100 protein-coding genes and 7 pseudogenes (1 of these 107 running past the window's edge) are annotated in these 115,343 nt (G+C 61.8%); 59 read left to right on the plus strand and 48 right to left on the minus strand.

Annotation, left to right across the window (positions count from 1 at the left end; all coding sequences use genetic code 11):
• Positions 1-119: 119 nt before the first annotated feature.
• Positions 120-875: pseudogene (locus FB009_RS11700) on the minus strand (IS3 family transposase); the annotation flags it as partial.
• A gap of 61 nt (positions 876-936) precedes the next feature.
• Between FB009_RS11700 and FB009_RS11705 the strand changes: the two are divergent.
• Complete coding sequence (locus FB009_RS11705; RefSeq protein ID WP_011970783.1) at positions 937-2,460, plus strand: ISNCY family transposase; 1,524 nt, start codon at positions 937-939, stop codon at positions 2,458-2,460.
• Positions 2,461-2,755: 295 nt separating this feature from the next.
• Here the strand turns inward: FB009_RS11705 and FB009_RS11710 are convergent.
• A pseudogene (locus tag FB009_RS11710) lies at positions 2,756-3,148 on the minus strand (transposase); the annotation flags it as partial.
• A gap of 223 nt (positions 3,149-3,371) precedes the next feature.
• Between FB009_RS11710 and FB009_RS11715 the strand changes: the two are divergent.
• Together FB009_RS11715 and FB009_RS11720 are read left to right on the plus strand one after the other, a co-directional pair.
• On the plus strand, positions 3,372-4,373 hold the full coding sequence (locus FB009_RS11715; protein WP_012066718.1) for a siderophore-interacting protein: 1,002 nt from the start codon (positions 3,372-3,374) through the stop codon (positions 4,371-4,373).
• Positions 4,374-4,523: 150 nt separating this feature from the next.
• Positions 4,524-6,662: a TonB-dependent receptor gene (locus FB009_RS11720; protein WP_012066717.1), complete on the plus strand. Its 2,139-nt coding sequence runs from the start codon at positions 4,524-4,526 to the stop codon at positions 6,660-6,662.
• Positions 6,663-6,728: 66 nt separating this feature from the next.
• Here the strand turns inward: FB009_RS11720 and FB009_RS11725 are convergent, their stop codons facing one another.
• Genes FB009_RS11725 through FB009_RS11745 form a run of 5 tightly spaced genes read right to left on the minus strand, consistent with a single transcriptional unit; the run spans position 6,729 to position 10,862 of the window.
• Positions 6,729-7,535 (minus strand): ABC transporter ATP-binding protein, encoded by an 807-nt coding sequence (locus FB009_RS11725; protein ID WP_012066716.1) that lies wholly within the window; start codon positions 7,533-7,535, stop codon positions 6,729-6,731.
• Positions 7,528-8,505, minus strand: coding sequence for a FecCD family ABC transporter permease (locus tag FB009_RS11730; RefSeq protein WP_012066715.1), 978 nt, complete (start codon positions 8,503-8,505; stop codon positions 7,528-7,530). Before FB009_RS11730 ends, FB009_RS11725 begins: the two co-directional genes overlap by 8 nt.
• Positions 8,505-9,527, minus strand: a complete 1,023-nt coding sequence (locus FB009_RS11735) for a FecCD family ABC transporter permease (protein WP_012066714.1) — start codon at positions 9,525-9,527, stop codon at positions 8,505-8,507. The genes FB009_RS11730 and FB009_RS11735 overlap by 1 nt, the downstream gene beginning before the upstream one ends.
• Position 9,528: 1 nt before the next feature.
• On the minus strand, positions 9,529-10,479 hold the full coding sequence (locus FB009_RS11740; protein ID WP_012066713.1) for an iron-siderophore ABC transporter substrate-binding protein: 951 nt from the start codon (positions 10,477-10,479) through the stop codon (positions 9,529-9,531).
• A complete protein-coding gene (locus tag FB009_RS11745; RefSeq protein WP_012066712.1) occupies positions 10,476-10,862 on the minus strand; it encodes an AMP-binding protein in 387 nt (128 codons plus the stop codon). The genes FB009_RS11740 and FB009_RS11745 overlap by 4 nt, the downstream gene beginning before the upstream one ends.
• A 23-nt stretch (positions 10,863-10,885) precedes the next feature.
• On the opposite strand from FB009_RS11745, the pseudogene FB009_RS11750 reads away from it, so the two are divergent.
• A pseudogene (locus FB009_RS11750) lies at positions 10,886-11,236 on the plus strand (LysR substrate-binding domain-containing protein); the annotation flags it as partial.
• Between the two features lie 355 nt (positions 11,237-11,591).
• On the opposite strand, the gene FB009_RS11755 reads toward FB009_RS11750, so the two are convergent.
• Genes FB009_RS11755 through denD form a run of 3 tightly spaced genes read right to left on the minus strand, consistent with a single transcriptional unit; the run spans position 11,592 to position 15,240 of the window.
• Entirely contained in the window at positions 11,592-13,370 is a 1,779-nt protein-coding gene (locus FB009_RS11755; protein WP_012066711.1) for an IlvD/Edd family dehydratase, read from the minus strand.
• Between the two features lie 8 nt (positions 13,371-13,378).
• A complete protein-coding gene (locus FB009_RS11760) occupies positions 13,379-14,260 on the minus strand; it encodes an NAD(P)-dependent oxidoreductase (RefSeq protein WP_024310696.1) in 882 nt (293 codons plus the stop codon).
• Entirely contained in the window at positions 14,257-15,240 is a 984-nt protein-coding gene (gene denD / locus FB009_RS11765) for a D-erythronate dehydrogenase (protein WP_012066709.1), read from the minus strand. Before denD ends, FB009_RS11760 begins: the two co-directional genes overlap by 4 nt.
• Before the next feature lie 251 nt (positions 15,241-15,491).
• On the opposite strand from denD, the gene FB009_RS11770 reads away from it, so the two are divergent.
• The 8 genes from FB009_RS11770 (at position 15,492) to FB009_RS11805 (ending at position 25,526) form a co-directional block, all read left to right on the plus strand.
• Complete coding sequence (locus tag FB009_RS11770; RefSeq protein ID WP_318972088.1) at positions 15,492-16,871, plus strand: FAD-binding oxidoreductase; 1,380 nt, start codon at positions 15,492-15,494, stop codon at positions 16,869-16,871.
• An 84-nt stretch (positions 16,872-16,955) separates the two neighbouring features.
• Positions 16,956-17,672, plus strand: coding sequence for a FadR/GntR family transcriptional regulator (locus tag FB009_RS11775; protein WP_012066707.1), 717 nt, complete (start codon positions 16,956-16,958; stop codon positions 17,670-17,672).
• A gap of 163 nt (positions 17,673-17,835) precedes the next feature.
• Positions 17,836-19,014: a fumarylacetoacetate hydrolase family protein gene (locus FB009_RS11780; RefSeq protein ID WP_012066706.1), complete on the plus strand. Its 1,179-nt coding sequence runs from the start codon at positions 17,836-17,838 to the stop codon at positions 19,012-19,014.
• A gap of 18 nt (positions 19,015-19,032) precedes the next feature.
• Positions 19,033-19,566, plus strand: a complete 534-nt coding sequence (locus FB009_RS11785) for a TRAP transporter small permease (protein ID WP_012066705.1) — start codon at positions 19,033-19,035, stop codon at positions 19,564-19,566.
• Positions 19,566-20,843 (plus strand): TRAP transporter large permease, encoded by a 1,278-nt coding sequence (locus FB009_RS11790; RefSeq protein WP_012066704.1) that lies wholly within the window; start codon positions 19,566-19,568, stop codon positions 20,841-20,843. The genes FB009_RS11785 and FB009_RS11790 overlap by 1 nt, the downstream gene beginning before the upstream one ends.
• Before the next feature lie 38 nt (positions 20,844-20,881).
• Positions 20,882-21,886 carry a TRAP transporter substrate-binding protein gene (locus tag FB009_RS11795; RefSeq protein WP_012066703.1) on the plus strand — a complete coding sequence of 335 codons (1,005 nt, stop codon included), beginning with the start codon at positions 20,882-20,884 and terminating at the stop codon, positions 21,884-21,886.
• A gap of 182 nt (positions 21,887-22,068) precedes the next feature.
• Positions 22,069-24,063 carry a transketolase gene (tkt, locus tag FB009_RS11800; RefSeq protein ID WP_127580733.1) on the plus strand — a complete coding sequence of 665 codons (1,995 nt, stop codon included), beginning with the start codon at positions 22,069-22,071 and terminating at the stop codon, positions 24,061-24,063.
• A 29-nt stretch (positions 24,064-24,092) separates the two neighbouring features.
• Positions 24,093-25,526: a xylulokinase gene (locus tag FB009_RS11805; protein ID WP_012066701.1), complete on the plus strand. Its 1,434-nt coding sequence runs from the start codon at positions 24,093-24,095 to the stop codon at positions 25,524-25,526.
• Between the two features lie 128 nt (positions 25,527-25,654).
• Here the strand turns inward: FB009_RS11805 and FB009_RS11810 are convergent, their stop codons facing one another.
• Entirely contained in the window at positions 25,655-26,389 is a 735-nt protein-coding gene (locus FB009_RS11810) for a GntR family transcriptional regulator (protein ID WP_145161606.1), read from the minus strand.
• A 234-nt stretch (positions 26,390-26,623) separates the two neighbouring features.
• Between FB009_RS11810 and FB009_RS11815 the strand changes: the two genes are divergently transcribed.
• The 4 genes from FB009_RS11815 (at position 26,624) to FB009_RS11830 (ending at position 31,001) form a co-directional block, all read left to right on the plus strand.
• Positions 26,624-27,394 (plus strand): SDR family NAD(P)-dependent oxidoreductase, encoded by a 771-nt coding sequence (locus FB009_RS11815; RefSeq protein ID WP_018207865.1) that lies wholly within the window; start codon positions 26,624-26,626, stop codon positions 27,392-27,394.
• Positions 27,395-27,471: 77 nt separating this feature from the next.
• Complete coding sequence (locus tag FB009_RS11820) at positions 27,472-28,437, plus strand: substrate-binding domain-containing protein (protein ID WP_012066698.1); 966 nt, start codon at positions 27,472-27,474, stop codon at positions 28,435-28,437.
• A gap of 69 nt (positions 28,438-28,506) precedes the next feature.
• On the plus strand, positions 28,507-30,012 hold the full coding sequence (locus tag FB009_RS11825) for a sugar ABC transporter ATP-binding protein (RefSeq protein ID WP_024310700.1): 1,506 nt from the start codon (positions 28,507-28,509) through the stop codon (positions 30,010-30,012).
• Entirely contained in the window at positions 30,009-31,001 is a 993-nt protein-coding gene (locus FB009_RS11830) for an ABC transporter permease (protein ID WP_012066696.1), read from the plus strand. The genes FB009_RS11825 and FB009_RS11830 overlap by 4 nt, the downstream gene beginning before the upstream one ends.
• 104 nt (positions 31,002-31,105) lie before the next feature.
• Here FB009_RS11830 and FB009_RS11835 read toward each other — a convergent pair whose 3' ends face one another.
• From FB009_RS11835 to FB009_RS11905, 15 genes are all read right to left on the minus strand, one after another.
• A complete protein-coding gene (locus tag FB009_RS11835) occupies positions 31,106-31,864 on the minus strand; it encodes an SDR family NAD(P)-dependent oxidoreductase (RefSeq protein WP_012066695.1) in 759 nt (252 codons plus the stop codon).
• A gap of 30 nt (positions 31,865-31,894) precedes the next feature.
• A complete protein-coding gene (locus FB009_RS11840) occupies positions 31,895-33,424 on the minus strand; it encodes a xylulokinase (protein ID WP_018207869.1) in 1,530 nt (509 codons plus the stop codon).
• Positions 33,421-34,968, minus strand: coding sequence for a xylulokinase (locus FB009_RS11845; RefSeq protein ID WP_012066693.1), 1,548 nt, complete (start codon positions 34,966-34,968; stop codon positions 33,421-33,423). The genes FB009_RS11840 and FB009_RS11845 overlap by 4 nt, the downstream gene beginning before the upstream one ends.
• Positions 34,969-34,972: 4 nt before the next feature.
• Entirely contained in the window at positions 34,973-35,719 is a 747-nt protein-coding gene (gene deoC, locus FB009_RS11850; protein ID WP_012066692.1) for a deoxyribose-phosphate aldolase, read from the minus strand.
• Between the two features lie 2 nt (positions 35,720-35,721).
• Positions 35,722-36,612 (minus strand): SIS domain-containing protein, encoded by an 891-nt coding sequence (locus tag FB009_RS11855; RefSeq protein ID WP_012066691.1) that lies wholly within the window; start codon positions 36,610-36,612, stop codon positions 35,722-35,724.
• A gap of 117 nt (positions 36,613-36,729) precedes the next feature.
• Positions 36,730-37,590, minus strand: a complete 861-nt coding sequence (locus tag FB009_RS11860) for an MBL fold metallo-hydrolase (protein WP_024310704.1) — start codon at positions 37,588-37,590, stop codon at positions 36,730-36,732.
• A gap of 14 nt (positions 37,591-37,604) precedes the next feature.
• Positions 37,605-38,537: a phosphoglycerate dehydrogenase gene (locus FB009_RS11865; protein ID WP_012066689.1), complete on the minus strand. Its 933-nt coding sequence runs from the start codon at positions 38,535-38,537 to the stop codon at positions 37,605-37,607.
• Positions 38,538-38,541: 4 nt separating this feature from the next.
• On the minus strand, positions 38,542-39,495 hold the full coding sequence (locus FB009_RS11870; RefSeq protein ID WP_012066688.1) for a shikimate dehydrogenase family protein: 954 nt from the start codon (positions 39,493-39,495) through the stop codon (positions 38,542-38,544).
• Positions 39,492-40,145, minus strand: coding sequence for a bifunctional 4-hydroxy-2-oxoglutarate aldolase/2-dehydro-3-deoxy-phosphogluconate aldolase (gene eda, locus FB009_RS11875; RefSeq protein ID WP_012066687.1), 654 nt, complete (start codon positions 40,143-40,145; stop codon positions 39,492-39,494). Before eda ends, FB009_RS11870 begins: the two co-directional genes overlap by 4 nt.
• Positions 40,142-40,786 (minus strand): glucose-6-phosphate isomerase, encoded by a 645-nt coding sequence (locus tag FB009_RS11880; RefSeq protein ID WP_012066686.1) that lies wholly within the window; start codon positions 40,784-40,786, stop codon positions 40,142-40,144. Before FB009_RS11880 ends, eda begins: the two co-directional genes overlap by 4 nt.
• Before the next feature lie 30 nt (positions 40,787-40,816).
• Positions 40,817-41,581, minus strand: a complete 765-nt coding sequence (locus tag FB009_RS11885; RefSeq protein ID WP_012066685.1) for an SDR family oxidoreductase — start codon at positions 41,579-41,581, stop codon at positions 40,817-40,819.
• Position 41,582: 1 nt separating this feature from the next.
• Entirely contained in the window at positions 41,583-42,311 is a 729-nt protein-coding gene (locus FB009_RS11890; RefSeq protein WP_012066684.1) for an SDR family oxidoreductase, read from the minus strand.
• A 17-nt stretch (positions 42,312-42,328) separates the two neighbouring features.
• A complete protein-coding gene (locus FB009_RS11895) occupies positions 42,329-43,423 on the minus strand; it encodes a glycerol dehydrogenase (protein ID WP_012066683.1) in 1,095 nt (364 codons plus the stop codon).
• A 37-nt stretch (positions 43,424-43,460) separates the two neighbouring features.
• Positions 43,461-44,231 (minus strand): SDR family NAD(P)-dependent oxidoreductase, encoded by a 771-nt coding sequence (locus tag FB009_RS11900; RefSeq protein WP_026183419.1) that lies wholly within the window; start codon positions 44,229-44,231, stop codon positions 43,461-43,463.
• A gap of 229 nt (positions 44,232-44,460) precedes the next feature.
• Positions 44,461-45,168, minus strand: coding sequence for a GntR family transcriptional regulator (locus FB009_RS11905; protein WP_012066681.1), 708 nt, complete (start codon positions 45,166-45,168; stop codon positions 44,461-44,463).
• A gap of 124 nt (positions 45,169-45,292) precedes the next feature.
• Here FB009_RS11905 and FB009_RS11910 point away from each other — a divergent pair, with 124 nt between their 5' ends.
• The 23 genes and pseudogenes from FB009_RS11910 to FB009_RS12020 all read left to right on the plus strand — a co-directional run bounded on the left by FB009_RS11910 (position 45,293) and on the right by FB009_RS12020 (position 71,752).
• Complete coding sequence (locus FB009_RS11910; protein WP_012066680.1) at positions 45,293-46,363, plus strand: Ldh family oxidoreductase; 1,071 nt, start codon at positions 45,293-45,295, stop codon at positions 46,361-46,363.
• Between the two features lie 55 nt (positions 46,364-46,418).
• Positions 46,419-47,774 carry an ABC transporter substrate-binding protein gene (locus tag FB009_RS11915; RefSeq protein ID WP_012066679.1) on the plus strand — a complete coding sequence of 452 codons (1,356 nt, stop codon included), beginning with the start codon at positions 46,419-46,421 and terminating at the stop codon, positions 47,772-47,774.
• Between the two features lie 100 nt (positions 47,775-47,874).
• The gene (locus FB009_RS11920) at positions 47,875-48,816 is read left to right on the plus strand and encodes a carbohydrate ABC transporter permease (RefSeq protein ID WP_012066678.1); all 942 of its coding nucleotides are present in this window, start codon (positions 47,875-47,877) and stop codon (positions 48,814-48,816) included.
• Between the two features lie 10 nt (positions 48,817-48,826).
• On the plus strand, positions 48,827-49,687 hold the full coding sequence (locus tag FB009_RS11925; RefSeq protein WP_012066677.1) for a carbohydrate ABC transporter permease: 861 nt from the start codon (positions 48,827-48,829) through the stop codon (positions 49,685-49,687).
• Between the two features lie 4 nt (positions 49,688-49,691).
• Entirely contained in the window at positions 49,692-49,934 is a 243-nt protein-coding gene (locus FB009_RS11930) for a hypothetical protein (RefSeq protein ID WP_012066676.1), read from the plus strand.
• Positions 49,934-51,043 carry an ABC transporter ATP-binding protein gene (locus tag FB009_RS11935; RefSeq protein WP_012066675.1) on the plus strand — a complete coding sequence of 370 codons (1,110 nt, stop codon included), beginning with the start codon at positions 49,934-49,936 and terminating at the stop codon, positions 51,041-51,043. The genes FB009_RS11930 and FB009_RS11935 overlap by 1 nt, the downstream gene beginning before the upstream one ends.
• Positions 51,044-51,046: 3 nt before the next feature.
• Positions 51,047-52,141 (plus strand): ABC transporter ATP-binding protein, encoded by a 1,095-nt coding sequence (locus tag FB009_RS11940; RefSeq protein WP_018207879.1) that lies wholly within the window; start codon positions 51,047-51,049, stop codon positions 52,139-52,141.
• Positions 52,138-53,802 (plus strand): GMC family oxidoreductase, encoded by a 1,665-nt coding sequence (locus FB009_RS11945; RefSeq protein ID WP_012066673.1) that lies wholly within the window; start codon positions 52,138-52,140, stop codon positions 53,800-53,802. The genes FB009_RS11940 and FB009_RS11945 overlap by 4 nt, the downstream gene beginning before the upstream one ends.
• A 9-nt stretch (positions 53,803-53,811) precedes the next feature.
• Entirely contained in the window at positions 53,812-54,339 is a 528-nt protein-coding gene (locus tag FB009_RS11950) for a 2,4'-dihydroxyacetophenone dioxygenase family protein (RefSeq protein WP_012066672.1), read from the plus strand.
• The gene (locus FB009_RS11955; protein ID WP_012066671.1) at positions 54,317-55,108 is read left to right on the plus strand and encodes an SDR family NAD(P)-dependent oxidoreductase; all 792 of its coding nucleotides are present in this window, start codon (positions 54,317-54,319) and stop codon (positions 55,106-55,108) included. Before FB009_RS11950 ends, FB009_RS11955 begins: the two co-directional genes overlap by 23 nt.
• Before the next feature lie 8 nt (positions 55,109-55,116).
• Positions 55,117-56,112, plus strand: coding sequence for a zinc-binding dehydrogenase (locus tag FB009_RS11960; protein ID WP_012066670.1), 996 nt, complete (start codon positions 55,117-55,119; stop codon positions 56,110-56,112).
• 28 nt (positions 56,113-56,140) lie between these two features.
• Positions 56,141-57,577, plus strand: a complete 1,437-nt coding sequence (aldA, locus tag FB009_RS11965) for an aldehyde dehydrogenase (protein ID WP_012066669.1) — start codon at positions 56,141-56,143, stop codon at positions 57,575-57,577.
• A gap of 44 nt (positions 57,578-57,621) precedes the next feature.
• On the plus strand, positions 57,622-58,395 hold the full coding sequence (locus FB009_RS11970) for an SDR family NAD(P)-dependent oxidoreductase (protein WP_145161609.1): 774 nt from the start codon (positions 57,622-57,624) through the stop codon (positions 58,393-58,395).
• A 418-nt stretch (positions 58,396-58,813) separates the two neighbouring features.
• Positions 58,814-60,000 (plus strand): annotated as a pseudogene (locus FB009_RS33745) (sugar ABC transporter substrate-binding protein).
• Positions 60,001-60,330: 330 nt separating this feature from the next.
• Complete coding sequence (locus tag FB009_RS11980; protein WP_145161612.1) at positions 60,331-61,815, plus strand: sugar ABC transporter ATP-binding protein; 1,485 nt, start codon at positions 60,331-60,333, stop codon at positions 61,813-61,815.
• A 188-nt stretch (positions 61,816-62,003) separates the two neighbouring features.
• Complete coding sequence (locus FB009_RS11985) at positions 62,004-63,053, plus strand: ABC transporter permease (protein ID WP_012066665.1); 1,050 nt, start codon at positions 62,004-62,006, stop codon at positions 63,051-63,053.
• A gap of 239 nt (positions 63,054-63,292) precedes the next feature.
• Positions 63,293-64,198, plus strand: coding sequence for a LysR family transcriptional regulator (locus tag FB009_RS11990; RefSeq protein WP_012066664.1), 906 nt, complete (start codon positions 63,293-63,295; stop codon positions 64,196-64,198).
• 163 nt (positions 64,199-64,361) lie between these two features.
• Positions 64,362-65,306: an ABC transporter permease gene (locus FB009_RS11995; protein WP_012066663.1), complete on the plus strand. Its 945-nt coding sequence runs from the start codon at positions 64,362-64,364 to the stop codon at positions 65,304-65,306.
• Positions 65,303-66,121: an ABC transporter permease gene (locus tag FB009_RS12000; RefSeq protein WP_012066662.1), complete on the plus strand. Its 819-nt coding sequence runs from the start codon at positions 65,303-65,305 to the stop codon at positions 66,119-66,121. The genes FB009_RS11995 and FB009_RS12000 overlap by 4 nt, the downstream gene beginning before the upstream one ends.
• The gene (locus FB009_RS12005; RefSeq protein WP_018207884.1) at positions 66,118-67,746 is read left to right on the plus strand and encodes an ABC transporter ATP-binding protein; all 1,629 of its coding nucleotides are present in this window, start codon (positions 66,118-66,120) and stop codon (positions 67,744-67,746) included. Before FB009_RS12000 ends, FB009_RS12005 begins: the two co-directional genes overlap by 4 nt.
• 1 nt (position 67,747) lies before the next feature.
• Entirely contained in the window at positions 67,748-68,620 is an 873-nt protein-coding gene (locus tag FB009_RS12010; RefSeq protein WP_012066660.1) for a serine hydrolase, read from the plus strand.
• A gap of 13 nt (positions 68,621-68,633) precedes the next feature.
• Positions 68,634-70,179, plus strand: a pseudogene (locus tag FB009_RS12015) (ABC transporter substrate-binding protein).
• A gap of 127 nt (positions 70,180-70,306) precedes the next feature.
• Positions 70,307-71,752, plus strand: coding sequence for a M20 family metallopeptidase (locus tag FB009_RS12020; protein ID WP_145161615.1), 1,446 nt, complete (start codon positions 70,307-70,309; stop codon positions 71,750-71,752).
• A gap of 39 nt (positions 71,753-71,791) precedes the next feature.
• On the opposite strand, the gene FB009_RS12025 is transcribed toward FB009_RS12020, so the two are convergent.
• The 3 genes from FB009_RS12025 to FB009_RS12035 form a co-directional block, all read right to left on the minus strand.
• Positions 71,792-72,328, minus strand: a complete 537-nt coding sequence (locus tag FB009_RS12025; RefSeq protein WP_012066657.1) for a GFA family protein — start codon at positions 72,326-72,328, stop codon at positions 71,792-71,794.
• Positions 72,325-72,960 (minus strand): TetR/AcrR family transcriptional regulator, encoded by a 636-nt coding sequence (locus FB009_RS12030; protein ID WP_012066656.1) that lies wholly within the window; start codon positions 72,958-72,960, stop codon positions 72,325-72,327. The genes FB009_RS12025 and FB009_RS12030 overlap by 4 nt, the downstream gene beginning before the upstream one ends.
• 353 nt (positions 72,961-73,313) lie before the next feature.
• Positions 73,314-74,204, minus strand: coding sequence for a LysR family transcriptional regulator (locus FB009_RS12035; RefSeq protein ID WP_012066655.1), 891 nt, complete (start codon positions 74,202-74,204; stop codon positions 73,314-73,316).
• A 172-nt stretch (positions 74,205-74,376) separates the two neighbouring features.
• On the opposite strand from FB009_RS12035, the gene FB009_RS12040 reads away from it, so the two are divergent.
• Positions 74,377-75,270 (plus strand): DMT family transporter, encoded by an 894-nt coding sequence (locus FB009_RS12040; protein ID WP_026183422.1) that lies wholly within the window; start codon positions 74,377-74,379, stop codon positions 75,268-75,270.
• Positions 75,271-75,421: 151 nt separating this feature from the next.
• Here the strand turns inward: FB009_RS12040 and FB009_RS12045 are convergent, their stop codons facing one another.
• From FB009_RS12045 to FB009_RS12110, 14 genes are all read right to left on the minus strand, one after another.
• A complete protein-coding gene (locus FB009_RS12045) occupies positions 75,422-77,983 on the minus strand; it encodes a GcvT family protein (RefSeq protein WP_012066653.1) in 2,562 nt (853 codons plus the stop codon).
• A gap of 262 nt (positions 77,984-78,245) precedes the next feature.
• On the minus strand, positions 78,246-78,602 hold the full coding sequence (locus tag FB009_RS12050) for a cytochrome C oxidase subunit IV family protein (RefSeq protein WP_012066652.1): 357 nt from the start codon (positions 78,600-78,602) through the stop codon (positions 78,246-78,248).
• A gap of 12 nt (positions 78,603-78,614) precedes the next feature.
• Positions 78,615-79,337: a heme-copper oxidase subunit III family protein gene (locus FB009_RS12055; RefSeq protein WP_012066651.1), complete on the minus strand. Its 723-nt coding sequence runs from the start codon at positions 79,335-79,337 to the stop codon at positions 78,615-78,617.
• A 12-nt stretch (positions 79,338-79,349) separates the two neighbouring features.
• Complete coding sequence (locus FB009_RS12060; protein WP_012066650.1) at positions 79,350-80,048, minus strand: cytochrome c oxidase subunit 3; 699 nt, start codon at positions 80,046-80,048, stop codon at positions 79,350-79,352.
• Positions 80,045-81,826, minus strand: coding sequence for a cytochrome c oxidase subunit I (gene ctaD / locus FB009_RS12065; protein WP_020487296.1), 1,782 nt, complete (start codon positions 81,824-81,826; stop codon positions 80,045-80,047). Before ctaD ends, FB009_RS12060 begins: the two co-directional genes overlap by 4 nt.
• Before the next feature lie 32 nt (positions 81,827-81,858).
• A complete protein-coding gene (locus tag FB009_RS12070; RefSeq protein ID WP_012066648.1) occupies positions 81,859-82,803 on the minus strand; it encodes a cytochrome c oxidase subunit II in 945 nt (314 codons plus the stop codon).
• Positions 82,804-82,937: 134 nt separating this feature from the next.
• Positions 82,938-83,336 (minus strand): c-type cytochrome, encoded by a 399-nt coding sequence (locus FB009_RS12075; RefSeq protein ID WP_012066647.1) that lies wholly within the window; start codon positions 83,334-83,336, stop codon positions 82,938-82,940.
• 177 nt (positions 83,337-83,513) lie between these two features.
• Positions 83,514-84,578, minus strand: coding sequence for an ABC transporter ATP-binding protein (locus FB009_RS12080; RefSeq protein WP_012066646.1), 1,065 nt, complete (start codon positions 84,576-84,578; stop codon positions 83,514-83,516).
• Between the two features lie 5 nt (positions 84,579-84,583).
• A complete protein-coding gene (locus tag FB009_RS12085) occupies positions 84,584-85,417 on the minus strand; it encodes a carbohydrate ABC transporter permease (protein WP_012066645.1) in 834 nt (277 codons plus the stop codon).
• 4 nt (positions 85,418-85,421) lie between these two features.
• Positions 85,422-86,357 carry a carbohydrate ABC transporter permease gene (locus FB009_RS12090; protein WP_012066644.1) on the minus strand — a complete coding sequence of 312 codons (936 nt, stop codon included), beginning with the start codon at positions 86,355-86,357 and terminating at the stop codon, positions 85,422-85,424.
• A 102-nt stretch (positions 86,358-86,459) separates the two neighbouring features.
• Positions 86,460-87,722 (minus strand): ABC transporter substrate-binding protein, encoded by a 1,263-nt coding sequence (locus FB009_RS12095; protein WP_012066643.1) that lies wholly within the window; start codon positions 87,720-87,722, stop codon positions 86,460-86,462.
• Positions 87,723-87,757: 35 nt separating this feature from the next.
• Positions 87,758-88,930: a PLP-dependent transferase gene (locus FB009_RS12100; RefSeq protein ID WP_012066642.1), complete on the minus strand. Its 1,173-nt coding sequence runs from the start codon at positions 88,928-88,930 to the stop codon at positions 87,758-87,760.
• On the minus strand, positions 88,927-89,643 hold the full coding sequence (locus tag FB009_RS12105) for a FadR/GntR family transcriptional regulator (RefSeq protein ID WP_012066641.1): 717 nt from the start codon (positions 89,641-89,643) through the stop codon (positions 88,927-88,929). The genes FB009_RS12100 and FB009_RS12105 overlap by 4 nt, the downstream gene beginning before the upstream one ends.
• 176 nt (positions 89,644-89,819) lie before the next feature.
• Complete coding sequence (locus tag FB009_RS12110) at positions 89,820-90,512, minus strand: GntR family transcriptional regulator (RefSeq protein WP_012066640.1); 693 nt, start codon at positions 90,510-90,512, stop codon at positions 89,820-89,822.
• Positions 90,513-90,632: 120 nt separating this feature from the next.
• Here FB009_RS12110 and FB009_RS12115 point away from each other — a divergent pair.
• The 5 genes and pseudogenes from FB009_RS12115 to FB009_RS12130 all read left to right on the plus strand — a co-directional run bounded on the left by FB009_RS12115 (position 90,633) and on the right by FB009_RS12130 (position 96,445).
• Positions 90,633-91,999, plus strand: a pseudogene (locus FB009_RS12115) (glutamine synthetase family protein).
• On the plus strand, positions 91,999-93,309 hold the full coding sequence (locus FB009_RS12120) for an NAD(P)/FAD-dependent oxidoreductase (RefSeq protein ID WP_012066638.1): 1,311 nt from the start codon (positions 91,999-92,001) through the stop codon (positions 93,307-93,309). Before FB009_RS12115 ends, FB009_RS12120 begins: the two are co-directional and overlap by 1 nt.
• A gap of 200 nt (positions 93,310-93,509) precedes the next feature.
• A complete protein-coding gene (locus tag FB009_RS32695; RefSeq protein WP_018011162.1) occupies positions 93,510-93,659 on the plus strand; it encodes a hypothetical protein in 150 nt (49 codons plus the stop codon).
• Positions 93,660-93,804: 145 nt separating this feature from the next.
• A complete protein-coding gene (locus tag FB009_RS12125; RefSeq protein ID WP_012066637.1) occupies positions 93,805-95,238 on the plus strand; it encodes an aldehyde dehydrogenase family protein in 1,434 nt (477 codons plus the stop codon).
• Positions 95,239-95,554: 316 nt separating this feature from the next.
• Positions 95,555-96,445 (plus strand): DMT family transporter, encoded by an 891-nt coding sequence (locus FB009_RS12130; RefSeq protein ID WP_033051251.1) that lies wholly within the window; start codon positions 95,555-95,557, stop codon positions 96,443-96,445.
• A gap of 91 nt (positions 96,446-96,536) precedes the next feature.
• Here FB009_RS12130 and FB009_RS12135 read toward each other — a convergent pair whose 3' ends face one another.
• Together FB009_RS12135 and FB009_RS12140 are read right to left on the minus strand one after the other, a co-directional pair.
• The gene (locus FB009_RS12135) at positions 96,537-97,715 is read right to left on the minus strand and encodes an aminotransferase (RefSeq protein WP_012066635.1); all 1,179 of its coding nucleotides are present in this window, start codon (positions 97,713-97,715) and stop codon (positions 96,537-96,539) included.
• Positions 97,716-97,773: 58 nt separating this feature from the next.
• On the minus strand, positions 97,774-98,790 hold the full coding sequence (locus FB009_RS12140; protein WP_012066634.1) for a LysR substrate-binding domain-containing protein: 1,017 nt from the start codon (positions 98,788-98,790) through the stop codon (positions 97,774-97,776).
• 220 nt (positions 98,791-99,010) lie between these two features.
• Here FB009_RS12140 and speB point away from each other — a divergent pair, with 220 nt between their 5' ends.
• The 8 genes and pseudogenes from speB to FB009_RS12180 all read left to right on the plus strand — a co-directional run bounded on the left by speB (position 99,011) and on the right by FB009_RS12180 (position 106,735).
• Positions 99,011-100,069 (plus strand): agmatinase, encoded by a 1,059-nt coding sequence (speB, locus tag FB009_RS12145; protein ID WP_012066633.1) that lies wholly within the window; start codon positions 99,011-99,013, stop codon positions 100,067-100,069.
• A gap of 173 nt (positions 100,070-100,242) precedes the next feature.
• Positions 100,243-101,322, plus strand: a complete 1,080-nt coding sequence (locus FB009_RS12150) for an ABC transporter substrate-binding protein (protein ID WP_012066632.1) — start codon at positions 100,243-100,245, stop codon at positions 101,320-101,322.
• Between the two features lie 174 nt (positions 101,323-101,496).
• Complete coding sequence (locus FB009_RS12155) at positions 101,497-102,534, plus strand: ABC transporter ATP-binding protein (RefSeq protein ID WP_012066631.1); 1,038 nt, start codon at positions 101,497-101,499, stop codon at positions 102,532-102,534.
• Positions 102,531-103,385, plus strand: a complete 855-nt coding sequence (locus FB009_RS12160; RefSeq protein ID WP_012066630.1) for an ABC transporter permease — start codon at positions 102,531-102,533, stop codon at positions 103,383-103,385. Before FB009_RS12155 ends, FB009_RS12160 begins: the two co-directional genes overlap by 4 nt.
• Positions 103,382-104,183 (plus strand): annotated as a pseudogene (locus FB009_RS12165) (ABC transporter permease). The gene FB009_RS12160 and the pseudogene FB009_RS12165 overlap by 4 nt, the downstream one beginning before the upstream one ends.
• The gene (locus FB009_RS12170; protein ID WP_012066628.1) at positions 104,184-104,960 is read left to right on the plus strand and encodes a carbon-nitrogen hydrolase family protein; all 777 of its coding nucleotides are present in this window, start codon (positions 104,184-104,186) and stop codon (positions 104,958-104,960) included.
• Between the two features lie 159 nt (positions 104,961-105,119).
• Positions 105,120-106,073 carry a ring-cleaving dioxygenase gene (locus FB009_RS12175; RefSeq protein WP_012066627.1) on the plus strand — a complete coding sequence of 318 codons (954 nt, stop codon included), beginning with the start codon at positions 105,120-105,122 and terminating at the stop codon, positions 106,071-106,073.
• Positions 106,074-106,177: 104 nt separating this feature from the next.
• Complete coding sequence (locus tag FB009_RS12180) at positions 106,178-106,735, plus strand: NADPH-dependent FMN reductase (protein ID WP_012066626.1); 558 nt, start codon at positions 106,178-106,180, stop codon at positions 106,733-106,735.
• On the opposite strand, the gene FB009_RS12185 is transcribed toward FB009_RS12180, so the two are convergent.
• Positions 106,736-108,292, minus strand: coding sequence for a VOC family protein (locus FB009_RS12185; RefSeq protein ID WP_145161619.1), 1,557 nt, complete (start codon positions 108,290-108,292; stop codon positions 106,736-106,738).
• A gap of 46 nt (positions 108,293-108,338) precedes the next feature.
• On the minus strand, positions 108,339-109,199 hold the full coding sequence (locus FB009_RS12190) for an SDR family NAD(P)-dependent oxidoreductase (protein ID WP_012066624.1): 861 nt from the start codon (positions 109,197-109,199) through the stop codon (positions 108,339-108,341).
• Positions 109,200-109,478: 279 nt separating this feature from the next.
• Here FB009_RS12190 and FB009_RS12195 point away from each other — a divergent pair, with 279 nt between their 5' ends.
• Both FB009_RS12195 and FB009_RS12200 read left to right on the plus strand, forming a co-directional pair.
• Positions 109,479-110,231 carry a Crp/Fnr family transcriptional regulator gene (locus tag FB009_RS12195; RefSeq protein ID WP_012066623.1) on the plus strand — a complete coding sequence of 251 codons (753 nt, stop codon included), beginning with the start codon at positions 109,479-109,481 and terminating at the stop codon, positions 110,229-110,231.
• Positions 110,232-110,457: 226 nt separating this feature from the next.
• Positions 110,458-110,844, plus strand: a complete 387-nt coding sequence (locus FB009_RS12200) for a response regulator (RefSeq protein ID WP_012066622.1) — start codon at positions 110,458-110,460, stop codon at positions 110,842-110,844.
• Between the two features lie 49 nt (positions 110,845-110,893).
• Here FB009_RS12200 and cysQ read toward each other — a convergent pair whose 3' ends face one another.
• Positions 110,894-111,670: a 3'(2'),5'-bisphosphate nucleotidase CysQ gene (cysQ, locus tag FB009_RS12205; RefSeq protein ID WP_012066621.1), complete on the minus strand. Its 777-nt coding sequence runs from the start codon at positions 111,668-111,670 to the stop codon at positions 110,894-110,896.
• A gap of 445 nt (positions 111,671-112,115) precedes the next feature.
• Here cysQ and FB009_RS12210 point away from each other — a divergent pair, with 445 nt between their 5' ends.
• The 4 genes in view from FB009_RS12210 to FB009_RS12225 are tightly spaced (at most 4 nt apart) and all read left to right on the plus strand, a layout consistent with a single transcriptional unit that may run on beyond the window.
• Positions 112,116-113,018: a branched-chain amino acid ABC transporter permease gene (locus FB009_RS12210; RefSeq protein ID WP_012066620.1), complete on the plus strand. Its 903-nt coding sequence runs from the start codon at positions 112,116-112,118 to the stop codon at positions 113,016-113,018.
• A 4-nt stretch (positions 113,019-113,022) separates the two neighbouring features.
• Positions 113,023-114,408, plus strand: coding sequence for a high-affinity branched-chain amino acid ABC transporter permease LivM (gene livM, locus FB009_RS12215; protein WP_012066619.1), 1,386 nt, complete (start codon positions 113,023-113,025; stop codon positions 114,406-114,408).
• On the plus strand, positions 114,408-115,295 hold the full coding sequence (locus tag FB009_RS12220) for an ABC transporter ATP-binding protein (RefSeq protein WP_012066618.1): 888 nt from the start codon (positions 114,408-114,410) through the stop codon (positions 115,293-115,295). Before livM ends, FB009_RS12220 begins: the two co-directional genes overlap by 1 nt.
• On the plus strand, positions 115,292-115,343 hold the beginning of the coding sequence (locus tag FB009_RS12225) for an ABC transporter ATP-binding protein (RefSeq protein WP_012066617.1). The gene runs 674 nt beyond the window's last position; the window shows 52 of its 726 coding nt (coding positions 1-52); the start codon lies at positions 115,292-115,294; its stop codon lies off the right edge, out of view. The genes FB009_RS12220 and FB009_RS12225 overlap by 4 nt, the downstream gene beginning before the upstream one ends.

The following is a 115,343-nucleotide window of genomic DNA, read 5'->3' on the forward strand; positions in this document are numbered from 1 at the left end:
CCAAATCAAAAACAAACGCCAAGCAAAAAAGCCCCCATACGGGGGCTTTTTGCGCTTCTGATCCATCCTCAATCTCGGTAGTGAGCGCGTCCGAAGCGTTCTGACCTTGCCCCCAAGTTTTATCCAGTTTTGAGTTCGCTCGAGCGGTTTTGGGTTGCTGTATTCGGGCGGTAGCGACGGGATGCGGTGCGGAGCCATTCCGGCTGCAGCACCGCATCCCGTCGCGGGTTGATTGTCTGAGCGAACTCGGCAGGTGTCATCCAGCCGAGTCCGGAGTGTGGTCGATGATCGTTGTAATCGCTGCGCCAGTTTGAAAGCGCTGATCGAGCATGGGTCAGGGACGAGAAGAGCGTTTCATTCAGGAACTCGTCTCGCAGCCGCCCATTGAAGCTTTCGACGAAGGCGTTCTGGATCGGTTTGCCCGGTGCGATGTAGTGCCATTCCACCTTGGTCCGATCGGTCAATTGCAGGATCGCGTTGCTGGTGAACTCACTGCATTGTCGCTGACGATCATCTTCGGCTTGCCTCGTTTCTCGATCATCCGGTCCAGCTCACGGGCAACCCGCAGGCCGGAAAGGGACGTATCGGCGACGAGTGGCAGGCACTCCCTGGTGCAATCGTCAACGACCGTAAGTACCCGGAACCTTCGACCATCGGTGAGTTGATCCGACACGAAGTCCAGTGACCAACGATCATTGGCGGCAAGCGGGATCAGCATCGGTGCACGTGTGCCTATCGCTCGTTTCCGGCCGCCGCGCTTGCGCACCCGTCAGCTTCTCTTCACGGTAGAGCCGAAAGAGCAGTGTGTGGTTCACAAGGTGACCCTGTAGAGCGACAATCTGGCTGAGATCCGCATTGCCTCGCCTGAACTGCTCCCTGAGAATGGGTTATTGCCTCATCTAAATTGCTCCCGACGAATCAACCTCGGGAGCTGTGATGAGGAAGGTAAGCATGGCGACACGTGCGGAATTGGTTGCGGCGATCAGTTGTCGCTATGTATTAGGTGGGCGGGCCGAGAAGGCGAGGATGTTAGACGAGTTCGTGGCGCTCACGGGCTTTCACCGCAAGCATGCGATGCGACTGCTGCGAGGAGACCGCGAACCGGCGAAGGGTGGTCCTCGGCCAGGGCGCCGGGTTTACGGCGATGACGTGCGGGCAGCGCTCGTCGGTGTTTGGGAGGCGTCGGATCGAATTTGCGGCAAGCGACTACACCCCCTGTTGCCAACACTGATCGAAGCGATGGAACGTCATGGACACGGCGATATGAATTGCGAGACGCGCCGGCAACTCTTGGCGATGAGCCCAGCGACGATTGATCGGGTCCTCAAGGAGATCAAAGCGAGCGCCACGGGTCCGCGGCGCCGGAAAGGGTCAACAGCGATACGGCGTAGTGTTCCCGTTCGAACCTTCTCGGATTGGGATGACCCCGCACCCGGCTTTGTCGAGGCTGATCTCGTTTCTCATTCCGGCCCGTACGCGAGGGGTGCCTTCTCTCAAACGCTGGTGTTGACCGATATAGCCACGGGCTGGACGGAATGCGCGCCGCTGCTGGTTCGCGAGCAAACGGTACTGATCACTGCGTTGGCCGAACTGCGCAAGTTGCTGCCGTTCCCGCTGCTGGGCTTCGACACCGACAACGACAGTGTATTCATGAACGAGAGTGTTCATGAGTATTGCTTGCGCGATAATATCGAGCTCACCCGTTGCCGCCCCTACCGAAAGAATGATCAGGCATTTGTCGAGCAGAAGAATGGCGCGATCGTGCGCAAGATCGTTGGATACCGACGCTTCGAGGGGCTGCGAGCCACTCGGGAACTGGCCAAGCTTTATTCGTCAATGCGGTTGTTCGTGAATTTCTTTCAGCCATCATTCAAGCTGAAAGAAAAGCACCGTGACGGAGCCAAGGTGGTCAAGCGCTATCATCGTCCCGCCACGCCCTATCAGCGGCTGCTTGACGACCCACGCACGCCGGAGGATACATGCCTTCGGCTCAAGGCGATGTACCTGACACTCGATCCGGTCCGGCTGCTCCGCGACATACGCCTGGCACAAACGAGATTGGTCGAAATTGCTGACAAGCCTGATGGTTCGCCTGCCACCGACGGCGAGGCATTACCGCTCGAAGACTTTCTGTCTGGCTTACGGATTGCTTGGCGTGGTGGTGAAGTGAAACCGACTGCCCGCTCCAAGCCAGCGGCCAAGCGAGAGCGGCGGAGGCCCGATCCTCTACTCGCCGTCACTGCCGAACTCGAGGAATGGTTCGAGGCGGAGCCTTGGCGAACTTCGCGAGAGTTGCTTGAACGCTTGCAGGTCAAATACCCCGGCGTGTATCCCGACCGCCTCATTCGGACCGTGCAGCGTCGAATGAAGATCTGGCGCAGTACACAGGCCAATGCGCTGGTGTTCGGGCCATTCGCCGATGTCGCGCGGCAGACGCAAATCGTAGAGGTCGTGCAGTGAGATCGTTACCGACCAATACCGGTTCGGCATCCGCGCTCATACCGCCAGGTTGGCCTTCGACAACCCGACCCTACGCAAAACATGATGACCGCCCGCGAAGCCGCCCGCTCGCTACAGCGCTATTGAGGGCGCGCTCGCGAGCGGCTTCGCTACCTCCGTCACCTGCACCAGGTGCGGGGACACGATCGGAACAACCCGTGAGGCATTCGAGAACATCCGAGTGAGGCAACGGCATTATTCTCTGGGAACACTCTTGGGTGAGGCAATACGCGTCTCATCTTGGTTGTCGCGCTGCATGACCCTCACGCCTGAGCAGCACATGAAGGCGTCGATATCCAAAGCGGCGGCGTTCATGCGCCAGCGCCTTCATCCGCTCGCGAAGGCTATGGTCATCGCTGCGCCTGGTTTCATAACGGATCGTCATCCGGCAAAAGCCGATGGCTTTACACGCCGCCGCATTGTCGAGCATCGCTTCTGCCAGAAGCCGTTTCAGCTTCGTGTTCTCGTCTTCCAGCGTCTTCAGCCGCTTGGCTTCGGATACGTCCATGCCGCCGAACTTGGCCTTCCATTTATAGATGCTGGCATCGCTGACGCCGTGCTTGCGGCAACGCTCCGAGACGGGCGTGCCAGCCTCGTGCTCCTTCCAAATGGTGATGATTTGTTCGTCTGTGAAACGGTTGCTCTTCATTCTCTGGTCCTCTCAACGGTCCAGAGCTTACTTCAAAATGGATTATTTCAACGGGGCAAGGTCACTCGCGATTGTCGCGGCGAAGATATGGCTGCCCACTTTGTCAACATGACCTAAGTTTCTCGAAAATGCCTCCGACAAGCCGAACGCCTCAGATTGTCGTGACCCGTTCGATCGCCTATGCAAGAATTTAAAAAGTCTAATCGCACGTCACAGGATTACAATGAAAACGACTACATTGATCGAGGTGCACTCGGATCTTGGCTTGCAGATGATCAAGGCCCGAGTAGTCGAACGTTCGTTGCCGTTCGTTGAGAAGTCCGATGGACTGATCATACATTTGCCGCTGGGTCAAATTCACGCTTTCGGGGAAAATGGCGGCTTGCGACTGACGCTTCATGCAAGTGATCACATGAAGCTACACCTCCTCCAGGAAGCGGTCGATCACCGTCTCGACGAAGCGGCTGTTGCCCTTGACCGCCGATGGTCGCTGACCAAGCTAGGGCTTGTTCCGCCGAATTTGACCTTCGCGATAGTGGAGTCCTGTGAGCGCGTCCGTCCGTCCTACTATCGGGTGCGACTTTCCGGAGCTTCACTTGAACGTTTCTCTCGTGATGGTCTGCATTTCCGGCTGCTGTTCCCATCCGAAAACCATATTGGTCAATGGCCGGTCATTTCGGAAAGCGGGCGCGTGGAATGGCCCGGCGGCATAAGTGAATGGCATCGGCCGGTCTATACGACCCGCAGTGTCAATCTGGAAAAAGGCACCCTCGACTTTGACGTCTTCGCGCATGAAGGAGGGCGCGTAACCGAATGGTGCAAGACGTTGCATCCGGGAATGGACGCGGCCATCATGGGGCCGGGAGGAGAGTGGCTGCCAGACGCGCGATGGATTGCATTGTTTGGCGATGAGACCGCGCTGCCGGCAATCGCCCGCATATTGGAAAGCCTTCCCGAGGAGACCAGTGGTGTAGCGACTATCCTCATATCTGACGCGGGTGATGTGCAGCACCTCAACACGACAAGTAGCGTGGCCGTCCGATGGCTGGTGCGCGGCGATGGCATATCGCTGCTCGACGAATTGAAAAAGCTTCGAATTCCGGACGTCGATCGTTTTGTCTGGATTGCGAGCGAGCGATCCGAGGTCAATGAGGCTCGGAATATTTTGGTTGCTCGCGGCATTCAAAGGGCGGAGATGCGTGTGGCATCCTACTGGTCTCGTTAATTCCCTTGTTCTGTTTCAGAGAAGAGTTGTGATGTGGTGCAAAACTGCAACCACCGCGGATAGTCAAATCAGATTGCGAAAAGTGGATTGATCTACTCATCTTTTGTCCATAATTGTCCTTTTGCTAGGGGTTACCAATGTGAGGGGATAATGACATTTTCTAAGAGATTGCAGCCGTTTCTTGGCTGCACGGCAATCGCAATCGTCGCAACGGCAGTATCGATCGGGCCAGGCACGCGCATTGCGATGGCTCAGGACGCGACGCCGAGCGATGAGGATGCCGCGACGACGCTGGCGCCGATTATCATCACTGGCGAGAAATTCGGCCGTGATCAGTTCACCACCTTCACCAGTGTCGAGGTTTTCACAGGCGGAGAACTTCACGATCTCGTCCGACCGACACTCAATGATGCGCTGAACAGCTCACCCAACATCCGTGCCTTCATGAGTGGCAGAGGTAATTCCGACATTGTCATCCGCGGTTTGAGCTCGGAGGGTGTAACGGCTCCGAGCCGCTCGAACCCGGTGATTTCGGTGGTCGTGGACGGCGCAGAACAGGGTGTCGAGGCAACCCGGCGCGGGACGCGAGGCCTCTGGGACGTCGAGCAGGTCGAAGTATTGCGTGGTCCGCAATCTACGCTTCAGGGACGCAACGCGCTCGCGGGATCCGTCATCATCAAGACGAAAGATCCGACTTATACCCCCGAAGCCAGTATTGAAGGCCTGATCGGAACCGACGAGTACAAATCCGGCGCCTTTGCCGTTTCGGCGCCGATCGTCGAAGACGAGCTGGCATTTCGTATCTCCGGGCAAATCTTTCGCCGGGACAACGACATCGACTATGTCGATCCGTCCATTTCGGACGTGGGCGAAGAGGAGTTCGAGGAAATTCGCGGCAAGCTGCTCTGGGAGCCTGCAGAAATACCGGGCCTCCGGGGGCTGTTTACCGTTAGCCGTACGCATGACAAACCGGCATGGGCTCTGGTGAGCGGTCCCGATTTCTTCGCCAGACGATTCGATGATACGACTGCAGAACGGCGCGATACTTACGTTAACCGCTACATCGCCGACCTGACCTACGAGATCAACGAGGACTGGAAGATTCAGTCGATTACGTCGTTCGTAGACACGGACGTGGAGATTACTTCTCCTCAAACGCCGACGCTTCAACAGTTCCAACTCATCCGTGATGACACACGCGAGGGCGGAGACTTCTCCCAGGATATCCGTCTCACTTACGGATCGGCGGAGTCTCAATTTTCGGGCGTCTTCGGTCTTTTCGCAGGCCGATCCACCTTCGATCTCGACTCGAACATCCGGGTGGTGGCAGATCCAGTCACCCCGTTCATCTTGCCGTTCCAGCAGCTACAGGCGAAGAACAAGAGCGAGACGACCGCTCTGTACGCGGACACCCGCTACGAGTTTGTCGATCGATGGACGCTGCTGGCCGGCGGTCGGCTGGTCCATGACAAGGTCTCGGCCAACTACACGGGCAGCCTGCTGGACGCCTCCACCTTCGGATATGTTCCGCTTACGGAGAACAATTCGGTCTCAAACACCGAATTCCTGCCCAAGATCGGCCTTGCCTTTGAACTCGACGAGAACCAGAATCTCGCCGCTACCATCAGTAAAGGCTACCGCCCGGGCTATTCGGAACTCATTATCGGCACGACCGACATCAATACGGTCAGGCCGGAATCTCTCTGGGCCTATGAACTTGCTTATCGTTCCAAGTGGCTGGAGGACCGTCTGCAGGTGAACGGGAACGTCTTCTACTACGATTACACGAACCAGCAGGTTCCAATCGAATTCGATCCTCGCTTCCCAGCCCAGACGATCAGTCTCAATGCAGCCGAATCTCATTCCTATGGTGCCGAAATCGAAGTTCGTTACGGCTTCGATTCTGGCCTAGAGCTCTTCTCTGGGCTCGGCCTCATGAAGTCGAAGTTTGATAAGGGCGACTTCAAGGGCAAGGAATTTCCCGAAGCGCCATCGCTCACCGCCTCTTTCGGTGGCGTCTACAAGCATGAAAGCGGTTTCTTCGCAGGCGGCGACGTGTCCTTCACGGACGGCTACTACAGCAAAGGCGACGTGAAGAATGTTCGTGCCCTGGATTCGTTTACTGTTGTAAATGCGAATATCGGCTACGAAAAAGACAACTTGAAGATCACTGCGTTTGCCAGGAATCTGTTCGACGAGGAATACCTGACCTCGATTTCGAGCAATGGCAACCTGGCGACCATCGGCGACGGGCGCTCGTTCGGCGTACGCGTCAACGCCACCTTCTGATTAATCTGACAAGCCATTCAGGCTTCTTCAAACCCGCCAGGTTTTTCAGCCCGGCGGGTTTTCGTTCTATAGGTCAGCGTCTTCCACCGGAACACAGATCGGAGCCTGCGTTCGCGGTTCGGTGATGATCGTCACATCGACATCGAAGACGCGCTTGACGATATCTGATGTCAAGACATCGGCCGGGGAACCTTCGGACACGATCGCACCGTGTTTTAAAAGAACCAGATTGTCAGCATAACGTGCAGCCTGATTGAGGTCGTGCAATACTGCGACGATGGTTACGCCGCGTTCGCGAACAAGCTTTCGGGCGAGACGCAGGGTATCGATCTGATGGGAAAGGTCGAGAAAGGTTGTTGGCTCGTCGAGCAGGAGAACGCTGGTTCGTTGCGCCAGGGTCATGGCGATCCAGGCGCGCTGTCGCTGTCCGCCGGAAAGCGTATCAAATTTCTCGCCAGCGAGATCCGCCGTGTCGGTGACCGCAAGCGCCTCCTCGCAGGCTTCGTCGTCCTCCTTCGTCCATCGGCCAAACAGGGTACGGTGAGGGTAACGGCCCTGCCTGACCAGATCCATGACCGTCATGCCTTCAGGCGCCGACTGATTTTGCGAGAGAAGTCCGATACGTTGCGCCAGTTCCTTCCGCGGAAACATCGAAATCGAGTATCCGTTGATCAGCACGGTGCCCTGTTGCGGCCGGATCAGGCCGGCAAGTGCCCTGAGTAGGGTCGATTTTCCGCAGCCATTCGGACCAAGCAGCACAGTGAAGGAAGCTTCTGGAACGGATAAGTCGAGATCTCGCAGGATAAGCCTGGCGCCATATCCGATCGAGGCAGCGCGGGTTTCAAGGATAGGAAGGGCAAGCTGTTCAGGCATTTTTCTTCCGCCACATGAGGTAAGCAAAGAATGGCGCGCCCAGAATAGCCGTCATCAATCCGACGGGCAGCGGCGCTGGCGTAAACAACGTGCGCGCCGCAAGGTCGGCTCCGACCACCAGAAGTCCGCCGGCAAGCGCGGTGACCGGCAGCATGAGACCGTGGGAATGCCCTACGAGCGCGCGAGCAATGTGCGGTGCGATCAGACCAACGAATGCCACCAGACCTGCCGCAGCGACTGCGGCGCCAGACAGGACAGCGCAAAGGACGAACATGACGGCTCGGATCAGTTCTACTGGTTGCCCCCGCGCCCTTGCGGTCTCGTCCCCCAGGATAAGCAGGTCCATTTCCCGCGCGATCAGGGCACTGCCCGCTATGCCTATCGTGAGCCATGTCGCGAGGGTACGGATTTTATCCCAGGTGCTGTTGTAGATGCTGCCGGAAAGCCAGACCATCGCTCGCTGCACGGCCTGGGGGTTTCCGAAGGTGGAGATGAAGTTTGCGCCGGCCCCGGCTAGCGAACTGAGGCCGATGCCGATGAGAATGATGCGCAGCGAAGAACTGCCGCTGTTCCATGACAAGGCATAGATCGCGAGGGACATTGTGAGGGCTCCGGCAAATGCCAGCCACGAAAGCAGGTGTGTGGGAGGCACCTCGAACCTGACGATGACAATGACCGCTGCAAGGGCAGCGCCGGCATTGACACCGATCAGACCCGGTTCCGCCAATGGATTTCGCAACACCGACTGGGCAATCATACCCGCAGTGGCAAGCGATGCGCCAACAAGGAAGCCCAAAATAACCCTTGGAAGACGAATATCGCGGATAATCTGTATGGACTGTGCATCCGCCGCCGGGCTGTCGGTGAGGACTGCAAGGATTTGTGCGATGCTGACATGGTGGTCACCAATCGCAAGCGCCAAGAACAGTATGACGACCGAAAAGCCCGATAGGATGAGAACGCTTCGCATCAACCAATCCCACCGGCGCGCAACCGCGCCAGCCAGATGAAGAATGGAGCCCCCACCAGGGCAAGCGTCACGCCAACCGGAACGTCGATTCCCGTCAAACTTCTTTGCAGACCGTCTGCCATGACAACCAATAACGCTCCCGAAATTGCACAGAAGGGAAGAATCCAGCGGTAGTCAGTGCCGAGGCTCAAGCGCACGATGTGTGGCACCACAAGTCCGACAAACCCGATAGGACCTGCCAGCGCAACCGAACTTCCCGCCATCAGGACCATGAGGGCTCCCGAAACGAGTCTCCATAAAAGGACATTCTGACCGACGGCCTGCGCGACATCCGCCCCGAGACTGAGTGTGCTCACCTCTCTTGCCAGCAGCAGAGTGGCAGCAACTCCTGCCAGGGCAAAAGGCGCCACGGCTGCCACGGCAGCCATATCCTTTCCCGTCAATGAACCAACGGACCACAACCTGATAATGTCGATGGCTTTCATGTCGAAGATGAGCAGCGATGCGGACACCGAGCCGAGGAAAACGCTCAACACCGCGCCTGACAGGGCGAGCTTCACCGGGGTCACACCGGACACGCCGGTTGACGCGACCATATAAACGAGGATCCCTGCTACTGCGGCGCCGCCAAAGGCGAACCACAGGAACACCAGCGGAGATTGCGCGTCGAAGAAGACGATGGATATAACGACCGCAAAAGCCGCCCCGGCGCTTATGCCAAGCAGATCAGGCGAAGCCAGCGGATTGTTTGTGACCGCCTGCATCAAGGCTCCGGCAACGCCCAATGTCGAACCTACGATGATGGCGGTGAGAACTCGTGGTAACCTGATAGTGGAAATAACTACGTCCTGATGGCTGGTTCCCTCCGATATTATCGCGCGCAAGGCATCACCCAGTGGTATCGCAGTGGTGCCGATCGTAAGTGACCACAGGCTCAGCAGAGCGAGCAGCAGCGCAAACAGGCCAAAAGCAAAGATCCGCGTCGCGGGGGTGTTGCGCCGCGCCGACTCTATGACCACCATTTCACGGCCTCGGGATGATGTAAGTCTCGATGTCATCGAGAATCTTATTGGCCGACGCCAGACCGTTGAACTCTATCCAGGTGCCTGCGTCTACTCGATAAACGCGGCCCGCTTTGACGGCCGGCAGCATTTTCCACAATGGGTTCGTCAGCACGGCCTCATGCCTGCCGCTGGTGGCTGAATCGTTGGAACCGCCGACGATGTAGAGCAGGATATCCCCATCCAGGCCGGCCAGTCCCTCGAAATCGATGCGTTTCGTTCCGACATTCGTTTCGGATGTCTCGAAATCTGTACGCCTGACACCCGCCTTGCGCAGCACGTCGAACGGCGCCCATGCATTGGGTTCATCGAGAAAGACCTGGAATTCCCAGGGCGTGATGCGGACCACCGATACTCGCAAATCCTTGGGAACCCGCTCGCGAACTGCCGCAACCCGCTTCTCGTATTCAGCGAAGCGACCTTCAATTCCATCGTCGACGCCAGCGATATTTGCCAGCGTCCGATAGAATTCTTTCCAGTTCGCTCCGGTGAGCAGCGCGGTGGGAGCCAATCGCGATGCCATCTGGTATGCTTCCTCGCCCAGGAAGCTGCTGCCGATGATGAGATCGGGCTGAAGCGCGACGATCTTCTCGATGCTGGGCTCCAAGAAAGAACCGAGATCCACCACACCCGCCGCCTCAGCTTTCGACTTCAGATCCTCATCGCTCATCCCGAAAAGCGGAGCGCCAACGACAGGTAGGCCAAGCTCCAACGCTATGCCAAGACTGAACGTCGGGACTAGAGATATGATCCGTTTCGGCTCCTTGGGAGCGCACAGCGGTGGGTGGAGGAACGCCCCTTCGGCGATAAGCCTACCGTCACATTGAGCGAAAACAGGAGAAGACAGCATGATGCCTAGTAAAGCCAACACAACAAAGCGCATGAAGAATCCAAATATGAGATTTTCGTTCATGTTAAAATAGCTTGGCGGGCCGATCTGCGCAATGCCGAGAAAGGCTTGCTGCCTTTCGGGCGGTTCAGATAGCCACGCGCGACGCCGGCTCCGCTTATGTAAAGCTCGCCGGTAACGCCGATCGGGACCGGAGCGCCGTGTGCGTCCAGAATGTAGATCTGCGTGTTCGAGATCGGGCCGCCCACTGGCACGCTTGGGGGATCGAGAAGCGACGGCTCAACGCGAAGTGCTGCTGACCAGATCGTCGTCTCGGTCGGGCCGTAGAGATTCCAGAGTTCGCCGCCACGCGTGAGAAGATCTGCCGCCAAGGCACTGTTGAGCGCCTCGCCACCGCACAGCATTTTAAGTTCTGGCGTACCTTGCCATCCCGCCTCGACGAGCATGCGCCATAAGGCCGGTGTCGCCTTGTATTCGTCGCCGTTTCCCGGGCGGAACCATGGTGACGTGGAAATTCGAGAAGGGCGACGATGAAGTGGAAATCACCCCGAAAGGTCGGTTGACGCTGAGTTCAGCGCATCAAGAGCTCCAGGCCGCACTTGCGGGATCGGGAATCGCTCACCTGTTCGAAGACTATGTCCGTGATGATGTCGAAAGAGGCCGGCTTATCGAATTGCTCTGCGACTGGAAGCAGAAGCTGCCGAGCTGGTATCTGTATTATCCAAGCCGGCGGCATACGAGCGCCGCCATGCGTGCTTTCCTCGAATACACCCGCAACCAGAGATTGGACACCGGAGCGCCACATAAACGAATTTCGTGAGGTAAAATGAGTCTACGTCCCGTACGAAATAGTCCGCTGCGGTCATCGGTAACAAGAAGCGCTTGTGGAGCATTGAATGGCGGCGATGATACGCAACTATAGATGGAGGTGGGCGCCGCGCTAAGTTCAATCAAAAATCCTGCGAGGATCTCTTTGCGTTTCTAATTCACGTCCGAACGCGAAGAGTTGGCGATGCGGATGTGGGGCGGCTGCGTCGGCCACAGGCCCGAGGAGATTTTACCCATTGGACCACGATGGTTTTAGGTCGCACGGACCTAAAACCATGAACGTGATTTATTCAAACGAGTTGAGACGCGGGACCGCGGCGGAAGCCGCGCACATTTTCCTCATCCCGCTAGTGATTGTGGCGCGGCATGTTTTTGGCGATTTGCCGGAAGTCTGCGGCACCCTCGAGCACCGCTCCATCGGAAAGCTGGGTGACGGATTTGCGATAGATACGCTGCCAGGGCGTGGCGTCGGACGGCACGGCCGGTATGCCATCCGCCTTTCGCCTTTCGATCTCGCCGTCGGAAACCAGCATGTCGCAAAGGCCCAGGTTGAAATCGATCCGGATCACATCGCCGTTCCGCAACCAGGCGAGACCGCCGCCGGCCGCACTCTCCGGCGAGGCGTTCAGGATGGAGGGGCTGTCCGCCGTGCCGGACTGGCGACCGTCACCGATGGTGGGCAGGCTCTTGATGCCACGCTTCAGGAGGTGATCCGGCGGCTGCATGTTCACGACTTCCGCCGATCCCGGCCAGCCGAGCGGCCCCGCACCGCGGATCACCAGGATGGTGTCTTCATCGATGTCGAGTTGGGGGTCGTTGATGCGCTTGTGATAGTCTTCCGAACCATCGAAGACCACGGCCTTGCCTTCGAAAACACCCTCGCGCCCCGGCTCCTGAAGATACCGCTTCCTGAAATCGTCTGAGACCACGCTCATCTTCATGATCGCGAAGTCGAAGAGATTGCCCTTCAGCACCAGGAAGCCCGCCTTTTCCCTGAGCGGCTCCTCAAAGCGCCTGATGACCTCACGGTCCGTCGATTCGCGTCCCTCGAGGTTCTCGGCCATGGATTTTCCCGTGACGGTGCGACAGCTACCGTCGAGCTTTCCGGCCTGCAGCAGTTCCCACATGATGGCGGGTGTGCCGCCCGCGCGGTGGTAGCGTTCGCCGAGATAGGCACCCGCCGGCTGGATGTTGGCGAGCAGCGGGATATCGAAGCCATGAACCTGCCAGTCGTCCGGATAAAGTTCCACGCCCGCATGCTTCGCCATGGCCGCAAGATGTGGCTGGGCATTGGTCGACCCGCCGATCGCCGAGTTGACTCGGATAGCGTTGAGAAAGGCTTCGCGGGTCAGGATGTCGGAGGGCTTCAGGTCCTCCATGACGAGTTCCACGGCGCGGCGTCCGGTACGATAGGCCATCTGCCCACGCTCGCGATAGGCAGCGGGGATGGCGCCGCAGCCGGTGAGCGACATGCCGAGCGCTTCGGCCATGGCGTTCATAGTCGAAGCCGTGCCCATGGTGTTGCAATGGCCGACCGAAGGCGCCGAATCGAGCGCGGCCTGCATGAATTCCTCGCGATCGATCTCGCCTGCCGCCAGTTTGCGGCGCATGCGCCAGATCACCGTGCCCGAGCCGACGAGGTCGCCTTCGTGCCAGCCATCGAGCATGGGTCCGCCGGAGAGCACGATCGCCGGAATATCGACCGTCGAAGCCGCCATCAGGGCGGACGGCGTGGTCTTGTCGCAGCCGGTGGTCAGCACCACGCCATCCAGCGGATAGCCGTAGAGAATTTCCACCAGGCCCAGATAGGCGAGGTTGCGGTCGAGGGCGGCGGTCGGACGCTTGCAGTTCTCGAAGATCGGGTGCGTCGGGAATTCGATCGGAATGCCGCCTGCATCGCGGATGCCGTCGCGAACACGCTTCGCCAGATCCATGTGGACCCGATTGCATGGGGTGAGATCGCTGCCGCTCTGGGCAATGCCGATGACGGGCTTGCCGGAACGCAACTCCTCCGGCGTTACGCCGTAGTTCATGAAGCGCTCGAGATAGAGTGCCGTAAGATCGATATGGTCCGGATTGTCGAACCAGTCCTGCGAGCGCAAGCGGCGCTGGAGTTTGTCAGCCATGGCGGAACCTAGTTTCTCCGGTTGAGCTTTTCGAGATGCAGAAGCAATCCGCTGTGGTCGCGTCCGGCACCGCCGGACTCGACGAAAGCGGCAAACTCCTTCCGTACCTGTTTCGTCAGGGGAAGGTCGAGGGAAAGTTCTTCCATCATCGCCATGACGGCGTCCAGATCCTTGAGCTGGTTGCTCGAAGCTCCGCCGGGCTCGAAGTCGCGCTTCACCATGCGGTCGCCGTGCAATTCCAGGATCCGGCTTTCGGCGAAGCCGCCGCGGATCGCGTCCCGGAAAGCCGCCCGCGAAGCACCGCCTGCTTCCACCAGGATCATCGCTTCGGCTACGGCGCCGATGGTGACGGCGACGATCTGCTGGTTGGCAAGCTTGCAGATCTGGCCGGCACCGCTCGGGCCCACATGGGTCACGCGGCCAAGCGCCGCAAAGACATCCTTCAGACTTTCCACTACGGCGCCATCGCCGCCGGCCATGATGGCGAGCGTTCCGGCTGTGGCGCCCACGACGCCACCTGAAACCGGTGCGTCGAGGTGACGGATGCCACGTTCCGCCAGTTTCAGCGCATGCTCGCGGGCGATCGGCGGGGCGATCGAGCTGCAATCCACCACGACCGCGCCTTCGGGCAAGGCATCGGCGACGCCGCGTTCGAACAGGACGTCCGATACGGCATCGCCATTGGTCAGCATGGTGAAGACGACCCTGGCTCCGGCAACGGCATCGGCCGGCGAGGCAGCAATCTTAGCGCCGTCGGCGGCCAGCGGTGTGGCCTTGGCGGCGTCGCGGTTCCATACCGTAACCGGAAAACCGGCACGGCTCAGGCGCCGAGCCATCGGCGCGCCCATCAAGCCGGTGCCGAGAAACGCAATCATCGGCTTTCCGCTCACAGCGTTCCTCCCAGTTCATCCTCGACGTGTACGCGAATGATCTCGTCGAAGCTCTTTTCGGCGGTGAAGCCGAGTTCGATGGCGCGCTTCGCCTCGAAGCCCGGCGCCCAGCCGGCGACCATCTTCATGATCATCTCGTCGGGCTCACGGCGGATGAGTTTCACAGCTTTTTCGCCGGCAACGCGGCGCAACGCCTCGATCTGCTCGCCCACGGTGGCACTGAGACCCGGCATGGAAAGGTTTCGCCGGGGGCCGACCTTTTCAAGATCGATGGTTGCGCCATGGATGAGGAAGCCGACCGCCGAGCGCGGCGAAGTATGCCAGTGCCGGACATCCTCCGAAACGGGCAGCACGGCCTCCTGACCGACCAGCGGCTCGCGCAGGATATTGGAGAAAAAGCCGGAGGCGGCCTTGTTGGGCTTGCCGGGACGGATGCAGATCGTCGGCAGTCGAATGCCGATCCCGTCGAAGTAGCCGCGGCGGCTGTAATCGGAGAGCAGCAGCTCGCAGATGGCTTTCTGGGTGCCGTAGCTCGTGAGCGGAGTCAGGTGATAGTCGTCGGGAATGGGGAAGGGGAGAGGCGCCCCGACGACGGCGATCGAAGAGGTGAAGACAATTCGGGGCTTGTAGCCGTCCTTGTCGTGAGCGATGCGGATTGCATCGAAGAGATAGCGCGTGCCGTCGAGATTGATGCGATAGCCCTTTTCAAAATCCAGTTCGGCCTCACCTGAGACGATTGCCGCCAGGTGGAAGATCACATCCGGGCGGCTCTCGATCAGTTTCTCGGCCTCGCCGGCAGCGGAAAGGTCGCCTTCGCGCGCAACAACGGTCCCGGCATAGCCCTGCGGCGTCTCCGGCGTCACCACGTCCACAAGTGTCAGCTTCTCGACCGGCTTTCCGCCGAGCGCGCCGTCCTTGACGAGGCGTTGCGTGAGCTTGCGGCCGACCATGCCGGCGGCGCCGATGATCAGGATATGCATGGATGTCTCCTCCTTAAGTGAGGCCGCATGCGCGTGAGCCTTTCATGCGGAGTGGAAAATATCTATTGTAGGGTTGTCTGATAACCTTATATGCTCTGCTTGAAAACAGGATTTTGCGGTTCGCGGAATAATCCCGGTTACGAGCGAGCACGTGGCGTTTCCCCAGGCAGCCGCGGAGGAAGGCAGGAATTATGACGAGCGGAATGACGGGCGCGGTAGAGGAGCCGAGCGGCGCTGCGGTACTGCGCCGAATGCTCGGCGACGATATCGTGCTGATCGAAAGGGAGAAGATGCTTCCCTACTGCCGCGATTGGCATGGCGATGCGGTCAGCTCCGCAGTGGCGGTGATTCGCCCTCGCTCGACCGATCAGGTGGCGGCAGCCGTGAAGGCCTGCCGGGCGCTCGGGTTTTCGATCGTGCCGCAGGGCGGCAATACCGGGCTGGTACTCGGCGCCATTCCCGATGCCCCGGAACGGCAGGTCGTACTTTCTCTCGAGCGCATGAACCGCATCCGTAAGATCGATGCGGACGACTTTTCGGCTGTTGTCGAGGCTGGCTGCATTCTTTCCGAGCTCAAGGATGCGGTCTCGGAAAAGGGCATGTTCTTTCCGCTTGCACTCGGCGCGCAGGGGAGTTGCCGGATCGGGGGCAATGTTTCGACGAATGCCGGAGGCGTCAACGTGCTCCGCTACGGCATGACGCGTGAACTGGTGCTTGGGCTTGAAGTGGTCCTTCCGGATGGCAGCATCCTCGAAGGTCTTTCGACGCTGAGGAAGGACAATCGCGGTATCGATCTGAAGCAGCTCTTTATCGGTGCGGAAGGCACGCTCGGCATCATCACCGCCGTGTCAATCAAGCTGACGCCCTATCCGGATCAGGCAGCGACCGCGCTCCTCGGCCTTGCCTCCCTGGAAGATGCCATCAAGCTCTATCGCCGGGCTCGCCGGGACTGCTGCGACCTGATGTCGGCCTTTGAATTTATGCCGCCGCTCGCTTTCACCTTGGCACAGGAGGCGATTTCCGACCTGCCGATCCCAATCTCGACGGAATATCCGGCCTATGTGCTGATGGAAATCTCCGGCTCCGGCCTCGTCGATGTCGACGATCTGATGCAGCGCTTCCTTGAAGGTGTATTGGAGGAAGGGCTGGTTCTCGACGGAACGATCGCCGCCTCGCAGACGCAGGCGCGCAATCTCTGGCTGATTCGCGAAGGGATAAACGAAGGCCAGGCAAAGCGCGGCGCCCATATGCGCACCGATATTTCCGTGCCGCTCTCACAGCTCGCATCTTTCGTGGATGAGGCCGAAAGGGCGGTCTCCGAGGCACTTCCGGGTGCCGTCAGCGTTTCCTATGGCCATGTCGGCGACGGCAATGTGCACCTCAACGTCCTGCCGCCGTCAGGCAGTACACCAGAGGAGCGCATCCAGTTGATCTACAAGGCCAAGTCGGTCGTGAACGAGGTGCTCGACCGATATGCGGGAAGCATCAGCGCCGAGCACGGCATCGGGCGCCTGAAGCGTCCGGACTTCGATGCCAGGTTGCCCGAGACCAGCCGAAAGCTGTTGACGGCGCTCAAGCATGCCGTTGATCCGGAGTTGATCATGAATCCTGGTTGCCAGCTGCGATTCTAGATACGAACGTGATCTATTCTAATAGATGGGGCGGGATGAGAGCGGACTTTCCTCAATCTGCTCGAAGCGGGAGAAGCAATCTTGATGGCAACGGATTTCGGACAGATCAGCAGGAGCGAGCACTTGCCTGCGCGCATCGCGGCCAAGATCGGCAGGGAGATCACCGAAGGACGTATCGCGCCCGGAGAGAAACTGCCGACCGAAAATCTGCTCGCCACGACCTTCGGGGTCAGCCGTTCGGTGGTGCGGGAGGCGATAGCGCAATTGCGCAATGAAGGGCTGGTGGAAACCCGCCAGGGCGTCGGCGCCTTCGCTACGGAAATCGAGCGCCGGCAATCTCTTCGGATAGAGCAGGGAGACCTTGCCAACCGGGGAAGTTTCCGTGATCTCTTTCAGCTTCGTATCCCGCTGGAAGTGGAGGCGGCGCGGCTTGCGGCGATCCATCATACACCGGAGGAATTGGGCAGGATCGACGAGGCTTTGCTGCAGATGACCGGCACGGATAAATGGACGGGCCAGGGGATCGTCGCCGACCTCGCTTTTCACCGCGCGATCGCGGCCGCAACCCACAACGACTATTTCCTGCTATTCATAGGTTTCATCGCCGAGCGGATCAGCCTGGCGATCAATGCGGCACGCGCCGCTGCGATACTGGAGGAGATCGTTGAAGTCACGATCGCGGAACACGTGTCCATTCGAGATGGCGTGGCGGCGCGGGACCCGATCAAAGCGGGGGAAGCAATGCGCCATCATCTGAACGGGGCGGCGGCCCGTCTGGACCTGACGATCGAAAGCTTCTAGGCGTTGAAGCTTTGCTCGGCTGGCGCCGCCCCCGCTCGCTCCTGGGAGAATATCAGGCTTCACTTACCCACGGCCTAGACATGGCCCAAAAGTCATACTAGAAGCAGGTCATCTCATTGTCAGACATCCTGACAATGAGAGGCGCGTACCTTCGAGGTACGAGATGAGCGGAGGATTTCTGGTGAGTTTCGAACGGGCGCTGAGCGCCGAATATATTCAGCCCGCCGACGCATCCAGCGCGATGCTCGTCGGGCGCGTCTGGTCCAAAACCGCCGGCGGACCCTGTCCGGTCCTGATCAAGGGCGGAGAGGTGTTCGACCTGACCCCGATAGCGGCAACGATCTCGGCGCTTCTCGAGATCGACGGGCTGGCGGACGCTTTGCGCGATTCCACGCGCTTTGCGAGTCTCGGCTCTCTCGACGCGTTCCTCACGGGCGAGGCGGGCGATCTTCTCGCGCCAGCCGATCTGCAGGCCGTCAAGGCGGCTGGCGTCACCTTTGCGGACAGCATGCTGGAGCGCGTGATCGAGGAACAGGCCAAGGGCGATCCGCTGCGTGCGCAGGAGATCCGCGGCCGGCTGGCGCCCGTCCTCGGCGACAATCTCAAGGGCCTCGTCGCCGGTTCGCAGAAGGCCGCCGAGGTCAAGAAACTGCTCCAGGAACTCGGTCTTTGGTCGCAATACCTCGAAGTGGGTATCGGTCCCGACGCCGAAATCTTCACCAAGGCGCAGCCTATGTCTTCGGTCGGCTGTGGTGCGGATATCGGCATCCACCCCAAATCCGACTGGAACAATCCCGAGCCGGAGGTGGTCCTGGCCGTCACGTCGAAGGGCAAGATCGTCGGCGCCACACTCGGCAATGACGTCAATCTTCGCGATTTCGAAGGACGTTCCGCACTGCTCCTCAGCAAGGCCAAGGACAATAATGCGTCCTGCTCGATCGGCCCTTTCATCCGGCTCTTCTACGGCGATTTCACGATTGAGGACGTAAAGCAGGCGGAGGTCTCCCTCGTCGTCGACGGCAGGGAAGGGTTCAGGATGACCGGCGTCAGTCCGATGTCTGCGATCAGCCGCAGCCCTGAAGATCTGGTTTCGCAGCTTCTGAATGACAACCATCAGTATCCTGACGGGGTCGTTTTCTTCCTCGGGACCATGTTTGCGCCGGTGAAGGATCGTCGAGGCGCGGGACTTGGTTTCACGCATGAAATCGGAGACAGGGTCGAGATTTCGACCCCGCATCTCGGGCGACTCGTAAACTGGGTCGATCACAGCGACCGCTGCCCGAAATGGAGTTTCGGCATCGGCGCTCTGATGAAGAATCTTGCCGCGCGCGGGCTCTTGTAGGCGGAACGGGAGGGGCAGATGCAAAAAGCGATCGATATTTTCTACAGACTTCTCGGGCTGCTGCTGATCATGCTGCTCGCAGGCATGGCCTTGATGGTGTTCCTGAACGTGGTGCTGCGCTACGGCTTCAACTCCGGGATCAACATCTCGGACGAGATGTCGCGGTACTTCTTCGTATGGCTGACCTTCATCGGTGCCGTCGTCACCTTCCGGGAAAACTCGCATGTCGGCGTCGAGACCCTGGTCACGCTGTTCGGCCGCAAGGGCCGCATCATCTGCATGATCCTTTCCAACATCGTCGTCATCGCAGTGTCGGCGATCTTCTTCTGGGGCACCTGGAAACAGTCGCCGATCAACGCCTCGATGGCTGCGCCCGTTACCGGCATCTCGATGCTGTGGGTCTACGGGATCGGGTTCTTCACCGGTGCGGGCGTCGTCCTGATCGCGCTCGAACGCCTTTTCCGCTTGTTGACCGGGCGCGTAACGGAAGAAGAAATCGCCGCCTTCGCCGGTGAAAACATGTCTCTCGAACACCTGGCGGAGCGCACATAATGACCCTTGTCGTCTTCATCGTTTCGCTACTCGGTGCCATGGCAATCGGCGTGCCGGTCGCCTTCTCCCTGATGTTCTGCGGCGTCATACTCATGTGGTACATGGGTATGTTCAACACCCAGATCATTGCTCAAAACATGATCGCGGGTGCCGATACCTTCACGCTCCTCGCCATTCCGTTCTTCATTCTCGCCGGTGAATTGATGAACGCGGGCGGGCTTTCGCGCCGCATCATCGACTTCGCAATCGCCTGTGTCGGTCATATTCGCGGCGGCCTCGGCATCGTTGCCATCATGGCGGCTGTGATCATGGCGAGCATCTCCGGTTCGGCGGCAGCCGACACCGCGGCACTTGCCGCGATCCTCATACCGATGATGGCGAAGGCCGGCTACAACGTCCCCCGATCTGCCGGCCTGATCGCCGCAGGTGGCGTTATCGCCCCCGTCATCCCGCCATCCATGGCCTTCATCGTGTTCGGGGTGGCGGCGAACGTTTCCATTACCCAGCTCTTCATGGCAGGCATCGTGCCCGGCCTCCTCATGGGTCTTGCCCTTGTCGCAACCTGGCTGCTGGTCGTGCGGAAGGATGATATCCAGCCACTTCCACGTACGCCTTTGAAAGAGCGTCTCCGCGTCACCGGGCGGGCGCTTTGGGCCCTCGGTATGCCGGTCATCATCCTGGGCGGCATCAAGGCCGGCGTCGTGACGCCGACCGAGGCCGCCGTGGTAGCCGCATTCTATGCCCTCTTCGTCGGCATGGTCATTTATCGCGAGCTCAAGCCACGTGACCTGCCAGGCGTCATCCTGCAGGCCGCGAAGACCACCGCTGTCATCATGTTCCTCGTCTGCGCTGCGCTCGTTTCCTCGTGGCTGATAACCGCGGCGAACATTCCAGCGGAAATCACCGGATTCATCTCTCCGCTGATCGACCGCCCGACGCTTCTGATGTTCGTCATCATGCTGGTCGTATTGGTTGTTGGCACCGCATTGGACCTTACCCCCACGATCCTGATCCTGACACCGGTGCTCATGCCGATTATCAAGCAGGCTGGAATCGATCCTGTCTATTTCGGCGTTCTATTCATCATGAATACCTGCATAGGGCTGCTGACCCCGCCTGTCGGCGTCGTTTTGAACGTCGTCAGCGGCGTCGGCCGGGTTCCGCTCGGAAAGGTCATTGTCGGCGTGACCCCATTCCTGGTCGCCCAGATACTGGTGCTTTTCCTTCTGGTCCTTTTTCCGGACATCGTCATCGTGCCCGCACGCTGGCTCAACTGATCCTCAACCCCTCATCAATAAGTCCAAGGGAGGACATCATGAGAAAACTGCTACTAGCCACGACTGCCATCGCTCTCGGTCTTTCGTCCGCAGCGCCGGCCTTCGCCGAGTTCAACGAACGCAACATCCGGGTTTCGAACGGCATCAACGAAGATCATCCCGTCGGCAACGGCATCAAGGCGATGCAGGCCTGCCTCGATGAAAAGTCGGGCGGCAAGCTGAAGCTCACCGCCTTCTGGGGCGGGGCGCTCGGTGGCGACCTTCAGGCAACGCAGGCCCTTCGTTCGGGCGTACAGGAAGCCGTCGTCACCTCGTCATCGCCGCTCGTCGGCATCATCCCGGCACTCGGCGTCTTCGACCTGCCGTTCCTCTTCGCCAGCGCACAGGAAGCCTATACGGTGCTCGATGGCGATTTCGGCGACATGATGAACGAGAAGCTGGAGGCGGCCGGTCTGGTCAACCTCGCCTATTGGGAAAACGGCTTCCGCAACCTGTCGAACTCGGTTCGTCCGGTCACGAAATGGGAAGACTTCGAAGGAATGAAGGTTCGCGTAATGCAGAACAACATCTTCCTCGACACCTTCCAGAACCTCGGCGCCAACGCCACTCCGATGGCCTTCGGCGAAGTGTTCTCGGCGCTTGAAACCAAGGCGATCGACGCTCAGGAAAACCCCTATGTGACGATCGATACCTCGAAGTTCTTCGAAGTGCAGAAATATGTGACCGAGACGAACCACGCCTACACGCCCTTCCTCTTCCTGTTCTCGAAGCCGATCTTCGACAGCTATACGCCGGAAGAGCAGGCAGCCCTGCGTGAATGCGCAATCGTCGGCCGCGACGAAGAGCGCAAGGTGATCCAGGACCTCAACAAGAAGTCGCTGGAAAAGATCAAGGAAGCCGGGCTTGAAGTGAACGTCCTGTCTGCTGAGGAACAGGCGCGCATTCGCGAAAAATCAAAGGTCGTCTATGAGAAACACAAGGCTGCGATCGGTGCCGACGTGGTCGACGCTATTCTCGCCAAGCTGGAAGAGATCCGCAAGTAACAGTAAAAGCCGGATCTGAATAAGCGGCTTTGTTCGACCCCTTCGAAACCCGCGGCCACACGGCCGCGGGTTTTCTTCATTGGAGCGACCGGCATAGACGACTTCTCGTGTCTTCAGAAATCGTTCTTGTCATGTTGTAATGACAACATTATAGGGTGAAGAGAGAATCTGGAGGCTTGTACATGTTCCACCGCCGTGAACTGGCGAACGCAATTCGTTTCCTGACTGTCGACGTCGTGCAGAAGGCCAATTCCGGCCATCCCGGGACCGCAATGGGCATGGCGGATATTGCCGAGGTGCTTTGGAACGATTTTCTCAGGCACAATCCGGTCAATCCGAGATGGATCAACCGTGACCGTTTCGTTCAGTCGAACGGGCATGGTTCGATGCTGACCTATTCGCTGCTGCATCTCTCCGGCTACGGGGTGACGATTCAGGATTTGAAAGATCATCGAAAGCTGCATTCGAAGACGCCGGGCCATCCGGAATACGGCGTGACGGCCGGAGTCGAGACGACCACCGGTCCGCTTGGCCAGGGCTTCGCCACGGCGGTCGGAATGGCTCTGGCGGAAAAGAAGCTGGCGCAGGAGTTCAACCGCGCCGGTTTCCCCATAGTCAATCACTTCACTTACGTTTTCGTTGGGGACGGCTGCCTCATGGAGGGGGTCGCGCAGGAGGCAGCCTCGCTTGCCGGTACTTTGAAGCTCAACAAGCTGGTCGCTGTCTATGACGACAACAAGATCTCCATCGACGGCGAGACGCCCGGCTGGTTCGCCGACGATAGCGCCGCTCGTTTCCGTGCGCTCGGCTGGAACGTCATTGCGGATGTGGACGGCCATGATGCCGGCGCCATCGCCGCGGCATTTGCCGCTGCCCGCCAGTCGCAGGACAGGCCGACCATGATCTGCTGCAAGACGGTGATCGGTTATGGCTCGCCGAACAAGCAGGGCAAGGAAGAGGTGCATGGCGCACCGCTCGGCGTGGAAGAAGTGGCGCGCACCCGCGAGCACCTCGGCTGGGCTCATGAGGCTTTCATCGTGCCGGACGCCGTGATGCAGGCCTGGGATGCCCGTCCGCGCGGCGAAAAAGCGGAAGCCGAATGGAGGACCCTTTTCGAGCGTTACAGAACAAAGCATCCGGATCTTGCGGCCGAACTGGAACGCCGTAGCGCCGGGCGGCTTCCGGACGGTTTCGACGCGGCCTTTGCGCGCGAGGCCGATCGCATTCTTGGCGGCGAGCCGATCAGGCAGCCGATCCGCAAGGCTTCGAACCGCGTCCTCGGCAATTTGCTTGAAGGCCTCCCGGAAGTGATCGGTGGTTCCGCCGATGTTTCCGTGTCGACGCTGGCATGGACCAGTGCAGCCCGCTCCATCACGCCGGACGATTTTTCAGGGAATTTCGTGCATTACGGCGTGCGGGAGTTCGGCATGTCCGCCATGATGAACGGTATGGCCGCCCATGGCGGTCTCATTCCCTACGGTGCCTGTTATCTCGTCTTCAGCGACTATAGCCGCAATGCCGTGCGCCTTTCGGCCCTGATGGGTCTCAAGGCGATCTTTCTCTACACGCATGATTCGGTCGGTGTCGGCGAGGACGGACCGACGCACCAGCCCTGCGAGCAGCTCGTGGCGCTCCGCGCTGTTCCCAACATGTCGCTGTGGCGGCCGGGCAGCGAGCTGGAAGCGCTTGTTGCCTGGGAATCCGCTTTGAAGCGCGAGGGGCCTAGCGTGATCGTCGCCGCGCGCCAGGAAGGTGGGGTGTTTGCGCACGAAAGCAGCGACATCGACGGCATCCGCCGCGGCGGGTACGTGCTGAAGGATTCCGGCGCCAAACCGGACATCGTCCTTGCTGCGACCGGATCGGAGATCGGCCTCATCCTCGAAGCGGCGGCAGTACTGGAGGAGCAAGGCAAAGCGGTGCGGCTGGCTTCCATTCCCAACGGCAATCTCTTCGCACGGCAGGACCGCGGCTATCAGGAAAGCGTCCTGGCTTTCGGCACGCCGACGGTTTTCGTGGAGGCTGCATCGCCGCTTTATTGGTACCAGTTCCTCAAGGGACCGGGTACGGTGGTCGGTGTGGATCGTTTCGGCGAATCAGCGCCCGGACCGGAGATCTATCGCGTCATGAACCTGACGGCCGAGCGGATCGTGTCCGAGGCCAGTCAACTCTTGCGCTGACGCGATGACTGCCAGACGACGGGGGAAGCATGTATCTCGGTATCGACCTTGGCACCGGTTCGGTCAAAGCACTTCTGATCGACGATGACGGAAGGGCTGTCGGTGAGGCATCGCGGGCCTATCCCGTCTCCTCGCCGGTGCCTGGCTATGCCGAAACGGCACCTGCGGATTGGTGGGCACAAACGGTGGGGGCCGTGCGGGCCTGCTGCGAGGGGCGCGGCGGTGCCGTTCGCGGCGTCGGTCTCTCCGGCCAGGCTCATGGTCTTGTCGTTATAGGGGTAGAGGCAAAACCGTTGCGCCCGGCCATTTTGTGGGCCGACCAGCGTGCCACGGCCGAAATGGAGGCAGTGCTTGCCCTTCCGGAAGCGATACGGCTTCCGCTCGCCAACCCGGTCGTCAGCGGGATGGCCGGCCTCTCCCTGCTTTGGCTGCGGCGGAACGAGCCCGCCACCTACGCCGCGACCCGTCGTATCCTCTCCCCTAAGGACTGGTTGAGGCTCATGATGACCGGCGAGGTCGCAACGGAGCCCGCCGATGCGTCGATGACGCTGCTCTATGATGTCGGGACCGGCCGCTGGGCAGGGGATTTCCTGAGCGCCTTGTCGATCGACCCTGCGATCCTGGCACCCGTCGTCGAGTCCCATTCGGTAGCCGGCAGGCTGAGCGCAGCCGCGGCGGCTGAACTGGGTCTTCCTGCGGGGACGCCCGTGGCCGCAGGCCTTTCCGACACGGCATCCTGCCTGTTCGGCATGGGCCAGACGAAGCCCGGCTCCACGATCCTGCAGGTGGGGTCCGGCATCCAGATCATGTCCGTGGCCGAAGGCATCGAGCCGCAGGTCCAGCCCTTTTACAACAGCTATCGCGGCATTGGCCGCAGCCTTTATTCGATGGCCGCTCTGCAGAACGGGGGCACGGTGTTCGAGTGGGCGCGCATGGTGCTTGGCGCTTCCTGGCCTGAGATGTACCGCGCCGGCTTCGACGAGAGCGAAGGAAATGGCGGCGCGGTCTTCCTGCCCTATGTGACGGGAGAGCGCGCACCGCTGCTCGATCCGAACGCCTCCGCCGCCTGGGCCTATCTGCGCCTCGGTTGCACCCGCAGCCAGCTCATCCGATCGGTCTTCGAAGGCGTTGCGCTCGCCGTACGCGATAGTTGGGATGCCTTGCGCGGCATAGGCCTTTCGGCCGATCGGATGCTCTTGACCGGCGGCGGCAGCACGGACCCGCGCTGGCAGCAGATGCTTGCGGATATTCTTCAGGTGCCGCTCGTGCCGGCGCACGAGCTCGGCAATGCCACGATCGGTGCCGCCTATCTGGGCGGCATGGCGGCCGGTCATTGGCGGGGCGTCGAGGACATTCCTTTCCCGCAGGACCCGGCTGCGCCGGTCGAACCCCGCCCCTTCGACGGGCTGGACGTCCTTCTGTCGCGTTTTCGCGCCACCTATCGTGGCTTGAGGCACATCTGAGACCTCTGCCTGGAGCGGGATGAGGAAGAGTGCGGGCGGTTCTCCGCCCGCATCCCACGCCTCGGCTCCTTGGAGTAGATCACGATGTTTTCAGGTCAGGCCGACCTGAAAACATCGTGATCTGGCGCTCAATAGGTCCGGTGCAGGTCGATGGTCAGCCGTGTGCGATCAGGATGGTGCCAGGACTCGTAATATTCGAGCACCTGTTTATTCTGGTCGTAGGTGACTTCGCGGTTGAACAGAACGTAGCTGTTCATTTCCACATGCAGCTGCGCGGCGATAGCCTCTTCGTTTATGCGCGCGAGCTCGACCTGCCGTTTGCCGGTCGTCGCCACCGCGTCATAGCGTTTGGCAAGATACTGGTACAGCGAGACTTCCTCGAGCTCTTTCGACTGGAGCAGGTCGGGAAAGCGTAAATAGGGCAGGTAGTTGCGCACGACGAGGAACACCACGCCGTCCGCATAGCGCAGGCGTTCCAGAAACACCGCATCATTTTCGCCGATCTGTTCCGCGACATGGGCGGGCGGCTTTATCCGTTCCTGTTTCAACACCCGGGTCGTCAGTTTGAAGCCGGCCTTGGCCATGCTTTCAAGCAGTGGATCGAGCTGCTGGACGAGCGCGATAGGCACCTTGCGGTCGAGCACGAAAGCGCCCCTTCCGCGCTCCGTCCCGATGAGGTTGTCATGAGCAAGCGACTGGAGAGCCTGCCGGACGACGCTTCGCGAGACGTCGTACTGGTGACATAGCTCGCTTTCGGTCGGCAGCTTGCTGCCGGGAGGGTACGCTCCGGACTCGATCGCGGCCCGCAACGTCTCGCCGAGCTGGAAATAGAGGGGGATTGGTGAATTGCGCTCGATGCCCATGCGAATCTCTGCCTTCCGTTACCCGCGGCGTGACTCTGCCCGTTGTTCCCGTCACCTGACAAGCCGACATCGCAAAATGCGCCAGAACTCGTTCACGAGACGTTGACACCTCAAATCTGATCTGATTACGATGTCCGTACAACATAATAAGCGCAGACGCTGATATAGCATATCGCGCTGAGCTCTCAAACCGGGCTCAGGGCTGGGCCGACTGCGGCATGAACAGGGGGCAGAGTGTATCTCGAACGCTTCAAGCTTGACGGCGAACTGGCAGTCGTCACCGGAGGAGGGCGCGGCATCGGACTTGCAAGCGCCGATGCGCTCGGCGAAGCCGGTGCGCGTCTTGCCCTTATCGAGCGCGATCCGGACCTCCTCGAGGAGGCACGCGCCGTCCTTCAGGACAAGGGCTACGACGTCTCGGTGCACGAGGGCGACGTTACCGACGCCGCGCGGATGCAGGCAATTGCGGACGAACTGGCGGCGAAAGGCGGCGCCTCCATCCTCGTCAACAATGCCGGCATCGCGCTCAGTGATATCCCTGCCGAGAACATGGAGGACGAACGCTGGCTCAAGGTCATCGACGTCAACCTGAACGGGGTCTACTGGTGCAGCCGTGCTTTCGGCCGGCACATGCTGTCGATGGGCCGAGGCTCCATCGTCAATGTCGGCTCCATGTCCGGTTTCATCGTCAATCGGCCGCAGCCGCAGGCTCATTACAACGCCTCGAAGGCAGCGGTCCATCAACTGACCCGCTCGCTCGCCGCTGAATGGGCGTCGCGCGGCGTACGGGTCAACGCGGTCGCGCCCACCTACATCGAAACACCGCTCAACGCGCTGGTCGAGAACGACAGGCCGATGCTCGACCGCTGGCTCGATTCAACGCCGATGGCGCGCATGGGCAAGGACCACGAGGTCGCAAGCGTGATCCTCTTCCTGTCCTCTCAGGCGGCAAGCCTGATGACCGGATCGGTCGTACTCGTGGATGGAGGATACACGCTCTGGTGACCGTATCCCGCACCGGGTGCGCACTTCGTCGTGTTTTCCGAACCTAAGAAAAGCAGTCAATAAAAGGAGGAGTTGCAATGTCCCGCATCAAAACACTTTTGGCAGGGTCCGTCGCCCTGTTCTGCCTGACCTCTGCCGCCATGGCCGAGGACTGCAAGGTGGGCCTTACCATGCCCTCGCTGAACGCCCCCTATTTCGCCGCGCAGGTCGCTGCCGTCGAGAAGGCCGCGAAGGACAAGGGATGCGAAATCACCACGGCCGACAGCCAGAATGACTTCTCCAAGCAGATCAACGATGTCGAGGATATGATCGCCAAGGGGATCGACATCCTCATACTCAACCCGCGTGACCAGGAGGCGCTCGTTCCGGTAGCCAACGCGGCAACCGCGGCCGGCGTGAAGGTCGTCGTGATGGACTCCACGCTGAATCCGAAGGCCAACGCCGTCACCCAGGTCCGTTCGTCGAACGATGAGAACGGCCGCCTCGTCGGCGACTGGATCGCCAAGAAGATGAAGGGCAAGCCGATCAAGATGCTGCTTCTCTCGGGCAATCAGGGCAATCCCGGTGGTCTCGAGCGCCGCATGGGCGTCATCAAGGGTATCGTCGAGGGCCAACTCGTCAACGAAGGCGCCGTCAACCTGCAGATTCTCGGCCAGGGCTGGGGGGATTGGTCGACGGATGGGGGCCTGAAGGCCGCCGAAGACCTGTTCCAGGCCCATCCGGATGCCAACCTCGTCGTCGGCGAGAACGACTCCATGGTTCTTGGCGCGGTACAGGCAGCCAAGGCCGCCGGCCTCGAGGGCATCCTGTTCGCTGCGGCGGCCGACGGTCAGCGCGAGGCGCTCGAGATGATCAAGGAAGGGAGCTACGGCGCGACGGGCCTGAACGATCCGGACCTGGTCGGGCGCACCGCCTTCGACATCGGCTATAAGGCTTTCAAGGGCGAGCTTCCGGAGGACTTTCCGAAGCTCTACCTGACGCCGGCGGACGTCATCGCTCAGGAAAACGTGGACAAATACCACAACCCGCAATCAGTCTTCTGACCATATCCGTTTTCCGCTCACATCGAACAAAGGATGCACCGGTTTTCCGGTGCATTCTCTGGAACCCCAATGACCGAACTTGTCAGCCTATCCGGTATCCGGAAGAATTATGCCGGCGTCCAAGCCCTGAAGGGCGTGGACTTCGATCTGAAGGCCGGCGAAGTGCATGCGCTGATCGGAGAAAATGGCGCGGGCAAATCCACGCTGATGCGCGTGCTCGGCGGCGAGACGGCACCGACCTCCGGCACGGTCAGGCTCTACGGCAGGACAGTGCAGTTCTCCGGTCCGCGGGATGCGACGCGCCGAGGCATTTCGCTGATCCATCAGGAACTGGCTTTGGCGCCCGATCTGACGGTTGCCGAGAATATCTTTCTGGGGCGTCTGCCGCGCATCATCAACCACCGCCGGCTGCGCAAGGCGGCGAGCGAAATCCTCGGCCGTCTCGGCTTCGCGATCGACCCCGCCATTCAGGCCGGGCGGCTTACGGTCGCCCACCAGCAAGTCGTCGAGATCGCCAAGGCGCTTTCCAACAACGCGCGCATCATCGTCTTCGACGAGCCGACTGCGGTTCTTGCAAACAGCGATGCCGAGCGGCTGCTTGCCATCATCCGCGAACTGCGGGCGGGCGGCACCGGCGTGGTCTACATTTCTCACCGCCTCAACGAGGTCTTCGAGCTTTCCGACCGCATCACGATCATGAAGGACGGCGCGCATGTCGAAACGCGGCAAACTTCCGCCGCCGATGTCGACGAGGTGATAGCAAGCATGGTCGGACGCCGTATGTCGACGCTCTTTCCGCCCAGGGACGGCCGCGCGCCGGGCAGGGTAGTCGTAGAGGTTCGCAACATATCGCGCGGTCAGAAAGTCCGCGACGTCAGTTTCTCGGTCCGCGCGGGGGAAGTCGTCGGTCTCGGCGGACTTGTCGGCTCGGGCCGCACGGAAGTCGCCCGTCTCGTTTTCGGCGCCGACAGAATGGATGCCGGCACGGTGGAGCTGAACGGCAAGCCGCTCCACCTTTCCTCTCCGCGCAAGGCCGTTCGGGCGCGCATCGGCCTCGTTCCGGAAGATCGTAAGGAACATGGCGTCATTCTCGACTCGCCGATCCGTATCAACACGACGCTCGCCAAGATGCGAAGCGTGGCCCGCTTCGGCTTCCTCGACGTGGACAAGGAGCGGCGGGTCGCCGCCTCACTCGGGGCGGAAATGCACCTCAAGGCGGAAAGCGTCGATGCGGCGGTCTCGAGTCTGTCGGGCGGCAACCAGCAGAAGGTCGCCCTTGCCAAATGGTTCCACGCCGATTGCGACCTGCTCATTCTTGATGAGCCGACGCGCGGTGTCGATGTGGGAGCGAAAGGCGAAATCTATACTTTGATCAACGATCTGGCTAGGGCCGGAAAGGCGGTCCTCGTCATTTCGTCCGAACATCAGGAACTGTTCGGATTGTGCGACCGCATTCTCGTCATGGCGGAGGGGGCGGTTGCTGGCGAACTCACCGAAAGCGAGTTCACGGAGCAGCACTTGCTGACGCTGGCGATGACCGGGTCGACCAGGGAAAGGGATAACGCAAGCCAATGAGCACTACGTCCGAAAGCGCAGCCGCGCCGTCACCGTTCACGCCCCGTATTCTGGAGGCGGTCCGCCACTACGGTACGCTCGGCATCTTCCTGGTCTTGGTACTGGTCGCCTCGCTCTGGTCTGATGCATTCCTGACGGAGCGCAACCTGATGAACGTGGTGCGCCAGGTCGCCTCCGGTGCCGGCATCATGGCCATCGGAATGCTCTTCGTCGTGCTTACCCGCGGCATAGACCTCTCGGTGGGTTCCATCGCCGCCGTTGGATCGGTGCTCTGCGCCCATCTCGTGGCAGTACAGGGCTACGGCGTTCCGATGGCGATCCTGCTCGTGATCGTGAGCGGGGCAGCCTGCGGCGTGGTCACCGGCTTCTTCGTCGCCTATATGCGGCTGCCGTCTTTTGTCATCTCGCTGGCGATGATGGCGATCGCCCGCGGCATCTCGCTGATCATCAGTGCGGGTCGCCCCATCACCATGGGTTCGCCCGGCGCGCCGCTCGTCGATTTCGGCAGCGGCTTCCTTTTCGGCATTCCGCAGCCGGCGATCCTGATGCTGGCCATCTATGCCGTGGGGGGCGTGGTGCTGGCCTATACGAGCTTCGGCCGCATCGTCACCGCCATCGGCTCCAACGAGGAGGCGGTTCGGCTCTCCGGCGTGCCGGTCGAGCGTTATGTGTTGTCCGTCTACGTCATCAGCGGCGCGCTCGCGGCGGTCGCCGGCATAGTCGCCGCGGGACGCACGGGCATAGGCACGCCGCAGGTCGGTGTCGGCGCGGAACTTGACGTCATCGCGGCCGTGGTCATCGGCGGGGCCAGCCTCATGGGCGGGCGCGGCGGCATGTTCAACACGCTGCTCGGCGCGCTGATCCTCGGCATCATTACCAACATCATGAATCTTGCCGGCGTACCGGGATATCACCAGAACGTCTATCTCGGCCTGATCATCATCCTGGCGATGCTCATACAGTTCGTCACCGCTCGGTCACGACGTTAGATCACAATGCGTTAGTTCGGATCGACCTAACAATCTAAGTCAAAGCGGAATGCGGGCAGAAAGCCGTGTAGGGTTTCCGCCCGCATTCCGCGAAAGCCGATGTCTCAGAAGCTGCCGACCACGAAACCGCCATCGACCGGCAGGTCGGCGCCGGTAATGAATTCCGCGGCCGGCGAGGCCAGGAAGAGCGCGGTTCCAACAAGGTCATCCACCGTACCCCAGCGCTTGAGCGCTGAACGCTGGGCGATTTTCTCGGCCGGCACCGGGTCGGTCCACAGACCCCTGGTCATGTCCGTCTTGTGATAGCCGGGAGAGATGGCGTTGACGCGGATGCCATCCGGGCCGAAGGCGTGGGCGAGATGGCGAGTGAGGCCGAGCACGCCCGATTTGCTGGCGCCATAGGCCGGCACGAGCGGATCGCTGACATAGCTCAGCATGGAGGCGGTGTTGAGGATGACGCCGCGCGAGGCTTTCAGGAGCGGCAGGACGGCCATGGCGAAGCGCATCTGGCTGTTCAGGTTGACGTCCATCACCTCCATGTAGGTCGCGTCCTCGAATTCCGCCTCGGGCCGGGCGATGCCTGCGCCGTTGATGAGAACGTCGAGCTTGCCGAGAGTCTTGGCGAATGCGTTGATCATTTCCGGATCGCGCACGTCGACGCGCTCGAAGCGGATGCCCTTGTTTTCCGGATCGGCCGCGGCGGCCTTGAGCTTGGATTCAGAGCTGCCCAGCGCGATGACCGTGCCGCCGAGCCGGGCAAAACCCTGCGCGATGGCAAGGCCGATGCCGGACGAACCGCCGGTAATCAGAATATCCCTGCCGGCAAACAGGTCTGGACGAAACGTATCGATGATCTCTTTCATGAATTCCTCCTCAGGCATGATCGTCGTGGTTCAGGTCCCGGCGCTGGCTTGGCGAATCCGGGCGGAAAGCGCATCCATGTCGTCATAGAGCGCCGTGCTGTGATGGTAGAGCCGGTCGAAAACCGGCTGGACATGGCCGTAGATTTCGGCCCAGGCCGAGTCCGGGGCGATTTCGTCCGCATAGCGGACATAGGCATCCGCAGCTTCCTCCGGGCGGGAGAAGCGGCCGGTCGCGGTCGCCGCCATGGCGGCGCAGCCCATGAGCCCGCATTCGGGCTCGCGCGGCACCAGAACCGGTGTATTGAAGACGCTTGCTTTGATCTTCAGCCAAAGCTTCGTGCGGGCGCCACCTCCGGCCGCGATCATACGCTCCAGGCGCTTGCCGGAGCTGTGCTCCATGATGCGGATATGGCGTGCCATGGCGAAGGCGATGCCTTCGAGGATGGCCCGGTGCAGATGTTCCATGCCGTGCCCCGCGCCGAGACCGAAAAATTGCGCCCGTGAATTGCGGTGCCGGCCCAGCCGCTCACCGGTGAGAAACGGCATGAACAGCAGGGCATCGCAGCCGGGCGGCGCTTCTTCCGCGCGCGCGACGATGTCTCCGTAGCTCAGCGCGCCGTCATGAAAGGCGCGCCGGGCCCAGCGCATGCCGTCGCCTCCCGTCTCGAGAAGGACGAAGGGTGCCCAGTTGCCTTCAATGGTCGCGACGTTGGAAATTTCCGGATCCAGCAAGGGCTTTTCGGCAATCATCGTAACGATGGCACCTGTGCCGGTGCTGTCCGAACCCATGCCGGGCCGGCAGGCGCCCGAGCCGAGCAGCGCCACCGGATAATCGGCCCCGCCGACCATGACCGGCGTGCCGGCGCTCAATCCCGTCGCCTGGGCCGCCTGTTCCGTGATGCGGCCGATTATGTCCAGCGGATTGCGGATGGGCGGGAGGAGACGGGCATCAAGCCCCATGCGCTCGATCATCGCCGGCGACCAGGCGAAGTTTGCGGGGTTCATCAGGAAACTGCAAGAGGCGTCGCCCGTATCCATCGCGATCTCGCCCGTCAGCCGGAAGTTGATGTAGTCCTTCGGCATCATGGCGACTGCACTGCGCCGGTAGGCCTCAGGGTCGGCATCGCGCACCCATTGCAGTTTGAATCCCGGCCAGGCCGGCGTCGGCGTGTTGCCGCTTTCGCGGAGATAGCTGTCGGGCGCGTTTCCGGCCTCGAAACGGCGCACGAGGTCCAGCGTACGCTTGTCGTTCCAGAGCGGCGCCGTGTCACGCGTCAACTGCCCGCTGTCGTCGAGCAGGACAAGGCCGTGCATCTGGCCGCAAACGGCGATCATGGAGATGCGTTCGCGCGCGCCTTCCGTCTTGTCGAGCACGCTGCGTATGGCAAGGCAGGCGCCCTCCCACCAATCGAGCGGCCGCTGCTCCGCCCAGCCGAACTGCGGCACGATCTGGTCGTGCTCGCGCGCTGCGATTTCGACGATCTTTCCTCTGACATCGATGAGCGCCGCCCGGACGCTGCCGGTGCCGACGTCGATTGCGAGAAAGAGTTCCCCGGTCATGTTGCGGCCTCCCTCAAGGTAACGAGTGCGCCGGACAGCTCGCGTTGCTGCTCAGCGGCAATGCGATAGGCAGCAAGTGCGGCCCGATAGACCGCGCGCGCTTCCGGCGCGGGTTCATTGCGTCCCTCTGCGACGTGCAGCACCCGGATCGGCAGGAAATCCTGCCACAGGCCCATGCCGACGAAGGCCAGTGCCGCGGCGCCGAGGGCGGCCGCCTGCTGATCGATCCCTGTCTTGACGATCGTGCAGTCGAAGACATCGGCGAAAACCTGCCGCCAGAATGGGCTGCGCGCGCCGCCACCGACGATGATCATTTCCGGGCCGATCGGCGTCATGCGGCGCAGCTCGTCCAATGCGACGCGAAGCCCGAGGGCCACACCTTCGAGCGTCGCGCGGAATATATCCGCTCGGCCATGCTGCAGATCGAGGCCGACGAAGCCGCCGCGCACGGCTGGGCCGCCTTCGAAGCTGGTGCCGCCGCCGAGCGTCGGCACGAACATCAGCCCGCGCGCGCCCGCCGGAGCCTCGCCGGCAAGCTGGAACAGCGCGTCATGAACGTCGAGACCGGAGGCTCTGGCCGCCTGCTTGACGTCCGGCAGCAACGTGTCGGCAACCCAGTTCACGCTGGTGCCGGAGGAGAAGATTGACGTCGCCGAAATAAACTTGCCGGGCGCCACATGGGCGAAAACGAAGGGACGGACCCGGTCGTCGAGCAGCGGCTGCGAAGCGGAAACGGTGATCCAGCTCGACGAGCCCATCGAGGCATAGGCATCGCCTTCCAGGAAGGTGCGGCCGCCGAGCGCCATGCAACTGTTGTCCACGCCACCGGCTACGACCTTCACCCTTCGAGGGAGACCGAGACTGTCAGCGATCTCGGGAAGGATCTCGCCGATGATATCGGTGGAGGCGACGATCGGCGCAAACAGGCCCGCGCTCAGTCCCGCTGCTTCGATCAGGTCGGGTGCATAACTCCCGGCCCGGAGATCGTATACGCCGGTGCCCGAGGCATAGGACGGATCGGTGGCGATGCGGCCCGTCAGCCGCAGATTGATGTAATCCTTAGTGCCGATGATCGTCCGTGTCCGCACGAAGATGTCGGGCGCGTTCCGGCGCAGCCACATCGCCTTGAACACCGTGTAAAGCGGGGCCGGAAAGCCGTTGCCGGTTTTCCTGTACCAGCCGTCCGGGTCGACCCGCGTGAAGAAATCCTCCGATTCTGCGACGGCCCGCCCGTCGGACCAGATCGGAACGGATTCCTGCAGCAATACGCCGTCTTCGTCGAGTGGAAGGCAGCCGAGGCTGTGACCGGAAATGGCGACGGCGCGGATCTCGTCGGCCAGCACCGCTGGGTTGCCGAGCAGGGTTCGCAGACTGGCGCAAACCGCGTCCCACCAGTCTTCGGGGCGCTGCTCGTGATAGGAGGATGAAGGATAAAAGGTTCGATAGGAGACGACCTCTTCCGCAAGGCAGACCCCGTCCGGACGGAAGATCGCCGCCTTGACGCCTCCGGTTCCGAGGTCGAATGCTGCAACAGTGTCGCCCATGGCGTCAATCCGCCTTGCCGGCTATATCGAGGCGGCTGCCGGGCAGGGCGGCGCATTGGCGCACGAGGTCGACGGCGACCTGCGTATTGATGCCGAAGCGGGTTACCCCCAGCCGCAACATTTCGGCGATGGCGTCTAGTGAACGGATGCCGCCGGCGGCCTTGATCTCCACCGCGCCCTCGACAGTGACGGCGATGAGCTTCAGCCTCTCCAACGTCGTGGCGCTCGGCGTCCAGCCGGTGCCGGTCTTCACGAAGGCAGCTCCGCTTTCGGCAACGATGGCAGAAGCCGTGCGGATCTCCTCGTCCGTGAGATGGGCGAGCTCCAAAATGACCTTGAGCGGCACCGGGGCGATCGCCTCCACGACGGCGCGGATCTCGCTCCGGACATAGCCGATGTCGCCGGATTTGAGGCGGCCGACATTGATCATCATGTCGAGTTCCTGGGCTCCGCCTTCGGCAAGCTCCGAGGCCTCTGCGATCTTCATGCGGGTTGTGTGCCCGCCCGAGGGGAAGCCCACCGGTCCGCCGACGAGCGTCGGGCCGCCCGGGGGTACGAGGCTTCGCAGCAGCGGCACGAAATTCGGCAACGCATGCGCGGCGATGAACCCCTCTGCAACCGCGATTTCCGCCAGCTCCCGAACGTCCGCTTCCGTGTGGAAGGCCTGGACGGCGCTGATATCGATCAGGGCGGCGAGGTCGCGGGGAGCGAGCGATGCCGGCGGTTTGGAGCGGTGGCGATTGTCGTTCATCTCTATGTCTCGTTGCTCATGCGCAGATAACGAAGGTTGCGCTTCATGCCCGTGAAAAGGTCGACATGTTCGGCGCCGCGTCGCAGTGCGACGCTGGTGGAAAGGATGTCGATAACGGTCAGCGCGGCAATTCGGGAGATCGTCGGGGTATAGATATTGGTGTTCTCTAGGGTCTCGACCATCAGCACTATGTCGCAGAACTCGACGAGCGGACCGTCCGAGCCAACGATGCCGATGACCTGACAGCCGCTTTCGCGCGCCCGGCGCGCGGTTTCAATGATCGCAAGCGTCGCGCCGGTATTGGAGATGACGACTGCGACGTCGCCCGGTTTCAGCATGGATACGACCATGATCTGCTGGTGGGCGTCCGTTTCGGCGCCGCAGGGCACGCCGAAGAGAGGAAACTTCTGCTGGGCGTCACGTGCAACGATGCCGGATGCGCCGAAACCGAAGAATTCGATGCGGCTGGCCTTGGAGAGCGCGTCTATGGCCCGGCTGACCTGGACCGGGTCGAGATGGTTGCGGACCCAGTCCAGACTGGTGATCGTATAATCGAAGATCTTCGCCGAGACCTGGGCCGGCGTGTCGCTCGCGTCGATGACCGAGTGTGTCGCCGACATGCCGAGCGCGAGGCTCTGAGCGAGGCGGAGCTTGAAATCCTGGTATCCCTGGCATCCGATCGAGGCGCAGAAACGGATAACCGTCGGCTGGCTTACCCCCGCCCATTCCGCCGCCTCGGCGATCGTTGCATTGATCACGCGCTTGGGATCGGCCAGAACGAGCTCTGCGACCTTGCGGTCCGATTTGCGCAGATCCGCGCGCCTCAGCCGAATGACTTCCAGGATATTGTTGTTGCCGCCGATCGATTTGGGCTGGAGCGCGTTGGTTGACATGTAGACCCCCGGTTCACGAAGATCGCGCTGGTTTCAGGTGGCGCTGACCTGAAATCATCGCGATCGGTTCCAATAAGCGAGAGCGGGATGGGGGAGGGCAACCGTACACGTTTTTCCTCATCCTGCTCGAGACAGTCGGTATTCGACCGACAGCTTTGCCCGATGGAGCCTCACCCTGCAATCGGCGGATTCCGATTTGGTGTCGATCGCTTCAGGGCATTCGGTGTTGAAGGCAAACATGCCGTAATGATGGGCGATCATGTCGGGTGCGCCGATCCGATCGGCCAGCAGGCATGCTTCATCCAGCGTCAGATTGCCGGCAATGCCGGCCTCCGTCAGCTCGGCGCGGCGGCCGTTGACCGGCAGCAGCGCGAGGTCGACCCGAAAGGGAGCCACTTCCTCCACAAGCCCTTCGTGGGGGATCGTGTCGCCGGAATGGTATAGTCGCACCCCATCGGTTGCGACCACGTAACCCAGGAACCGGTGCCAGCCCTCGGGAGTGCGTTCGAGCGTTTCATGGGCCGCACGAATAGCGCTAACGGTGAAGCCGGGCAGAGGCTCGACGCTCTCACCCGCATCGATGGGAACCAGCCGCTCCGACTGAACGCCGATGCGTTCCTGCGCAGCTCCCAGCGCGGCGCGGGGCAGGAGGAAGCGGCAATCCGGATTGGCTTCGGCGATCGGCACGAGGGTTTGCGGATCCATATGGTCGGTGTGCTGATGGGTCACGAGAACGAGGTCGACCGGGCCGAGCTCGGATGGTGCGATCGGTGCCGGCATCATGCGGTCGTGCTCGAAGCGCTTGCCTTTGTATTTTTCCGCCAGACTGTCGGAGAGATAGGGGTCGATAGCGATGCGGAAGCGGCTCGTCAGGATGACGAATCCCGCCTGCCCCAGCCAGTAGAGCCGAACGCCGCGGGCTGCCGCCCTCAGCCGCTCGGCGAGCGGTTCTGAAAACGGCGATTCCAAAAACGGCATGGATGAGGGCGGGGTCACGCGGTCTCCTCCACAAGGGCCGAGAGAAGGTTCGCAACGGCAATCTTCGTCGCCTTGCCGACGCTCTCGTCGGTCAGGCCGCCGATATGACTGGTCGCAATGACGCGGGGATGGCTTGCAAGTGAGCCGGGCGCCGGCGGCTCCGTGGTGAAGACATCGGTCGCGTAAGCCTGCAGCCTGCCTTCGTCGAGCGCGGCGCGCACCGCGTCCTCATCCACCAGCGTTGCGCGCGCGGTGTTGATAAGAATAGCGTGCGGCGGCACGGTCGCCAGACGCGGCGCATCGACGATCGGCTTGCCGTCGGCCGGTGCCGGGCAATGCAACGAAACGATGTCCGCCCCTGCGAAAACCTCGTCCAGGCTCGCCCATTTGAACGGCCCGTACACCTCTACGTTCGGCCGGAACGGATCGCACGCGATGACGCTGGCCCGCATCGCCGAGACGGCGCGCGCGACACGCTTTCCGATTGCGCCGCACCCGATGATCCCTACCGTGCGTTCGGCAATTTCCCTGCCGCGCGACCGGGGCCAGCCGCCGGCGCGGATGCCTGCCGTTTCGGCCGGAATGTGACGCAGGGCAGCCAGCATAAGTCCGACCGAGAGTTCCGCCACGCCGACTGCGTTGGCTCCTTCGGCCTTGAGAATGCCGATGCCCCGCTCCTTCAGCAGGGGGAGCGGCAGATTGTCGATGCCGGTGCCGTTGCGGCTGATCGCCCGCAGGCTGTCGGCGGCGGCGATGACTTTGTCCGAGACGGGCTCGACGCCTGCCAGCCAGCCGATACAGCCCGGCACGAGGCCGATCAGTTCAGCCTCGCTCGGCATGCGGCCCGGCGTGGGGAATACGAGCTCGAAGCCGGCCTGCCGAAGCGGCTCTAGCTCCGGAGGCGGGTCGAGCGAGAGGGAGCGGGGCGTGACGAGAATGCGCTTCACGGCCTTACTCCCTTGCTGCCTCTATGGCGATCCGCGAGATGTCGTCGAAGGGCGGTCCCGAAGTCGGAATGGCGATGTCGAACACTTCCGCGATGACCTGCGTCCAGCCGTGGAGGAAATAGGTCCACCCATCCTCCACCTGCAAACCACGCATGACCTGCTGCCGTCGCGCCTGGTCGAGAAAAACGAGATCGCCGCGATAGTTGAGGTCCCAGGCGACGGCCCGCTCGGGGAAGAGGCCGGCATCGGTGATCGGCGAGCCAGGAGCGTCCTTGCCGAGACCGGTCGCGTTGATCACCATGGAGCCGGGTTTCAGCGAGGCCATGGCCGCATCGTTCAGCTCCGGCCGGTCGGCAAGGATATAGTCGACCTTGACGCGGGCGCCCATTGCCTCGTGAATCCGCTTCAATTCGTCCAGGCGCGGCTGCGACCGGTTCGTCACGACGATCCGCGAAGGCACGTCACTCCCTCGCTTTTCCTGCATGAGGTGCCAGGTTATTGCGATGGTCGAACCCCCGGCTCCCATCGACAGAAGCTCCGCGCCCGTTTCGGCGAAATGACCGGCGGGCAGGAAGCCGTCCATGGCTAGGCCTGAAGAGATGGGGTCCTTGGCGTGGCAGACGAGCTTGCCGTCGCGTTTGGAGAGGCAGCTCGTCTCGTGCATCAGCAGTGCATGGGGGTCGATCACGTCGAAGAGATCGCGTGCTGCGTTGAAAAGGTCGATCTTGTGGGTCGTGACCAGCGCGCCGAGCGACAGCGGGTCCGATTTGATGAAGGAAACGGCCTCGCGGTAGGCCGACGGATCGGCGTGGAGCGGAAAGTCGATGCCTTTCAGGACGGCGTCCCTCAGACCGAGATGGCGCGCCCAGGCGGGGAAGACCCGCATGATCGAGCTTTTCGCCGTCGTCACGCCGATGAAATAAAAGCTTGGCTGGGTTGCGGGCTGGTAGCGGCTCATCGGTTCGCCTCGCGTACGTCCCTGGCCCGTGCGACTGCTGCGCGCGCCTTTGCCGTGATGTCGGTCCAGCGGCCTTCGCCTATATCGGCCTTCGTCGCGATCCAGGTGCCGCCGACGGCGGCCACCGCGCCGAGCTTCAGCCATTCATGCATGTTGTCGATGCTGACGCCGCCCGTCGGTACGAAGCGTGTGCCGAGATGGGCGAAAGGCGCACTTATCGCCTCCAGCATGGCCGGGCCGCCGGCCGCCTTTGCGGGAAAGAACTTTGCAAGCTTGAGGCCTTTACGCGACACGGCCGTCAGGTCCGACGGCGTCATGATGCCGGGGGCAAAGGGAAAATTCCTGGTCTTCGCGGCCGCGACGATCTCGGCGTCGAAGCCGGGCGCGAGCCCGAAGCGCGCGCCCGCACCGATCGCTGCTGCCAGTGCTTCGGGTGTCAGAATCGTCCCGGCGCCAACCAGCAGTTCCGGCCGCTTCTCGGCCATGATCGCAATGACCTCGGCGGCGGCTACTGTGCGGAAGGTAATCTCTGCCAGCGGCAACCCGCCTTCGAGAAGCGCGTCAGCCAGAGCGATGGCGTCGGACGCGCGCTCGATCGCAATCACGGGAACGATGCCAAGCTTCGCGGCGTGATCGAATGGGGCATTCATGCGGATTTCTCCTTCTTCTCCAGGCCGTAAAGGGCGGCGATGGTTGCCGCATCGCGCTTTCGCCAGCTGCTGTTATCCACCTGTTTCCAGCCGCCTTCGCCGTCATCGACGATGCGGACCCGCATGCCGCCGGCCTTGGCGATGCAATCGTAGTCCTGGCCGGAATCGGCCGGATAACAGAAGAGCATCACCAGCTCCTCGCCTCCGATGTTCACCGAACGGTGGATCCAGTAAGGCGGGACGTAGCAGACCGTCCGGGCGTCGATGGCCACGATACGCACTTCGCCCTCCGGCGATTCCAGGAGCATCAGGCCGCTGCCCTTTTGCCCGTAATAGATTTCCGGCCGGTCCGACTGTCTATGGATGTGGCCGCGGGTGACGAAATACTCATCGCCCACCTTGCCGGGCAGCATACGCGTCGTACCGAAGATGAGGTCTCCGGAGCGTTCGTTGGGGCGGAACTCCGAAACCTCGTAGACAACCGTGTCGTTCCAGTTTTCCCGCATTGCAGAGAAAGCCGCCTCATCCGCATAGAGGCCGGCAAGATCGCGGAAGCGTTTCTGGTAAGCGCCGGTCGCAGCGCTCATGGCTCCGGTCCGAAGGTCGACCTGGCACGCTGCGGGCTCGAATAGCTTTGTCAAAGTGGTTCCTCGTATGTGTCGCTTTTGGTATCAGGCGATGGTGTAACCGCCGTCGATCTTAAGGTTCGCGCCGTTCACCATCGCAGCCGCGCCGCTGGCGAGGTAGAGCACCGATGCGGCGATCTCCCATGGCTTGGCGAAGCGCCGCGTCGGGATCGCGGCCCGGGCGCGGTCGCCTTTCTCTCCGGCCCAGCCGGACAAGCCGAGCTCAGTTTCCACCACGGTCGGCGAGAGAGCATTGACGGTCACGCCGCGCGGCCCCCATTCCAGCGCCATGCAGTTCGTCATACCGACGATGCCCGCCTTGCTGGCGCAGTAGGCGACATGACCCTCGATTCCGATGATCGCGGCCTGGGAGGCCATGTTGACGATGCGGCCGGACCTGCGCTCCAGCATTCCCGGGGCGACCGCGCGCGCCATAAGGAAGGCACCCTTGAGGTTGACGGTGAGCGTCCGGTCCCAGTCGGCAGTCGCATAGCTTTCCGCAGGGGCAAGGGGTCCTATGCCGGCATTGTTGATCAGAATATCGATCCGGCCGAAGGCTTGGGTCACGGCCTCTACGACCTGGCCGACGCCCCGCTCGTCCGTCACGTCCACCACATGGGCGATGTGACCTGAACCGAGCGAGGCGGCAACGCCGGAGACGGCCGCATCCCGGTCGAGCAGCGCGACACGCGCATTCTTCGCGGCGAAGGCTTCCGCAACCGCCCGGCCGATGCCGGTGGCGGCGCCCGTGATGACGACCGTCTTCCCGGCGAAATCGAGCAGGTCGTCGTAGGAAGGGGTTTCCGTCATGTCAGAATTCCTGGCCTGTATGGGTGATCGTCATTTCCTGGAGATTGACGTTCTGCGGCAGCTGATAGGCGAAGAGCATGGTCCGCGCGATGTCGTTGGCGTCGAGCCCTCCATCCAGCAGCTTGCGGCCGCCGTCCCAGAAGTCGTAAGCGTTCTGGTGGGTGATGGTCTTGTCGATTTCAGACTTCGCAACCCCGGGCGAGATAACCATGACGCGAACTCGATAGGCCGACATGGTCTGGCGCATGCCTTCGCTGACGGCATGAACGAAATGCTTCGTGCCGCCATAGACGTCATGGTGCGGATAGACCTTGCGGCCGGCGATCGAGGAAACGTTGATGATAGTGCCGTGGCGGCGCTCCTTCATGCCTGGAGCGACCGCATGCATGCCGTTGAGAACGCCGAGGCAGTTGATGTCCACGAGATCGCGCCATTGCGCGGGATCCTGTTCGTCGAGCCGCGCGAGACGGGAAATGCCGGCATTGTTGATGAGGCAGTCGACGGGGCCGAACCGTGCCTCACCCTGCCTGATCGCCCCCGCGAGCGCATCATAGTCACGGACGTCGGCTGCGACCGCCAGCGCGTTCTGGAGTCCCATCGCCTCGATCAGTTCGGGCCGCCGGGCAATCAGGAGCAGGGGATAGCCCGCGGCCGAAAAGACGCGCGCAGTCTCCTGCCCGATACCGGCGCTTGCGCCGGTGATCATGACGAGCGGCTTTCTATCGGCCATGCTTTTCCTCCCGCTGCTCAATCGATGCTGCGCGACAGCGCATCGAGCGCCAGGATCGCGTCGCGCACCGCGGGAGCGGTGACGGCAACCGGCGTGGCATAGATGATGTTGCCGGGCCGGCAGGCGGCATCCGCCACGCGCCCGATCTTGGCGGGCACGTCATCCACGATGCCTAGGTCCGCCAGTCTGGTCGGCAGACCCACGCTGCGGCAGAAGCGTATCATCGCCTCGATTTCGCCCCGGTCGCGGTTTTCCAGCATCAGCAGGCAGAGCGTGCCGAAAGCGACCTTCTCGCCGTGGAATAAACCATGGACCTCTTCGAGCACGGTCAAGCCGTCATGGATGCCGTGCGCCGCCGAGCAGCCGCAATTCTCGAAGCCGAGGCCCGACAGCAGCGTGTTCGCCTCGATGATATTCTCCACAGCGCGGGTGAGCAGACCGGCCTCGACGGCGACCTTGGCCTTTACGGCGTCGCGCATCAGCACCTCCTGGCAATGCCGCGCGATAGCCATGCCGGCCTCGGTTGCCGGAAACCCGCCAGCGACATAGTTGTCTGTGCGTGACTCTATATTGGAGCGGGCCTCGAACCAGGTCGAAAGCGCATCGCCGATACCGGCGACCAGGAAGCGTGCAGGCGCGGCTGCCACCAGCGCGGAGTCGACGACGACCACGTCCGGGTTGCGGGGCAGGCGGAGCGATTCCTCATAGACGCCATGCTCGGAATAGCGCACCGCAATCGCGCTGCAGGGCGCATCGGTGGAGGCGATGGTCGGTGCGATGACGATGCGCGCATCCGTGTCGATGGCGACGATCTTGGCGGTGTCGGCGGTCTTGCCGCCGCCCACACCCACGAGGATATCGCTGCGGTGCTCGGCTGCGGCCGCGCGCACACGCTCGATCTCCGAGGTGCAGCATTCGCCGCCGAACCGCTCGAAGTGGAGGTCGAGCTTGTCGTCGCAGTTTTTGGCAATACGTTCACTGAGCTTTTCGAACAGCACGCGGTCGATCAGCACGAGCGCGCGCTTGCCGAGCGGTGCCAGATAGTCCGCCAGCTTGTCGATCTCGCCTGCGCGCTGAATGTATTTGTTTGGACCGCCGAATGCCCGTGCCATTCGAATACTCCCATATCTTTGCTTGAGTGTGCGAAGGTCAATGGATGGTGTAGCCGCCGTCGATGGTGAGCACCGATCCGGTGATGTAACTGGCGGCGTCCGAAACGAGGAACAGCACCGCTGCCGCCACTTCGCTCGACTTGCCGGCGCGGCCCAGGGGCGTCATGCCGAGCCAGATCTTGGACCATTCGGGATCATCCAGACCGCCCTGTGTCATGGCCGTTTCGATGTAGCCGGGGGCGACGGCGTTGATGCGTATGTTGCTCCTGGCGAATTCGCCCGCGAGCGATTTCGTGAGCATATGCACGCCGGCCTTGCTGGCGTTGTAGGCGACCTGATTCTGCGGCAGGTTGCTGATGTAACCCGAGATCGACCCGATATTGACGATCGAACCGCGCCCGGCTGTGGCCATGGTCTCGATCGCGGCGCGACAGCACCAGAAAAGGCCGGTCAGATTGGTGTTGATCACCTCGTCCCAGGTCTCCGGCTTGAGTTTCAGGCTGTCGCAATGTCGCGCGATTCCGGCATTGTTCACGAGGATGTCGAGCCCGCCCAATTCTGCTGCCGCCTCTTTGACGACCTGCTGCGCTTCGGCCTCATTGGAAATGTCAGCGGGCAGATAGATCGCCTCTATCCCTTTCTGCCTCAGCTGCCCCACAGCCTTTTCGCCTTCGTCGAGTGAGCGGGCCGAGACGGCAATGCGGGCACCGGCTTCGCCAAGCGCCTCGGCGCAGGCGAAGCCGATTCCGCGGCTGCCGCCGGTTACCAAGGCGGTGCGCCCATTCAGTCTGAAAAGTTCAGCGTACACTTTTCCCTCCCTGCCGGCGCTCATCCCACGCCTCAAAATGTAGTTTAATTACCTTGACAATCGAGTGTCAATCCGAAAATCTAAGGCTCAGGGACGGGAGGTGCCGAATTCCGCCATCACGAGCGCGATTGCTCGCATAGCGAATTCGGCAAATGTAGTTAAGCTACGGGAGGGCTATTGCATGGGCGTTCTGTGTCAATGCCGTTTTCGGCCAGGCGAGGAAAGGGTTTCAGCGACGGGTCGCGCGTCGCCGTCCTTTGGTCGGCGCCGTCCCTTCGGCGTCCCGCGCCTTCGCCGCAGCCAGATAGTGCTCCCGCGTCGTGGCGATGTGCCTACCCATGAGGTCGATTGCGTCGCCGTCCTTGCCTCCGGCGATCAGTTCGGCAAGGCGCAGATGGTCTTCGAACGAAGAGGCGTTGAGCGAAGGAGCGAGCGAGAGTCGGTTGCGCAGGGCCTGAACGCGAAAGGCGATCAACTCGTAGGCTTCCAGAAGGTAGGCATTGTCGGCAAGTTCGAAGAGGACCATATGGAAGCCGCCGTCAAGCGTGCGGTAGAGCTCCGCGTCGTCGGCATCGAGCGCCTTGCGCATCTTCCCGACAACATCGGTCCATTGCCGGGCGAGTGCCTGCCGGTCGTTGGCAAGTGCCATCCGCATGGCCGCCAGTTCGAGCACTTCGCGCAGCTCGGAAAGCTTCCGGACCTGTTTCGCATCCATGTCGAAGACGAACGACCCTCGCTGCGGATGCACTTCGATGAGGCCCTGACGCTTAAGCACCATCAGCGCCTCGCGCACCGGCGTCTTGGAAACGCCGAGCTCGGTGGCGAGCGCGATTTCCGAGAGCGGTTCGCCAAGCTGGAACTCGCCGCGCACGATGCGGTCGCGGATTTGCTGCACTGCCTGATCGGTCAGCGACGGGCCGCGGTCAAGTGTACTCATGAGGTCTCCCTTCCATTCAAACGTCGCAAAGCAGCAGGCATGCCGAAATCGCCTGCTCTTTACACTGAGATATCAGATTTGATACGCCAATTTACGTCGCCCGCAATCTCCTGGTAGGCTTGATATGTCCCTTCAGACACTAGTTGCCCCTGATTTGCTCGAAGCGCGAGTCGAAAACGCATTGCGCAATGCCGGTGCGGCGCAGGGTTCCGCCGCCGCGGCGGTCCGGGCGATGATGCATGCCTCACTCATCGGGGTAGATAGTCACGGCGTTCGGCTGGTGGTGCATTATGACCGGGTGCTGCGGGGCGGCCGGGTCAACGGCACGCCGAATCTGTCGGTCCGGCGGACGGCGGCAGCCACTGCGGTCGTGGACGGGGATAATGCGCTCGGCCATCATGCGGCATATGTCGCAATGGACAAGGCGATCGAACTGGCACGCGAAAGCGGCATAGGTGCGGTCGGCGTCATCCGGTCCTCGCATTTCGGCGCAGCCGGCGCTTACGCGCGGGTCGCGGCCGAGGCGGGCATGATCGGCTTCGCCACCACGAATTCCGACAAGGTCGTGGCACCGTTTCAGGGCCGCGAGCCCTTTCACGGCACCAACCCGCTGGCCTTCGCCGCGCCGAGCGGCGGTGCGCGGCCCTGGCTGCTCGATATGGCGACCTCGTCCATACCGTTGAACCGGTTGCTTCTCTGCAAATCGCTCGGGATGTCTTTGCCGGCGGGAGTGGCGGTGGACGAGGCGGGGCAGCCCACGACCGAGCCTTTCGAGGGCAGGACGCTCCTGCCGCTCGGCGGCGTGGATTTTTCCTTCAAGGGCGCGGCACTTGCCGGCGTGGCGACGCTGCTGTCGGCCATTCTGCAGGGCATGACCCTCGATCATGCGCTCATGCCCATGGTCGGCACCGACGATTATTCGACGCCGCGCGAAATGGGTCATTTCCTGCTTGCCATCGATCCCGACCGCTTTGGCGGACGCGGCGTCTTCGACGAGGGCATGTCTGCCTATCTGGAGGCCCTGCGGAGCGCGCCGGCGCAGGAGGGTTGCGAAGTGCTGGCGCCCGGCGACCGCGAGTGGCGTGTCGAAGCCGCGCGCAGACAGAACGGCATTCCGATCGATCCCGATACCGCGGCCTTCCTCGGCCTGTCGCGGAGCCCGGCCGCACCGGCCGGAAATGCCGGGGAGAACTAGTCTCATAGCCGTGCCGGGGCAGGGAGTCTCCGGCCAACAACAGGGAGGGAACAATATGAAATCAATGCTGAAAAAGGGCTTGCTCGCCGCGGCGCTGATGGCCTCGACCGCGCCTGCGGCCATGGCGCAGGAATGCGCGGATGCGGATCGCGTGCCGATCACCTGGTCGACGATTGCCGGCTTCTACACCGATGCGATGGCAGAGCTGGTATCGGGCTTCGAGGCAGGCCATTGCGTGAAGGTCAATGTCGTCAACATAGACAACTCACAGCTCTACAACAAGCAGGTCATCGAGATGGTCGGCCAGACCGGTGCCTATGATGTCGTGACCCTCGAAACCTCGGAGAAGGCGGAATTCGCAGAGAACGGTTTCATCCTGCCGATGACCGAATATTTCGCGGACAAGAAGGCGCAGCTCGACGACGTCGCGCCGACGCTCGCTGCTCTGACGACGCAGTACAAGGATGATGTCTGGGGTCTGCCTTATTACACCTATACGGCCGGATATATCTATCGTGCCGACCTGTTCGACGATCCCACGGAAAAGGAGGCCTTCAAGAAGCGCTTCAACTACGACCTGGCCGTGCCGACCACCTGGGCGCAGCACCGCGATATCGCCGAGTTCTTCACGCGTAAGGCCGGTGAGACGCTGAAGGGCGAAAAGCTCACCAAGGACTTTTACGGCGTCGGCCTGATGGCCGGTCCTTTCCCGGAAATCCAGGACGAGATGTCCGGCGTGCTCTGGTCGCAAGGCGCGGACTGGCTCACCGACGAGGGCAAGGTGCCGGTCGATGCCGTCGAAAAGGCGATGAACGACTATCTGGAACTGGTCAAGTATGCGCCGCCCGCCGCGCTCACCGTTACCTATGACGGCGTCATGAACCAGATGAAGGACGGGCAGATCGCCCAGACCTATTCCTTCTTCCTCGACCAATGGCCGAATGCAGTGCAGACCGAAACCAGCGTGGCCGGCGCCAAGATGGGCGTCGCCGAGGCGCCGGAGAAGAAGGCCTATATCGGCGGCTTCCTGCTGGCGGTTTCCGCATCCTCCGCCCACCCGAAGGAGGCGATGGACTTCGTCGCCCACATCGGCGGACATGATGCGCAGATGGAGTTCGCCAAGGCCGGCGGTACCTCGACGCTGATGAGCGTTCTTTCCGATCCGGCCTTTGCCGCGCCGGAAAGCCGCGGGAAGACCGGCCACTTTTCAACGCTCCTGGAGATCTTCGACTCGATGAAGGGTTTCCGCTCGAACCTGTTCGATACGCCGTTCGGCGCGAAGATCTACAACACGATGCAGATCCCGCTGCAATCGGCCGCTGCCGGTCAGATTTCGGCGCGCCAGGCCGCCGAACGGCTTGCCGTCGAAGTCGAGAAGATTTGCGGCGGCCCGTGCCCGATCGGCAAGTGATCGGACACGTCGCTCAAAGCCTTGCATGGCGGGCGCTCTGCCCGCCATGCGCTTGACCGAAAGGCGCGGGCGGTCCCGCGCAATCTTCTGGAGGAGTTTGATGTCGCAGTCGTTATCCGTGCCGGCGTCACAGGAAAGGGGAGCGGCCAGCCCGACTGCCATGTCCGATCGCTGGTTCTCGATCCTTCTTATCGTGCCTGCGATGCTGGTCATTCTTGTCTTCGCGCTGTTGCCGCTCGCCTATGCGCTCGACGTGTCATTTCGGTTTGCCGACCTGACCCGAGGCCGGATCGGGGACTTCGTCGGCCTCGACAACTATCGGGCGGTACTGCATGACAGAGCCTTCTGGAGTTCGGTCGGGGTCACGCTCAAGTTCACGCTGACGGCTGTCACCCTCGAAATGGTGCTCGGCATCGCGATTGCCTTCCTGATCCACGGCGCAACCGCCGGCAAGGGCATCATCCGCAGCCTGATGATCCTGCCGCTTGCCACCTCGGCGGCGGTGACGGGCCTGTTCTGGCGCTATCTCTACGACACCCAGTTCGGATTGATAAACCATTTCCTCGGTCTCGTCGGCCTGCCGGAGCCCAACTGGCTCGGCGATTACACGATCGCCCTCTGGTCGGTCATCCTGTTCGATGTCTGGCAGTGGACACCCTTCGTCGCGCTAATCGCGCTCGCCGGACTCCAGGCCTTGCCCAAGGAGCCTTTCGAGGCGGCCGAACTCGATGGCGCCAGCACATTTCGGGTGCTTCGCACGCTGACCTTCCCAATGCTGAAACCGGTGCTGTTCCTCGTCCTCGTGTTGCGCACCATAGACAGCGTCCGGTTGTACGATGCGGTCGCGGTGCTCACGCGCGGAGGCCCGGGCACGGTGACCGAAACCATGACCTTCTATCTCTACCGCACCGGCCTGAAGCTGTTCCGGATGGATTATGCGTCCACCATGGCGATCTTCTTCCTCTACGCCATGCTGGTCGCAAGCCTCTTCGCGCTCCGTCCGCTGCTCACCCAATTTTCGTCCCGTGCATCGGAAGGCTGAGGAGAGCGCCATGCTGCAACGTGAATCAAGTTTCGCCAAGGAAGCGCTCCGCTACGGCCTGATCGTGCTCGTCCTCGGCTTCATCGTCTTCCCGATCGCCTGGATGATCATCACCTCGTTCAAACCGGCCGATGCGATCATGGTGTCGCCGCCGCGCTTCCTGTTCACCCCGACGCTCGAGAACTACGTTCACGCGATCTATGACAAGAACTTCCTTTTCTACATAAAGAATACGCTCTTCATCTCCGTCGCCTCGACGATCATCGTCGTCGTCACGGGATCGCTCGCCGCCTATAGTTTCGCCCGCTACAATGTCGGCGACGGCCACCTGCTCTTCTTCATCCTGTCGACCAAGATGTTTCCGGCGATCGCGGTGATCCTGCCCTACTTCCTGATCTTCCGGGAAGTCGGCAAGACCGGCATCGGCAGTTTCCTGGGCATAGGCCTCGACCGGCCAGGCGCGCTGATCATTTCCTACACGGTGTTCAACCTGCCCTTCGCGATCTGGCTCCTGGTGTCCTTCTTCCAGGACATTCCGCGCGAACTCGAACACTCCGCCCGCCTCGATGGCCTGTCGCGCCTGAAGGTCCTGGCAAAGGTCGTGTGCCCGCTGGCCGCCCCGGGCATCGCGGTCACCGGCGTTTTCACGCTGATCTTCAGCTGGAACGAGTTCCTCTTCGCCTACATCCTGACCCGCAAGGCCGCGAGCACCGTGACCGTAGGCGTCGAGTCCTTCTTCACCCTGCAGGGCATTCTCTGGGGGCCCGTTGCGGCTGCCGCCACCATCAGCGTCCTGCCGATGCTGGTCTTCGTTCTGGCCATGCAACGCTACATGGTCCGCGGCCTGACCTTCGGCGCTGTGAGAGGATAAGATCATGAGCTTCAGTCAAGGCTGGGATACCGGCTTCCGCGTCATCCTCATCTATGTCGGCATCGTCTTCGTCTGGCTCGGCATGATCGAGCCGTATTTCGCCAGCCGGTCGGTGTCCGTCATCGTCATGAACATGGTTGCAGTCGCGATTTCAGCGGCTTTCGTGGTCCGCGCGCGTCACCGCTTCATCGCCGAGCGCCGCCAGGCCGAGGCGGAAGTTGCCGCCCTGATGCAGGAGGACGTCTGATGTACGAACTGAAATCCGTCCACAAACGCTACGGGTTGGCCAAGGTCGCGCTGCGCAAGATCGACCTTACCGTGCGCGACCGGGAGTTCCTGGTGATCTACGGACCGGCCGGCGCGGGCAAGAGCACGCTTCTCAACATTCTTGCCGGAATATCCAAGCCGACCAGCGGCGATGTCCTGCGCAACGGCAGCTCCATTCTGCGGGTGCCGCCGGAAAAGCGCGACGCGGCCATGGCTTTCGAGAATTATGCGCTCTATTCCCACCTTTCGGTCGGCGAGAACCTCGCCTTTCCGCTGAAGGCCCGCGGTTTCGACCGGGCCGAGATCGAGGCGCGGGTCAAACGGATTTCCGGCATTCTCGGCATAGGCCATCTTCTCGAACGGCGGCCGGGCTTCCTTTCGGGCGGCCAGCGGCAGCGCGTGGCGCTCGGCCGCGCAATCATCCGCCCGGCCGACATCTATCTTCTCGATGAGCCGGTCGGCCATCTCGACGCGAAGCTGCGCCACAGGATCCGCGCCGAACTGAAGGCGCTGGCCGAGGACCTTGCCGCGACGGTCGTCTTCACCACCACATCGTCGCGCGAGGCGCTGGCACTCGGCGACCGTATTGCCGTACTCAATGCCGGCAGGTTGGAGCAGGTCGGAAAACCCGCCGATCTCTACCACCGGCCAGCCAACGCCTTTGTCGCATCCTTCGTCGGCGACCCGCCGATGAGCTTCATTTCGGTGCAACCGCGGCGCAACGACGGCCGGGTCGATTTCGTAACGGCGGACGGCATGCCGGTTGCCTCGCTCGCGGCCGAGGCGGTCCTTGACCTCAATGACGAGCCCGGCTCGAGGGTGCAGGTCGGCTTTCGCTCCAACGAGGTGCGGATCGCGCAGGAGGGCGATTCCAATGCTCTTCGCGGCCGGGTCGATGTCATCGAGAACCTCGGTTACATGAAAATCGCCCTTGTCGGCATAGGGGGCGACCAGATTTCCGTTTCGGTTCCGGCCGGGACGCCCCTCGGCGTCGGCGAGACGGTCGCCATCGCCTTCCCGCGCGACGCCATTCATTTGTTCCAGAACGCCAGGGCGGTCACGCACGCCACGCCTTCCGCAGGAGTTTGATCCATGGCCTCCATCAGAGCTGAAAAACTCGTCAAGCGTTACGGCGCCTTCCAGGCCGTACACGGCATCGACTTCGAGATCGCCGATGGCGAGTTCGTCGCCATCCTCGGTCCGTCGGGCTGCGGAAAGTCTTCGACGATGCGGATGATCGCCGGCCTGGAGACGCTCACGGAAGGGGCGATCTATTTTGACGGCAAGCGCGTCAACGATGTGCGCGCCCGCGACCGTAATGTCGCGATGTCCTTCGAGTCCTACGCGCTCTATCCGACGATCTCCATCTACGAGAACATCGCCTTCCCGTTGCGTTCGGCCAATGTCGACAACAGGGAGATCGATCGGCAGGTCCGCGACATCGCAGAAAAAATGGAACTGACGCCGCTCCTCGACCTCAAGCCGAAGGGGCTTTCCTCGGGACAGGCACAGCGCGTCGGCCTGGCGCGGGCCCTGGTGCGCAACCCCGCGGTTTTCCTTCTCGACGAACCGATCTCGCATCTCGATACGCGCCAGCGCTATCGCATGCGCCGCTTCATCAAAAGCCTCCACCAAAAGTTCGACTACACGATGATCTATGTCACCCACGACCAGGAGGAGGCCCTGGCGCTTGCAGACCGGGTCATGGTGATGAGCGACGGCGAAATCCAACAGATGGCGGTGCCGGACGAGGTCTATGCCCGCCCGAGGAACGCCTTCGTTGCCGGCTTCGTCGGCGAGCCGCCGATCAATTTCTTCGACTGCCGGGTGGCGGCGGCGAATGGCGGCTGGGGGATCGAGTTCGAAGGCCGAAAGCTGGCCCTTCCCGAACGGCTTCATGCCGCCGCACAGGCGATCGGAGACGGCGGCCTTGCGGCGATCCGGCCGCACTTCCTGTCGATCGGCGGCGACGGCCCGTTGCACGTCGACGGCAAGGTCTTCATCACGGAGGAGTTGCAGGATCAAAACCTGATCTTCGTCGACGTCGGTGATACGCGCTTTACCCTGGTCGCCCATCCGTCCGTCACACCCAGGCGCGGCGAGGCGGTGCGCGTCTCGATCGATCCGGAGCATCTGCTGCTGTTCCCGCGTTCGCAGGCGGGCAAGATCGAGAGTCTCGTCGCATGAGCTACGAGCACATCGTCGTCGGCGGCGGAACGGCGGGTTGCCTTGCAGCCGGCAAGCTGGCGGGAGAGCACGGTGCGCGCGTGCTGGTGCTAGAGGCCGGGCCGGATGACCGCAATCCGCTGATCCGCATGCCCGCCGGCTTCGTCAAGCTGCTCGGCGTCGAGAAATACATGTGGTTCTACAAGTCCGTCGCGCAGGCACGTCTTGGCGGCCGCATGCCTATCGTCCCGCAGGGCCGCGTGCTCGGCGGCGGCTCCTCGGTCAATGCGATGGTCTATATGCGGGGCCAGCCAGCCGATTACGACGGCTGGGCGGACGCAATCGGCGACGAGCAATGGTCTTATGATGCGCTGCTGCCCTACTTCATCGCGATGGAGGACAATGCGAGGCTGAACGACAATTATCACGGCGTCGGCGGCCCGTGGAAAGTGTCCGATCTCGAGCACATGTGCGAACTCTCGCGCGCCTTCGTACTGGCCGCCCAGAGTATCGGCCTGCCGCATAACGCCGATTTCAACGGCCGAAGCCAGCGCGGCGTCGGCGCCTACCAGGTGACGACGCGCAACGGCCGCCGTTGCTCGGCAGTCGATGCCTTTCTGCGCCCCGCCATTGCAAGCGGCCGAGTGGAGGTGAAAACCTCCTGTCTCGTTCACTCGCTGATCATCGACAATGGCCGCGCGGTCGGCGTGCGTTATTCGCAGGAGGGTGGCGGCCAGACTGTCGAGGAAGTCCGCTGTGATGGCGAGGTGCTGCTTGCCGCTGGCGCCATTGCGACGCCGAAGCTGCTGATGCTTTCAGGCATCGGGCCTGCGGATCACCTGAAATCCCATGGTATTGCGGCCTTCGTCGACCTGCCGGGCGTCGGCGCCAATCTCCAGGATCATACCGAAACGCCGGTCGTGGCGCTGTGCAATGGTCCCTACGGTTATTACGGCCATGACCGCGGCTGGAAGCAAATACGAAACGGCCTCGAATATCTTCTCAACCGCAGCGGTCCGGTGACGTCGAACGGCGTCGAGGCAGGCGCCTTCTTCGATCCCGACGACCTCGACCGGGATCCGAAGATCCAGCAGTTTTGCGTGCCGACGGTCTATCTGGACAAAGATCACACCGACCAGCAGGCGAGTCACGGGCTTACCTTGAATTCCTGCGTTGCCCGGCCGCGCTCGCGCGGGTCGGTAAAGCTCGCCTCCGCCGATCCGAAGGACCAGCCGCTGGTCGATCCGAACTATCTCGCCGATCCGGAGGACCTGCGCCTGTCGATCGGTGGCGTGCGCCGCGCGCGTGAAATCCTCCGTCAGGAGCCGCTGCAATCGATGATAGCGCGCGAGGTCTTCCCTGGTCCGGACAAGCTTTCCGATGCGGACCTCGCCGAACACGCCCGACGGTTCGTCAAGACTGTATACCATCCCGTCGGCACCTGCCGCATGGCTCGAGACGGTGACGCGGGCGGGGTGCTCGGCGCAGACATGCGGGTACGCGGGGTGCGAGGGCTCCGGGTCATCGATGCATCCGCGATTCCCACCATCATCTCGGGCAACACCAATGCTGCCGTTCTGGTCGTCGCCGACAAGGCGGTCGAATTCATCACCGGCGGCAAGCGCCGTCAGCCTGCGGGGCTCGCCCCGCGCAGCAATCCGACCAACCGCCAGATAGCCTAGGATGCAGCCATGCCTCCCATGAAGACCGATCCCAATCCGCGCATGCCCTACCAGTATCCGATGCCGACGGAGGCGTTGCCCGACATCGTCATTCCGGACGCCATCCCCGCCGACGACAGGGTCTGGGTGCCGCAGGGGCAGAATGTCTGGTTTCGTCCACTCTGTCTCAACCGGTCCGCAGGCTACTGGATGAACCTCCTGAAAGTGCGCAAGTCCGGCGTGCTCAGTCGTCACCGCCATCCCCAGGCCGTGCATGGCTTCGTGCTGAAGGGCCGCTGGCACTATCTGGAGCATGACTGGGTGGCGGAGGAGGGCGGTTATGTCTTCGAGCCGCCGGGCGAGACCCACACGCTCGTCGTGCCCGACGACGTGGAGGAGATGATCACCTTCTTTCAGGTGAACGGCATCATGTATTATGTCGACGCCTTCGGCGAGCCGCTCGGCTTCGAGGACGTCTTCACCAAGATCGATATGTGTCGCGCGCATTACGAAGCGGTCGGACTGGGGGCGGATTATGTCGACCAGTTCATCCGCTGACGGGCGGACCCGCGCGACCGGCAGTCCCGCCGCCTTCCTGCGCCCCGGCCTTTTCGAAGGGCGGCAGGTGCTGGTGAGCGGCGGGACCTCAGGTATCGGCGCTGCGATCTGCGAGGCCTTCGCCGCGCTCGGGGCCGATGTCCTCGCAACGGGCATCACCGAGGCGGAGATTGCCGCCGCCGGAAGCCGGCCCGGACTTCAGGACGTGCAGTTCGCCACGCTCGACGTGCGCGACAGGTCTGCCGTGGATGCTCTGGTCGCCGGCCTGCCGCGGCTGGACCACGTGGTGAACTGCGCCGGCGTGATCCGCCGCAATGACGAACTCGAGCCGGATGTGTTCGCCGACGTCGTCGATATCAATCTCAACGGCTCCATGCGCGTCTGCGCGGCAGCCCGTCCACGGCTTGCGGAAACCGGCGGCACGATCGTCAATACCGCCTCCATGCTGTCGTTCTTCGGCGGTGGCCTGGTGCCCGGCTATTCCGCATCGAAGGGCGGCATCGCCCAGCTCACCAAATCGCTGGCGATCGCCTATGCGGCCGATGCAATCCGGGTGAATGCCATCGCGCCGGGTTGGATCGCGACACCCCTGACGAAGGCGCTACGGGAGAGCCCGGAGCGCAACGCGGCCATTCTCGGCCGCACGCCGCTCAATCGCTGGGGAGAGCCGGCGGAAGTCGCCGGTGGCGTTCTTTATCTGTCCTCGCCGCTTGCAAGCTTCGTTACCGGCAGCGTGCTGGTCATCGATGGCGGCTATCTGATCATGTGAGGCACGATATGAAAGCCATTGTTCTCCCCGGACCGCAGGCGCAAATTGACAACGTGACACTGACCGACCTGCCGACCCCGGAGCCCGGGCCGGGCGAACTGCGAATCAAGGTCATCGCCGTTTCCATCAATCCCGTGGACTGGAAGCTGACCTTCGATCACAAACCGGAATGGACCTACCCGCATGTGCTGGGGCTCGACGCTGCCGGTGTGATCGATGCGGTCGGCCGGGGCGTCGAGGGCTGGAAAGCCGGCGACAGGGCGGTCGTTCACAACAATCTCTGGAAGCCCGGCGTCTTCGCCGAATATTGCCTTGCGCCGGCGCACGCGACATCGCGGCTGCCCGGCAGCGTGAACTTCACCGATGCGGCCGCCATCCCCTGTGCCGGCTATACGGCCTATCAGGCGCTCTTCCGCAAGGCGAGGCTTGAGGCGGGGCAGACCATACTCATTCAGGGCGCCAATGGCGGTGTCGGCGGATTTGCCACGCAACTTGCCCATCAGGCCGGGGCCACGGTCATCGCGCTGGCGCGGCCTGAGCATTTCGCCGCCGTACGCGGGTTCGGTGCCGATATCGTCTTCGATTACCGGGACGCGGATCTGCTGCATAAGGTGCGGGCGGAAACGGAAGGCGGGGACGGCGTCGATGTCATGCTCGAAGTCGTCAATCCCGGCGACGCCCGCAAGTCGCTCGCCTTCCTTCACTATAACGGGCATCTCGTATCCATCGACCCGCTGCCGGTCATGACAGAGGTGCCGTCCTACACCTATGCCGCCTCGATCCACGAGGTGGCGCTTGGCGGCGCCTATCATGCCGGCCACCTGCCGACCCAGCGCGATTTCGCCCGTATCGGCGATGACATGATGGCGCGCCTTGCGGCAGGCAAGCTCGATCCGATGGTCGAGGAGATCGTGGCGCTCGGAGACATACCGGACGCCCTGCGGCGGCTGCGGCGCCGGGACGTGACGGGCAAGATCGTCGCCCGCATTGCTTCGGATGCCTGACGAGAACAACCCAACGGGGAGGAAGAGCATGTCCACGAACACGCATTATATTGACGGCCGGTTTGTCGAGGATCGCATCTCAGGCCGCATCGCGGTCTACAATCCCGCAAGCGAGGAGCAGATCGCCGAGATCCCGGATGGTCCTGCCGAGGTCGTCGACGCGGCCGTCGATGCGGCACGCAAGGCGCAACCCGCCTGGTCGGAGTTGCCGCCCATCGAACGCGCCGGCTATGTCAAGGCGATTGCCGAGAAGATTCGCGCGAAGGTCGACATTCTGGCCGAAACGATCTCCCGCGAGCAGGGCAAGGTCGTGTCGCTTGCGCGCGGCGAAGTGCTCGGCATGGCCGGGCTTATGGACTACATGGCCGAGTGGGCGCGCCGCATCGAGGGCGAGATCATCGCCAGCGACCGGAAAGGCGAGACGATCTATCTGAACCGGGTGCCGATCGGCGTGGTTGCCGGCATACTGCCCTGGAACTTTCCGTTCTACCTGATCGGACGCAAACTCGCCCCGGCGCTCGTCGCCGGCAACACGATCGTCATCAAACCGAGCGAGGAAACGCCGCTCAATGCATTTCTCTTCGCCGAACTGGCGGACGAGGTCGGGCTGCCGAAGGGCGTGTTCAACATGGTTTCAGGACGTGGCCGCACGACGGGCGCCGCCCTGTCGGGCCATCCCGGCATCGATCTCGTAAGCTTCACTGGCAGCGTGCCGACCGGTGTCGCCATCATGGAGGCAGCGGCGAAGAACCTCACGCGGGTCAATCTCGAACTCGGCGGCAAGGCGCCCGCAATCGTCCTCAAGGATGCCGACCTCGACCTGGCGGTCGAAGCCATCACGGCCTCGCGCGTCATCAACACCGGCCAGGTCTGCAACTGCGCGGAACGCATTTTCGTCGAACGCCAGGTGGCCGACGAATTCACCGACCGCTTCGTCAAGCGGATGGCCGCCGTCACCTACGGAGACCCGATCGCCGAGCCGACCGTCGACATGGGGCCGCTCGTCAATGCGCTCCAATTGGACAAGGTCGAGGCCATGGTCGAACGGGCAAGGGAGGCTGGGGCATCGGTGGCGCTGGGCGGAAAGCGCGCCGAGCGCAATTGCGGCCACCATTATGAACCGACCGTGCTCACGGGCTGCACGCCCGACATGGAGATCATGCGCAAGGAGATATTCGGACCCGTCGCGCCGATCGCCGTGGTCGAAGACGCCGACGAGGCTGTTCACTACGCCAACGACACCGAATACGGCCTGACGTCGTCGCTCTACACGCAGGACCTCAACAAGGCCATGCGCGTGACGCGGCGCCTGCAGTTCGGCGAGACCTACATCAACCGCGAAAACGGCGAGGCGTATCAAGGCTTTCATGCCGGTCGCAAGAAATCCGGCATCGGCGGTGCAGATGGCAAGCACGGCTTTTACGAATACATGGAAACCCAGGCGGTCTATATCCAGCACGGTTGAGATGACAGCGACGGACCGGCGGCGCCCGGTCGGAAAGGAATGGTATGTATCTAAAGAAATTCGATCTGTCCGGCCGCGTGGCGGTGGTCACGGGGGCGGGGCAGGGCATCGGGCTTGCCTGCGCGGAAGCGCTTTGCGAAGCCGGTGCGGCGGTCCTGCTGACCGATATCAGCACGGAGCGCTGCGAGGCCGGCCGGGCGGCACTCGCCGCCAAAGGATATACGGTCGAGATCGACCGTATCGACATCGGCGACAGCGCCTCCATCAATGCGGTGGCGGACCGGCTGGCAGATAGCGGCAGGGCGGCGGACATCCTCGTCGCAAATGCCGGTATCGCCCATGCCGGCGTTCCGGCCGAAGAGCTTTCGGACGCCGATTGGGACCGGATGATCGGCAACAATCTCAGCGGCGCCTTCCGATCTTGCCGGGCCTTCGGCAGGCACATGCTCGCCAGGGGCAAGGGATCGATCGTCACGATCGGTTCCATGTCCGGCACGATCGTCAACCGGCCGCAGCAGCAGGTTCACTACAATGTGGCCAAGGCGGGCGTCCACCACCTGACGCGCTCGCTCGCAGCCGAGTGGGCGACCCGCGGCGTGCGGGTGAATTCCGTCGCGCCGACCTATATCGATACGCCGCTTCTGACTTTCGCCAAGGAAGACAAGCCGATGTACGAGCAATGGCTGGACATGACGCCGATGCATCGGCTCGGCCAGCCGGAGGAGATTGCCTCGGTCGTGCTGTTCCTTGCGTCCGACGCCTCCAGCCTCATGACGGGATCGATCGTTTCCGCGGATGCCGGCTACACTTGCTGGTAGCCGAGAAGCCCTCGTCCGCGTTTCGAATGCGGTCGAGGGCAGCACCTCTCGTGAGTGTGCAACCACGTCGGCGAGCAGTGCTCAACCTTGAATTATTATCCTGACATGCTATACGTACAACATGATAACGTCCCGCGCCAGCCAGAGTGCGTGGTGCCAGAAGTGCTTTGTCGATCTGTAGTTTAGCTACATTAACCAGAGCCTGCGAGTATAGCCGCGACGTGGAGAAGGCAAGAAATTGCGCTGATTCTCGCAATCTCTGCTGTTGACATCCTCCTGCGCCACTGCGTTTTATATGGCTCTTAGAGAAAAATGTAGTTGAATTACGAAATGTTACCATCTAGCATTCGTGCTGCGTGAGGTGTGGAAGTGCCGATCGGCGCCCGCAACGCGAGGGATTTACAAAGGGAGGGGAGCTTTGCTCAAAAAACTAGCACAAGCGTCGTTGGCAGCCGCAGTCAGCGCTATCGCACTCTTGCCGATGCTGGGCGCTGCGCCGGCCGTCGCGCAGGAAGGCGAGGATATCGATATCACCATAGGCTGGGTACCGCCTGATATCACCGGCGTATTCAAGACGGCCACCAACTTCTTCGAACTGGCTGCCCAGGACGCCAACAAGAATGGTTTTAACGTCAAGATCCTGACGAAGTCGCCGACCAGCCCCACGGCTTTCGCCGAGCAGGTCAGCATCATCGAGGACATGATCCAGCGCAAGGTCGACCTGATCGCCGTTTCGCCGGCTGAGGTCGCGACAGTCAAGCCGGCCCTGGTGCGCGCTACGCAAGCCGGCATTCCGGTCGTCGTCGTCAATCTGCTGGAGCCGATCGACGCGTCGACGTCTCGTCCTATATCGGATTCGACAACACGCAGGGCGCGGAAGTGAGCGCCTATTCGGTCGTGGACTATTTCGGGGGTCCGGGTGTGCTCGGCACCGGCGAAAAGGTCGATGTCGAGCCTGGCACCTATCTCGATCTGAAGTTCTGGGAGGATCTCGCTTCCAAGCTCTCGGCGGAGGACAAGGCAAAGATCAAGGCCCGCGGCGCCATCATCGAGGGCGTTGCCGGCGGCTTTTTCTCCACGGCTCGCCTCAACGGTTTCCGCAAGGTGCTCGAGCAGTTCCCGGGCATCGAGATCGTCGGCGGCACTTGCGCGGGCGACTGGAACCGCGAGAAGGGCACCCGTTGCGCGGAGGATATCCTTCAGGGCAATCAGGATGATCTCGACTTCATCTGGGCGGCGTCGAACGAGATGGGACTCGGTGCGATGCTCGTGGCGGGGGCGCAGAACCGTCTCGAAACCACGCAGGACGGCGCCGAGATCGGCAACAAGAAGGTGGCCATCTTCACCAATGACGTTACCCCGGAATCGGTCGACCGCATCGCCGAGGGCAAGATGATTGCCGAAACAACCCACGGCTTTGCCGATTGGGGATGGTTCGGCACCAAGTTTGCCGTCGAGCTCGCCTGCGGCCTGGAAGTGCCGAAGACCTTCGATATCCGCCCGCGCAGCGTCTACGAGGCGAATGCGCGCAACTTCTATCCGGAACCGAAGCTTGAGTCGATCGACTGGAAGGCCATCCGGGCGAACTGCAAGAAAGCCGACTGAGTCTCCTCTACAGCGCCGTGTGTCTTATCAGACGCACACAGGTCGCTGTAGCACTTTGATCTGCTGCATGTTTTTGTCCTTTAATCGGATCCGATTAAAGGAAACATGCAGTAGGACCGCGGGGCATCTTCGCTATGAAGGTGCTCCGCGCCGCTCTCTGGGTGCAGACAGGCGGTACCGGCGCAATTCCAGAAAACTGCCTGGCGGTTTTCCGTCCGGAATTGCGGAAAGTCAGAGATCGAAGCAGTTCTGCGATTCGGTGAAAAGCGGAAATGCTCCAGGGATTGAAAGGGCACGTTCAGTGCCCGTTCCGAACAGCAGTTGTGGGCGATGAACCAGCACGAAATCCTTCTGAAGCTCGAGAATATCGAGAAACGCTTTCCCGGCGTCGTGGCGTTGAAGTCGATCTCGCTCGAGGTGCGCGCCGGAGAGGTGCAGGTGCTTCTCGGCGAGAATGGTGCCGGCAAGTCGACGCTGATGAAGATTCTTGCCGGCGAGCACCCGCCGACGGACGGGACTATCGTGGTGGGCGGCCGGAAGGTTCCGGCGCTCACTCCGACGCTCGCCACGGAACTCGGCATCGGCCTCGTGCATCAGGAACTGAGCCTTATCCCGGCGCTCAGCGTCACCGAGAACATTTTTCTCGGCCGGATGCCGCGCAACGCATTCGGCAAGATAAACTGGAGCAAGGCGCATGCGGATGCCCGACACGCGCTGGAAGCGCTCGGCGTTTTCATCGACCCGGCCGCCGAGGTGCGCACGCTCGAAGTTGCCGAGCAGCAATTGGTCGAGATTACGCGTGTCCTGGAGCGCGGCCCGCGCATCCTTCTGCTCGATGAGCCGACTTCGGCGCTGTCCGACGGCGAGCGCAGCCGTCTCTTCGATGTCATCCGCCTTCTGAAACAGCGCGGCCACGGCATCATTTACATCTCGCATCACCTCTCGGAAATTCCATTGATCGCCGACCGCGTTACGGTGTTGCGTGATGGTATCGTCGTAAAGACGCTGCCCGCCGACCAGGCGGATGAGGAGACGGTGATCGGCTTGATGGTCGGCCGCAGGCTGGAAGAACAGTTCCCCAAGGAAAAGGTTGAGCTCGGGACGCCTGTACTCGTCGTTGAAAATCTCGCCTCCGGAACCACGCTGAAGGATCTCTCCTTCACGCTCCGTCGCGGTGAAATCCTTGGAGTATACGGCTTGATGGGCGCCGGCCAGGCGGAGATAGCCAGCGCTCTTTTCGGTCTGCAGGCGGTCAATGCCGGTTCTGTCGAGGTCGAGGGCAAGCGCGCGAATTTCCGGCACTCCTCGGATGCGATTGCGGCGGGCCTCGGTCTGATCTCGCGCGACCGCCGCCAGAGCCTCGTGCCGATGCAACCGGTCGGCCCCAATCTCAGCCTGTCCTGGCTTGCCGGCAAGTCGCTTCTGTCGCGGCTCGATCTCACGCGCGAGCGCGAGGAGGGCAGTCGCTACATTTCCGATCTGCGCATCCGGCCGGCTTCCACCACGCACAAACTCTTCTTCTTCAGCGGCGGCAACCAGCAGAAGGTCATTCTGGCGCGATGGATGTCGAGCGGCGCGCGAATTCTGATTTTCGACGAGCCGACCCGCGGCATTGATGTCGGCGCCAAAGCGGAAGTGTTTGCGGTGATGAGCCGCCTGGTATCGGAAGGTGCGTCGATCCTGATGATTTCCTCGGAACTCAACGAACTGATCGGTATGGCGGACCGCGCGCTGGTGATGCGGGGCGGGCGGCTCTCGGCGGAATTGCCAAGGAAAGAGATATCGCAGCAGAACCTGCTGCGATATGCGAGCTAGAGCAATTCCAGGGAGAGTGCGTAGCGGTTTTCCGTCCGGAATTGCGGCAAAATAAGGGGTTAGAGCTAGAGCGGGATGAAGAAAAGTGTGCGCGGTTTTCCGCCAGCATCCCGCTCCAACCTGTTGGAAACGATCACGATGATTTCAGGTCGATCCGACCTAAAATCATCGTGATCCAGGGAGTGGGAATGCATATGCGTGCGGAAAAGAAACCGGACACCAAGGCCGGTGCGGCTGGTGGGCGTAAAACGAAATTGAAGGCGATCGTCTTTCAGGCCGGGCCGCTGATCGCCCTTGTCCTGTTGATGGCTTACCTCGCTTTTGCGACATCCAACTTCCTGACGTTCGACAACCTTTCCAACGTGGCGCGCCAGTCCGCCTTCGTTGCCATTATCGCGGTCGGGCAGACATTCGTCATCCTGACCGGCGGCATCGACCTGTCAGTGGCTGCCATCGCCGCACTTGCCGCATCGATAACCGCCGTCCTGCTCACGCAGCCGCTCGTGCTCTTCGGGGTCGATTTCGGTTTCGTGCCGCCGCCGGTGGCCGTCCTCATAGGGCTTTTCATCGGGGTGGCTGCCGGTGCAATCAACGGCTGGCTGATTTCCAAATTCAAGATCCCGGACTTCATCGCGACACTCGGCACGATGACGGCCTTTCGCGGCGCCGCGCTGCTGGTCACCGATGGCCTGCCGGTCCCCTCGTTCAACGCCGGCCGGCAACTTCCCGAAACGCTGATCTGGGTCGGCGGCGGTCAGCTCTTCGGCGTTCCGGTGAGCGCGCTCATCGCGCTGCTCTGCGCGGCCGCCGGCTGGTACGTGCTTCGCTACACCGCGCTCGGGCGGGCGATCTATGCCGTCGGCGGTAACCGTGCGGCCGCCCATTCCTCCGGCATCAGTATTTCGCGGACCAAGATCATGACCTATGCGATATCGGGCCTGCTGGCCGCGATCGCCGGCATCATCCTCGTCGGGCGCCTCAATTCGGCCAATGCTTTGATGGCGGAGGGCGAAGAACTGCGCTCCATCGCTTCCGTCGTGATCGGGGGCACCAATCTCTTCGGCGGCGAAGGCGGAGTATGGGGATCGATCATCGGCGCGGCCATCATCGGCGTGCTCGGCAACGGTCTCAACCTGCTCGATGTGAGTCCGTTCTGGCAGCGCATCGCGCAGGGCATCGTCATCGTGGTCGTCGTGATCTTCGATCAGTGGCGCCGTCGCAGCATGACACGCGTTTAGAGCGGGACGAGGAAAGCGGGTGCGGTTTCCGCCCGCACCGCGCTCCGGCGTGGGCCTGCCGGAAGGCGCAGGCCGACGCGGCGCAGAAAAAAGTACCAAATCCGGAACTTGCAAAATTAGCTGCCGGTCACCTATTGCCTGTTGGCGGCGAAAAGCATCCTCTGCCGGAGACCGGCGGCCTTCGCCTGAGGGCACCGCCGGCTGCCGCGACGAACACGCTGCTTCGAAGGTGCCGAGCCATGAACATCAAGCAACTGGAAGTCCTGCGGACGCTGCTTGCAACCGGATCGACGGTCGCGAGCGCCAAGGCCATGGGCCTTAGCCAGTCGGGTGTGAGCCGCATGTTGCAGCAGCTCGAGAGCGACTTGTCCATCACACTTTTCGTCCGGGACAAGGGCCGCCTGATCCCGACCCCGGAGGCCACGGTTCTCGGCCGCGACGCTCAGAATGTGCTGCTCGCGATCGAGCGCATGTCCGGCCATGCGGAGGATCTCCGCAACGGTGCTGCCGGACCGGAAATCGTGCGCATCGGGCTGCCGAGCAGCATGTGGGAGAATTTCGCACCTGCCATGTTGATCGACTATGTTCGGGATTTTCCCGGCGTGCGCATCGAGACCTTCTTCGAGACGACGACCGCCATCACCAAGCTGGTCGAGGAACGCGTCATCGACCTCGGTTTTCTGCGCATCGAGGGCGAGACGGGGCCGTCCATTGCAATCGACACGGTTGCGAGCGGCGAGAGCGTCTGTGTCGTCCCGGAGAACCATCCGCTAGCTGAACTGCCCGAGATCAACATCACGCATCTGCGAAACGTACCGCTGATCCTGATCGGCCGCCAGCGGCCGAACCGCATGGCTCTCGATCAGGCCTTCAAGCGGGCAGGGGTAAAGCAGATGGTCAAGATCGAGACTCATACCAACAGCTCGGCCTGCTCCTATGTCGCGCATGGACTGGGCGTCACGATCATCAGCAGCTTCTACGCGAATCTGTACCGGCATCTTCCAGTCGTGCATCGACCGTTCGTTCCGCGCGCGACACAGGAATTCGGACTGGTGCGCGCCGCCGGAGTTCCACTCTCCATCGCTGCGCAAGCGCTCAGCGGAGCCCTGAAGAAGCAGATTCAGCTTTCTCAAAGGGAACAATAGACCAGGATTCTGGTCATCCCGAACGTTGCGGCTCACAGCTCCCCGCTGCATAGAGCTATGACGAATATGCATAATATTGCGCGCCAATCTCCATTCCCTCATAGTTTGGACCAACGAAACCGGTGAGGCCAATCTCCAGTCGGCTCTCAATCGTGGGGAAGCAATGCTACGTTTCATCCTGAGCCGTCTGGCGATGGCGATCCCGACGGTCGTCCTCGTCTCCGTGACGGTCTTTGCACTGATCCGGTTCATTCCCGGTGATCCCGCCGCGCTGATGCTGGGTGATATGGCTCAGCCCGATCAGATCGCCGCGATGCGGGTGGAACTCGGCCTCGACAGGTCCATGCCGCAGCAGTTCCTGATCTGGGCCGGTGATGTGCTGCGCGGCGACTTCGGCCGCTCGATCGTCAATGACGAGGCGGTGCTGCCGCTGGTCGTTTCCCGCTTTCTGGTAAGCGCGGAAATCGTCGTCGTCGCGGTCTTACTGGCAAGCCTGATTGCCGTACCGGCCGGCGTAATCGCCGCCTGGCGTCAAAACAGCCTGACGGATCTGGCTCTGGTCGGAACGGCAACCGTTCTCCTTTCCATCCCCACCTTCTGGCTCGGCCTGCTCCTGCTCCTGCTTTTCGGGCTCAAACTCGGATGGCTGCCGGTTCTCGGCTATGTCTCGATCAGCGACAATCTGGTGGACGGTTTGCTTTATCTCGTTCTGCCTGTCGTGACGCTGGTCATCCATGAAGCGGGTGTCCTGATCCGTATGGCGCGTGCCTCCACGCTGGAGGTGCTGCGTCTCGATTACATCACCCACGCCCGCGCCAAAGGGCTCTCGGAAGGCGCCGTGCTCTGGCGCCATGCCTTCAAGAACGCCTTCGGTCCGACCTGGACGATGATCGGCCTCATCCTCGGCAATCTGCTCGGGGGCATCGCCGTCATCGAAACGGTCTTCACCATACCGGGGCTCGGGCGTCTGATGGTGGACAGTATTTTCGCGCGTGACTACCCGGTCATCCAGGGATGCCTTCTGTTCGTCGCGCTCTCCTATGTGCTGGTCAACCTCGTCATCGACCTTCTTTATCCTCTCTTCGATCCGCGTGTTGTCGCCGAATGAAAAAGCTCACCCTCAACGGACTGATCGGTGGCATCCTGATCGCTGTCCTGCTCGTCACCGCTGCTGTCGGTCTCTTCTGGACGCCCTTCGATCCGATGAAGCTCTCCTTCACCGCGCGGCTCGCAGCGCCCGGCGCGGCGCACCTGCTCGGCACTGACGAATTCGGCCGCGACGTATTGAGCCGCCTGATGGTCGGCGCGCGCGCCAGCGTCTGGATCGGGGCGCTCACCGTCGGTTTCGCCGTTATCTGCGGGACGCTCATCGGCCTCATCAGCGGCTATGCGCGCGGCTGGGTGGACGGCGTCATCATGGCGGTCAACAATGCGCTTCTCGCCTTTCCCGGCATCCTGCTGGCGCTCGGCCTGCTCGCCGTTTTCGGTGCGAACCAGTACGGCATCATCTTCGCGCTCGGCATCGCCTATACGCCGTCCATGGCGCGCGTCGTGCGCGGTGCGGTTCTCTCGCTGCGGGAGCGGGAGTTCATCGAGGCCTCGCGGGTGATGGGCAATGGCGAGCTTTATACGATGTTGCGCCATATCCTGCCGAACTGCCTTGCGCCGATCACCGTTCTCGCCACCTCCATGTTCGGCTGGGCCATATTGTCGGAGAGCGCGCTCTCCTTTCTCGGCCTCGGAGTGCCGCCGCCGGCGCCGACCTGGGGGAACATGCTGGCCGCCGGCCGGCCATTCCTCCAGCAGGCCGCATGGCTCGGCCTGTTCCCGGGCCTGTGCATCGCGCTGACGCTGCTCGGCATCAACCTTCTGGGCGATGCGCTTCGCGACAAGCTCGACCCGCGCATGAGAGGTCTGAAATGACGACGGACAAACTTCTCACCGTCTGCGGCCTTTCGCTTGAAGTTGCGGGATCCGGCCATCAGGTGGTCAAGTCGGTTTCCTTCGACCTCGCGCCGGGCGAGATCTTCGGGATCGTCGGCGAAAGCGGCTCCGGCAAGACGCTGGCGACCAGATCGCTGATCTCGCTGCTGCCACCGAACATCACGGTCACCGGCGGATCGGTGACCTACAAGGGCCGCGACGTGCTGAAGCTGAAGGAAAAAGAGCTACGTCATCTGCGCGGTGCAGAGATCGGCGTGGTCTTCCAGGAGCCGATGACCTCGCTCAATCCGTCGATGACGATCGGCCGGCAGCTGGAGGAGGGGCTGGTCCTGCACACCAAGGCCCCGGCGCAGGAGCGACGCTTGCGCATCCTCGACATGTTGAAGCGGGTGGGCATCCGCGATCCGGAGGGGGCGCTTGCCTCCTATCCGCACGAGTTTTCGGGAGGCATGCGCCAGCGCATCATGCTCGCCTCCGTCATGCTTTTGAAGCCGGCGCTGCTGATCGCCGATGAACCGACCACCGCGCTCGACGCCGTGATCCAGCGCGACGTGATGGAACTGATGGTGGAACTGACGCGCGCGGAAGGGACGGCCGTGCTGCTGATCAGCCACGATCTGCCGATGGTGGCGCGCTACACGAGCCGCATCGTCGTGATGGAAAAGGGTGCGATCGTCGAACAGGGCCGCACCGAAGACCTGCTCACAGCACCGCAGCATCCCTATACGCGGAAGCTCCTCTCGTCGCTGCCCTTTCGCGGCGAGCCACGCCGGATCGACACGAGCAAGGCGCCCATGATCTCGGCTCGCGAAATCATCGTCGACTATGCCGGCCGGAAGTCCCTGTTCAGAAAGAACAAGCCGAAGCGGGCGCTGCATGGCGTCAGCATCGACATATACGAAGGCGAGGTCGTTGCACTCGTCGGCGGTTCCGGCTCCGGCAAGACGACGCTCGGCCGCACCATTGCCGGCCTCGTCAAGGAAGACGAGGGCCGCATCCAGTTCCAGGGACGGCTGCGCACCGAAAACTGGGCCGATTATCGCCTCAATTGCCAGATGGTTTTTCAGGATCCCTATTCATCACTCGATCCGCGCATGACCATCCAGGCGCTGGTCGAGGAGGCGCTGAGACTGGTGCCGGGCCTCGACGGTAACGCCAAACGTAAGCGTTCCCTGGAGACGCTGGAGGAGGTCGGCCTCGGCATGGAGTATGCCGGCCGCTACCCGCACGAGCTTTCCGGAGGCCAACGCCAGCGCGTTGCCATTGCGCGTGCGATCGCGCGCCGGCCGCGCTTCCTGATCGCGGACGAACCGGTTTCCGCGCTCGACGTAACGGTCAGGGCGCAGGTTCTCGATCTCTTCTCGGATCTGCAGAAACGCTACGGCTTTTCCTGCCTGTTCATCAGTCACGACCTCGGCGTCGTCGAACAGGTCGCAGATCGCGTCGTTGTCATGCAGGACGGTCGGATCATCGAGGAGGGGGCCCGGGATTCGATTTTCGACAGCCCGAAGGAGGCCTATACGCGCCGGCTTCTTTCGGCGATTCCCGCCCTCGACCAGAATGAAAACGGCGGCGTGACTCTCAAATGGCGTCTGGAGAATTGATGTGGATAGGCTAGGCAATTCCGGCTCGGTAAAAGAGAGACTTGCGGAAATCTGCGATGCGCAGCCTTTCGTGACGCGTTTCCTCGTCCGCAATCTCAAGACGGGCGAGACGATCGAACGCGGCGCGGAGGAGGAAACGCCTTCCGCCAGCACCCGTAAGACCTCCATCATGATGGCGGCGCTGAAGGCGGTGCACGAGCGGCGGCTCGACCTCGAAGAGCCGATCACCTACGAAGCCCGCTTTGCCGAGGAAGTGGCAAGCGGCATGTTCCGCTACCTCACGCCCGGAATCGTGATTTCGTTGCGCGATGCGATTACCGGAATGATGGTGCTGAGCGACAATGTCTGCACCAGGATGGTGTTCGAGCGGCTGACGCTGGAGGAGGTCGACTGCTACTGCAAGTCGATCGGCATGAAAGGCACGCATCATCGCTTTCTCATTCCGCCCTTGGCTCTGCCGCCGGATCATGCGCTGACCTCGGTGACGACCACGACTGCCCGCGACCAGGCCTTTCTGCTGCAGACGATCCTGGACGCGCAGGCCTCTCCCGAAGCGGCCGCAAAGCTCGGCACGTCACCGGAGCTCTGCGCCTATGCCCTGCAGACTCTCAAGAACCAGATCCTGCGCTACGCAATTCCGTCGCGCCTGCCTTTCGGCACGGTGGTGGCGCATAAGGGCGGCACGGGCAAGCGCGGCCGCATGAATGCCGGCATCGTCTATCGCGACGGCGCTCCCTTCTACATCATCTGCGCCTATACCGATGACGTGCCGCAGGTCATGCCGGACGGCACGCCGGGTTACACGGTGGCGCTCGAGACCATCGGCAGGCTCTCGCGGGCCTGCTGGGACGGATTCAGTCATAACGATCAATAAGAGGGTAGAACAAATGAAAACGCTTCTTCTTGCGGGCACCGCCCTGCTTGCCATGACCGGTATCGCAACGGCACGCGACATCACCGTCGCGCAAAGTTCTGACCTGCGCAGCAATAATCCGGGCGTCAATCGCGACGGCAATACCGATAGCGTCATCCTGCACATCGTCGAGGGACTCGTCGGCTACAACAATGTCGGCGAAGTGAAGCCGCTGCTCGCCGAGAGCTTCGAGATGTCTGCCGATGGGCTGACCTATACGTTCAAGCTGCGCAGCGACGTGAAATTTCACAACGGCAAAGCGATGACGGCCGACGACGTGGTGTGGAACTGGACGCGCTACCTGAAGCCAGAGACGAAATGGACCTGCCTGAAAGATTTCGTGGAAGGCGGGGCCGCGCCTGTGACAGGCGTCAAGGCAATCGACGCCTCGACCGTCGAGATCACGCTGGCGAAGCCGTCGGCTGTCTTCCTCGGCATGATGTCGCGTCCCGAATGCGGCTTCACCGGCATCATCTCGAGCGAATCCCTCGGTGCGGACGGCAGCTTCGTTCAGCCGATCGGGACCGGCCCCTTCATGTGGGACGAATGGAAGAAGGGCGAATACGTCCATCTCAAGAAATTTGCCGACTATGTCTCGCCGGAAAACGAAGGAAAGCCGGATGGCATGGTCGGTTCGAAGCGGCCGCTTGCCGACGGCGTCAAGTTCATGGTCATTCCGGACGCTTCGACCGTGAAGGCAGGTCTGGAATCCGGCGTGCTGGACACGGCTGAAATCTCGCCGGATCTCATTCCCGAATTCCAGGCAAGCGAGACGATGCAACTGATTGTCGCGCGCAATAACGGCAAGAACCTCTTTTACATCCAGACTCGGGACAAGGTCCTGAGCAATCCGGGCGTGCGCCGCGCCATGGCGATGGCGCTCGATCTGGATGAGCTCGTTGCCGCCGCCTCAAACGGTACGGGTGAGGCGAACGGCTCGATGGTGTCGCAGGATTCGGTCTTTTTCAGCGACACGCAGAAGAAGCGTCTGCCCTATGACGTCGAAGCCGCCAAAAAGGAGCTGGCGGATGCCGGCTACAATGGCGAGCCGATCTCGATCATAGCCAATAAGCGCGGCAACGTGCCGAGCTTCCCGGCTGCGGTCATGGCGCAGGCCATGATGCAGCAGGCCGGCCTCAACGTTCAGATCGAGGTGCTGGACTACGCGACGCAGGTCGACCGCCGTCGGTCCGGCAATTACCAGGTGATTTCCCAGTCGGTGGCGCCGCGTCTCGACCCGGCCCTCATGTATTCCTTCTATGTCGGCGACAAGGACAAGAACGCTTCCCTGATGTGGGACGATCCGAAGGCGATCGAGCTGATGAACGCAGCCTATGCCGAGGCTGACCAGGCCAGACGCCAGAAGATATTCGATGAGTTTCACGGAGCTCATGCTGAAGGAAATGCCGGGGATATTCCTCTACGACATGGTCGATGTCTGGGGCGCGACCAGGAAATTGAAGGGCCAGCCCGTCTGGCAGTCGAACGCCCGCCTTTGGGAAGTGTCAGTCGACGATTGATCCATCACAGCCGGGCCGGCGGCGATCCCCGACGCCGGCCCTTCCATCATTCATAGATTCGCTCCGGCACGCCGGGCGGTCTCCTGCGCCTTTCGAGAGGGTGCATCGCAATGCGAGGACATGGCCCATGAACCGGGATGACGTGATGTCGATTGCCGCAGCAATCGAATCGATGAAGCCGGATTTCGTCAGCTTGAGCGACAGCATCTGGGATTTCGCCGAGCTCAAATTCGATGAGTGGCGTTCGTCCGGCTTGCTTGCCGCGAGGCTCGAAGACAATGGCTTCTCCGTTCGGCGCGGCATCGCAGGCATGGACACGGCCTTCATCGGCGAGTGCGGCAGCGGCAAGCCGGTGATCGCTTTCCTGGGCGAATTCGATGCGCTGGCGGGCATGAGCCAGGCAGCCGGGGTCGCCGAGGCGAAGCCGCTTGTCGACGGGGCAAGCGGCCATGGCTGCGGCCATAACCTGCTGGGCGTCGGTTCCCTGATGGCGGCGATCGCGCTCGCCCGGCATCTGGAGGCCAACAATCTGTCCGGTACTGTTCGCTATTACGGCTGCCCGGGCGAGGAGGGCGGTTCGGGCAAGACCTTCATGGTGCGCGCCGGTCTGTTCGACGATGTCGACACGGCGCTCACCTGGCACCCGGCACCGTTCAACGGCGTGCGCTCGACAAACAACCTTGCGGTTCTCGAATATTTCTATCGCTTCAAGGGTGTCGCCGCGCACGCCTCAAATGCTGCCCATCTCGGTCGTTCGGCGCTCGATGCCGTCGAGCTCATGAATGTCGGCGTCAACTTTCTGCGCGAGCACATGCCACAGGATTGCCGTGTGCATTACGCGATCACCGATGCAGGCGGCAGGGCGGCGAACGTCGTGCAGGCGAGCGCCGAAGTGCTTTACCTGATCCGCGCACCGGGAATGCCGGAGGCGCTCAACCTCGCCAAACGGGTCGAGAAGGTCGCCCGTGGTGCAGCCATGATGACCGAGACCGAAGTGGAAATCGTCTTCGAGACGGCCTCCACCAACCTCTTGCCGAACATCACACTCGAGACGGCCATGCACGAGAATATGGTGGCGCTCGGCCCTGTCGCCTTCGACACGTCCGATCTGGCTTTCGCCAGATCCATTCAGGAGACCTTCACGGAAGAGGCAATCAAAAGCAGCATCCGTCTCTACCAGATCAAGGGCGACGTATTTTCCAATGCCGGCGCCGGCGCGTCGACACCACTGCACCTCGGCCTGCGCGAATTTGAAGGCCATTCGCACTTCCGTGCGGGCTCGACCGATGTCGGCGATGTCAGCTGGGTTACGCCGACGGCGCAGTGCTGGACGCCGGCTTGGGCGATCGGCACGAACCCGCATACCTGGCAGGTCGTTGCGCAGGGCAAGAGCCCCATCGCCCACAAGGCCATGGCGCATGCCGCCAAGACACTTGCAACGACGGGTCTGTCACTGGTCACGTCTCCGGAGCTGGTTGCCGCCGCTAAGGCGGAATGGTTGGAGAAGACCGGCGGCAAAGCCTATGTCTGTCCCATTCCGGCGGACGTCATGCCGGGGTCTGCGCATGCATGATCGGCGGCTCGTCTCACTGGCGGCGTTCACGATTTTTCGTCAGGCATCGATCTTTCCCGCCACTTCCATCCGTGGATTGCGAAATCCCATCGCGATCCATGCCCAGAGAAGTTTGGCGTAAAACGACACCGTGTGGCTTTTCAGGTTGGGGATGTCTTTCGGCAGGCTGCTCGCGTCAAACAGGTCGCCGACCATCGTCCGCATCCGCGGTTTCGGCCGCGACTCTTTCGGCCAGAGGTGGAGATAGATGCTGAGCCAGTGCCCGCCCTTCATTTCCAGGTAGATCGGCGTATTGCAGCAGGTCGCGACGACACGCCGAGTGCCCGCGCCGACCGACAGCCGGAACTCTCGTAAATGCTCGGCGCCGGACAGAATACGCACGTGATCCTTGCGATATTCCGCGGTGGGAGTTGCACCGTAGGAAGTGAGAATATCTTTCGCGCCGGGAAGGCTGGCCAGTCTGTCGGCTGCGGTCCGGCAACTGTTGCACAGGCACTCGGAAACAAGGATCGGCGTTCCTTTCAGCCTCAGGCACGTGCTTCCGCAGGCACAACTGATTTTCGTGGTCTCGCTCATGCATCGTCCTCCTCGGTGACGTGAAACAGGTGCCGGATGTAGCGGCTTAAATGATCAAGGCTTTCCCGCGCCAGATCCGCGTCGTTCCCGGCCTTGGCCAGGACGAAGGCGCCCTGAATGACGGCCTGCGTATGCCGCGCGAGACTTTCCGCCGTCCAGCCGCCGGAAACGCCGTGATCGCGTCGTGCAGCTTCGATATCGGCCTCGAGCGTCGCCGCATGGCCGAAGATACTGCGGCCGCACGCATCGCGAATGTCGGGCGAACTGGCATAGACCTCCTGCGCCATGGTTCCGACCAGGCAGGTGAACTCCGCTATGCCGCCGGTGATGATCGCCCTCCGGAACGCGACATAGGCCAAGACGCGCGCCAAGGGATCGGCCGGATCATGGTAGGGGGCGGCCTCGAAAAAGCCGGTGTTCGTTTCGGTCCAGAACTCGGCCACGGCCACGCCGAGCGCTTCCTTGCTCCCGAAGTGATGGAAAAACGCCCCCTTCGTGACGTCGGCTGCGCGGCAGAGGTCATCCACCGAGGTCGCAGCAAAGCCATTGCTTCGGATAACGTCCCGCGCTGCCTCAAGGAGCCTGATGCGCGCGCTGCCGCGTTCGGGGGAATGCTTGGTGGGTCTGGACATTGATAATACATACCGTACGGTCGGTATATGTCAATCGGTGATATTGCCGGTGAGCCCGTGCGGGAGCTGTCGAGCTGGTTCTGAACAGCGCGTATGAAGGCGGAAGCTGCGCCGTCAGCATCATTCAGCAGCGCGGAAGCGGCCTCGGGCCAGCCTGCAAACGGCTGATCGACGCTTTCCGACACGGGAGACCCGATGGAACACGCCACGGGAAATCCCGGGGCCGATGACGGGACCCACCGGCAGGCGGAGCTAGATCTCGTCTAGAAAGACACCCTTCGTCCGCACGAGCCGACTTCACGAAGCTTTATATTTGAATCCGCAAGTTTGGAAGGCTTCAACCGGCGGCAGGCTCAGCCTGTCAGGATCAACCCTCCATACCGGCTGGTTTCATGTTCGATTTCGGCAATCAGAGTATCGAGCGCGGGAATCCTGGCCTTTCTGGCGCGACGAACCACGTAAACCAGGGCAGGCGGGGCAGGCAGGCGGTCGGTCACGATCTGCATCTCGGCGCGCAGATGTCGCTCGCTCAAAAGTGCCACGCCCAGCGCCGACTTGACCGCAGCGACAATCCCTGCCGCGCTCGCACATTCGAATACGGTTTCGAGGATCGTTCCTCCGTCCTGTCCGACGTCGAGCGCCCATTTACGGTAGAAGCATTCGTCGTCGAAGGACAGGAAGGGTATAGGTCCATTCTGCGGCAGGCATAGATCAGGGTGCTTGACCCAATGAAGGTTCTCCCGAAACAGAACAACGTCGGTGGGGCGGACTTCATGGGAAAAAACCTGCACGATTGCCGCGTCGAGTTCCCCGCGTTCCAGCATCGCTCGCAGGACCAAGCTCATGCGGACCTTGATGCGGACAGAGACATGCGGATGCAGGCGGCGGAACCGCCCGAGAATGCGGGCAAGGTCCGTGCACGTCGTGTCTTCGGTCAGGCCGAGCGCGATACGCCCCGCGAGTTGTGTCTTCGACAGGCTCAGCAGTGCCTCGTCATGCAGGCCGAGGATGCGCCCGGCATAATCCAGCAAGTCCTCGCCGGCCGAGGTAAAGACCGGACCCCCGGACCTGCGGCTGAGGAGGTCGCAGTCGAGGCTCGTCTCCAGCCGTTTGATCTTATGGCTGACGGCCGATTGTGACAGACCCAACGCTTCAGCCGCGCGGGTGATCCCACCGTGATGGCGTATTGCCCATAGGGCGCGAAGCGCGTCGATTTCCAGACGCCGGCTGTTGAACTCGGCCATGTCGAACCTGATTGAGTGACCTTTCCCGTTTGCATAATCACACCCGGGCCGTGTTGCAAATGGGCATTACATTGATGACTGCACTGTCATGCTTTCATCGATATTTGTCATGTGCAAGCGCAACAGGTGCATCCTATTCATGGAGCACCACTTGACCCCTATCGAGACCTTCATGACCGACCTGCCGTCGTCCTGGCCAGCCGCTGGCCGCCACTTCCTCTGGCCTTTAATGGCAACACTGCTGGTGATCGGCTGGAGTTCGGGCTTCGTCGGTATCCGCTATGCGAGCGAAGAAGCCACCGTCGTACTGGTGCTGTTCTGGCGGACGCTGTTGTCAGGCGTGATCCTGCTGCCCTTCGCCTTTGCCATCGGGCCGCGAATGCGGCTGCGCGGGGTGCTGGAGCAGATGCTCTTCGGTGTGATGTCGGTGTTTCTCTATCTGGGCGGCTTCGCATTGGCGATCGAGCAACGGGTGCCGACAGGCCTGGTCGCATTGATTTCGGACCTCCTGCCTTTGGCGATAGCGGCCCTGTCGCAGTCTGTCCTGGGCGAGCGACTAAGCGCGCGGCAGTGGCTGGGAACGTCGATCGCGGTGCTGGGTGTGCTCATCGTCTCGTTCGACAGCCTGAGCCTCGGCGTAGCTCCTTTGTGGGCCTATGCGCTGACAGCCGGCTCGATGCTGGTCTTTGCGCTCGCCTCCGTGCTGCATAAACGGCAACGGACTTCGCACATGCCGCTTCACCAGAGCCTTTGCATTCATACGCTCACAGGTGCTTTGCTGTTCGGATTTTGCGCCATGATGCAGGGCGGTGTTGTCCCGCCGATGACACGCAATTTCGCCGTGGGAATGGTATGGCTGGTATTGATTGCAACCTTCGCCGCCTATTCCGTCTACTATAGCAGTCTGCGCCTTTTCCCGGTGGCGAAGGTCAGCGCGGTGATCTATCTCAGCCCGCCGGTCACCATGCTGTGGGCATGGGTATTGTTTTCCGAGCCTCTGACCTTAGCGATGTTCATCGGACTGGCAGTGACACTGCTGGGCGTCTGGATGACCTCGCGCGCTTGAACCGGGCGACCCATCGTCGACCGCGCCGGTAAGCATGATACGTTTGATCGGATAACGCTGGCAGAAACGTTTCAGTGCTTCAAGGAACACCGAAACGCTCCAAAGGGCGCTGGTCGCGCCATAGGCGGCCTGTCTCCGTCTCCAGCGGAACTTACGTCCGCGGCTTCAGGTTCTCCGGGTCGTAGAGAGGCTTGTAACCGACGCCGGCCACTTCGACGGGATAGGTCTCGGCGAAATACTCGACATGGAGCCTTCGTCCGACCTGGCAGTAGGACCAGGGCAGATAGGCAAGCGCGATATTCTTGCCGATCGTCGGACCGTATGCGATCGAAGTGGTGTAGGAGCGGCGGCCGAGTTCGTCGACCAGAACATCGCCGGTCTCCGGGTCCATGACCGGCAGGTTGCCGACCGGGTAGCGCCTCACGCCGTTCCCGTCGGTGTTCTCCGTCATCACGAGCGTGCAAAGCATGGCGGGCTGGTGCTCGCGCGCCTTGTATTCCAGGTGCTTCGCCTTGCCCCGGAAGTCCGCTTCCTTGACTTTCGGACGGGCAAGATCGGCTTCGATAAGGTTATATTGGGTGAGAAGGTCTGCGTTCTGCAGGCGCAGGCTCTTTTCCATGCGGCGCGAGTTGGCATAGGTCTCGACGCCGAAGGCCATGACCCCCGTGGCGCGCAGCGCGTCCCAGACGGCAAGCCCGTCCTCGTATTTCATATGCAGTTCCCAGCCTTGTTCGCCGACATAGGAGATGCGGAAGGCGGAGACCGGCTTGCCGGCGATCTCCATCTGCCGGATTGCGGCGAAGGGGAAATTCTCGGGATCGAGACCGGCCGGATCTGCCACCACCCTTTTCAGCGTTTCGCGGGCATTCGGCCCCCAGATACCAATCGTGGTGAATCTCTCCGAAACGTCTGTGATACGGACGTCCAGGCCCCGGTCTTCCGCGACGCGGCGCATGTAGTGGAAGTCGCGCGGCCCGGCATCGGCGCCGTTCACGAGACGGCAGCGATCGGCCATGCGGAAAACCGTGAAATCGGCCCGAACCATGCCCTCGTCGTCGAGGAAATGCGTGTAGATGCCCTTGCCGATATTGCCGTCGCCGCCGATCTTGGCGGCGCAGAGCCACTCAAGAAGCTCCACGTGGTCAGGACCTTCAATGTCTACCATGTGGAAGTGGGAGAGGTTGACGATGCCGCAATCCTCGCTCATCGCCAGATGTTCGGCGTTGGAAACGCGCCAGAAGTGGCGGCTGTCCCACTCGTTCTCGCGCACCGGAACACGGTCGCCGTATTTCTCGAGCAGGTGCTCGTTGGCGGCATAACCGTGCGCGCGCTCCCAGCCGCCGAGCTCCATGAAGTAGCCGCCGAGTTCCTTTTCGCGCTCGTAGAAGGGCGAGCGCTTGACGTTGCGGCCGCCCGCATAGGGCTCGCGCGGGTGCACGGCCGGGAAGTAGATCTTCTGCGCAGCCTCGAAGCAGCGCTGCTCGATGAACGTCTCTTCGAGCTGGTGCGGATAGAAGCGGGCGTAATCAATCGACGCATGGTCGATCTCGGTGCGGCCGTCCGTCATCCAGTCTGCGATCAGCTTGCCGTAGCCCGGGCCATCTTTCACCCAGATAGCGACGCAGTACCAGAGGCCGCGCACCTTCTGACTCTCGCCGCAGGAGGGCCCGCCGGCGGCCGATACCTGCAGCAGGCCGTTGAAGGAGTGGCTCTCATTATAGCCGAGCTCGCCGAGGATCGGCGTCAATTCCATTGCGCGCTCGAGCGGCTCGATGATCTGCTCCATCTCGAGGTCGCGCTGCGACGGCGACAGGCGTGCCTGATGTTTTTCGAGAATGTCGCGCGGATGGCAGAGGCGCGGATTGGTGGTCTCGTAATAGCCCCACTCGATCTGACCGCCCTCGGTGGTCTTCGGATCGCCGGTGTCGCGCATATAGGCCGAGTTGCCCTGGTCGCGCAGCAGCGGGAAGCCGATTTCCTTGCCGGTGCCTTCGAATTCGTTGTAGGGGCCGAAGAAGGTGAGCGGATGATCGACCGGCATGACGGGCAGGTCTTCGCCGACCATTTCGGCGATCAGGCGGCCCCAAATGCCGGCGCAGACGACGACATGGTCCGCGAGAATCGTGCCGCGATGTGTGACGACACCTTTGATGCGTCCATTTTCGACTAGAAGCGCGGTTGCCGGCGTATTGCCGAAGACCCGCAGCTTGCCGGACTTTTCCGCCGCATCGACCAGCTTGCCGGCGACAGTCTGCGAGCGCGGAACGACAAGACCGGCATCCGGATCGAACATGCCGCCCATGACCTGATCTTCCTCGATCAGCGGGAACAGCTTCTTGATTTCGGCCGGCGAGACGTAATGTGCGCGCGTGCCGAAAGCCTTGGCGGAGGAAAGCTTGCGCTTGATCTCTTCCATCCAGACGTCGTCGCCGGTGCGTGCGACTTCCAGGCCGCCGATGCGGGAGTAGTGGCCCATCCTGTCGAAAAAGTCGATCGAGTATTGCGTCGTCCAGACCGAAAGATAGTCGTGGCTCGTCGTATAACAGAAGTCCGAGGCATGGGCCGTCGAACCGATATCGGTCGGGATGCCCGACTTGTCGATGCCGACGATATCGTCCCAGCCACGCTCGATGAGGTGGTGGGCGATCGATGCGCCGACGATGCCGCCCAGTCCTACGATTACGACCTTCGCCTTTTCCGGAAACTCTGCCATTGATGCGACCCTGGTTAATTTTGAAGCCGGATATTAGAGCCTGCAGCGCCGCGACTTGAGCCTGTCTACGACATAATCATCGTGCTGCACGACCAGAATGTTGCGGAGGAGGGGGCGGGGAAAGCCGCGTCCGCAGGGATGCTCATCTAGCTGATATCGCGAGAAAATACACCCTGCAGGGCGGCGGGGAGCAAGCATTTCTTGGAACAGGAAGGCGGCAGGTGGATCCGCCGCCGGAACGCGACCATTCGGCAGCCGTTTTTTACTCGCCGCCGCCGAAGAAGGTAAGCCGCGTGAAGAGGATATAGTTGGATTCCGACACCATCAGAGCCACGAAGACGAGCACCAGAAGCGGCGGCAGAATAACCGCGTAGATCAGGGCCAGGCGCTCCCAGGCCATATGCATGAACACGGCAACGATCAGGCCCGCCTTCAGCATCATGAAGATGAGGATCAGCGACCAGCGAAGATAGCCTTCAAGGCCGAAGAAATCGACAAGATAGGAGAGGGCACTGAGGACGAAGAGCAAGCCCCAGACCACGAGGTAAAGCTTGATCGGGTGCTGCCGGTGCTCCGTATGGGCCGCGTGTTGCGGCGCATGGGTCTGCGCGTGAGCCATGAATGCCCTCCCTCACCACAGATAAAAGAATGCGAAGATGAAGACCCAGACCAGGTCGACGAAGTGCCAATAGAGGCCGGTGATCTCGACGATCTCGTAGCGGCCCTTGCGGCTGGTGAAGAAACCGGGCCGCTCCGTTTCGAAGTCGCCGCGCCAGACTTTTCGGGCGATGATCAGCAGGAAAATCACGCCGAAGGTGACGTGGGTCCCGTGAAAGCCGGTGATCATGAAGAAGGAAGAGCCGAATTGTGCGGCTCCCCAGGGATTGGCCCACGGTCTTACGCCCTCGGCAATCAGTTTCGACCATTCGAACGCCTGCATGCCGACGAAGGCGGCGCCGAATAGCGCCGTCAGCAGCATGAGTGCCGCGGTCTTCCGCCGGTCCCGGCGATAACCGTAGTTGACGGCCATGGCCATGGTGCCGCTCGAGGAGATGAGGACGAATGTCATGATCGCGATCAGGATCAGCGGCATATGTGTTCCGCCGATCTCGAGTGCGAAAACCTCGCTCGGGTTCGGCCAGGGAACGGCGGTAGACATTCGTGCCGCCATGTAGGCGATCAGGAAGCAGCCGAAGACGAAGGTGTCGCTGAGGAGAAAGATCCACATCATGGCCTTGCCCCAGGAGACGTCCTTGAACGTGCGCTGGTCGGAGGCCCAGTCGGCTGCGAGCCCCGCCAGACCGGGCTGGCGCGGGACCGTTTCTGCTGCGGGGTTCTTGATCGGTGCGGACATGTTCAAGGGTTCCTATGTCAGCAGTTGGCGGCAGAAATCGATGACGCCGCTGGCCCATCCCGCAAAGAGAGCGAAGAGAACCACCCAGACGATCAGCATGAAATGCCAGTAAATCGCGCACAGCTCGATCGACAGGCGCGTTCTGCTGTCGATCGGGGCTTGCGCGGCATGTGCGGTCACACGGCCAAGAACAATAAGCCCCCCGAGAATGTGCAGTCCGTGCATTCCGGTAAGCAGATAGAAGAAGCTGTTCGCCGGGTTCTCTGCGAGGAAATAACCCGCGCCCGACAGCGCGCGCCACGCAAACAGTTGGCCGACGAGGAAGGCGAGGCCCGAGGCGAGCGCTGCGAGAAGGCCGGTTCTCGCCGCCTCGTCGTGCTGTCGCCCTGCCTCGGCCCTGGCCCATTGCAAGGTGATGCTGCCGGCTGCGAGGATACCCGTATTGAACCACAGAAGGCCGGGCAGAGGCAGTGCGCCCCAGTCCGAAGAGGCCATGCGCATGAAATAGGCGCTGACCGAAAGCGAAAAAAGCGCACCGACGACGGCCAGAAATACGCCGAGACCGATTTTGGCCGGTGGAATTCGGGCAGGGCCCCGGCGGTCGTGGAGGTGCCCGATCTCGAGCCATGGCCTCGACGTCAGGCGCTGTCCGGCAAGCCACCAGACGACGATGGCAGCGATCGCCGCCAGAAAGAAAAGGACGACGCTCATGAGGCAGCCTCATGGCTCAAGCGGCCTGGCGTCGGCTGGTTCTGCGGAATGAAATCTTCGGGCGCCCCGGGAACACTGTAATCGTAGGCCCAACGGTAGACGACGGGCAGTTCCTTGCCCCAGTTGCCGTGAGCCGGCGGCGTCTCCGGTGTCTGCCATTCGAGCGTGGTCGCACGCCATGGATTGCCACCGGCTTCCCTGCCGTGGCGAAGGCTCCAGACGAGATTGAAGAGAAACAGGATCTGCGCCGCGCCGACGAGCAGCGCCATGACGCTGATGAAGGCGTTGAGCTCGGCGATCGATGTCGAGACGAACGAGGCCTCGCCGAGTTCGTGATAGCGGCGCGGAACGCCGATGAGGCCGAGATAGTGCATCGGGAAGAAGATCGCATAGGCGCCGATGAAGCTGATCCAGAAATGGATCTGGCCCATCGCTTCGTTGAGCATGCGCCCGGTGATCTTCGGATACCAGTGATAGATGGCGCCGAAGATGACCATGATCGGGGCAACGCCCATGACCATGTGGAAATGCGCGACGACGAACATGGTGTCGGAGAGCGGAACGTCGACGACGACATTGCCGAGGAAGAGGCCCGTCAGTCCGCCATTGACGAAGGTGACGATGAAGGCGAGCGCAAAGAGCATCGGCAGCGTCAGATGGATGTTGCCGCGCCAGAGGGTGAGCACCCAGTTATAGACCTTGATCGCCGTCGGCACCGCAATGATCAGCGTCGTGGTGGCGAAGAAGAAGCCGAAATAGGGGTTCATGCCGCTGACATACATATGGTGCGCCCAGACGATGAAAGACAGCCCGCCGATGACGACGATTGCCCAGACCATCATGCGATAGCCGAAGATGTTCTTGCGCGCGTGGGTGCTGATGAGATCGGAAACGATGCCGAAGGCGGGAAGCGCGACGATGTAGACTTCGGGATGGCCGAAAAACCAGAACAGGTGCTGGAAGAGGATCGGGCTGCCGCCGCCATGCTGCAGCTGCTCGCCCATTTCGACAATGGCCGGCATGAAGAAACTCGTGCCGAGCAGCCGGTCGAAGAGCATCATGACGCAGGCGACGAAAAGGGCAGGGAAGGCAAGGAGCGCCATCACGGTCGCGGTGAAAATACCCCAGACGGTCAGCGGCAGCCGCATCAGAGTCATACCACGCGCACGGCCCTGGAGAACGGTTACGACATAGTTGAGGCCACCCATGGTGAAGCCGATGATGAAGATGATCAGGGACGACAGCATCATGATGATGCCCCAGTCCCTGCCGCCGGGTGTGCCGGAAAGAACGGCCTGGGGCGGATAGAGCGTCCAGCCGGCGCCCGTCGGTCCGCCGGGCGTGAAGAAACTGGCGGCCAGGACGAGCACGGCGAGCAGATAAATCCAATAGCTCAGCATGTTGGCGTAGGGAAACACCATGTCGCGCGCGCCGACCATCAGCGGGATCAGATAGTTGCCGAAGCCGCCGAGGAAGAGTGCGGTGAGCAGATAGATTACCATGATCATGCCGTGCATGGTGATGAACTGATAATAGCGCTCGGCATCGATCAGCTCGAACGTGCCGGGAAAACCGAGTTGCAGCCGGATCAGCCAGGAGAGTGCAAGCGCAACCATTCCGATGGCGATTGCGGTCGTTCCGTACTGAATGGCGATGATTTTCGCATCCTGGCTGAAGACATAGCGCGTCCACCAGCTATGCGGATGGTAAAGCTCAACATCCTCGACTTCGGGAGGCGGGAGTGCCTCGCCAATACCGGACCGGACGTCGACCATCATATCTCCTCCCAGGGGCTACTGCACGGCGCCTCCTACTGCGCCGCTGAGGCGGCGACCGCTGTCGCCGTGGGGCTGGAGCATTCACGCTCTTCTTCGAAAAGCGTGAATGCTCCAGTTCCTTGTTCAGTCGCAACTCCGGACGGAACACCGCTACATACTTTTCCTGGAATTGCTCTTGTTTCCGTCGATGCGGAGAGTTGCGAAAAACTCTGCTGCTCGGCGAGCCAGACCTGGTAATCCTCTTCGGTGTCCACCACGACGGTGCCGCGCATCTGCGGGTGACCGACGCCGCAGAGTTCGGCGCAGAGTATCTCGAAAGTTCCGGTCCGCGTCGGCGTGAACCAGAAATAGGTGATCATGCCGGGCACCATATCCATCTTGGCGCGGAATTCGGGGACGTAGAAATCATGCAGGACGTCGACCGACCGCAGCAGCATCTTGACCGGTTTGCCGACAGGCAGGTGAAGCTCGCCGCCTTCGATGATGAGGTCGTCCTGTCCGGCGGCATCGTTCGTATTCAGCCCGAGCGAATTTTCCGGCACGATATTGCGCGTTTCGGTGGTGCCGAGCTTCCCGTCCGCCCCGGGCAGCCGGAAGCTCCACAGCCATTGCTGGCCGATCACCTCCACTTCGGATGCATCCTGCGGGACGGTGACGAACTGGTTCCAAACGAAGAGGCCCGGAGCCAGCATTGCCGCGACACCGAAGGTGGTACCGGTCGCCAGCCAGCCTTCGAGCCTTCTGTTCTCGGGCTCATAAGCGGCAATATTGCCCGGACGGTGGCGGAATCGCAGGACACAATAGGCCATGAACAGGACGACGGCGGTGAAGGCGATGCCGGTGATCCAGAAGGTGATGGTGATCGTATTGTCGATGTAAATCCAATTGGAGGCGATTGGAGTCCACCACCAAGGACTGAGCAAATGGAACAACACTGAGCCGACGGCCAGCAGAACCAGAATCACTACCACGGCCATTTCCTGTCCTCCCCGCCGTCATCGGCCGTGAGACGAATACGCAATCCGCAGAGTTCCGATCACAATTATTACACGAACGGAAAATACTGGCAATTCATCGGCAAGAGATCGACTTCTCTCTTCCGCAAGTATTCCTATTGGGAATGCTGCTTCAGGTAGGCGATAACGTTGGCAAGCTCCTCGTCCTTCTTCAGGCCGGGGAAAACCATTTTGGTGCCTTTGACCTTGGCCCTCGGATTGCGGAGATAGTCGGCCAGAGTCGCTTCGTCCCAGACGAGGCCACCCTTGCCCGCATCGACCATGGCTTGCGAATACTTGAAATCCGGGTGGGTGCCGGCCGTCCTGCCCATGATGCCCTTCAGCGAAGGGCCGACCTTGTTCTGGTCCTCGTCGATGACATGGCAGGTGGCGCATCTCTTGAAGACAGTAGCGCCGGCCTCGGCATCGCCCTCCTGGGCGAGCGCGGCGGTGGGACAGAGCGAAAGTGCTGAAAAAGACGCCGAAAAATACAGGGCAGCAAATGCAATTCGCATGATACTTCCTCAATTTCGCCCGGCGCGGGGCAAGGAAGGCCATCGTCAATCTGCTTGGCGGTGCTTGCTTCACTTCAGGAATGGCGCGCCGGGGCGGTTGATACGTGCGACAGGAAAGAAGCTAGTCCTTGCCGGAGAGAAGTCAATTGTTCCTTCGAGGGGCTGTCACGGCTCTCGTCAGACGCGCCTTCCCTCTGCGTCGAAGAAATGCAGGTAATGGGCCGGAAAGCGGACGGGGATCGTGCCGGACGCGGTCAGGAACGAGCGGTCGTTGGTAAATGCCTTGAAGCTCGCCCCTCCGAGCGAAAGATGCAGGATAATGCCGAAACCGGTCGGCTCGACCAGATCAACCGTGGCAAGCAGAGTTTCCGGCCCGTGGCCGGCAAGTACGACATGTTCGGGGCGGATGCCGAGCGTCACCCTCGCGTTGTTCGAAAGGGGGGGCGCGTCGAGCGGGATGCTGTTTCCGTCCTCCATCTCGAAGCGCTGCACTTCACCCGCCTGATAGTTGCCTTCGAAGAAGTTCATGCCCGGCGAGCCTATGAAACCGGCAACGAAAAGATTGGCCGGGCGGTCGTAAAGATCGAGCGGGCTTCCGACCTGCTGGACCACGCCGCCATTCATGGCGACGATCCGGTCGGCAAGCGTCATCGCCTCGATCTGGTCGTGCGTCACGTAGATGGACGTGGCTCCGAGATCCTTGTGCAGCTTCTTGATCTCGGCGCGCATCTGCTCGCGCAGGCGCGCATCGAGATTGGAAAGCGGCTCGTCGAAGAGAAATGCCTTCGGCTGGCGCACGATGGCGCGGCCCATGGCCACGCGCTGGCGCTGGCCGCCGGAGAGCGCCCTCGGACGGCGCTCGAGAAGCGGGTCGAGACCGAGCTTGGCAGCGGCGCCGGCTACGACGGTCGCGATCCTGTCCTTGGCGGTTTTTCGAAGCCTCAGACTGTAGCTCATGTTCTTCGCGACCGACATATGCGGGTAGAGCGCATAGGACTGGAACACCATGGCGATGTCGCGGTCCTTCGGGGCCAGGTCGTTGACCCGCCGGCCGGCGATGCGGATCTCCCCGCCGGTCACGCTTTCGAGCCCGGCAATCATGCGCAGAAGGGTCGACTTGCCGCAGCCGGAGGGGCCGACGAGCACGACGAATTCGCCGTCGCTGATTTTGAGGTCGACGTCATGCAGTACCGGGTGGGTACCGTAGGACTTCTTGATGTTGGCGATGTCGATGGAAGCCATGGGTATCAGCCTTTCACCGCGCCGGCCGTGAGGCCTTGCACGAGATAGCGTTGAATGAGGAGGAAGAAGAGGCAGGCCGGGATCAGCGCCAGCACGCCGGCGGCCATCATCTGGCCGAAGTCCACCGAGAATTTCGAGACGAAGGACAAAAGCCCGACCGGGAAGGTCGCCTGCGCATTGCCGGAGATCAGCATCAGCGAGAAGAGCAGTTCGCTCCAGGCGGCGGTGAAGACGAAGCCGAGCGTCGCGGCGATCCCAGGCAGCGTCAGCGGCAGGATGATCTGGCGGAAGGCGACGAACTGCGTCGCGCCGTCGATCATCGCGGCTTCTTCCAGGTCCTTGGGAATGCCGTCGAAGAAGGACTGCATCAGGAACGTGGCGAAGGGAACGTTGAAGGCGGTGTAGACGACCACGAGCCCGGTGAGACTGTTGGTCAGCCCCAGCGGCGAGAGGATCTTGAAGATCGGCGCGACCAGCATGACCAATGGAAACATCTGCGTCAGCAGCATCAGCGTCACCAGCCAGTATTTGCCGCGGAACCGGAAGCGCGAGAGCGCGTAGCCCGAGAGCGAGGCGAGGATGGTGACGATGACGGCGGTCGAGCCGGAAACGATCAGGCTGTTTCGGAAGAAGACCGGAAAGGCGCTGTGCCGGAGCACGAAATCGAAGTGCTCGAGGCTCGCCCGCGACGGCCAGAGGCGGATGCCCTCCGAATAGAGCAGATCATTCGGGGTGACCGCGACCTTGAGCAGCCAGAAGAGAGGGAACAGCGCGAAGGCGATATAGGCGAGGATCGCCAGACGATGCGCAATGATCAGAAATGCTTTGTTGGCGCGCATGTTCTCAATCCTTGCTCAGGAGCCACTGCCGCAGGATCACGATCAGCAATGAATAGGCGAGGAGCAGTGCCAGCAGCACCAGCGCGATCGCCGAGGCATAGCCGAAGTCGAGCCGCTTGAACGCCTGGGTGAAGATGTAGCTCGCGACGATCTGGGTGCGGTCCGCCGGGCCGCCATTTGTCATGACGATGATGAGATCGGCAAAATTGGAGATCCAGACCGTGCGCAGCAGAATGGTGATCGCGATCGTCGGCGCCAGGAAGGGAAGCGTGATCGAAAGGAAACGCTGCAGCGGGCCGGCGCCATCGATGCTCGCCGCCTCGTAAAGATCGCGCGGGATGGCCTGGAGTGCCGCCAGAAGCGTGATCGCGAAGAAGGGAATGCCCCACCAGATATTGGCGACGATCGGTCCCCACATGGCAAGCTGGGGATCGGACAGGATGTTGGTCGGCTGGCTCATGATGCCCATCGCAAAGAGCCAGTGCGGCAGCGGACCGACGACGGGGTTGAAGAGCCACGCCCAGTTGAGGCCTGCGAGGAAACTCGGCACCGCCCAGGGCAGGAAGACGAGCGCCTGCGCGACCGCACGGCCATGAAAGGGCTTGTCGAGCAGAAGCGCCAGGATGAGGCCGAAGGCGAACTGCAGGAAGACCGAGGCGCCGGTCCACCAGAGCGTGTTTCGCAGCGAGCGGAAGAAAGCCTGGTCCTGCGCGAGCGCGCGAAAATGATCGAGGCCGACGAAACCGCCGGAGAAGGGGTTGAGCAGCTGGATGTCGCGGAAAGCGTAGGAGATGCCGAGCACCAGAGGCACCAGCATGACCGTGACGATAAGGATGAGCGCCGGGGCGGTGTAGAGATAAGGCGCAGATGCGTCGGCGATCCGCTTCATCAGCGGCGGACGGATTGCGGGCAGGCCTTCATGGCGTGCGGCATAGGCCATCGATCGAAATTTCCCCTTTTTTGACCGCCGTTATGGACCGGCGTGCCTTCTTGTCATCAGGCGAGACGGCCGGCGGCGGCTGAACCGCCGCCGGTGCCCAGGCTATTTCTTGTTCGCGAGATATTTCTGCTGAGCCTTGGTCAGGTAGTCGGCCCACTGGTTGGCAAGTTCTTCCGGCGTGATGTCGCCGAGGAGAGCTTCCTGGGTCGTCTTGATGGCGAGCGAATCTTTGAAGAAGGCGAATTCTTCGAGATAGGTCGGCATGACCGTCAGCACGACGTCCTTGTCGGCGAGTTCGTCGAACCAGCCCTTGAACTGCGCGCTCGCATAAAAGGGGTCCTTTTCGGCCGACTTGTGAACGGGCAGCGCGCCGGTGCGCTTATTCCACTCGATATTGCCTTCCGGGCCTTCCAGCGTTTCGATCAGCTTCCAGGAGAGATCCTTGTTCTGGCTGGCGGCAAGGATCGACCAGCCGGCGAAGCCGATCGTGGTGAAGGCCTTGCCGCTCGGCCCCTTCGGCATGGTGGTCACGCCGAAATCCTCCGGCTTCATGCGCTGGGCAATAGCGATCAAGGCATCCGGGTCCTGGTCGAGAAAGGCGCAGGTGCCGCTGTAGAAGCCCGCGACGATCTCGTTGAAGCCCCAGTTGACGCTATCCTTCGGCGCCAGACCCTTCTTGTAGAGGTCGATGACCCAGGTGAGGCCTTTGATCCAGCCTTCGCTGTTCATCGTGGAAGTGCCGTCCTCGTTGAAGAACTTGTTGTCGCCGGCCATGGTCGCGCCGAACATCACCCAGCCGTTGAGCCCGCCCGGACCGCCGCGCAGGCAGTAACCGGATTTGCCCGGCAGCTTGGAGACCGCCTCGGAAGCCTTGACGAAGTCGTCCATCGTCTTCGGCGGTTCGGCGACACCCGCTTCGGAGAGCAGCTTCTTGTTGTAGAACATCGCCCGGAGATAGAAGCCGTAAGGCAACATGTAAGCTGTGTCGTTGACGTCCCGGCCGAGTTCGAGCGCGCGCTCGGTGAGGCCTGGCGTGTGCTCCCATTTTGCGAGATAGGGCTCGAGGCTTTCGAGCATGCCGTTATTGGCATAGAGCGACAGCCAGGTGTCGGGCATTTCCATGACATCGGGGATTTCGCCGGCCGATACCATGGTGGCGAATTTCTGGAAGGCTTCGCCCCAGGGCAGCGAAATGATCTCGACGGTCGTGCCGGGGTTCGCCTCTTCGAACTTGGCGACGATCGACTTCAGCGTTTCGGTGCGCTCGGGGCTGGTTATGACCTCCACGAGCTTCAGCTTCGTATCTGCAAGGGCGCTGCCGGCCATCAGGGTGGCAAGCAGGGCGGCTGTGATCAGTTTCCTCATTTTTGTTCCCTTTGTTCTCGCTGGTTGCGTGTTCGTCAGCCTGATGAAGCGGCTGTCATCGCCGCTTCGAGGTCGCTCCAGAGGGCCTCCGTTCCCTCCAGGCCGACATGGAGCCGTACCGACCGCGGTGAAATGCCGAAGGCTGCCGCGGAATTGGGCTCGGCTTTCTGTCGGAGGACGATTTCGCCCGGCACGATCAGGCTTTCGTGGCCGCCCCAGGAGACGCCGAGCTTGAACAGTTTCAGATGATCGGCGAAGCGCCGCACGTCGACGCCTTCGCGGAAGATGAAGGAGAAGAGGCCGGAGGTGCCGGAGAGACCCGGCGGAAGATGATTGCCGAGGCCGGGATGGCAAACGGTTTCGACCAGCGGATGCTCCGCCAGGCGACGGGCGACTGCAAGCGCCGAGCGCTCATGTGCCTTCATCCGGATCGGCAGGGTGCGCAAGCCGCGGATCAGGAGCCAGGCATCGAATGGTGAAAGCTTGCCACCGAGATAGGGATAGGCTTCCGAACGGATGCGGCCGATCAACGCGCTCGACCCGGCGACCACCCCGGCGACGACATCGCTATGGCCGCTCAGATATTTCGAGGCCGAGTGAATGACGAGGTCGACGCCAAGCGAGATCGGCTGCTGAAATACCGGGCTCGCCCAGCTGTTGTCGATGACCGTGACGATCCCTTGCTCTCGTGCAAGAGCCGCAAGCGATGCGACATCATGCGTGTCCATGACCCAGCTGGTCGGGCTTTCCATGTAGAAGAGCCTGGCGCCGGGAAGTGCTCTCGCCACCGCCTCCTCGTCTCGTCCGTCGACATAGGTGACTTCGATGCGCATGCGCTTCAGATGGGTGCCGAAGAGGCGGAACGCATCGGGATACACATGCTTCACGGAGACGATGCGGTCGCCCGGCTCCACGAAGGAGAGGACGCTCGATGAGATCGCCGACATGCCGCTGGCGAAGCCGATCGCATCCTCGGCGCCTTCGAGCTTTGCCAGCATCTCCTCGAAATGCCTGACCGTCGGATTGAGGCCGCGGGTGTAGATCGGCCGCACGCGCTCGCCTCGATAGGAGGAGAGCATCTCGTCATAATCCTTGAAGGTGAAGAGCGAGGTCTGGACGATCGGGGGAACGACGGCATCGAAAGCGTTGCTCTCGTCATGCGCGACAATCAGGGAGGCTCTCTCGAACGGATCGAGACCGTTGCTCATTTGGACATTTCCTTGATGTCTTCCTCGACGACTGCGAGGATTTTCAGCGTTTCCGCCCGCGCGGCCTCGGCGTCCTTAGCCGCGATCGCGTTGAACAGCGTCCTGTGAAAGGGAAAGGAGCGCCGGGCAAAGTCCGACCGGTTGAAGGGCTCGTCCCAGAAGCGCTCGAAAGCTTCGCGCATCTGTTCGAGCAGTTGCTTGAACAGCGGATTATGGGTCGCGTCGTAGATCGCGAGATGAAAGGCGAGGTCCTCCGGGCCCGACGTTCCCTTGGCGAGATGGACCCGTTCCATTTCGTCGAGCTTCGTCTCGATGTTGACGAGGTCGGCTTCCGTGCGGCGTCTGGAGGCGACCATGCCGGCCTCGACCTCGATGCCGCGCCGCACTTCAAGCGTCTGCAGCAGGGCGTCTCGCAGGTGCCGGGTATCGAGTGCAAGCGGCATGTGGATGGTCCCGGGAGAAATGGTGCGCAGGAGATAGGTACCGCTGCCCTTGCGCGCCTCAACGACACCGAGCGCCTGAAAATGGCTCAGCACCTCGCGAATGGTGGAGCGGCCGACGGCAAGCGCCGCCATTAGTTCCCGCTCGGCCGGCAGCCGGTCCCCCGGGTTCAGCCCCGATCTTTGAATGTATTCGGCAAGTGCGGATATCACCTGCTGCGCTCGATCCGCAGGCGGCAGGGGCAGGAGCATCGCTTTATCCTGCAGGCGCATCCGATTCTCCCAAGACCGGAATTGGTCTGACATCTGAGCAATATGCAGGGGATCGGAAAGAGGGTCAAGAGAGCCTCGGTCCTCATTGATGAAATGGTGCCGCGAAAGGGGCCGCAAGGGACGTGCGGTGAGGGGCAAACCAGGGTGGTAACCGACTGAGCAAACCCAGAGCTCGTTTATCCCGCAAGCGCGAGCAGCTTGCCGATCGCCTGCTGATCGAAGCCGCCTATTCCCTCGCGGATATCGGCGGCGATGGCTTCCGCTACGGCGTTCTCATCGCGCCGCCTCAGGGCATCGATGGCCTCGCGGTGACGATCGACGACGTAGAATTCGTTGACGTGTTCCATGGCGATGCCGAGGATCGGGCCGAGCTGCAGCCAGAGGCTCTCGATGAGCGGGACAGCAACCTGATCAGGATTGGCCGAATAGATCTGCCGGTGAAATTCCTGATTGGCGATCAGCGCCTGCGCTTTCTGTCCGGAGAGAATCGCGGCCTCGATTCCATCGTCCAGCACCGCGATGCGGTCGATCTGCCGGTCGGAAAGATGAGCAACGGCCCTGCGGGCGGCGTGGCTTTCAAGCACGATGCGGAGAGAGATGAGCTCCTCGAAGCGCGCGGGCGATATCCGCGGCACGACGATGCGCCTGTTCTGGAGAAATTGCAGGGCGCCGATCGAGGTCAGCTGCCGCAGGGCTTCGCGCACGGGCGTCGGGCTGCTCTCCAGCGCATCCGCGAGGCCGCGTATGGTGACGGAGGTGCCGGGACGAAAGGCGCCGACCATGATTGCCTGCCTGAGGCGCGAGAAGGCATAGTCGTGAGTCGTGATGCCTTCCGGACGATCAAGGGCGGGCAGGACAAGGGTCTTCAAGGCGACGACTCCGGCACCCGGTCGTTGGATCCAGCCGATCCTGTCGGCTCGCTTCAGCTTGACTCTAAATCATCAAAGATGTCAATTTCTGATAAATGTGATCACAAAAAGAAATTCGATATGTCATTTGATGTGGACGACACGGAAGCCTTTCAGGCCTGGATCGATCAGAACGGCCCGATAGAGAGTATTCAGGCGGTCATTTGCGACCTGAACGGGATCATGCGCGGCAAGCGCGTGCCGGTGGAGCAGGCCGCGAAGGTGCTCGGCGGCGGTATCCGCATGCCGCTTTCGATCGTCGGCGTCGACGTTTGGGGCGAGGACATCATCGGCAGCGAACAGGTCTTTGCGACCGGCGATCGCGACGGCATCTGCGGTGTGACCGGGCGAGGGGCCCTGCCGGTCAACTGGACGTCGCGGCCGAGCGCGCTGGTTCCGCTATGGCTCTTCGTAGAGGACGGCAGACCCTTTCTCGCCGACCCGCGGCAGGCCCTCGCGGCAATCGTGCGCGAATATCGCGAACTGGGCCTTCGCCCGGTGGTGGCGACGGAGCTTGAATTTTACCTCATAGATCCGGAGCCGGACAGCGCCGTCCCGCCGATCTCGCCTTATACCGGCAAGCGGCTCGATTCCGACGCTATCCTTTCGATCGACGAGCTCGACGACTTCGGCGAGTTCTTCTCCGACGTCTACAGGGAGTGCGCGCGGCAGAACGTTCCGGCGGATGCGGCGATCGCGGAGAACGGCATCGGCCAGTTCGAGATCAATCTGCTGCACAGCGACGATCCCCTGAAGGCGGCGGACGATGCGATCTTCTTCAAGCGTATCGTCAAGGGCGTCGCCCGCAAGCACGGTCTCGCCGCCACCTTCATGGCGAAGCCCTACGGCACCCGCTCCGGCAACGGCATGCACATTCATTTCAGCCTGCTCGACGAGGAGGGCAACAACGTCTTCGATGATGGCAGCGACGAGGGGGCGGCCGTGCTCAAACATGCGGTGGCCGGCCTCCTGCGCGGAATGGCCGAGACGACGCTGATGTTCGCCCCGCATTTCAATTCCTACCGGCGGCTGCGGCCCGACACGCATGCGCCGACCTCGATTTCCTGGGGCTACGAGAACCGCACCTCGGCAATCCGCATCCCGGGGGGCAATCCGGCGGCGCGGCGGATCGAACACCGCGTCGCCGGTGCGGACGCCAACCCCTATCTCGTCATTGCCGCTATCCTTGGAGCGGCGCTAGTCGGCATCCGCAACAAGTGGAAACCGCCGGTGCCGGTCGAGGGGCGTGCCTATGCGACCGAGCGGCTGCCCAAGATACCTGCCGACTGGGGCAGGCGGTCGACGCCTTCGAGGCCGGCCCGATCGCCGCCGAGATATTCGATCCCGTGCTTCGCTCCATGCTGATCGCCTGCAAGCGCCAGGAGATCGCCGGCTTCGCCGAGCAGGTCACGGACTACGAGTTTAGCGCCTATCTGGAAATCGTCTAATGGCAGAGAAGCAGACATCCTATGCAGGGAACGGCAGCTATCCGACGAGCTATTACGCCGCCTCGCGCAATATCATCCGCAACCCGGTGCGTCTGGAAGGCCGGATCGAGACCGACATCTGCATCGTCGGAGCGGGCTATTCGGGCCTGTCCACCGCCATCCATCTCGCCGAGAAGGGCTACAAGGTCACCGTGGTGGAGGGGGCGCAGGTGGGCTGGGGCGCGTCCGGACGAAATGGCGGTCAAATCGTCAACGGCCTCAATGCGGGTTTGTCGACGATCGAGCGCCGCTACGGCGAGGATGCCGCCCGCTTCATCGGCGGTCTGGTGCAGGAGGGCGGGCGGATCATCCGCCGGCTTGTCGAGCGGTATCAGATCGATTGCGATCTGAAGCCCGGCAACATCTATGCCGCCTATACCGGAGCGCATATGAAGGAGCTGGAGGCCAAACAGGCGCTCTGGCGCAAATATGGGATGGACGATCATCAGCTTCTCGACCGTGAAGCGCTGCGCAGGTTCGTGGTTTCGGATGCCTATTGCGGCGGCATGCTCGACATGACCGGCGGCCACATGCATCCGCTCAATCTAGTGCTCGGAGAGGCACGCGCTTTCGAGAGCCTCGGCGGTGTGATCTACGAAATGTCGCCGGTGACCCGCGTCGAACACGAGGCGGCGCGGCCGGTCGTGCACACGAAAGGCGGTGAGGTTTCCGCCCGCATCGTCGTGCTTTGCGGCAACGCTTATCTCGGCGATGCAGTGCCGAAGCTCGCCACCCGCGTCATGCCCGTTTCGACCCAGATGATCACCACCGAGCAGCTCGGTGAGGAACGCGCCCATTCGCTGATTCCGAGCGACATGTGCGTGGAGGATGTCCGCTACATCCTCGACTATTTCCGGCTGTCTGCCGACAAGCGGATGATTTTCGGCGGCGGCACCGTCTATGGCGGCACAGACCCGGCGGACGTCGTCGCAAAACTCAGGCCCAACCTCGAAAAGGTCTTTCCGCGCCTGAAGGGCGTGAAGATCGACTATGCCTGGAGCGGCAATTTCGCGCTCTCCTTCACGCGCGTGCCGCAAATGGGCCGGATCGGCAGCAACACCTATTTCGCCCATGGCTATAGCGGTCACGGCGTGACAGGCTCCCACCTGTTCGGCCGCATCCTTGCCGAAGCGATAAACGGCGACGCCTCACGCTTCGATGCCTTCGAGAAAATGCCGTGGTACCCGTTCCCCGGCGGGCGCATGTTACGGGCGCAATATTCGACGCTCGGGTCGTGGTGGTACATGTTCAAGGACGCAGTCGGCTGGTAGCTGGTTCGCTAAGCGCGAGCCGCCGGTCTTTTCACGGCAAGTTTTCAGTGCGAAACCGCACTATTCCGCACTTCATGGCGCCTGGTTAAACGAATTTTTCATTTCTCGTTTGATCACCGGGAAAATATTATCTAGAAAATCAATGGAGAATATAGGAGAACATCGGCAACAGGCCAACGCCCCAACAGCGGAGAGACAGAATGAACGCGACCAAGGCGATGACCCAATCCCGTTATACCGTCTGCAGTGCTCGGCGCGACAGGCACCCGACAGCCAGGCGCCTTACACACGCCGTCGCAGTGGCTGCTGCTTTCACTTTCGTTTCAGCGCTCCTCATCGGCGCGCTCTGAACAGTAAAGGCTGCAGGTGTCCATGCATCTGCAGCCGTTCACCTGGTGCCGTTTCTTCTCGCTCCTTTCTCGCCTTTCCGCCCTTGTCCGCGCGCAGCCGCCGTCGTAGCCTTGCCGCAACTTTAGAGACGGGAAGGAGAAGCGAATGCTCGACAAGCGGCAATTCTATATCGGTGGTGAATGGGTCGAGCCGGCCACGCAGAACGATCTTTTCGTACTCAACCCGGCGACCGAAAAGCCGATCGCGGTCATCTCGCTCGGCACCGCCGTCGATATCGACCGCGCCGTCGCGGCTGCAAAGAAAGCCTTCGCGAGCTATAGCCGGACCAGCGTCGAGGAGCGGCTGGCACTGCTCGAAAAGCTGCTCGCGATTTACAAGCGCCGCTACGACGAAATGGCCGACACGATCACCGCCGAACTCGGTGCTCCCAAGACGATGAGCAGAGAGCAGCAGGCCGAGGTGGGTGTCGGTCACCTGCAGGGTTTCATCGATGCGCTGAAGCGCTTGAAGCTTAGGGAGAAGCTGCCGAACGGAGACACGCTCCTGCGCGAGCCGATCGGCGTCTGCGGTCTTATCACGCCTTGGAACTGGCCTGTGAATCAGATCGCGCTCAAGGTCGTGCCGGCACTTGCGACAGGCTGCACCTGCATCCTGAAGCCAAGCGAGTTCACGCCGCTGAACGCGATGCTCTACGCCGAGATGATCGAGGAGGCGGGTTTCCCGGCGGGCGTTTTCAACCTCGTCAATGGTGACGGTATCCATGCGGGAGCGGCACTCTCCAAGCACAGGGACATCGACATGATGTCCTTCACCGGATCGACGCGCGCCGGTATCGCGGTCAGCAAGGATGCCGCCGACACGGTCAAACGCGTGACTCTCGAACTCGGCGGCAAGTCGCCGAACATCGTCTTCGCCGATGCGGATATCGAGGAACGGGTGACTGCAAGCATTCTCGAGTGCTTCAACAATTCCGGCCAGTCCTGCGACGCGCCGACACGCATGCTCGTCGAGCGCAGTGTCTATGACGAAGTCGTGGAGATCGCCCGGCGTGTCGGCATGGAGGCGAGGGTCGGCGATCCGACGAAGGAAGGCGCTCACATTGGCCCGCTGGTCAGCCATATTCAGTATGAGCGCGTGCAGACGCTGATCGAAGCCGGTGTTGCTGAAGGCGCGACGCTCCTCGCCGGCGGCCCGGGCAAACCCGAAGGTTTCGAGTCCGGCTATTTCGTCCGGCCGACAATCTTCGCCAATGTCGATAATTCCATGCGGATCGCGCGCGAGGAAGTGTTCGGCCCGGTCCTTTCGATCATGCCATTCGATACCGAAGAGGAGGCGGTCGCGGTCGCCAACGACACCAATTACGGTCTCGCCGCCTATGTCCAGACGCGCGACCGCGAAAGGGCGGAGCGGGTGGCATCCCGCCTGCGCGCCGGAATGGTGCACATCAACGGCGGTCCGCACCGTTACGGAAGTCCCTTCGGCGGCTACAAGCAGTCGGGCAACGGCCGCGAGGGCGGGATGTTCGGGCTGGAGGATTTCCTGGAGGTGAAAACGGTTCACCTGCCCGACGCAGCCTGACTGCGTCAGCCTGGTACAGGACCCAGCAGCGCCGCGTCTGCGGCCCGGGAAAGACTTTTCATTCCAGCGGCTTGGACTGGCCGGGACTCCTGTGACGAGCACAGGAATGACGGAGTTGGGGAGGGACGGGGCGATATCGCAGCGGCGAGGCGTTAAGGACCTGTCGTGCAGCGTGTTTCGCGGTGCCGGCAGAAACGGCCCGTGTAGCCGTTTTTCGCCTACCGGCCGAATTCGACTGTCGTTCGAGGCGTTGTTCTGCTAGCTCGCTTGCCGCGTCATCGTTTCTGTGGCGCTGCCCCATCCACCGGACATCGCCGTGACCCAAGCCGTCAGTTCCGCCGCTTCCCATAACCGACTAGCCATGGCCGCGCTCATTCTCGGCGGCGCGGCGATCGGCGGGTCGCCGATCTTCGTGCGGCTCTCGGAAGCGGGGCCGATGGCGACAGCTTTCTGGCGCGTGGCGTTGGCGTTGATCCCGCTGGTCGCCTGGTCTCAACTTCGCAACGGAACGGCCGGCGACAGGTCCCCCAAGGGCTTGTCCGATTTCATCGCGCTCGCCCTGCCGGGTGTGTTTCTCGCCGTCGATCTCGGTGCCTGGCACCTCGCGCTGACCATGACCTCGGTTGCCAATGCGACGTTGCTTGCCAATCTGGCGCCGGTCTTCCTGACGCTGGCGGGGTGGGCGCTGTTTCGCTCCGCCGTCAGCGGCATCTTCGTGGCTGGCCTCGCCACGGCTATCGCCGGCGTTGTCGTCCTGAAGGGCGGTCCGGCTGCACTCGGCGGCGGCGATCTCGCCGGCGATGGCATCGCCATCGTCGCGGCCGCCTTCTACGCCGGATACATTCTCGCCATCGGACGCCTGCGAAGCCGTTTCAGCACCAACCGGATCATGATCTGGAGCACCGCATCGGCAGCCGTCTGCATGCTGCCGATGGCCTTGCTCACGGAGCAGGCGCTCCTCCCGCTGACCGCCTTCGGCTGGGCCATGCTCTTCGGTCTTGCCTTTGTCAGCCACGCCGGCGGCCAGGTGGCGATCACCTACGCCCTCGCTTTTCTGCCGCCGGCCTTTTCTTCGCTGACGCTGCTTCTGCAGCCGGTCGTGGCTGCGCTGCTCGCCTGGGTCCTGCTGAGCGAACCGGTGGGCATCATGCAGGCGATCGGCGGGGCGATCGTGCTGGCCGGAATCCTGATCGCCCGGCGCGGTTGATTCCGGGAAGAGTGCACAACGGCTTCCATCCGGAATTGAGGAAAACAAGAGGGAGCAACTCAACGCATCCTGCTCTCGATTTTGGAACCACTCAGATTCCGGGCAACTCGAATCCCGCGAGGCGCTCTTCAAGCTTCACGATTGTCGCCACGTCGGCATTGGCGAAGGCGAAGCGGAGGTAGTTTTCCTGACCCTCGCCGAAATAGTCACCTGGAAGGCAGAGGACGCCTGCAAGTTTGGCCAGCTTCTCAGCGACGAAGTGCGATTCGATGTCGGGGAAGGGGTGGCGGATATAGGCGAAATAGGCGCCTACCGCTTGCAGCTTCCATTGCGGTAGTCGGGTCATGATCCCCCTCAGCGCCTCGGCGCGGCCGGCGATCTCGCCGCGATTGGCGAGCCGCCAGTCGGCGAGCGCCGGCAGTGCCCTGGCGACGGCCGCCTGGGGGGCGCGCGGCGCGCAGATCTGAAGATTGTCCATGATCTTGGCGACCTGCTCCACGACCCGCTTTCCGGTGGTGATCGCGCCCAGACGATGCCCCGGAATGCAGAAGGATTTGGAGAAGCTGTAGAGGCCGATGAAGCCGTCCTCCCAGCCCGGCGTTCGAAGCAGGCCGTGCGGCGCGGCGGCCGCATCCGGCAGGAAGTCGCGATAGGTTTCGTCCAGAATGAGCCACGTGCCGTTGGCGCGGCAGAGTTCGTAGAGGCGCTGCAGCAGTTCGGGAGGATAAACCGCTCCTGTGGGATTGTTGGGCGAAACGAGCGCGAGCGCCCGGATTCCCGGCCGCAAGGCCGAGGCAATGGTTTCGACCTCGGGCAGGAAACCGGCGCCCGCGTCCAGCGGCGCAAGCTCGACATTGATCCCCAACATCGCCAGCGTCGTCTCCTGGTTGAAGTAATAGGGATTGGTCATCAGCACCGTATCGCCCGCTCCGGCGACGGCCATCGCGGCTGCGATGAAGGCCTGGTTGCAGCCCGAGGTGATGTGGATATTGCCGGCGGTGACCGCCGCGCCATAAAGCGCCGCCACGTGCTCGGCATAGGCGTGCCGCAGTTCCGCTTCACCCTCGATCGCGCCATAGCCGGTATAGGCCGCCGATGCCGCGGCTTCGCCCAGCCATTTCAGCAGATCGGGATGAGCGGGATATCCTGGCACGGCCTGCGAGAGATCGATCAGCGGCCCCTTTGCCCTGTCATAGGCTTTCCCCCATGCGAGCACCGAAGGCACCGGCGGTGGCGAGAGCTTTTCGACAAGGGGATTGAAATGCGGCATGGCGGATTTCCTGTTGCTGGTAATGTGCGGGGGCGCGAGGGTCGTCGCCCGTCCGGTATCATGACTTCAACCTGCGCTTTTGCGGCCGTTCGATGCGCTGGCTGCGCGGCGAGGAAACGTGTTGAATACTCTCCGGCTTGGGTACACGGCTGCGGATAACCGTGCGGGCGGATATCTGCAACTCCGGCATTGGGTCGCTTTCGAGTGCGGCAAAAAGCCAGTCGATGAAAACGCGCACGATCGGCGCGGCGCGCACCTCGTTGCGGCAGGCAATGAAGAAGGCGTCATTGGCCGGAACCGTCAGGTCGAAGGGGGCGATCAACTCGCCGCGGGCGATCAGGCTGCCGGCGGTGATTGTGTCGCCGAGCGCAACGCCCTGATTGTGGAGCGCCGCCTCGGTCGAAAGGCGTGCATCGCTCATGAAATGCTGGCGGCCGCGCTGCAGGTCGGTCGCGTCGGCTGCAGCGAGCCAGGTGTTCCATTCGCGGCCGTCGTCGCCATGCAGCATCACGTGGTCCCGCAAGTCCCGGATGGAGCGCAGCGGTCTCATATTGAGAAGCGTCGGGCTGACGACCGGAAAAAGCGCGAGCCGGCTCCAGAGCCTTGCCCAGCAATCCTGCCAGTTGCCGTCCCCATAGAGAAGGCAGACATCGACGTCGGGGGAATCGAGGTGAGCCTCGTCATTGGAGGCGATCAGCCTCAACTGGACATCGGGGAACTGCTCGGTGAAGAGGTGCAGACGGGGGATCATCCAGAAGGAGAGCAATGCCGGGACGCAGGTGACGGTAAGCTCGCCGCTGGTCGCAGGCCGCGTCATCGCCGCTGTCGCGGCTGCGATTTCGGCGAAGGCATGCGTGACCGCCGGCAGAAGCAATGCACCCTGCGGCGTCAGCTTCAATCTCTTGCCCCCACGCTCGAAAAGGGGCGCGTTGAAGGAAGCTTCGAGCGCGCGGATCTGGTGACTGACGGCCCCGTGGGTGACGTTGAGCTCACGCGCCGCGGCGGAAACGGAGCCGCGCCGGGCCGTTGCCTCGAAGGCGCGAAGCGGGTTCAGCGGGGGCAGGCGGCTCGACAAGAAACAACTCCGGGAGAGGCGATGAGCATGTGAATTTTTCTCACACTAAATGCTATAACAATGTCAATTGATTTTCCAGAAGATTTGTCTCCTAATATGCGCAACAAGGCACAAGAAGCCGGGGAACCTGATCGCGCCGCTTCGGATCGGCAATGCGCAAGACTTGGCTTGCGGAGCATCATGTGCGAGCCCCCGGCCGAACGAAACGGAGGTCCGCCGCATGGCTTGGGATGAACAGAAACTCAACGAACTGAAGGCGAAATATGGCGAAAGCCATGGCGGAGAGCTCTTTGATCCGACCTTTCGCAAGGTTGCGGACAAGATCTTCACGAAGAGCGGCACGCGGCTGGCACCCTATTCCGGCATACCGACGTTCCTGACCGCTCCCCAGATGCCTGTTGAGGCCGAGAATCCGGATTTCGGAAACCTTCAGGTGGCGATGATCGGCGTTCCCATGGACCTCGGCGTCACCAATCGTCCGGGTGCGCGCTTCGGGCCGCGGGCGCTTCGCGCGATCGAGCGCATCGGCCCCTATAACCACGTGCTCGGCTGTGCTCCCGTGCATGATCTTCGGGTCGCCGATATCGGTGATGTTCCCTTCCGCAGCCGCTACCGGCTTGAAATCAGCCACGAGGACATCGAAACGCGGATCCACCAGATCGTCGATGCGGGTGTCGTGCCGCTCTCGGTCGGCGGCGACCATTCGATCACGCATCCGATCCTCAAGGCCGTCGGCAGGAAGCAGCCGGTCGGCATGATCCATATCGACGCGCATTGCGATACCGGCGGCGCTTTCGATCTCACCAAGTTCCACCACGGCGGCCCGTTCCGCAACGCCGTTCTCGACGGTGTGCTCGATCCGACCCGCGTCGTCCAGATCGGCATCCGTGGTTCTGCCGAATATCTGTGGGAGTTCTCCTACGAGTCCGGCATGACGGTCATTCATGCGGAGGAGGTCGGTGGGCGGGGCATTCCCGCGATCATCGAGAAGGCAAAGAAGATCGTCGGCGATGGCCCGACCTATCTTTCCTTCGATATCGACAGCCTTGATCCGAGCTTCGCGCCTGGCACCGGTACGCCCGAAGTCGGGGGCCTGACCACCCGTGAGGTCCTGGAGTTGATCCGTGGGCTGAAGGGCGTCAATCTCGTCGGTGGCGATGTCGTCGAAGTGGCGCCGCAATACGACGCGACCACCAATACCGCTCACGCCGGCGCCCAGGTGCTCTTCGAGATACTGAGCCTGATGGTCTTCAGTCCGTCCGTTACAGCCAAAGGCTGATGCATTGAAGAATGATCCGGTGCCGTTGCTCGTGGCGGGCAGGGGCGGATCACGGTAATCTGAAGGACGACGGTTGACATTCCGCTGATGCGCGGCGGGGACCAAAAGCGCAAAGAATCAACTAGAACAAGGGAACGCGGCCAACAGCCGCCAAAGAACAAAGGAGACATGCGATGATCATCAATTCCATCAAGCGGCGCACGCTGCTCGGTGCGGGGCTTGCCGGCGCCTCGGTGCTGGCGATGCCCTCGGTGCTGCGGGCGCAAGACAGGTCGCTGAAAGTCGGCGTCTATGGCGGCTACTTCAAGGACTCGTTCGACAAAAACATCTTCCCCGAATTCACCAAGGCATCGGGCATCGCGATCGAATCCGTCGCCGAGCCTACCGGCGAGGCGTGGCTCGTCCAGCTCGAACAGGCCGCCCGTGCCGGACAGGCGCCCGCGGACGTTTCCATGATGTCGCAGGTGGCGATGCTGAAAGGGCAGGCGACTGATCTCTGGACCCCGATCGACATGGCGAAGATCAAGAACGGCTCGAACCTGATCGAGCGATTCGTCAACAAGTATCCGGACGGCCGCATCGCCGGTATCGGAGCCGTCTCCTGGTACATCACGCTCGTGACCAACACCGACAGCTACAAGGAGGCGCCGACCTCATGGGAGGCGTTCTGGGATCCGGCGAATGCCGACAAGCTCGGTCTCCTGGCGCTGGTTTCCAATTCCTTCCTGCTCGAAGTAACCGCCAAGACCTTCATGGGCGGCACCAATGCGTTGGACACGGAAGAAGGGATTCTCAAGGCATTCGAGAAGCTGGCCGAGGTGAAGCCGAACGTCCGCCTCTGGTACCGCGACGAAGCGCAGTTCGAGCAGGCGCTGAAATCGGGCGAAATCCCGATGGGACAATATTATCATGACGTCACGGGCCTCGCGGCGGCCGACGGTCACCCGGTCCGTTCCACCTTCCCGAAGGAGGGCGGCATCCAGGATTCCGGCTGCTGGGCCGTGTCGCGTGCCTCTCAGAAGGTCGAAGAAGCGCATATCTTCATCGATTACATGTGCCAGCCCGCGGTTCAGGCAACGCTCTCGCGCAAGGTTGGCACCTCGCCGACGGTCAAGCGCGAGTCCACCGATCTGACGGACAAGGAGTTTGCCGGCGTTTCCTCGGACATCGAGCCGATCGTTCCGCGCTACGACCTCTACCAGACGAAGTCGGATTGGCTGAACCAGAAATGGACGGAGCTGATCGTCGGCTGAGACCTGACACGGCGACGCCGCCTCGGTCTTACCGGGGCGGCGCATTGGACGCACGGACCTTAAACCGGGAGCGGTTTAGGGATAAGCTGATGTGGAATCTTTCAAAATGTCACCGCGGCAGCGCCTCTGACGTGGCCGGTGACAGCCGCGTATGAGGCCAGAAACGGGGAAATTATGTCGGGACTTGCCCTTCAAAACGTCGTCAAGGAATTCGGATCGTTCAGGGCCGTCAACGATGTCGACCTGACGGTGCCGCACGGAACGTTCGTCTGCATGCTCGGGCCGTCGGGTTGCGGCAAGACCACGCTCCTGCGCATGATTGCCGGTCTCGACCTGCCGACCTCGGGTGCCATAGGGCTCGACGGCGAGGACATCACCCGTGTTCCGACGCATAAGCGCAATCTCGGCATGGTCTTTCAGTCGCTTGCGCTGTTTCCACATCTGACCGTCGGCGAGAACATTGCCTATCCCCTGCGCATTCGCGGCGCGCCGAAGGAAGACCAGAGAAAGCGGGTGGACGAACTCCTGTCGATGATCCACCTGTCGGGCTATGCCGACCGGCCGGTTTCGAAGCTGTCCGGCGGCCAGCGCCAGCGTGTGGCAATTGCCCGGGCGTTGGCTATATCGCCGAAGCTCTTCCTGCTCGACGAACCGCTGTCGGCGCTCGATGCCAAGCTGCGCGAAGCGATGCAGGTCGAACTCAGGCAGTTGCAGCAGAAGCTCGGCATCACCACCATCGTCGTCACCCATGACCAGCGTGAGGCGATGACCATGGCCGACACGGTCGTCGTCATGAATGGCGGCGAGATCCGGCAGGCCGCCTCGCCGATCGAGATCTACCGCCGGCCGGCCGACAGCTTCGTCGCCGACTTCATAGGCCAGACCAATCTGGTCGAGGCAGAAACGGACAGGTCCGGCCGTGTGACGGTGTTCGGTCAGCCGGTTCCAGGTCTCGACCTGCCCGCCGGCGCGGCGAAGGCAATGCTTTCAATCCGTCCCGAGGACGTGCACCTGACCGCGCCGGGTGCGGGGGCGCTTACCGGCACGGTGACTTTCGTGCGCGATCTCGGCGGTACGATCGAGACATTCGTCGACGTCGCCGGCCGGCAGATCGTCGCCGTCTCCACGCCGCGTGCGCGGCCGGAGGTCACGGTAGGGCAGCAGGTCGGCATTGGTCTCACGCCTGATGTTTGCGTGGTGCTCGCCAAATGAGACGCGAACCGCCCCGGACCCTCGCCGACTATCTGCCGCTTTTCTTCCCCGCGGGCATGCTCACGATTTTCTTCGTGGTACCCTTCGGCACGATGATCGCCGTCAGTTTCTTTCAGCGCCAGCAGGGCGGCTTCTATACGCCGGCCTTCGTTTACGACAATTATGCCCGCTTCCTCTCGGCCTTCTTCGGCGGTGTGCTTGGCTTTTCGCTGATGTTGGCGATCACGGTCGCCCTGTGCTGCGTCGTGTTGGCGCTGCCCTTCACCTATCTGCTCACGCGCATGTCGCGCCGGGTCCAGGTGGTCTGGCTCGTGGCTCTGCTCTCCGTGCTTTCTCTCTCCGAAGTCATTATCGGCTTTGCGTGGTCGACCCTTTTCTCGCGCACTGCCGGCATCACCAACATCCTTGTTGCGCTCGGGCTCATGGGTGAGGCGAAGGCGCTTACTCCGAGCTTCGCCGCTGTGCTGACGGGCATGGTCTATCAAGCATTTCCCTACACGGTGCTCGTGCTTTTCCCTGCGCTCGTGCGCCTTGATCCGACGCTGACCGAAGCGGCACGCACGCTCGGCGCGTCCCCGCTCAGGGCGTTCTTCACCGTGGTGGTTCCAGCGCTGCGGAACACGATCACGGCCACGCTGATCATGGTCTTCATCTTCGCGCTCGGTTCCTATCTCTTGCCGCAGCTGCTCGGGCGGCCGCAGCACTGGACGCTCTCGGTGCTCATCACCGATCAGGCAATCTACCAGTCCAACATGCCGTTCGCCGCGGCGATGGCAGTGTTCCTCGTGCTGGTGACGCTGGGGCTGGTGGCGCTTACGGTGCTTGCCGGACGAAGGGGAGAAGCGGCATGACGTCTGCTTTCCGCACGCTCTATTTCTTCCTGATCGGCCTTTTTCTCGCGCTGCCGCTGATCGTCGTTGCCGGTGTCTCGGTCAATGCGAAGCAGACGCTCGCCTTCCCCCCCCCAGGGCTTCTCCACCTCATGGTATGGCGAGATCTTCCTGAACCCGGAATGGCGCAGCGCACTTTTCGCCTCGGTGACGCTGGCGCTTCTTTCGGCCGCACTTGCGGTCGCGATCGCGCTGCCGCTCGCCTGGTTTCTGTGGCGCCGCGTGGCGCCCTGGGCGAACATCTTCCAGCTTCTGGGCGTCGCGCCCTTCACCCTGCCTCCGGTCATTACGGCGCTCGGCCTGCTCACCTTCTGGGCGACCGCAGGCTTCTATGGGCAGCCCTGGACCGCCGTCGTCAGCCATGCGATCTTTTTTGTCACGCTGCCGCTGGTGACGCTGTCGCTTGGCTTCACCTCGATCGATCGGTCGCTGGTCGAAGCGGCCTCTACGATGGGCGCGGATGACCGCACGATCTTTCGCACCATCGTTCTGCCGCTTATCCTGCCTTACATCGTCTCCGGCTACGCATTCGCTTTCGTGCTCTCGCTCAACGAATATATCGTTGCTTACATGACCGTCGGCTTCACCATGGAGACGCTGCCGATCAAGATCTTCAACGCGCTTCGGTACGGCTATACGCCGACCATGGCCTCCGTGACGGTCCTTTTCGTCGTGACGGCTGCGGTGATCTTCAGCCTCGTCGCCCGCTTCGGAGATCTGCCGAAGCTGCTCGGCGCCATGTCATCGGACGGAAAGTAGATGAAGCTCGCCGTTCTGCAGATGAAGAGCACCGGCGGCGACGTTGCCGCCAATCTCGCCCGCATCGGGCGGGCGGCGATCGACGCTTCCGGCAAGGGCGCGACCCTGCTCGTCGCGCCCGAACTCGCAATCACCGGCTATGGCGCGGGGGAAGCGATCGTCGAACTTGCCGAGCCGCCGGATGGGCCGATCGTTCAGGAATTGCGACGCATCTCACGGCAGACCGGCACCGCCATCATCGCCGGTTTCGCAGAGCAAAGCGGGCACACCGTCTACAACAGCGCCGTTCATGTCGACGGCGATACGGCACCGACCGTCTACCGGAAGTCGCATCTCTACGGCGATTACGAGCGTTCGCTGTTCAGCCCGGCCGAGCCGTCGACGCGCCTCTTCGAACATCGGGGCGTCACCTGCGGCATGCTGATATGCTACGACGTGGAATTTCCTGAAAACGTCCGCCGGCTGGCGCTCGCGGGCGCCGATGCGGTGCTGGTGCCGACCGCTCTTCCGGCCGGCTGGTCCGGCACCTTCATCGCCGAGCACATGATCCAGACGAGGGCTTTCGAGAATCAGGTTTTCGTCGCTTACGCCAACCACTGCGGCTCGGACGATATGTTCTCCTTTGCGGGAATGTCGCGTATTGCGTCACCGGATGGCCAGGTCATGGCAAAGAGCGGCTCCACGGATGAGACCCTGATTTTCGCCGAAATCGACCCGCAGGCATTTGCCATTTCCCGGGCGGAGAATACTTATCTCAATGACTTGCAACGCGACTGATCTGCCGCATCGTTCTTAAATGGAGGACAATCCGTTCGCGTTGTGCCCTCTTTCGGAAACGCCTGGCCGGGTCGATATTCTGCTCAACCGAAGTGCCCGCTCTACAGCGCCGGGCGTCTGACGCAGGTGGCGCTGCCGCATAGCGACAAGGAGGCAATCATGAGCTTGCAACTGACTGGAATCCACCATCTGACCGCGATCACCGCGAACGCGCCCGAAAACCTGCGCTTTTATACGAGGACGCTGGGTTTGCGTCTGGTCAAGAAGACCGTCAATCAGGACGACACCACAGCCTATCATCTCTTTTACGCCGACGGACTGGCGAGCCCGGGCACCGACCTGACCTTCTTCGACTGGCCGGTCGGGCGCGAAGGGCGCGGCACGCACAGCATCTCGCGAACGGGGCTCCGGGTCGGCAGCGCCGAGACTGTAGGATGGTGGAAGCGCCGATTCGAGGAGTTGAAGGTCGCTTCCGGTGAAATTGCCGAAATCGATGGCCGCATCTCCCTCGAATTCGAAGATGGAGAGGGCCAGCGTTTCAGACTCGTCGATGATGGCGGATCGTCACCATCCCACCCCTGGGAAAGGAGCCCGGTACCTTCCGAGCATCAGATCAAGGGCCTTGGGCCGATCACCATCAGCGTGCCTGATATCACCAATACCGCGCTCGTGCTGACTGAAGTGATGAACATGGCCGAGCTGCGCCGCTATCCTTCGCCCGAAGGCACCGGGGAGGTACATGTCTTCTCCATGGGCCAGGGCGGGCCGGCGGCCGAACTGCATGTTGCAGTCCAGCCCGATCTGCCGACCGCGCGCCAGGGGGCCGGGGGCGTCCACCACGTCGCCTTCCGGGCGCCGGATGTCGAAACGCTGCATCAATGGACGGAGCGGCTGAGTGAATTCCGCCTCCCGTCGAGCGGCGAGGTCGAGCGCTTCTACTTCCGGTCTCTCTATTTCCGCGAGCCCAACGGGATCCTTTTCGAGATCGCCACTGACGGGCCTGGCTTTGCCGTCGACGAGTCCCTGGAATCGCTTGGCGAAAGCCTGTCGCTGCCGCCGTTCCTCGAGCCGAAGCGCGCGCAGATCGAGGCTGGGCTGAAGCCTTTGGAGTAGATCCGATACGGAAAGCCGGGACGATCCGGCTTTCCTTTTGCGCAGATGCCCCTAAATCATTCGCTGAGTTGAATAATGGCGTCGCGAGCGAAGGATGGTTACCCATGACGAAGCTTCTCGGCATATCGGGCAGCCTGCGGAAGGCCTCCTACAACACCGCATTGCTCAGAGCCGCACAAACAGTGGCGCCGGACGGGGTGACGTTCGAGACCGCGACATTGCATGGCATCCCTCTTTATGATGGAGACCTGGAGGCAGAAAGCGGCGTCCCGGCCGCCGCAGAGGCGCTCAAGCGTAAGATCGTCGCGGCCGATGGCGTCATCCTTTTTACGCCGGAATACAACAACTCGGTCCCGGGCGTTTTCAAGAATGCGATCGACTGGCTGAGCCGCCCGCCAGCCGATATAAAGAAGGTCTTCGGCGGCCGGCCGTTCGCACTTGCCGGCGGTTCTTCCGGAAGCTTCGGGACCATTCTCAGCCAGAACGCCTGGTTGGCGGTGATGCGGACGCTCGGCGCCGAAATCTGGTCGGGCAAGCGGCTGATGGTGCCGAAGGCCGACACGCTTTTCGATGACGCGGGACGGCTGAAAGACGAGCAGACACGCGAGCGGCTAGGCGGTTTCATCAAAGCCTTTGCCGACCACGTCGCGACGAAGGCATAGTCAGAGACCGGATTCGGTGAGCCACGGCCGGATCACGGCTATATCCTCGACCCCTATTCCGTGGCCGATATCGAGGTCGATCGCCTCGAAATTCGCGCCGCTGTCGCCGAGTGCCGACTTCAGCTCCGGCGCGTGCTTGCCGTACGGGTCGTCCTTTCCGGTGAGCATCAGCACTTTGGTGCCGGTAAGGTCCGGTTCCGGCGTATCGTCGAGCGCCGCCATTGCGCGCATCAGCACGACGTTTCTGATGGAACCGGGATGGAGCAGCAAGACGGCGGCGAGCAGGTTGGCACCGTTCGAGTAGCCGATGAACACGGTCTTTTCCAGATCGAGCCCATAGCCCTCCCGCGTGCCCGCGACGAAGGCGACGAAGGCTTCCGCCTCAGCGCGAATGTCCTGTTGATCGAATTTCGTCATCGAGAAGCGCCGGAACCAGCGCGGGAAGCCTTCCTCGGTGCTGCGGCCGCGCACGCCGAGGAGAGTCGCGCGGGGGTCGAGTTGATGGCCGAAGGGCAGCATATCGATCTCGTTGCCGCCGCTGCCGTGCAGCAGCACGAATGTGCGATCGTTCGCCTTCTCCGGTCGGTAAAAGCGATGGATGAACGGCAAGTCGCGCTGCGGCACCCTAGGCTCGCCGGGCATTGCGAATTGCGGCAGCCGGACCAGTGTTGCGGTGAGGTCGCCCGCCAGATGCGGCGGCAGGAAGAGCGTCGTGCCGAGGGCATCGGGAGCCTCGTCGACGGTGAAGCCGGGACCATCCGTGGCGAGCTCGCAGAGCGATCCACCCGGCTCGCGCACATAAAGCGAAAAGAAGTACTTCCGGTCATGCGCATTCGTGGCGCCGGCCTGCTCCTGTTCGAGGTCCGCCCTCACTGCCAGCACCGTCGCCTCATCCGGCGCACGGAAGGCGATGTGGTCGATCGTTCCGGTTCCGGGCGCGGCACTCCAGAACCCGCCGGCATCGCGCACGTCGATGACATCCCCCGACCTGGAGGTCAGCCGCCGGATGCTCTCTGTCGCGCCCGTCTCGGCGTAGCCGAAGTGGTTTTGGAGGAAACGTGCCGTGTCTTCGGATTTCTCGGTGAGTACCGTTGCGCCGCGCAGGCGGCGAATGGCGTCCGTTTCGGGAATATCGCGGCCGGCCCAAGGCGCGGGCTCGGCAAGGGCGTTCGTCCCCACCAGCTTGACGATTACGCCGTCCGGGTCCTTCAGGCGGAGGACCGGTTCGCCGAATTCCTGCGCTGGACCTGTCGCCTGGATATGGAACTGCAGCGCTCGCGTCATCCAGTAGCCTATGCTTTCGGGCGGAATGGCGAAGGCGATCTCGCTCGGCTTACCGTGGCCGACCCGGCCTGGAGAGCCATCTTCCCAGATCAAGAAACTGACCAGCGACCCCGGCGACCCCGAGGCGTCGCCATAGAAGAGATGCAGTTGGTTTGGATCTTCGTAGCCGCCGGTCCGCTTTACGAGGTGAAGTCCGAGGAACCCCACATAGAAATCGACATTGGCCTGCACCTTGCGGGCGATCAGGGTGATGTGGTGGATGCCGCTCGTCACGGTTTAGCCCTTCCTGCCGTTACTGACGGCACCGTTTGCAATGTACTCAGTTCTTCGTTTCGGCAAGAAACGCCTGGAAAGCGTCGCCATAGTCCGAATGCCAGCGTGAAAGCGGCTGCCGGTTCTCGACGATGTCTCCGGCTGCCCAGAGGATGCGCTTTTCATCCGTCGGACGTGCGACTTCGTTGTCGGGGCAGAGAATGTAGAAGTCGCCGCGCGCCAGGCTCTCCATCATGAAATCCACTGTTTGTTCCGGAGTCCAGGCGCCGGCGGGTTTCTCCGTACGCCCATGTGCGGTGAGGGAGGTGTGGACGAAGCCGGGGATCAGGAGATGTGCATTGACCTGACAGTTTTCGGTGTTGCGCAATTCGTGCTGCAGAGCCTCGGTGAAGACCTTCACGCCGGCTTTCGAAAGGTTGTATGCGGGGTCGCCGGGGGGTGTGGTGATACCTTGTTTCGAACCGGTGTTGATAACGAGCGCTGGCTCGCCATGGGCAATCATCGCCGGCGTGAAGATGCGCGAGCCGTTTATGACCCCCCACAGATTGACGCCGATCACCGCTTCCCAGTTTTCAAGCGGTCCGAAAATGGAACTACCCGGTTGAGTTCCGGCATTGTTCATGAGGACGTGCACGTGCCCGAACCGTTCGCGCGTCGCACGTGCCAGCCCCACGAGGTCGTCCGCACGGGACACGTCGGTCGCGATTGCGGCGATATCGCCGGAGCCCTCAGGAGCTGCCTTCGACACCTCGGCTGCGGCTGCCTGCAACTTCTCGCCACCGAGGTCGGCCAGGACGACTTTCATTCCAAGACTGGCGAAGCGACGCGCCGAGGCAAGGCCGATGCCGGAGGCGGCGCCGGTAACGACGGCGACGTTGTTCTTGGCTATGGCGGAGTAGGACATCATGGCTTCAATCCTGCTTGGAACGGATCAGGCAGACATAGGGTCCGGGCACCGGCGAGTCCATGACGCGGACGAGATCACGACGATTTTAGGCCGGTTCGATCTAAAATCGCAAATGCAATCAATTATAAGGACTTGGAACGGAGTTGACGGGAACCGCACGCGCCATGCCCAGTCCCGGCCGCCTTCACGGCTTCGTCTTCGGCCTTGTCGTTCTTCTGCGCCATGCTACTGTATCGGGTCTGACCATCCGCACCGGTGCGCCGGGCCTCGAGATACTTCATGATAACCGAAGGAAAGTTTAGCAAAGGCACGCCCTGCAAAGAGTGTCCCTTGCGCCCGCTGCCGCTGTTCCGGTCCTTCGAGGCCGAAGAAATTGCATTCGTCTCCCGTTTCAAGATCGGCGAACTCGTCTTTGACTCAAATGCGATGATTCTCGCTGAGGGAGAGGAGAGCGAACACCTCTTTACCGTGCTTTCCGGTTGGGGGTTTCGCTACAAGATGCTGGATGACGGGCGGCGGCAGATCATGAACTATGTCATGCCCGGCGACATTGTGGGGCTGCAGGGCACCCTGATGGGCGAGATGCAGCATTCGATCGAGTCGCTTTCGCCCGTGGTGCTCTGCGTTTTTCAGCGCAGCAAGCTCGCCGAGCTTTACAGGTGCCATCCGGAACTGGCCTACGACCTGACCTGGATCGCAGCGCGCGAGGAGCGTATGCTGGACGAAAATCTGCTGAGCATCGGCCGCCGATCCGCTCTGGAAAGGGCCGCCTATCTCATTGCCTTCCTGTACCAGAGGGCTGCGAGCCTTGAACTCTTTCGCAGCGGCTGGAGCGTCATTCCCATCACACAGCAACATGTGGCCGACACGCTGGGGCTCTCGCTCGTCCACACCAACAAGACGCTGAAGAAGCTGGCCGCCAGAGGTCTGCTGCGCTGGGCCGAGAAGGGCTGCGACGTCCATGACATCGACGGCTTGCTTGCGGTTGCGGGCTGGGACGGATTGTGCGAACCGAAGAGGCCGCTGATCTGATTGGGCGGCACCATCAAATTTCGTACAACATGTCTTTTTTAAATGCGCCGGAGTTTCCGGGTGTTTACTAGACGACGATGGTCTTAAGCCCTATTCCTCCAAAATGATGAACGTGATCGAGTACGCCAGAGGGATCCACGCAAAAAAACCGTGAGCGGTGTTCCCATCTCGCTCCAGCCCCTTTTTCAGGCCTCGGCAAACGAGGAGAGACCGAGGATGCAGATAAATGCCAGTCAGTGACGTGCCGCCGGCGATCGAGTCAGTCCTCGTCCTCGAGGATAATTTCCTGATCGCCCTGGACATGGAGGAGATGCTCGTCTCGCTTGGCGTGACAAGCGTCCATGTTGCCACCACCAAGGCGAAGGCGATGGAGCTTATCGTCGAACAGAGGCTCGATTTTGCCATTCTCGACATCAATCTCGGGGACGATACCAGCTTCGCCGTTGCCGATGCGCTGATGACACGCGGCGTCAGGTTTGGCTTTACCAGTGGCTATGGAGAACTCCTGGCTCTTCCGAGCCATCTTCGCGACGTCCCGAGGATCGACAAGCCATTCAGCGAGGGAACGCTGAGCAGTCTCATTGCCACTGCTGCCAATCCACGGGACGTGTGAACGTCTGCAGCGCCGATGATACGCGCGAAGGCGAGCAGTTGCCTTCGGGTCACGCTCGCCCGCGTGAGATGAACCATGGATTGGCGAAGTCGCTGTCGTCCGGTTGATTGCGCTTGCCGTAGGCAAGTGAAATGCCCGCCGTCGTCAACGTCTCTCCGCCCGCTGCCCTCAGAATCGCGTCGCCGGCCGCGGTGTCCCACTCCATCGTCCGGCTGAATCGCGGATAGATATCGGCCGTGCCTTCCGCCAGGAGGCAAAATTTCAGCGACGACCCGACTGCCTCGCTGTCCTCTATGCCCTGATCGGTAAGGAAGGATACGGTTTCGGGGCTGTTGTGCCAGCGGCTGGTCAACGCCATGGGGCGGTCGCCGCATCGGCGGCAGCCGATCGTCGTCCATTGACCGGCAGGCTTGCCATTCTCCACCAGCGCCTTCTTCGCCCTGCCAGCGGCTGCCGAATAGATCAGGCCGAGCGCCGGCGCATAGACGACGCCAGTCACCGGCTCGCCATTTTCGATGAGCCCGATATTGACGGTAAAATGGCTGTTGCGCTTGACGAATTCCTTCGTGCCGTCCAGCGGATCGACGAGGAAGAACCGCTTGCCGGCGATATCGGGAACGCGGCCTGCTGCGACCTCCTCTTCCGCTACGACGGGGATATCTGGAAAGGCGGCCGCCAGGTCGGCAAGAATGATCCGCTCGGCACGATGGTCCGCATCGGTTACCGGCGAGGCGTCCCGCTTGTAGGTGACCGAGGGGCCGGCAAGATAGATCTCCATAATTGCTTGTCCGGCGGCGAGCGCCGAGGCTTCCAGTATTTCGAGCATTGTTTCCTGTTCTTTGGCGTCGCAGCGATTCGCATCGGGCGCTCGCGTCTTATCAGACGTGGAAAGGTCACTGTAGCACTTTGAACCTGCGCTTCTTAGTGCGGCCGAAGGCGGCGGAGCCAAGCCATCGAGGAATGGGAGACGGAGCCGCTCCCATAGCGGCGATGTATTGTGGAGCCCACTCCAGCAACCGTTTTTCATTTCATCGCCTTTGACGGCTTTGCTGCCGAAGTTGGTTATTTCGCGGGCGAATGCTGCTCAAGTTTTCATTTTCCTGGCTTCGAAAGTGTCAAATCGATTTTATCGCGGTAGAATTTGGCGGTGGCGCATTTTTTAGCTTTCATTTTCATTTGAAAGCGGTATGAAATCGAGCTTAGAGCATGCTCGAAAACGAGTATTAAAAACAAGAGATCGGACCGACAGGATCCGGTCCAGGGGAAGATTGATGGAGTATTTTATCCAGCAGCTCGTCAATGGGCTGACGCTTGGGTCTATTTATGGTATGATCGCGATCGGTTATACCATGGTCTACGGCATCATCGGCATGATCAACTTCGCCCATGGCGATATTTTCATGCTTGGCGGCTTTGCCGCTTTGATTGTATTCTTGATTCTCACGACATTCATTGGCGGTGTGCCGGTTGTACTGGCGCTTTTGATCATGATGATCGTCGGTATGTTGACGGCTGCGCTTTGGAACTGGACCATCGAGCGCGTGGCCTATCGTCCGTTGCGCGGTTCGTTCCGTCTGGCGCCGCTGATCACGGCGATCGGCATGTCGATCGTCCTGTCGAACTTCATTCAGGTGACGCAAGGCCCGCGAAACAAGCCGATCCCGCCGCTGGTATCCTCGGTTTATGAGATCTTCGGCATCACCGTCTCGCTGAAGCAGATCGTTATCGTCGTCATCACCGCGATCCTGCTCTCGGTCTTCTGGTATATCGTCAATCGAACGCCGCTCGGACGTGCCCAGCGCGCTACCGAGCAGGATCGTAAGATGGCTGCCTTGCTCGGTGTCGATGTCGACCGCACGATCTCTGTGACCTTCATCATGGGGGCCGCGCTCGCCGCCGTCGCGGGTACGATGTATCTGATGTATTACGGCGTGGTCGTGTTCACCGACGGGTTCGCTCCGGGGGTCAAGGCCTTTACCGCTGCAGTCCTCGGTGGCATCGGCTCGCTGCCCGGTGCCGTGCTCGGCGGGTTGCTGATCGGCCTTATCGAGTCGCTTTGGTCCGCCTATTTCACCATCGACTACAAGGACGTCGCAACCTTTTCCATTCTCGCGATCGTCCTGATCTTCAAGCCGTCGGGTATTCTCGGACGACCGGAAGTCGAGAAGGTATAGTTTCATGGCAAATGTCGCATCCACCACCGCAAGCGCCGGCAGCGAACTGACGGCGCGGGCGCTTCGCGAGGCTGTTTTTGCGGGCCTCATCACGCTTGGACTGTTCGTGCTCTTCGTCGGGCTCAAGTCCGACCAGAACATCCGCAACGAACTCATTCTCACCCAGCGCTGGGGACTGCTTGCGATATTCGTGGCGGTTGCCATGGTTGGCCGTTTCCTCATCGTTGTCTATGTGCAGCCGCGGTTCGCCAAACGGAAGGCGGCAAAGGCGGCCGCGCCCGACGTGGTGAAGAAGGACACCTTTTTCACCCGCCAATGGCCGAAGATCGCGGTCGTCATGCTGCTGCTTTACCCCCCGGTCATCGTCTCGTTCGTGGGCGTCCAGGGGTCGCTGAAATGGGTCGACAATTTCGGCATTCAGATCCTGATCTACGTGATGCTTGCCTGGGGCCTCAACATCGTCGTCGGTCTCGCCGGGTTGCTCGATCTCGGCTATGTGGCCTTCTATGCCGTGGGCGCCTATTCCTACGCGCTTCTCTCCAGTTATTTCGGACTTTCCTTCTGGGTGCTGCTGCCTGTCGCCGGACTTCTCGCCGCCCTCTGGGGCATCGTTCTCGGCTTCCCGGTGCTGCGCCTCAGGGGTGACTATCTGGCGATCGTCACGCTCGCTTTCGGAGAGATCATCCGCCTCGTGCTGATCAACTGGACCGAGGTTACCAAGGGGACATTCGGCGTCTCCGGCATCGCCAAGGCGACGCTTTTCGGCATCAAGTTCGATGCTTCGAAGGATGGTTTTGCGGCGCTCTTCGACTTGCCTCTCTCTTCGGCCTATTACAAGATCTTCCTGTTCTATCTGATCCTCGCGCTCGCCCTTCTGACCGCCTTCGTAACGATCCGGCTGCGCCGAATGCCGATCGGGCGCGCATGGGAGGCGTTGCGCGAAGACGAGATCGCCTGCCGTTCGCTCGGCATCAACACTGTCACCACCAAGCTGACGGCCTTTGCGACGGGTGCGATGTTCGGCGGGTTTGCAGGCTCCTTTTTTGCCGTGCGTCAGGGCTTCGTCTCGCCGGAATCCTTCGTCTTCCTGGAATCGGCCGTCATCCTTGCCATCGTCGTTCTTGGCGGCATGGGCTCGCTGACCGGTATCGCCATTGCCGCCGTCGTTATGATCGGCGGCACCGAAATCCTGCGTGAGCTGACGTTCCTCAAGATGATCTTCGGACCGGCCTTCACACCCGAACTCTATCGCATGCTGATCTTCGGCCTGGCCATGGTGACGGTCATGGTCTGGAAGCCGCGTGGCTTCGTCGGATCACGAGAGCCGACCGCGTTCCTGCGCCAACGCAGGGCAGTCTCCGGCAGCTTCACCAAAGAGGGGCACGGCTGATGGCGATCGGGACAGAGGCAATGAAAAAAGACCCCATCCTGAAGGTTGAGCGTCTGTCGATGCGCTTCGGCGGTCTGATGGCCATCAACGACTTCTCCTTCGAGGCGGAACGCGGCGAGATCACGGCGCTGATCGGCCCGAACGGAGCAGGCAAGACAACGGTGTTCAACTGCATCACCGGCTTCTACAAGCCGACGATGGGCATGATCACCCTGCGGCAGAATTCCGGCGACGAGTTCCTTCTGGAGCGGCTGCCGGATTTCGAAATCACCAAGAAGGCGAAGGTGGCACGCACCTTCCAGAACATCCGCATGTTCTCGGGCCTGACGGTTCTGGAAAACCTGCTCGTCGCGCAACATAACAAGCTGATGCGGGCATCCGGCTATACCATTCTCGGCCTTTTGGGCTTCCCGACCTATCGCGAGGCGTCAAGGGAATCAATCGAACTCGCCAGGCACTGGTTGGAAAAAGCTTCGCTGATCGAGCGGGCCGACGATCCGGCCGGCGACCTTCCCTATGGTGCTCAGCGGCGGCTGGAGATCGCCCGCGCAATGTGCACCGGACCGGAGCTTCTCTGCCTGGACGAGCCCGCCGCGGGCCTCAACCCGCGCGAGTCGCTCGCGCTGAATGAACTGCTGCAGGAGATTCGCCGCGATACCGGCACCTCCATCCTGTTGATCGAGCACGACATGTCCGTGGTGATGGAGATATCCGATCACGTCGTGGTTCTCGAATACGGTCAGAAGATTTCCGACGGCACCCCGGATTTCGTGAAGAACGATCCAAAGGTCATTGCGGCCTATCTGGGCGTCGAGGATGAAGAGGTTGACGAGGTGATTGGAGAGATCGAGGAAATCGAAGGCGAGCATGGGGGGACCAGGCAATGACGGCGCCCCTGCTGCATGTGAGAGGCGTCGAGACCTATTACGGCAATA

The organism is Sinorhizobium medicae, assembly GCF_007827695.1.
Classification (GTDB): domain Bacteria; phylum Pseudomonadota; class Alphaproteobacteria; order Rhizobiales; family Rhizobiaceae; genus Sinorhizobium; species Sinorhizobium medicae.

Bases quoted from the DNA above. Each gene is read 5' to 3' on its own strand.
- FB009_RS11705 (WP_011970783.1), top strand. From the start codon at position 937: ATGAGGAAGGTAAGCATGGCGACACGTGCGGAATTGGTTGCGGCGATC.
- FB009_RS11715 (WP_012066718.1), top strand. From the start codon at position 3,372: ATGAAAACGACTACATTGATCGAGGTGCACTCGGATCTTGGCTTGCAG.
- FB009_RS11720 (WP_012066717.1), top strand. From the start codon at position 4,524: ATGACATTTTCTAAGAGATTGCAGCCGTTTCTTGGCTGCACGGCAATC.
- FB009_RS11725 (WP_012066716.1), bottom strand. From the start codon at position 7,535: ATGCCTGAACAGCTTGCCCTTCCTATCCTTGAAACCCGCGCTGCCTCG.
- FB009_RS11730 (WP_012066715.1), bottom strand. From the start codon at position 8,505: ATGCGAAGCGTTCTCATCCTATCGGGCTTTTCGGTCGTCATACTGTTC.
- FB009_RS11735 (WP_012066714.1), bottom strand. From the start codon at position 9,527: ATGGTGGTCATAGAGTCGGCGCGGCGCAACACCCCCGCGACGCGGATC.
- FB009_RS11740 (WP_012066713.1), bottom strand. From the start codon at position 10,479: ATGAACGAAAATCTCATATTTGGATTCTTCATGCGCTTTGTTGTGTTG.
- FB009_RS11745 (WP_012066712.1), bottom strand. From the start codon at position 10,862: ATGCTCGTCGAGGCGGGATGGCAAGGTACGCCAGAACTTAAAATGCTG.
- FB009_RS11755 (WP_012066711.1), bottom strand. From the start codon at position 13,370: ATGGCTGACAAACTCCAGCGCCGCTTGCGCTCGCAGGACTGGTTCGAC.
- denD (WP_012066709.1), bottom strand. From the start codon at position 15,240: ATGCATATCCTGATCATCGGCGCCGCCGGCATGGTCGGCCGCAAGCTC.
- FB009_RS11770 (WP_318972088.1), top strand. From the start codon at position 15,492: ATGCTCGGCGACGATATCGTGCTGATCGAAAGGGAGAAGATGCTTCCC.
- FB009_RS11775 (WP_012066707.1), top strand. From the start codon at position 16,956: ATGGCAACGGATTTCGGACAGATCAGCAGGAGCGAGCACTTGCCTGCG.
- FB009_RS11780 (WP_012066706.1), top strand. From the start codon at position 17,836: ATGAGCGGAGGATTTCTGGTGAGTTTCGAACGGGCGCTGAGCGCCGAA.
- FB009_RS11785 (WP_012066705.1), top strand. From the start codon at position 19,033: ATGCAAAAAGCGATCGATATTTTCTACAGACTTCTCGGGCTGCTGCTG.
- FB009_RS11790 (WP_012066704.1), top strand. From the start codon at position 19,566: ATGACCCTTGTCGTCTTCATCGTTTCGCTACTCGGTGCCATGGCAATC.
- FB009_RS11795 (WP_012066703.1), top strand. From the start codon at position 20,882: ATGAGAAAACTGCTACTAGCCACGACTGCCATCGCTCTCGGTCTTTCG.
- tkt (WP_127580733.1), top strand. From the start codon at position 22,069: ATGTTCCACCGCCGTGAACTGGCGAACGCAATTCGTTTCCTGACTGTC.
- FB009_RS11805 (WP_012066701.1), top strand. From the start codon at position 24,093: ATGTATCTCGGTATCGACCTTGGCACCGGTTCGGTCAAAGCACTTCTG.
- FB009_RS11810 (WP_145161606.1), bottom strand. From the start codon at position 26,389: ATGGGCATCGAGCGCAATTCACCAATCCCCCTCTATTTCCAGCTCGGC.
- FB009_RS11820 (WP_012066698.1), top strand. From the start codon at position 27,472: ATGTCCCGCATCAAAACACTTTTGGCAGGGTCCGTCGCCCTGTTCTGC.
- FB009_RS11825 (WP_024310700.1), top strand. From the start codon at position 28,507: ATGACCGAACTTGTCAGCCTATCCGGTATCCGGAAGAATTATGCCGGC.
- FB009_RS11830 (WP_012066696.1), top strand. From the start codon at position 30,009: ATGAGCACTACGTCCGAAAGCGCAGCCGCGCCGTCACCGTTCACGCCC.
- FB009_RS11835 (WP_012066695.1), bottom strand. From the start codon at position 31,864: ATGAAAGAGATCATCGATACGTTTCGTCCAGACCTGTTTGCCGGCAGG.
- FB009_RS11840 (WP_018207869.1), bottom strand. From the start codon at position 33,424: ATGACCGGGGAACTCTTTCTCGCAATCGACGTCGGCACCGGCAGCGTC.
- FB009_RS11845 (WP_012066693.1), bottom strand. From the start codon at position 34,968: ATGGGCGACACTGTTGCAGCATTCGACCTCGGAACCGGAGGCGTCAAG.
- deoC (WP_012066692.1), bottom strand. From the start codon at position 35,719: ATGAACGACAATCGCCACCGCTCCAAACCGCCGGCATCGCTCGCTCCC.
- FB009_RS11855 (WP_012066691.1), bottom strand. From the start codon at position 36,612: ATGTCAACCAACGCGCTCCAGCCCAAATCGATCGGCGGCAACAACAAT.
- FB009_RS11860 (WP_024310704.1), bottom strand. From the start codon at position 37,590: ATGCCGTTTTTGGAATCGCCGTTTTCAGAACCGCTCGCCGAGCGGCTG.
- FB009_RS11870 (WP_012066688.1), bottom strand. From the start codon at position 39,495: ATGAGCCGCTACCAGCCCGCAACCCAGCCAAGCTTTTATTTCATCGGC.
- eda (WP_012066687.1), bottom strand. From the start codon at position 40,145: ATGAATGCCCCATTCGATCACGCCGCGAAGCTTGGCATCGTTCCCGTG.
- FB009_RS11885 (WP_012066685.1), bottom strand. From the start codon at position 41,581: ATGACGGAAACCCCTTCCTACGACGACCTGCTCGATTTCGCCGGGAAG.
- FB009_RS11890 (WP_012066684.1), bottom strand. From the start codon at position 42,311: ATGGCCGATAGAAAGCCGCTCGTCATGATCACCGGCGCAAGCGCCGGT.
- FB009_RS11895 (WP_012066683.1), bottom strand. From the start codon at position 43,423: ATGGCACGGGCATTCGGCGGTCCAAACAAATACATTCAGCGCGCAGGC.
- FB009_RS11905 (WP_012066681.1), bottom strand. From the start codon at position 45,168: ATGAGTACACTTGACCGCGGCCCGTCGCTGACCGATCAGGCAGTGCAG.
- FB009_RS11910 (WP_012066680.1), top strand. From the start codon at position 45,293: ATGTCCCTTCAGACACTAGTTGCCCCTGATTTGCTCGAAGCGCGAGTC.
- FB009_RS11915 (WP_012066679.1), top strand. From the start codon at position 46,419: ATGAAATCAATGCTGAAAAAGGGCTTGCTCGCCGCGGCGCTGATGGCC.
- FB009_RS11920 (WP_012066678.1), top strand. From the start codon at position 47,875: ATGTCGCAGTCGTTATCCGTGCCGGCGTCACAGGAAAGGGGAGCGGCC.
- FB009_RS11925 (WP_012066677.1), top strand. From the start codon at position 48,827: ATGCTGCAACGTGAATCAAGTTTCGCCAAGGAAGCGCTCCGCTACGGC.
- FB009_RS11930 (WP_012066676.1), top strand. From the start codon at position 49,692: ATGAGCTTCAGTCAAGGCTGGGATACCGGCTTCCGCGTCATCCTCATC.
- FB009_RS11935 (WP_012066675.1), top strand. From the start codon at position 49,934: ATGTACGAACTGAAATCCGTCCACAAACGCTACGGGTTGGCCAAGGTC.
- FB009_RS11940 (WP_018207879.1), top strand. From the start codon at position 51,047: ATGGCCTCCATCAGAGCTGAAAAACTCGTCAAGCGTTACGGCGCCTTC.
- FB009_RS11945 (WP_012066673.1), top strand. From the start codon at position 52,138: ATGAGCTACGAGCACATCGTCGTCGGCGGCGGAACGGCGGGTTGCCTT.
- FB009_RS11950 (WP_012066672.1), top strand. From the start codon at position 53,812: ATGCCTCCCATGAAGACCGATCCCAATCCGCGCATGCCCTACCAGTAT.
- FB009_RS11955 (WP_012066671.1), top strand. From the start codon at position 54,317: ATGTCGACCAGTTCATCCGCTGACGGGCGGACCCGCGCGACCGGCAGT.
- FB009_RS11960 (WP_012066670.1), top strand. From the start codon at position 55,117: ATGAAAGCCATTGTTCTCCCCGGACCGCAGGCGCAAATTGACAACGTG.
- aldA (WP_012066669.1), top strand. From the start codon at position 56,141: ATGTCCACGAACACGCATTATATTGACGGCCGGTTTGTCGAGGATCGC.
- FB009_RS11970 (WP_145161609.1), top strand. From the start codon at position 57,622: ATGTATCTAAAGAAATTCGATCTGTCCGGCCGCGTGGCGGTGGTCACG.
- FB009_RS11980 (WP_145161612.1), top strand. From the start codon at position 60,331: ATGAACCAGCACGAAATCCTTCTGAAGCTCGAGAATATCGAGAAACGC.
- FB009_RS11985 (WP_012066665.1), top strand. From the start codon at position 62,004: ATGCATATGCGTGCGGAAAAGAAACCGGACACCAAGGCCGGTGCGGCT.
- FB009_RS11990 (WP_012066664.1), top strand. From the start codon at position 63,293: ATGAACATCAAGCAACTGGAAGTCCTGCGGACGCTGCTTGCAACCGGA.
- FB009_RS11995 (WP_012066663.1), top strand. From the start codon at position 64,362: ATGCTACGTTTCATCCTGAGCCGTCTGGCGATGGCGATCCCGACGGTC.
- FB009_RS12000 (WP_012066662.1), top strand. From the start codon at position 65,303: ATGAAAAAGCTCACCCTCAACGGACTGATCGGTGGCATCCTGATCGCT.
- FB009_RS12005 (WP_018207884.1), top strand. From the start codon at position 66,118: ATGACGACGGACAAACTTCTCACCGTCTGCGGCCTTTCGCTTGAAGTT.
- FB009_RS12020 (WP_145161615.1), top strand. From the start codon at position 70,307: ATGAACCGGGATGACGTGATGTCGATTGCCGCAGCAATCGAATCGATG.
- FB009_RS12025 (WP_012066657.1), bottom strand. From the start codon at position 72,328: ATGAGCGAGACCACGAAAATCAGTTGTGCCTGCGGAAGCACGTGCCTG.
- FB009_RS12030 (WP_012066656.1), bottom strand. From the start codon at position 72,960: ATGTCCAGACCCACCAAGCATTCCCCCGAACGCGGCAGCGCGCGCATC.
- FB009_RS12035 (WP_012066655.1), bottom strand. From the start codon at position 74,204: ATGGCCGAGTTCAACAGCCGGCGTCTGGAAATCGACGCGCTTCGCGCC.
- FB009_RS12040 (WP_026183422.1), top strand. From the start codon at position 74,377: ATGACCGACCTGCCGTCGTCCTGGCCAGCCGCTGGCCGCCACTTCCTC.
- FB009_RS12045 (WP_012066653.1), bottom strand. From the start codon at position 77,983: ATGGCAGAGTTTCCGGAAAAGGCGAAGGTCGTAATCGTAGGACTGGGC.
- FB009_RS12050 (WP_012066652.1), bottom strand. From the start codon at position 78,602: ATGGCTCACGCGCAGACCCATGCGCCGCAACACGCGGCCCATACGGAG.
- FB009_RS12055 (WP_012066651.1), bottom strand. From the start codon at position 79,337: ATGTCCGCACCGATCAAGAACCCCGCAGCAGAAACGGTCCCGCGCCAG.
- FB009_RS12060 (WP_012066650.1), bottom strand. From the start codon at position 80,048: ATGAGCGTCGTCCTTTTCTTTCTGGCGGCGATCGCTGCCATCGTCGTC.
- ctaD (WP_020487296.1), bottom strand. From the start codon at position 81,826: ATGATGGTCGACGTCCGGTCCGGTATTGGCGAGGCACTCCCGCCTCCC.
- FB009_RS12070 (WP_012066648.1), bottom strand. From the start codon at position 82,803: ATGGCCGTGGTAGTGATTCTGGTTCTGCTGGCCGTCGGCTCAGTGTTG.
- FB009_RS12075 (WP_012066647.1), bottom strand. From the start codon at position 83,336: ATGCGAATTGCATTTGCTGCCCTGTATTTTTCGGCGTCTTTTTCAGCA.
- FB009_RS12080 (WP_012066646.1), bottom strand. From the start codon at position 84,578: ATGGCTTCCATCGACATCGCCAACATCAAGAAGTCCTACGGTACCCAC.
- FB009_RS12085 (WP_012066645.1), bottom strand. From the start codon at position 85,417: ATGCGCGCCAACAAAGCATTTCTGATCATTGCGCATCGTCTGGCGATC.
- FB009_RS12090 (WP_012066644.1), bottom strand. From the start codon at position 86,357: ATGGCCTATGCCGCACGCCATGAAGGCCTGCCCGCAATCCGTCCGCCG.
- FB009_RS12095 (WP_012066643.1), bottom strand. From the start codon at position 87,722: ATGAGGAAACTGATCACAGCCGCCCTGCTTGCCACCCTGATGGCCGGC.
- FB009_RS12100 (WP_012066642.1), bottom strand. From the start codon at position 88,930: ATGAGCAACGGTCTCGATCCGTTCGAGAGAGCCTCCCTGATTGTCGCG.
- FB009_RS12105 (WP_012066641.1), bottom strand. From the start codon at position 89,643: ATGCGCCTGCAGGATAAAGCGATGCTCCTGCCCCTGCCGCCTGCGGAT.
- FB009_RS12120 (WP_012066638.1), top strand. From the start codon at position 91,999: ATGGCAGAGAAGCAGACATCCTATGCAGGGAACGGCAGCTATCCGACG.
- FB009_RS32695 (WP_018011162.1), top strand. From the start codon at position 93,510: ATGAACGCGACCAAGGCGATGACCCAATCCCGTTATACCGTCTGCAGT.
- FB009_RS12125 (WP_012066637.1), top strand. From the start codon at position 93,805: ATGCTCGACAAGCGGCAATTCTATATCGGTGGTGAATGGGTCGAGCCG.
- FB009_RS12135 (WP_012066635.1), bottom strand. From the start codon at position 97,715: ATGCCGCATTTCAATCCCCTTGTCGAAAAGCTCTCGCCACCGCCGGTG.
- speB (WP_012066633.1), top strand. From the start codon at position 99,011: ATGGCTTGGGATGAACAGAAACTCAACGAACTGAAGGCGAAATATGGC.
- FB009_RS12150 (WP_012066632.1), top strand. From the start codon at position 100,243: ATGATCATCAATTCCATCAAGCGGCGCACGCTGCTCGGTGCGGGGCTT.
- FB009_RS12155 (WP_012066631.1), top strand. From the start codon at position 101,497: ATGTCGGGACTTGCCCTTCAAAACGTCGTCAAGGAATTCGGATCGTTC.
- FB009_RS12160 (WP_012066630.1), top strand. From the start codon at position 102,531: ATGAGACGCGAACCGCCCCGGACCCTCGCCGACTATCTGCCGCTTTTC.
- FB009_RS12170 (WP_012066628.1), top strand. From the start codon at position 104,184: ATGAAGCTCGCCGTTCTGCAGATGAAGAGCACCGGCGGCGACGTTGCC.
- FB009_RS12175 (WP_012066627.1), top strand. From the start codon at position 105,120: ATGAGCTTGCAACTGACTGGAATCCACCATCTGACCGCGATCACCGCG.
- FB009_RS12180 (WP_012066626.1), top strand. From the start codon at position 106,178: ATGACGAAGCTTCTCGGCATATCGGGCAGCCTGCGGAAGGCCTCCTAC.
- FB009_RS12190 (WP_012066624.1), bottom strand. From the start codon at position 109,199: ATGATGTCCTACTCCGCCATAGCCAAGAACAACGTCGCCGTCGTTACC.
- FB009_RS12195 (WP_012066623.1), top strand. From the start codon at position 109,479: ATGATAACCGAAGGAAAGTTTAGCAAAGGCACGCCCTGCAAAGAGTGT.
- FB009_RS12200 (WP_012066622.1), top strand. From the start codon at position 110,458: ATGCCAGTCAGTGACGTGCCGCCGGCGATCGAGTCAGTCCTCGTCCTC.
- cysQ (WP_012066621.1), bottom strand. From the start codon at position 111,670: ATGCTCGAAATACTGGAAGCCTCGGCGCTCGCCGCCGGACAAGCAATT.
- FB009_RS12210 (WP_012066620.1), top strand. From the start codon at position 112,116: ATGGAGTATTTTATCCAGCAGCTCGTCAATGGGCTGACGCTTGGGTCT.
- livM (WP_012066619.1), top strand. From the start codon at position 113,023: ATGGCAAATGTCGCATCCACCACCGCAAGCGCCGGCAGCGAACTGACG.
- FB009_RS12220 (WP_012066618.1), top strand. From the start codon at position 114,408: ATGGCGATCGGGACAGAGGCAATGAAAAAAGACCCCATCCTGAAGGTT.